Origin of the sequence: Streptomyces sp. NPDC014995 (assembly GCF_043080745.1) — a bacterium.
Classification (GTDB): Bacteria; Actinomycetota; Actinomycetes; order Streptomycetales; family Streptomycetaceae; genus Streptomyces.
Map to the genome: position 1 here is coordinate 1 of NZ_JBIBVX010000013.1, position 111,780 is coordinate 111,780.

General features: G+C 72.4%; 104 protein-coding genes, 1 rRNA gene, 1 pseudogene and 1 riboswitch (1 of these 107 only partly in view). Of the genes and pseudogenes, 61 read left to right on the forward strand and 45 right to left on the reverse strand.

The annotated features are described in order from the left end of the window. From rrf to ACF1A1_RS25125, 12 genes are all read left to right on the forward strand, one after another. A 5S ribosomal RNA gene (gene rrf / locus ACF1A1_RS25070) occupies window positions 1–95 on the forward strand; the annotation flags it as partial. Between the two features lie 109 nt (window positions 96–204). Next, entirely contained in the window at window positions 205–813 is a 609-nt protein-coding gene (locus ACF1A1_RS25075; RefSeq protein WP_392002903.1) for a CDP-alcohol phosphatidyltransferase family protein, read from the forward strand. 113 nt (window positions 814–926) lie between these two features. After that, window positions 927–3,422, forward strand: coding sequence for a sugar phosphate nucleotidyltransferase (locus ACF1A1_RS25080; protein WP_392002904.1), 2,496 nt, complete (start codon window positions 927–929; stop codon window positions 3,420–3,422). Between the two features lie 99 nt (window positions 3,423–3,521). Then, window positions 3,522–4,427 carry a DUF881 domain-containing protein gene (locus ACF1A1_RS25085; RefSeq protein WP_392002905.1) on the forward strand — a complete coding sequence of 302 codons (906 nt, stop codon included), beginning with the start codon at window positions 3,522–3,524 and terminating at the stop codon, window positions 4,425–4,427. Continuing rightward, window positions 4,424–4,756 carry a small basic family protein gene (locus ACF1A1_RS25090; RefSeq protein ID WP_003988855.1) on the forward strand — a complete coding sequence of 111 codons (333 nt, stop codon included), beginning with the start codon at window positions 4,424–4,426 and terminating at the stop codon, window positions 4,754–4,756. Before ACF1A1_RS25085 ends, ACF1A1_RS25090 begins: the two co-directional genes overlap by 4 nt. A gap of 5 nt (window positions 4,757–4,761) precedes the next feature. Next, window positions 4,762–5,655: a DUF881 domain-containing protein gene (locus tag ACF1A1_RS25095; protein WP_392002906.1), complete on the forward strand. Its 894-nt coding sequence runs from the start codon at window positions 4,762–4,764 to the stop codon at window positions 5,653–5,655. A gap of 82 nt (window positions 5,656–5,737) precedes the next feature. Then, complete coding sequence (locus tag ACF1A1_RS25100) at window positions 5,738–6,622, forward strand: FHA domain-containing protein (RefSeq protein ID WP_392003347.1); 885 nt, start codon at window positions 5,738–5,740, stop codon at window positions 6,620–6,622. A 41-nt stretch (window positions 6,623–6,663) separates the two neighbouring features. Further along, window positions 6,664–7,401 carry a MerR family transcriptional regulator gene (locus tag ACF1A1_RS25105; protein ID WP_392002907.1) on the forward strand — a complete coding sequence of 246 codons (738 nt, stop codon included), beginning with the start codon at window positions 6,664–6,666 and terminating at the stop codon, window positions 7,399–7,401. A 74-nt stretch (window positions 7,402–7,475) separates the two neighbouring features. Continuing rightward, entirely contained in the window at window positions 7,476–7,949 is a 474-nt protein-coding gene (locus tag ACF1A1_RS25110; protein ID WP_004934251.1) for a bifunctional nuclease family protein, read from the forward strand. 242 nt (window positions 7,950–8,191) lie between these two features. After that, complete coding sequence (locus ACF1A1_RS25115) at window positions 8,192–8,836, forward strand: MerR family transcriptional regulator (RefSeq protein WP_392002909.1); 645 nt, start codon at window positions 8,192–8,194, stop codon at window positions 8,834–8,836. A gap of 167 nt (window positions 8,837–9,003) precedes the next feature. Beyond that, window positions 9,004–10,440 (forward strand): DNA polymerase IV, encoded by a 1,437-nt coding sequence (locus ACF1A1_RS25120; protein ID WP_392002910.1) that lies wholly within the window; start codon window positions 9,004–9,006, stop codon window positions 10,438–10,440. After that, window positions 10,437–10,883 carry a nucleotidyltransferase domain-containing protein gene (locus ACF1A1_RS25125; protein ID WP_392002912.1) on the forward strand — a complete coding sequence of 149 codons (447 nt, stop codon included), beginning with the start codon at window positions 10,437–10,439 and terminating at the stop codon, window positions 10,881–10,883. Before ACF1A1_RS25120 ends, ACF1A1_RS25125 begins: the two co-directional genes overlap by 4 nt. A 6-nt stretch (window positions 10,884–10,889) precedes the next feature. On the opposite strand, the gene ACF1A1_RS25130 is transcribed toward ACF1A1_RS25125, so the two are convergent. Next, window positions 10,890–11,270, reverse strand: coding sequence for a PRC-barrel domain-containing protein (locus ACF1A1_RS25130; protein ID WP_392002913.1), 381 nt, complete (start codon window positions 11,268–11,270; stop codon window positions 10,890–10,892). A gap of 114 nt (window positions 11,271–11,384) precedes the next feature. Beyond that, a riboswitch (glycine riboswitch) is annotated at window positions 11,385–11,480 on the forward strand. A gap of 175 nt (window positions 11,481–11,655) precedes the next feature. Between ACF1A1_RS25130 and gcvP the strand changes: the two genes are divergently transcribed. Then, window positions 11,656–14,541 (forward strand): aminomethyl-transferring glycine dehydrogenase, encoded by a 2,886-nt coding sequence (gene gcvP, locus ACF1A1_RS25135; protein WP_392002915.1) that lies wholly within the window; start codon window positions 11,656–11,658, stop codon window positions 14,539–14,541. Window positions 14,542–14,594: 53 nt separating this feature from the next. Here the strand turns inward: gcvP and ACF1A1_RS25140 are convergent, their stop codons facing one another. The 6 genes from ACF1A1_RS25140 to ACF1A1_RS25165 all read right to left on the reverse strand — a co-directional run bounded on the left by ACF1A1_RS25140 (window position 14,595) and on the right by ACF1A1_RS25165 (window position 20,692). Next, the gene (locus ACF1A1_RS25140; RefSeq protein ID WP_392002917.1) at window positions 14,595–15,014 is read right to left on the reverse strand and encodes a molybdopterin-binding protein; all 420 of its coding nucleotides are present in this window, start codon (window positions 15,012–15,014) and stop codon (window positions 14,595–14,597) included. A 28-nt stretch (window positions 15,015–15,042) separates the two neighbouring features. Continuing rightward, window positions 15,043–16,128 carry an ABC transporter ATP-binding protein gene (locus tag ACF1A1_RS25145; RefSeq protein ID WP_392002918.1) on the reverse strand — a complete coding sequence of 362 codons (1,086 nt, stop codon included), beginning with the start codon at window positions 16,126–16,128 and terminating at the stop codon, window positions 15,043–15,045. Then, window positions 16,125–17,000 (reverse strand): ABC transporter permease, encoded by an 876-nt coding sequence (locus tag ACF1A1_RS25150; RefSeq protein ID WP_392002919.1) that lies wholly within the window; start codon window positions 16,998–17,000, stop codon window positions 16,125–16,127. The genes ACF1A1_RS25145 and ACF1A1_RS25150 overlap by 4 nt, the downstream gene beginning before the upstream one ends. Beyond that, window positions 16,997–17,806, reverse strand: a complete 810-nt coding sequence (modA, locus tag ACF1A1_RS25155) for a molybdate ABC transporter substrate-binding protein (protein ID WP_392002921.1) — start codon at window positions 17,804–17,806, stop codon at window positions 16,997–16,999. The genes ACF1A1_RS25150 and modA overlap by 4 nt, the downstream gene beginning before the upstream one ends. A gap of 157 nt (window positions 17,807–17,963) precedes the next feature. Further along, window positions 17,964–18,359 carry a molybdopterin-binding protein gene (locus ACF1A1_RS25160; protein ID WP_392002922.1) on the reverse strand — a complete coding sequence of 132 codons (396 nt, stop codon included), beginning with the start codon at window positions 18,357–18,359 and terminating at the stop codon, window positions 17,964–17,966. A gap of 377 nt (window positions 18,360–18,736) precedes the next feature. Next, entirely contained in the window at window positions 18,737–20,692 is a 1,956-nt protein-coding gene (locus tag ACF1A1_RS25165; RefSeq protein WP_392002923.1) for an amino acid transporter, read from the reverse strand. Window positions 20,693–21,434: 742 nt separating this feature from the next. On the opposite strand from ACF1A1_RS25165, the gene ACF1A1_RS25170 reads away from it, so the two are divergent. The 5 genes from ACF1A1_RS25170 (at window position 21,435) to ACF1A1_RS25190 (ending at window position 27,404) form a co-directional block, all read left to right on the forward strand. Further along, the gene (locus ACF1A1_RS25170; protein ID WP_392002925.1) at window positions 21,435–22,973 is read left to right on the forward strand and encodes a glycoside hydrolase family 43 protein; all 1,539 of its coding nucleotides are present in this window, start codon (window positions 21,435–21,437) and stop codon (window positions 22,971–22,973) included. A gap of 161 nt (window positions 22,974–23,134) precedes the next feature. Continuing rightward, window positions 23,135–24,427 carry an extracellular solute-binding protein gene (locus ACF1A1_RS25175; RefSeq protein ID WP_392003348.1) on the forward strand — a complete coding sequence of 431 codons (1,293 nt, stop codon included), beginning with the start codon at window positions 23,135–23,137 and terminating at the stop codon, window positions 24,425–24,427. A gap of 6 nt (window positions 24,428–24,433) precedes the next feature. Next, window positions 24,434–25,432 (forward strand): carbohydrate ABC transporter permease, encoded by a 999-nt coding sequence (locus ACF1A1_RS25180; protein WP_392002926.1) that lies wholly within the window; start codon window positions 24,434–24,436, stop codon window positions 25,430–25,432. Between the two features lie 62 nt (window positions 25,433–25,494). Further along, window positions 25,495–26,259: a carbohydrate ABC transporter permease gene (locus ACF1A1_RS25185; protein WP_392003350.1), complete on the forward strand. Its 765-nt coding sequence runs from the start codon at window positions 25,495–25,497 to the stop codon at window positions 26,257–26,259. 68 nt (window positions 26,260–26,327) lie between these two features. Then, on the forward strand, window positions 26,328–27,404 hold the full coding sequence (locus ACF1A1_RS25190) for an endo-1,4-beta-xylanase (RefSeq protein ID WP_392002928.1): 1,077 nt from the start codon (window positions 26,328–26,330) through the stop codon (window positions 27,402–27,404). Window positions 27,405–27,474: 70 nt separating this feature from the next. Here ACF1A1_RS25190 and ACF1A1_RS25195 read toward each other — a convergent pair whose 3' ends face one another. The 3 genes from ACF1A1_RS25195 to ACF1A1_RS25205 form a co-directional block, all read right to left on the reverse strand. After that, a complete protein-coding gene (locus ACF1A1_RS25195; RefSeq protein ID WP_392002930.1) occupies window positions 27,475–28,524 on the reverse strand; it encodes a LacI family DNA-binding transcriptional regulator in 1,050 nt (349 codons plus the stop codon). Between the two features lie 206 nt (window positions 28,525–28,730). Continuing rightward, window positions 28,731–28,937 carry a DUF5999 family protein gene (locus ACF1A1_RS25200; RefSeq protein ID WP_392002931.1) on the reverse strand — a complete coding sequence of 69 codons (207 nt, stop codon included), beginning with the start codon at window positions 28,935–28,937 and terminating at the stop codon, window positions 28,731–28,733. A gap of 340 nt (window positions 28,938–29,277) precedes the next feature. Then, entirely contained in the window at window positions 29,278–29,868 is a 591-nt protein-coding gene (locus ACF1A1_RS25205; protein WP_392002933.1) for a hypothetical protein, read from the reverse strand. Between the two features lie 563 nt (window positions 29,869–30,431). Between ACF1A1_RS25205 and ACF1A1_RS25210 the strand changes: the two genes are divergently transcribed. Beyond that, on the forward strand, window positions 30,432–31,949 hold the full coding sequence (locus ACF1A1_RS25210; RefSeq protein ID WP_392002934.1) for a glutamate-cysteine ligase family protein: 1,518 nt from the start codon (window positions 30,432–30,434) through the stop codon (window positions 31,947–31,949). A 299-nt stretch (window positions 31,950–32,248) separates the two neighbouring features. Next, window positions 32,249–33,049 (forward strand): CPBP family intramembrane glutamic endopeptidase, encoded by an 801-nt coding sequence (locus tag ACF1A1_RS25215; RefSeq protein ID WP_392002935.1) that lies wholly within the window; start codon window positions 32,249–32,251, stop codon window positions 33,047–33,049. Window positions 33,050–33,069: 20 nt separating this feature from the next. Here ACF1A1_RS25215 and ACF1A1_RS25220 read toward each other — a convergent pair whose 3' ends face one another. Then, window positions 33,070–33,879, reverse strand: a complete 810-nt coding sequence (locus tag ACF1A1_RS25220) for a PhzF family phenazine biosynthesis protein (protein WP_392002937.1) — start codon at window positions 33,877–33,879, stop codon at window positions 33,070–33,072. A gap of 219 nt (window positions 33,880–34,098) precedes the next feature. On the opposite strand from ACF1A1_RS25220, the gene ACF1A1_RS25225 reads away from it, so the two are divergent. From ACF1A1_RS25225 to ACF1A1_RS25235, 3 genes are all read left to right on the forward strand, one after another. Continuing rightward, window positions 34,099–35,115, forward strand: a complete 1,017-nt coding sequence (locus tag ACF1A1_RS25225) for an NAD-dependent epimerase/dehydratase family protein (RefSeq protein ID WP_392002939.1) — start codon at window positions 34,099–34,101, stop codon at window positions 35,113–35,115. A gap of 120 nt (window positions 35,116–35,235) precedes the next feature. Next, window positions 35,236–35,772, forward strand: coding sequence for a DUF2269 family protein (locus ACF1A1_RS25230; RefSeq protein WP_392002940.1), 537 nt, complete (start codon window positions 35,236–35,238; stop codon window positions 35,770–35,772). 50 nt (window positions 35,773–35,822) lie between these two features. After that, window positions 35,823–36,656 (forward strand): class II glutamine amidotransferase, encoded by an 834-nt coding sequence (locus tag ACF1A1_RS25235; RefSeq protein ID WP_392002942.1) that lies wholly within the window; start codon window positions 35,823–35,825, stop codon window positions 36,654–36,656. Window positions 36,657–36,880: 224 nt separating this feature from the next. Here ACF1A1_RS25235 and argG read toward each other — a convergent pair whose 3' ends face one another. Continuing rightward, window positions 36,881–38,326, reverse strand: a complete 1,446-nt coding sequence (gene argG, locus ACF1A1_RS25240; RefSeq protein WP_392002944.1) for an argininosuccinate synthase — start codon at window positions 38,324–38,326, stop codon at window positions 36,881–36,883. A 186-nt stretch (window positions 38,327–38,512) separates the two neighbouring features. Here argG and ACF1A1_RS25245 point away from each other — a divergent pair, with 186 nt between their 5' ends. Beyond that, window positions 38,513–39,172, forward strand: a complete 660-nt coding sequence (locus tag ACF1A1_RS25245; RefSeq protein ID WP_392002945.1) for a PadR family transcriptional regulator — start codon at window positions 38,513–38,515, stop codon at window positions 39,170–39,172. Window positions 39,173–39,243: 71 nt separating this feature from the next. On the opposite strand, the gene ACF1A1_RS25250 is transcribed toward ACF1A1_RS25245, so the two are convergent. Continuing rightward, on the reverse strand, window positions 39,244–39,672 hold the full coding sequence (locus ACF1A1_RS25250; RefSeq protein ID WP_392002946.1) for an SRPBCC family protein: 429 nt from the start codon (window positions 39,670–39,672) through the stop codon (window positions 39,244–39,246). Window positions 39,673–39,972: 300 nt separating this feature from the next. Between ACF1A1_RS25250 and ACF1A1_RS25255 the strand changes: the two genes are divergently transcribed. From ACF1A1_RS25255 to ACF1A1_RS25265, 3 genes are all read left to right on the forward strand, one after another. Next, window positions 39,973–40,566: a Clp protease N-terminal domain-containing protein gene (locus tag ACF1A1_RS25255; protein WP_392002947.1), complete on the forward strand. Its 594-nt coding sequence runs from the start codon at window positions 39,973–39,975 to the stop codon at window positions 40,564–40,566. Window positions 40,567–40,866: 300 nt separating this feature from the next. Further along, window positions 40,867–41,871 (forward strand): DMT family transporter, encoded by a 1,005-nt coding sequence (locus ACF1A1_RS25260; RefSeq protein WP_392002949.1) that lies wholly within the window; start codon window positions 40,867–40,869, stop codon window positions 41,869–41,871. 184 nt (window positions 41,872–42,055) lie between these two features. Further along, window positions 42,056–43,039: a DMT family transporter gene (locus tag ACF1A1_RS25265; protein ID WP_392002951.1), complete on the forward strand. Its 984-nt coding sequence runs from the start codon at window positions 42,056–42,058 to the stop codon at window positions 43,037–43,039. 60 nt (window positions 43,040–43,099) lie between these two features. Here ACF1A1_RS25265 and ACF1A1_RS25270 read toward each other — a convergent pair whose 3' ends face one another. Next, entirely contained in the window at window positions 43,100–43,780 is a 681-nt protein-coding gene (locus ACF1A1_RS25270; protein ID WP_392002953.1) for a pyridoxamine 5'-phosphate oxidase family protein, read from the reverse strand. A gap of 35 nt (window positions 43,781–43,815) precedes the next feature. Between ACF1A1_RS25270 and ACF1A1_RS25275 the strand changes: the two genes are divergently transcribed. Then, window positions 43,816–45,147, forward strand: a complete 1,332-nt coding sequence (locus ACF1A1_RS25275; protein ID WP_392002954.1) for an aminotransferase class I/II-fold pyridoxal phosphate-dependent enzyme — start codon at window positions 43,816–43,818, stop codon at window positions 45,145–45,147. Window positions 45,148–45,276: 129 nt separating this feature from the next. On the opposite strand, the gene ACF1A1_RS25280 is transcribed toward ACF1A1_RS25275, so the two are convergent. After that, complete coding sequence (locus ACF1A1_RS25280) at window positions 45,277–46,263, reverse strand: DMT family transporter (RefSeq protein ID WP_392002956.1); 987 nt, start codon at window positions 46,261–46,263, stop codon at window positions 45,277–45,279. Window positions 46,264–46,338: 75 nt separating this feature from the next. On the opposite strand from ACF1A1_RS25280, the gene ACF1A1_RS25285 reads away from it, so the two are divergent. Continuing rightward, window positions 46,339–47,241: a LysR family transcriptional regulator gene (locus ACF1A1_RS25285; RefSeq protein WP_392002958.1), complete on the forward strand. Its 903-nt coding sequence runs from the start codon at window positions 46,339–46,341 to the stop codon at window positions 47,239–47,241. Between the two features lie 157 nt (window positions 47,242–47,398). Here the strand turns inward: ACF1A1_RS25285 and ACF1A1_RS25290 are convergent, their stop codons facing one another. Then, window positions 47,399–47,866 (reverse strand): pyridoxamine 5'-phosphate oxidase family protein, encoded by a 468-nt coding sequence (locus ACF1A1_RS25290; protein WP_392002960.1) that lies wholly within the window; start codon window positions 47,864–47,866, stop codon window positions 47,399–47,401. 157 nt (window positions 47,867–48,023) lie between these two features. On the opposite strand from ACF1A1_RS25290, the gene ACF1A1_RS25295 reads away from it, so the two are divergent. Next, window positions 48,024–48,677: an isochorismatase family cysteine hydrolase gene (locus tag ACF1A1_RS25295; RefSeq protein WP_392002961.1), complete on the forward strand. Its 654-nt coding sequence runs from the start codon at window positions 48,024–48,026 to the stop codon at window positions 48,675–48,677. Here ACF1A1_RS25295 and ACF1A1_RS25300 read toward each other — a convergent pair. Continuing rightward, on the reverse strand, window positions 48,664–49,161 hold the full coding sequence (locus ACF1A1_RS25300; RefSeq protein ID WP_392002963.1) for a Rieske (2Fe-2S) protein: 498 nt from the start codon (window positions 49,159–49,161) through the stop codon (window positions 48,664–48,666). The genes ACF1A1_RS25295 and ACF1A1_RS25300 overlap by 14 nt on opposite strands. Window positions 49,162–49,356: 195 nt before the next feature. On the opposite strand from ACF1A1_RS25300, the gene ACF1A1_RS25305 reads away from it, so the two are divergent. The 7 genes from ACF1A1_RS25305 to ACF1A1_RS25335 all read left to right on the forward strand — a co-directional run bounded on the left by ACF1A1_RS25305 (window position 49,357) and on the right by ACF1A1_RS25335 (window position 55,358). Further along, on the forward strand, window positions 49,357–50,112 hold the full coding sequence (locus ACF1A1_RS25305; protein ID WP_392002965.1) for a HipA family kinase: 756 nt from the start codon (window positions 49,357–49,359) through the stop codon (window positions 50,110–50,112). Continuing rightward, window positions 50,109–50,525, forward strand: coding sequence for a DUF3037 domain-containing protein (locus ACF1A1_RS25310; protein WP_392002966.1), 417 nt, complete (start codon window positions 50,109–50,111; stop codon window positions 50,523–50,525). Before ACF1A1_RS25305 ends, ACF1A1_RS25310 begins: the two co-directional genes overlap by 4 nt. Window positions 50,526–50,661: 136 nt before the next feature. Beyond that, complete coding sequence (gene fabG / locus ACF1A1_RS25315) at window positions 50,662–51,423, forward strand: 3-oxoacyl-ACP reductase FabG (RefSeq protein WP_392002967.1); 762 nt, start codon at window positions 50,662–50,664, stop codon at window positions 51,421–51,423. Between the two features lie 20 nt (window positions 51,424–51,443). Continuing rightward, complete coding sequence (locus ACF1A1_RS25320; RefSeq protein ID WP_392002968.1) at window positions 51,444–52,205, forward strand: SDR family oxidoreductase; 762 nt, start codon at window positions 51,444–51,446, stop codon at window positions 52,203–52,205. A 200-nt stretch (window positions 52,206–52,405) separates the two neighbouring features. Further along, the gene (locus tag ACF1A1_RS25325) at window positions 52,406–53,989 is read left to right on the forward strand and encodes an ABC transporter substrate-binding protein (RefSeq protein ID WP_392002969.1); all 1,584 of its coding nucleotides are present in this window, start codon (window positions 52,406–52,408) and stop codon (window positions 53,987–53,989) included. Between the two features lie 90 nt (window positions 53,990–54,079). Further along, the gene (gene ung / locus ACF1A1_RS25330; RefSeq protein ID WP_392002971.1) at window positions 54,080–54,763 is read left to right on the forward strand and encodes a uracil-DNA glycosylase; all 684 of its coding nucleotides are present in this window, start codon (window positions 54,080–54,082) and stop codon (window positions 54,761–54,763) included. Between the two features lie 115 nt (window positions 54,764–54,878). After that, window positions 54,879–55,358 carry a hypothetical protein gene (locus tag ACF1A1_RS25335; RefSeq protein ID WP_392002972.1) on the forward strand — a complete coding sequence of 160 codons (480 nt, stop codon included), beginning with the start codon at window positions 54,879–54,881 and terminating at the stop codon, window positions 55,356–55,358. Between the two features lie 4 nt (window positions 55,359–55,362). Here the strand turns inward: ACF1A1_RS25335 and ACF1A1_RS25340 are convergent, their stop codons facing one another. From ACF1A1_RS25340 to ACF1A1_RS25350, 3 genes are all read right to left on the reverse strand, one after another. Continuing rightward, the gene (locus ACF1A1_RS25340) at window positions 55,363–55,878 is read right to left on the reverse strand and encodes a hypothetical protein (RefSeq protein ID WP_392002974.1); all 516 of its coding nucleotides are present in this window, start codon (window positions 55,876–55,878) and stop codon (window positions 55,363–55,365) included. A gap of 117 nt (window positions 55,879–55,995) precedes the next feature. Then, window positions 55,996–56,124, reverse strand: a complete 129-nt coding sequence (locus ACF1A1_RS25345) for a hypothetical protein (protein ID WP_392002976.1) — start codon at window positions 56,122–56,124, stop codon at window positions 55,996–55,998. Window positions 56,125–56,133: 9 nt separating this feature from the next. Then, window positions 56,134–56,757, reverse strand: a complete 624-nt coding sequence (locus ACF1A1_RS25350; protein ID WP_392002978.1) for a TetR/AcrR family transcriptional regulator — start codon at window positions 56,755–56,757, stop codon at window positions 56,134–56,136. Window positions 56,758–56,851: 94 nt separating this feature from the next. Between ACF1A1_RS25350 and ACF1A1_RS25355 the strand changes: the two genes are divergently transcribed. Both ACF1A1_RS25355 and ACF1A1_RS25360 read left to right on the forward strand, forming a co-directional pair. Continuing rightward, on the forward strand, window positions 56,852–58,009 hold the full coding sequence (locus tag ACF1A1_RS25355; RefSeq protein ID WP_392002979.1) for an FAD-dependent monooxygenase: 1,158 nt from the start codon (window positions 56,852–56,854) through the stop codon (window positions 58,007–58,009). Between the two features lie 73 nt (window positions 58,010–58,082). Next, a complete protein-coding gene (locus ACF1A1_RS25360; protein ID WP_392002981.1) occupies window positions 58,083–58,994 on the forward strand; it encodes a Gfo/Idh/MocA family protein in 912 nt (303 codons plus the stop codon). On the opposite strand, the gene lnt is transcribed toward ACF1A1_RS25360, so the two are convergent. The 5 genes from lnt to ACF1A1_RS25385 all read right to left on the reverse strand — a co-directional run bounded on the left by lnt (window position 58,912) and on the right by ACF1A1_RS25385 (window position 65,482). Then, window positions 58,912–60,477 carry an apolipoprotein N-acyltransferase gene (lnt, locus tag ACF1A1_RS25365; RefSeq protein ID WP_392002983.1) on the reverse strand — a complete coding sequence of 522 codons (1,566 nt, stop codon included), beginning with the start codon at window positions 60,475–60,477 and terminating at the stop codon, window positions 58,912–58,914. The genes ACF1A1_RS25360 and lnt overlap by 83 nt on opposite strands. 319 nt (window positions 60,478–60,796) lie before the next feature. After that, window positions 60,797–61,270, reverse strand: a complete 474-nt coding sequence (locus tag ACF1A1_RS25370) for a nuclear transport factor 2 family protein (RefSeq protein ID WP_392002984.1) — start codon at window positions 61,268–61,270, stop codon at window positions 60,797–60,799. A gap of 417 nt (window positions 61,271–61,687) precedes the next feature. Next, a complete protein-coding gene (locus ACF1A1_RS25375; protein ID WP_392002986.1) occupies window positions 61,688–63,013 on the reverse strand; it encodes a phosphotransferase enzyme family protein in 1,326 nt (441 codons plus the stop codon). Between the two features lie 15 nt (window positions 63,014–63,028). Next, entirely contained in the window at window positions 63,029–63,205 is a 177-nt protein-coding gene (locus ACF1A1_RS25380) for a hypothetical protein (protein WP_392002988.1), read from the reverse strand. A 216-nt stretch (window positions 63,206–63,421) separates the two neighbouring features. Next, entirely contained in the window at window positions 63,422–65,482 is a 2,061-nt protein-coding gene (locus ACF1A1_RS25385) for a restriction endonuclease (RefSeq protein ID WP_392002990.1), read from the reverse strand. Window positions 65,483–65,995: 513 nt separating this feature from the next. Here ACF1A1_RS25385 and ACF1A1_RS25390 point away from each other — a divergent pair. Both ACF1A1_RS25390 and ACF1A1_RS25395 read left to right on the forward strand, forming a co-directional pair. Beyond that, complete coding sequence (locus ACF1A1_RS25390; RefSeq protein ID WP_392002992.1) at window positions 65,996–67,111, forward strand: AI-2E family transporter; 1,116 nt, start codon at window positions 65,996–65,998, stop codon at window positions 67,109–67,111. Window positions 67,112–67,185: 74 nt separating this feature from the next. Further along, window positions 67,186–67,926, forward strand: a complete 741-nt coding sequence (locus tag ACF1A1_RS25395; RefSeq protein WP_392002993.1) for an SDR family NAD(P)-dependent oxidoreductase — start codon at window positions 67,186–67,188, stop codon at window positions 67,924–67,926. A gap of 150 nt (window positions 67,927–68,076) precedes the next feature. Here ACF1A1_RS25395 and ACF1A1_RS25400 read toward each other — a convergent pair whose 3' ends face one another. Together ACF1A1_RS25400 and ACF1A1_RS25405 are read right to left on the reverse strand one after the other, a co-directional pair. Beyond that, the gene (locus ACF1A1_RS25400) at window positions 68,077–68,256 is read right to left on the reverse strand and encodes a hypothetical protein (protein WP_392002994.1); all 180 of its coding nucleotides are present in this window, start codon (window positions 68,254–68,256) and stop codon (window positions 68,077–68,079) included. A 360-nt stretch (window positions 68,257–68,616) separates the two neighbouring features. After that, on the reverse strand, window positions 68,617–69,492 hold the full coding sequence (locus tag ACF1A1_RS25405) for an undecaprenyl-diphosphate phosphatase (protein ID WP_392002995.1): 876 nt from the start codon (window positions 69,490–69,492) through the stop codon (window positions 68,617–68,619). A gap of 375 nt (window positions 69,493–69,867) precedes the next feature. On the opposite strand from ACF1A1_RS25405, the gene ACF1A1_RS25410 reads away from it, so the two are divergent. Then, entirely contained in the window at window positions 69,868–71,028 is a 1,161-nt protein-coding gene (locus ACF1A1_RS25410) for a Gfo/Idh/MocA family protein (protein WP_392002996.1), read from the forward strand. Then, window positions 71,025–71,950, forward strand: a pseudogene (locus ACF1A1_RS25415) (PmoA family protein). Before ACF1A1_RS25410 ends, ACF1A1_RS25415 begins: the two are co-directional and overlap by 4 nt. Before the next feature lie 90 nt (window positions 71,951–72,040). Here the strand turns inward: ACF1A1_RS25415 and ACF1A1_RS25420 are convergent. Continuing rightward, window positions 72,041–72,514 (reverse strand): winged helix-turn-helix transcriptional regulator, encoded by a 474-nt coding sequence (locus ACF1A1_RS25420; RefSeq protein WP_392002997.1) that lies wholly within the window; start codon window positions 72,512–72,514, stop codon window positions 72,041–72,043. A 128-nt stretch (window positions 72,515–72,642) separates the two neighbouring features. On the opposite strand from ACF1A1_RS25420, the gene ACF1A1_RS25425 reads away from it, so the two are divergent. Beyond that, on the forward strand, window positions 72,643–73,812 hold the full coding sequence (locus ACF1A1_RS25425) for a thiolase family protein (RefSeq protein ID WP_392002999.1): 1,170 nt from the start codon (window positions 72,643–72,645) through the stop codon (window positions 73,810–73,812). Between the two features lie 91 nt (window positions 73,813–73,903). Here the strand turns inward: ACF1A1_RS25425 and ACF1A1_RS25430 are convergent, their stop codons facing one another. Beyond that, the gene (locus tag ACF1A1_RS25430; protein WP_392003000.1) at window positions 73,904–74,704 is read right to left on the reverse strand and encodes a TVP38/TMEM64 family protein; all 801 of its coding nucleotides are present in this window, start codon (window positions 74,702–74,704) and stop codon (window positions 73,904–73,906) included. A gap of 376 nt (window positions 74,705–75,080) precedes the next feature. On the opposite strand from ACF1A1_RS25430, the gene tuf reads away from it, so the two are divergent. Together tuf and ACF1A1_RS25440 are read left to right on the forward strand one after the other, a co-directional pair. Beyond that, on the forward strand, window positions 75,081–76,271 hold the full coding sequence (tuf, locus tag ACF1A1_RS25435) for an elongation factor Tu (protein ID WP_392003001.1): 1,191 nt from the start codon (window positions 75,081–75,083) through the stop codon (window positions 76,269–76,271). 186 nt (window positions 76,272–76,457) lie between these two features. Continuing rightward, a complete protein-coding gene (locus tag ACF1A1_RS25440; RefSeq protein ID WP_392003351.1) occupies window positions 76,458–77,249 on the forward strand; it encodes a spermidine synthase in 792 nt (263 codons plus the stop codon). 76 nt (window positions 77,250–77,325) lie between these two features. On the opposite strand, the gene ACF1A1_RS25445 is transcribed toward ACF1A1_RS25440, so the two are convergent. From ACF1A1_RS25445 to ACF1A1_RS25455, 3 genes are all read right to left on the reverse strand, one after another. Further along, window positions 77,326–78,693, reverse strand: coding sequence for an MFS transporter (locus ACF1A1_RS25445; RefSeq protein ID WP_392003002.1), 1,368 nt, complete (start codon window positions 78,691–78,693; stop codon window positions 77,326–77,328). 77 nt (window positions 78,694–78,770) lie between these two features. Further along, window positions 78,771–79,793 carry a hypothetical protein gene (locus tag ACF1A1_RS25450; protein WP_392003003.1) on the reverse strand — a complete coding sequence of 341 codons (1,023 nt, stop codon included), beginning with the start codon at window positions 79,791–79,793 and terminating at the stop codon, window positions 78,771–78,773. 66 nt (window positions 79,794–79,859) lie between these two features. Further along, window positions 79,860–80,789 (reverse strand): hypothetical protein, encoded by a 930-nt coding sequence (locus tag ACF1A1_RS25455; protein WP_392003005.1) that lies wholly within the window; start codon window positions 80,787–80,789, stop codon window positions 79,860–79,862. Between the two features lie 86 nt (window positions 80,790–80,875). Here ACF1A1_RS25455 and ACF1A1_RS25460 point away from each other — a divergent pair, with 86 nt between their 5' ends. Next, on the forward strand, window positions 80,876–81,313 hold the full coding sequence (locus ACF1A1_RS25460; RefSeq protein ID WP_392003352.1) for a DUF4442 domain-containing protein: 438 nt from the start codon (window positions 80,876–80,878) through the stop codon (window positions 81,311–81,313). A 600-nt stretch (window positions 81,314–81,913) separates the two neighbouring features. Here the strand turns inward: ACF1A1_RS25460 and galU are convergent. Then, the gene (galU, locus tag ACF1A1_RS25465) at window positions 81,914–82,888 is read right to left on the reverse strand and encodes a UTP--glucose-1-phosphate uridylyltransferase GalU (protein ID WP_392003006.1); all 975 of its coding nucleotides are present in this window, start codon (window positions 82,886–82,888) and stop codon (window positions 81,914–81,916) included. Window positions 82,889–83,276: 388 nt separating this feature from the next. On the opposite strand from galU, the gene ACF1A1_RS25470 reads away from it, so the two are divergent. Together ACF1A1_RS25470 and ACF1A1_RS25475 are read left to right on the forward strand one after the other, a co-directional pair. Continuing rightward, window positions 83,277–85,127: a ricin-type beta-trefoil lectin domain protein gene (locus tag ACF1A1_RS25470; RefSeq protein ID WP_392003007.1), complete on the forward strand. Its 1,851-nt coding sequence runs from the start codon at window positions 83,277–83,279 to the stop codon at window positions 85,125–85,127. Window positions 85,128–85,265: 138 nt separating this feature from the next. Further along, on the forward strand, window positions 85,266–85,922 hold the full coding sequence (locus tag ACF1A1_RS25475; protein WP_392003009.1) for a DedA family protein: 657 nt from the start codon (window positions 85,266–85,268) through the stop codon (window positions 85,920–85,922). Between the two features lie 18 nt (window positions 85,923–85,940). Here the strand turns inward: ACF1A1_RS25475 and ACF1A1_RS25480 are convergent, their stop codons facing one another. After that, a complete protein-coding gene (locus ACF1A1_RS25480; RefSeq protein WP_392003010.1) occupies window positions 85,941–86,468 on the reverse strand; it encodes a gamma carbonic anhydrase family protein in 528 nt (175 codons plus the stop codon). 110 nt (window positions 86,469–86,578) lie between these two features. On the opposite strand from ACF1A1_RS25480, the gene ACF1A1_RS25485 reads away from it, so the two are divergent. After that, window positions 86,579–87,343, forward strand: a complete 765-nt coding sequence (locus tag ACF1A1_RS25485; RefSeq protein ID WP_392003012.1) for an acyltransferase — start codon at window positions 86,579–86,581, stop codon at window positions 87,341–87,343. Between the two features lies 1 nt (window position 87,344). On the opposite strand, the gene ACF1A1_RS25490 is transcribed toward ACF1A1_RS25485, so the two are convergent. Continuing rightward, window positions 87,345–88,202 (reverse strand): DMT family transporter, encoded by an 858-nt coding sequence (locus ACF1A1_RS25490; protein WP_392003014.1) that lies wholly within the window; start codon window positions 88,200–88,202, stop codon window positions 87,345–87,347. Between the two features lie 105 nt (window positions 88,203–88,307). Here ACF1A1_RS25490 and ACF1A1_RS25495 point away from each other — a divergent pair, with 105 nt between their 5' ends. Then, complete coding sequence (locus ACF1A1_RS25495; RefSeq protein ID WP_392003016.1) at window positions 88,308–88,880, forward strand: helix-turn-helix domain-containing protein; 573 nt, start codon at window positions 88,308–88,310, stop codon at window positions 88,878–88,880. A 43-nt stretch (window positions 88,881–88,923) separates the two neighbouring features. Then, window positions 88,924–89,478: a YbaK/EbsC family protein gene (locus ACF1A1_RS25500; RefSeq protein ID WP_392003018.1), complete on the forward strand. Its 555-nt coding sequence runs from the start codon at window positions 88,924–88,926 to the stop codon at window positions 89,476–89,478. A 6-nt stretch (window positions 89,479–89,484) separates the two neighbouring features. On the opposite strand, the gene ACF1A1_RS25505 is transcribed toward ACF1A1_RS25500, so the two are convergent. After that, the gene (locus ACF1A1_RS25505) at window positions 89,485–90,597 is read right to left on the reverse strand and encodes a cation diffusion facilitator family transporter (protein WP_392003019.1); all 1,113 of its coding nucleotides are present in this window, start codon (window positions 90,595–90,597) and stop codon (window positions 89,485–89,487) included. A 62-nt stretch (window positions 90,598–90,659) separates the two neighbouring features. On the opposite strand from ACF1A1_RS25505, the gene ACF1A1_RS25510 reads away from it, so the two are divergent. Further along, entirely contained in the window at window positions 90,660–91,019 is a 360-nt protein-coding gene (locus ACF1A1_RS25510) for an ArsR/SmtB family transcription factor (RefSeq protein WP_392003021.1), read from the forward strand. 1 nt (window position 91,020) lies between these two features. Here the strand turns inward: ACF1A1_RS25510 and ACF1A1_RS25515 are convergent, their stop codons facing one another. From ACF1A1_RS25515 to ACF1A1_RS25525, 3 genes are all read right to left on the reverse strand, one after another. Beyond that, window positions 91,021–92,244: a 4-hydroxybenzoate 3-monooxygenase gene (locus ACF1A1_RS25515; protein WP_392003023.1), complete on the reverse strand. Its 1,224-nt coding sequence runs from the start codon at window positions 92,242–92,244 to the stop codon at window positions 91,021–91,023. A 149-nt stretch (window positions 92,245–92,393) separates the two neighbouring features. After that, a complete protein-coding gene (locus tag ACF1A1_RS25520; protein WP_392003025.1) occupies window positions 92,394–94,028 on the reverse strand; it encodes an APC family permease in 1,635 nt (544 codons plus the stop codon). A gap of 188 nt (window positions 94,029–94,216) precedes the next feature. Then, complete coding sequence (locus ACF1A1_RS25525; RefSeq protein WP_392003027.1) at window positions 94,217–94,624, reverse strand: CoA-binding protein; 408 nt, start codon at window positions 94,622–94,624, stop codon at window positions 94,217–94,219. A 122-nt stretch (window positions 94,625–94,746) separates the two neighbouring features. Here ACF1A1_RS25525 and ACF1A1_RS25530 point away from each other — a divergent pair, with 122 nt between their 5' ends. The 5 genes from ACF1A1_RS25530 to ACF1A1_RS25550 all read left to right on the forward strand — a co-directional run bounded on the left by ACF1A1_RS25530 (window position 94,747) and on the right by ACF1A1_RS25550 (window position 101,673). Further along, the gene (locus tag ACF1A1_RS25530) at window positions 94,747–95,472 is read left to right on the forward strand and encodes a hypothetical protein (RefSeq protein WP_392003029.1); all 726 of its coding nucleotides are present in this window, start codon (window positions 94,747–94,749) and stop codon (window positions 95,470–95,472) included. 223 nt (window positions 95,473–95,695) lie between these two features. Continuing rightward, window positions 95,696–96,232, forward strand: coding sequence for a SixA phosphatase family protein (locus ACF1A1_RS25535; RefSeq protein WP_392003031.1), 537 nt, complete (start codon window positions 95,696–95,698; stop codon window positions 96,230–96,232). Between the two features lie 527 nt (window positions 96,233–96,759). Next, window positions 96,760–97,386, forward strand: coding sequence for a YigZ family protein (locus tag ACF1A1_RS25540; protein ID WP_392003033.1), 627 nt, complete (start codon window positions 96,760–96,762; stop codon window positions 97,384–97,386). A 133-nt stretch (window positions 97,387–97,519) separates the two neighbouring features. After that, window positions 97,520–98,683 carry an exonuclease SbcCD subunit D gene (locus ACF1A1_RS25545; RefSeq protein WP_392003035.1) on the forward strand — a complete coding sequence of 388 codons (1,164 nt, stop codon included), beginning with the start codon at window positions 97,520–97,522 and terminating at the stop codon, window positions 98,681–98,683. Continuing rightward, complete coding sequence (locus ACF1A1_RS25550; RefSeq protein WP_392003037.1) at window positions 98,680–101,673, forward strand: AAA family ATPase; 2,994 nt, start codon at window positions 98,680–98,682, stop codon at window positions 101,671–101,673. The genes ACF1A1_RS25545 and ACF1A1_RS25550 overlap by 4 nt, the downstream gene beginning before the upstream one ends. A 2-nt stretch (window positions 101,674–101,675) precedes the next feature. Here the strand turns inward: ACF1A1_RS25550 and ACF1A1_RS25555 are convergent, their stop codons facing one another. Next, window positions 101,676–102,122, reverse strand: a complete 447-nt coding sequence (locus tag ACF1A1_RS25555) for an Lrp/AsnC family transcriptional regulator (RefSeq protein WP_392003038.1) — start codon at window positions 102,120–102,122, stop codon at window positions 101,676–101,678. A 133-nt stretch (window positions 102,123–102,255) separates the two neighbouring features. Between ACF1A1_RS25555 and ACF1A1_RS25560 the strand changes: the two genes are divergently transcribed. Then, window positions 102,256–102,783 carry a rhodanese-like domain-containing protein gene (locus ACF1A1_RS25560; protein ID WP_392003040.1) on the forward strand — a complete coding sequence of 176 codons (528 nt, stop codon included), beginning with the start codon at window positions 102,256–102,258 and terminating at the stop codon, window positions 102,781–102,783. Window positions 102,784–102,823: 40 nt separating this feature from the next. Here ACF1A1_RS25560 and ACF1A1_RS25565 read toward each other — a convergent pair whose 3' ends face one another. Continuing rightward, window positions 102,824–104,515: a DUF885 domain-containing protein gene (locus ACF1A1_RS25565; RefSeq protein WP_392003042.1), complete on the reverse strand. Its 1,692-nt coding sequence runs from the start codon at window positions 104,513–104,515 to the stop codon at window positions 102,824–102,826. Window positions 104,516–104,548: 33 nt separating this feature from the next. Next, entirely contained in the window at window positions 104,549–105,040 is a 492-nt protein-coding gene (locus ACF1A1_RS25570; protein ID WP_392003043.1) for an Lrp/AsnC family transcriptional regulator, read from the reverse strand. Between the two features lie 60 nt (window positions 105,041–105,100). Between ACF1A1_RS25570 and ACF1A1_RS25575 the strand changes: the two genes are divergently transcribed. After that, window positions 105,101–106,321 carry a trans-sulfuration enzyme family protein gene (locus ACF1A1_RS25575; RefSeq protein ID WP_392003045.1) on the forward strand — a complete coding sequence of 407 codons (1,221 nt, stop codon included), beginning with the start codon at window positions 105,101–105,103 and terminating at the stop codon, window positions 106,319–106,321. A 156-nt stretch (window positions 106,322–106,477) separates the two neighbouring features. On the opposite strand, the gene ACF1A1_RS25580 is transcribed toward ACF1A1_RS25575, so the two are convergent. From ACF1A1_RS25580 to ACF1A1_RS25590, 3 genes are all read right to left on the reverse strand, one after another. Further along, complete coding sequence (locus ACF1A1_RS25580; RefSeq protein ID WP_392003047.1) at window positions 106,478–107,893, reverse strand: GNAT family N-acetyltransferase; 1,416 nt, start codon at window positions 107,891–107,893, stop codon at window positions 106,478–106,480. A 191-nt stretch (window positions 107,894–108,084) separates the two neighbouring features. Beyond that, window positions 108,085–109,659, reverse strand: a complete 1,575-nt coding sequence (locus tag ACF1A1_RS25585) for an alkaline phosphatase D family protein (RefSeq protein WP_392003048.1) — start codon at window positions 109,657–109,659, stop codon at window positions 108,085–108,087. 563 nt (window positions 109,660–110,222) lie between these two features. Then, the gene (locus ACF1A1_RS25590; protein ID WP_392003050.1) at window positions 110,223–111,053 is read right to left on the reverse strand and encodes an alpha/beta fold hydrolase; all 831 of its coding nucleotides are present in this window, start codon (window positions 111,051–111,053) and stop codon (window positions 110,223–110,225) included. A 234-nt stretch (window positions 111,054–111,287) separates the two neighbouring features. Here ACF1A1_RS25590 and ACF1A1_RS25595 point away from each other — a divergent pair, with 234 nt between their 5' ends. Then, window positions 111,288–111,780 carry the 5' portion of an RNA polymerase sigma-70 factor gene (locus tag ACF1A1_RS25595; RefSeq protein WP_392003051.1) on the forward strand. 389 nt of this gene lie beyond the right edge of the window, so 493 of the gene's 882 nt are visible here — the first part of the coding sequence; it begins with the start codon at window positions 111,288–111,290; the stop codon falls past the right edge of the window.

Consider the following 111,780-nt stretch of genomic DNA (forward strand, 5'->3'; position numbering starts at 1 on the left):
AAACGCCCGGTTACATTCCGAACCCGGAAGCTAAGCCTTACAGCGCCGATGGTACTGCAGGGGGGACCCTGTGGGAGAGTAGGACGCCGCCGAACTCCTTTTAGAGCTCTGGCTCTTGGGCACGTAACCCAGGGGCCAGAGCTTTTTTGCGTTGAGGTAAGGTCAGGGAGCATCGTTGGCTCGTTTCCTACTGGAGGCCCCCGGGTGGAGGTTCAGGAGACCCGCGTTCAGACGGACCGGGTGCTCACCATCCCGAACATCCTCAGCATGGCGCGTCTCGTCGGCGTACCTCTGTTCCTGTGGCTGATTCTCAGGCCTGAGTTCGGAGGCCCGCGGAGTGACGGCTGGGCTCTCCTGGTGCTGGCCCTGAGCGGGATCAGCGACTACCTGGACGGCAAGCTGGCCCGGCGCTGGAACCAGATCAGCAGCCTCGGCCGGCTGCTCGACCCGGCTGCGGACCGGCTCTACATTCTGTCGACGCTGGTCGGTCTTACCTGGCGGGAGATTCTGCCTGTCTGGTTGACCGCTGTACTTCTCGCCCGAGAACTGCTTCTGCTGGTGATGGTGGGCATCCTCAGGCGGCACGGCTATCCGCCACCTCAGGTGAACTTCCTCGGGAAGGCGGCCACCTTCAACCTGATGTACGCGTTCCCACTTCTGCTGCTCAGTGACGGAACTGGGTGGCTGGCGTCACTCGCTGCTATTTTCGGATGGGCGTTCGCAGGATGGGGTACAACGCTCTACTGGTGGGCAGGAGTCCTCTACGTGGTACAAGTCCGCCGCCTGGTCCGTGCGGACGCCATGGCCGACTGAGCTCTCCGATTGGCAGAAAGAGTGGCTCGATGGCCCGCTGCGGAAAAGTGCGGGACAATCTGGACGGGTGAAGTCGGCTAGACCGTCGTCTCTTCAAGGAGGACGCTTCCGACATGAAGGCCGTCGTGATGGCCGGAGGCGAAGGCACACGCCTTCGCCCTATGACCTCGAGCATGCCCAAGCCGCTCCTGCCGGTGGCCAACCGGCCGATCATGGAGCACGTTCTGCGGCTGCTCAAAAGGCATGGGCTCACCGAGACCGTCGTCACTGTCCAGTTCCTGGCATCACTGGTCAAGAACTACTTCGGTGACGGTGAAGAGCTCGGAATGGAGCTCAGCTATGCCAATGAGGAGAAGCCACTCGGTACCGCGGGAAGCGTCAAGAACGCGGAGGAGGCGTTGAAGGACGACGCCTTCCTCGTCATCTCCGGCGATGCCCTGACCGACTTCGACCTCACCGAGCTGATCAACTTCCACAAGGAAAAGGGCGCGCTGGTCACCGTCTGCCTGACGCGGGTGCCCAACCCGCTGGAATTCGGCATCACGATCGTCGACGAAGAGGGCAAGGTCGAGCGGTTCCTCGAGAAGCCGACCTGGGGGCAGGTCTTCTCGGACACCGTGAACACCGGTATCTACGTGATGGAGCCCGAGGTCTTCGACTACGTCGAGGCCGATGTGCCCGTCGACTGGTCCGGCGATGTCTTCCCGCAGCTGATGAAGGAAGGCAAGCCGATCTACGGCTATGTCGCCGAGGGCTACTGGGAGGACGTCGGCACGCACGAGAGCTACGTGAAGGCCCAGGCCGACATCCTCGAGGGCAAGGTCGACGTCGAGCTCGACGGGTTCGAGATCTCCCCGGGCGTGTGGGTCGCCGAGGGTGCCGAAGTACACCCCGACGCCGTTCTGCGCGGGCCCCTCTATATCGGGGACTACGCCAAGGTCGAGGCCGGCGCCGAAATCCGCGAACACTCCGTCATCGGATCCAACGTCGTCGTGAAGAGCGGGGCCTTCCTGCACAAGGCCGTCGTGCACGACAACGTGTACGTCGGGCAGCACAGCAATCTGCGCGGGTGCGTCGTAGGGAAGAACACCGACATCATGCGGGCGGCCCGGATCGAGGACGGGGCCGTCATCGGTGACGAATGCCTGATCGGTGAAGAATCGATCGTGCAGGGCAATGTGCGGGTCTACCCGTTCAAGACCATCGAAGCCGGCGCGTTCGTCAACACGTCGGTGATCTGGGAATCGCGCGGTCAGGCGCATCTGTTCGGCGCCCGCGGGGTCTCCGGGATCCTCAACGTCGAGATCACGCCCGAGCTGGCCGTGCGTCTCGCCGGCGCCTACGCCACGACGCTGAAGAAGGGCTCCACCGTCACCACGGCCCGCGACCACTCCCGTGGTGCCCGGGCACTGAAGCGGGCGGTCATCTCCGCGTTGCAGGCCAGCGCCATCGACGTACGGGACCTGGAGAACGTACCGCTGCCCGTGGCGCGGCAGCAGACCGCGCGGGGGAGTGCCGGCGGGATCATGATCCGGACCTCGCCCGGGGTGCCGGATTCCGTGGACATCATGTTCTTCGACGGTCAGGGTGCCGATCTGTCGCAGGGCAGTCAGCGGAAGCTGGACCGGGTGTTCGCGCGCCAGGAGTACCGGCGTGCGTTCCCGGGAGAGATCGGCGACCTGCATTTCCCGGCCAGCGTCTTCGACTCGTACACCGGGTCGCTGCTGCGGAACGTGGACACGACCGGGATCTCCGAGTCGGGTCTGAAGGTCGTGGTCGACGCCTCGAACGGCAGTGCCGGGCTTGTGCTGCCGAGCCTCCTCGGGAAGCTCGGGGTGGACTCGCTGACGATCAACCCGGGTCTGGACGAGTCCAGGCCGACGGAGACCGCCGACATGCGGCGCCGCGGGCTCGTGCGGCTCGGAGAGATAGTGGCGTCATCGAGGGCCGCGTTCGGTGTGCGGTTCGACCCTGTGGGTGAGCGGCTGTCCCTGGTGGACGAGAAGGGCCGGATCATCGAGGACGACCGGGCGCTGCTGGTGATGCTCGACCTGGTGGCCGCCGAGCGGCGCAGCGGGCGGGTGGCCCTGCCGGTGACCACGACCCGGATCGCCGAGCAGGTGGCGGCGTATCACGGCACGCAGGTCGAGTGGACGACGACCTCGCCCGACGACCTGACCCGGGTCGGGCACGACGAGTCGACCATCTTCGGCGGGGACGGCAAGGGCGGGTTCATCGTCCCGGAGTTCAGCAGCGTCTTCGACGGTACGGCGGCCTTCGTGCGGTTGATCGGGCTCGTGGCCCGGACGCAGCTCACGCTGAGCCAGATCGACGCGAGGATTCCGCGGGCGCACGTCCTGAAGCGGGATCTGGCGACCCCGTGGGCCGTGAAGGGGCTCGTCATGCGGCGGGTCGTCGAAGCGGCCGGAGACCGCTTCGTGGACACCACCGACGGTGTGCGGGTGGTGGAGACGGACGGGCGCTGGGTCATGGTCCTCCCCGACCCGGCCGAGGCCGTCACGCACCTGTGGGCCGAAGGCCCGGACGACGCCTCGGCGCAGGCCCTGCTGGACGAGTGGGCGTCGGTCGTGGACAGCGCCGGGCGCTGACAGCACGCACCACGCGGGCGTGCCGGACAAGTGTCCCCAAGGGGGCCTGTCCGGCACGCCGGTGGGGCCGTTCCGAGGCACTGGCCGCGACATGCGACGATGTGCGGCATGCCGCAGCAGCCCCCCGTTCGGAGCACCCCCGCGCGCCCGTCGCGCCCGGACGCGTCCATGTCGCTGCTCACCAACGTCATGGACCACAGCCTCGACGACGGGTACGCCGAGGCCACCGCCCGGAAGCAGGCCGAGGGCGCCGGCGGCATGCCCAGAACGCTGCGGGCCAAGCTCGGCCTCGCCGCCGGGCTGGTGCTCGCGGCCCTCGTGGTGACCGTGGGCGCGGCACAGGCGCGCATCGCCGCTCCGGTCGTCGCCAAGGAGCGCGAGGAACTGATCGACCGCATCGACCGCGAGACGGAGGCGGCGGACAAGCTCGAGGGCACCGTCGACAAGCTGCGTGACGACGTGAGCGCGCGACAGCGCGAGGCGCTCCGGGACAGCGGTGGCGGCGACCAGGCGGAACTGGTGGGCGTGCTGGCGGGCGCGGTCGAGGTGCACGGCCCCGGGGTCAGACTGGTCGTGGACGACGCGAAGGAAGCCTCCACGGGCGGTGACGGCGATCCCCGGGAGACCACCGGGTTCTCCGACACGGGGCGGGTGCGCGACCGCGACATGCAGCGCGTGGTGAACGGGCTGTGGGCTTCCGGTGCCGAGGCCGTCTCGATCAACGGGCAGCGGCTGACGGCGCTGTCGGCGATCAGGGCCGCGGGCGACGCGATACTGGTCGACAACAAGCCTCTGGTGCCGCCGTACACGGTGCTCGCGGTGGGGGACGGCAAGAACCTCAGCACCCGGTTCCAGGACGGCGCCGACGGGCTGTATCTGCACGCCCTGCAGGAGAACTTCGGCATCCGGACCGCCCTCTCCGTGGAGGAGGACGTCCGGCTGCCCGCCGCACCGAGTGTGATCGTACGTACAGCACAGCCGAGAACTGAGAAGGGCACATCGTGATCGCCGTACTGGGCCTCGTCGTGGGAGTCGTGGCCGGCCTGTTGGTCCGGCCTGAGGTTCCGGCGGTCGTCGAGCCTTATCTGCCGATCGCCGTCGTGGCGGCGCTGGACGCCGTGTTCGGCGGACTGCGGGCCATGCTCGACGGCATCTTCGACGACAAGGTCTTCGTCGTCTCGTTCCTGTCGAACGTGGTCGTGGCGGCCCTGATCGTGTTCCTGGGTGACAAGTTGGGCGTGGGCGCGCAGCTGTCCACCGGTGTCGTGGTCGTCCTCGGCATCCGGATCTTCTCCAATGCCGCGGCGATCCGCCGGCACGTGTTCCGGGCGTGAGGCCGATGAGCAACAAGGACGAGACGAACCGGGGCGGGACGCCCCGGAATGAAACCCGTCAGAACGGGACGCAGTGGGACGAGACGCCGACGACCAGGCTGCGCAAGGAGTTGCCGGCGGAGGTACCTGGGGTGGCTCCGCGGGACGAAGCGGCCGGGGAGGCCTCCGAGCCCGGGCTGACCGGTCGGCAGCGGCTGGTGAAGGGGCTGTGGCCGCCGCGCGTGACACGCGCCCAACTCATCGTCGCCGTGCTGTTGTTCGGCCTGGGCTTCGGCCTGGCCGTCCAGGTCGCCTCCAACAGTGACAGTGGTAACGCCCTGCGCGGCGCGCGGCAGGAGGATCTTGTCCGCATCCTCGATGAACTCGATGACCGAAGTCAGCGTCTTGAGGACGAGAAGCAAGGGCTCGAAAAGCAGCGGCAGGAGCTGGAGAACAGCTCCGACCAGGCCGAGGAGGCCCGCAAGCAGACGGTCGAGAGGGAGAAGCAACTCGGCATTCTGGCGGGCACGGTGGCGGCTCAGGGGCCCGGCATCACGATGACCATCGAGGACACGAAGGGGACGGTCGAGGCGGACATGCTGCTCGACGCGATCCAGGAGCTGCGCGCGGCAGGGGCGGAGGCGATACAGATCAACGGTGTGCGGGTCGTCGCCGGCACGTATCTGACGGAATCCGGCAAGAGCGTGAGCGTCGACGGGAACAAGATCAACGCGCCCTATCGTTTCAAGGTCATCGGCAAGCCGCAGGACCTCGAACCGGCGCTCAACATCCCTGGAGGCGTGGTGCAGACTCTTGAGAAGGAGCAGGCCACCGTGACCGTCGAGCGATCGACCAAGATCGTCGTGGACGCCTTGCGAGCGGCGGAGCAGCCTGACTACGCTCGGTCGTCCTCCCAGTGAACCGGGGGTGCATGGGGGCCGTCCGGCAGGGGCATGACGTTGCGGGGGGTCGACGCACCGATCGGGTGGTGCGTGGTGGAAACTGTCTGGTGGATACGGACGTTGTGAAGGTGTCCGGGTCGGCCGGTTTATTCAGTCAGGGTTCGTCCTGCCCCACGGGCGGGTCTGTTTCGGTCAAGGGGAATCGCCCGTGAAGTTGTTTGCGAAGTTGTTCGGCAAGAGCGCGCGAGAGGGCAGCGACAACGCCACTGCCCGCCATCGCGCACAGCCCGACGCGGAGGGCCAGCGGCCGCTGTTCCGGGACCAGGTGGCTGGTCCGGGTGGTGACATTTCCGGAGGCCAGGGCGGGGCGTCGGTTGACCCTGCGCAGTCCGGCGGCATAGGTTTCGGACAACCGTCAACCTCAAGTACGGGTGGAGGGTTTTCCCCTATGTCGGCCCTGGTGTGTACGAGGTGCGGTAACCGCAATGCGGAGAACAGCCGCTTCTGTTCCAACTGCGGCGCGCCGTTGAGGCCGGGCCTGACGCCCGAGCGTGCGTCGGAGACGACCTCCACCATCTCCATCTCCGGCCTCGAGGCCTACGACTCCGAGACCACCGGCCAGACCCAGTTGCCGGCGCTCTCTCCCGAGGCGCAGGCCGCGGTGGACGCGTTGCCGCTCGGCTCCGCGCTGCTGGTCGTGCGCCGGGGGCCCAACTCGGGCAGCCGCTTCCTGCTGGACGGTGACCTGACCACGGCGGGGCGTCACCCGCAGAGCGACATCTTCCTGGACGACGTGACGGTCTCGCGCCGCCATGTGGAGTTCCGGCGCCGCCCGGACGGTTCGTTCACGGTGGCCGACGTCGGCAGCCTGAACGGCACGTACGTCAACCGGGAGCGCATCGACGAGGTCGCTCTGTCCAATGGTGACGAGGTGCAGATCGGCAAGTACCGGCTGGTCTTCTACGCGAGCCAGCGAGGTTACTGACCTCTCCCGGACTCGTCCGGGGGGACCCCCAGGGAAGGTCCATGCTGCGAACACCGAGGGGCGGTGCCGGACACGGCACCGCCGCCGCGGACGGTGATCTGATGAGCATCGGCACGGTGCTGAACGTGCTGCGCGACGAGTTCCCCGAAGTCACGATCTCCAAGATCCGCTTTCTGGAGTCGGAGGGGCTGGTCGAGCCGCAGCGGACCCCTTCGGGGTATCGCAAGTTCAGCGCCGAGGACGTCGAGCGTCTCGGTCACGTCCTGAGGATGCAGCGGGACCACTATCTGCCGCTGAAGGTGATCCGGGAGCACCTGGACGCCATGGAGCGCGGCGAGGCCGTGCCGCTGCCGACGGTGGGCCGGCAGCGGGACGGGGAAGCCGTCGCCGAGCCGTCCGACGCGCCCACGGTCGCCCGCATCGGGCGGGCCGAGCTGCTGGCGGCCGCGGGGATCGAGGAGCGGGAACTCGAGGAGTGGGAGTCGTACGGGCTCGTCGCACCGGTGGAGGACGGGGTCTACGACGCCGAGGCGGCCACGGTCGCCTCACTCATCGCCGAGCTGGGGCGCTTCGGTATCGAGCCCCGGCATCTGCGGGTGATGAAGGCCGCCGCCGACCGCGAGGCGGGGCTCGTGGACCAGGTGGTCGCCCCGCTCAAGCGGCACCGCAATCCGCAGACCAGGGCCCATGCGCAGGCCCGCACGAAGGAGCTCGCCGACCTCACGGTCCGGCTGCACGCGGCGCTCGTGCAGACCGCGCTCGGGGTGCGGCTGCCGTGAGGCGGGAGGCCGGATCGGTCACCCGTTCCCGGCCCGACTACCCAAACGTCCCGAGCACGGCCTAGGGTTGCTGTGTGAACGAGCTCGATGTCGTAGGTGTCCGGGTCGAGATGCCCTCCAACCAACCGATCGTGCTGCTGCGTGAAGTGGGAGGCGACCGCTACCTCCCCATCTGGATCGGGCCGGGGGAGGCGACGGCCATCGCCTTCGCCCAGCAGGGTATGGCCCCCGCGCGGCCGCTGACCCACGACCTGTTCAAGGACGTGCTGGAGGCCGTCGGCCAGGAGCTCACGGAAGTGCGCATCACGGACCTGCGTGAGGGCGTCTTCTACGCCGAGCTGGTCTTCGCCAGCGGTGTCGAGGTGAGCGCCCGCCCGTCCGACGCCATAGCGCTGGCGCTGCGCACCGGGACGCCGATCTACGGCAGCGACACGGTTCTCGACGACGCGGGCATCGCCATCCCGGACGAGCAGGAGGACGAGGTGGAGAAGTTCCGCGAGTTCCTCGACCAGATCTCGCCGGAGGATTTCGGCACCAGCAACCAGTAGCCGGGCGAGGGCGGGAGGCGAGGGCCGTAGGGAAGGAGGCGCCCCGTTCCCGGCGATTGCCGGCGGCCCGTGAGAGCGTCCTACGGCTTCCGCTCAGGGCATTCGGCTAGCCTTTCCCCGCGGTGGGGTGCGGGAAACCACTCTTAGGGTGATTATCACCCGGCGTGCCGAGTGTGGCGATCGTTGACGCACCCCTGGTGACTGCCTACCGTCGAGAAGGCAGGTCAAGGACGGAGGTCGGCGTGAGAAGCAGCGGCGACGGTACGGCTGGGGGTGCCCCCGGACTCGGTGTCGGGGGAAGCGGTCCGTACCCGCTTTACAGCAGCGCGGCCGATCACGCTCCGCAGCGACCGGCGGCCGTGCCGAGCAGCGGAGGGGCGACGTCCATGGCGTCCGAGCAGATCGGCTACCGCGGTCCGACGGCCTGTGCGGCCGCCGGCATCACCTACCGGCAACTGGACTACTGGGCGCGCACCGGGCTCGTCGAGCCGAGCGTGCGGCCCGCGTACGGCTCCGGCACCCAGCGTCTGTACAGCTTCCGGGACGTCGTCGTCCTGAAGATCGTCAAGCGGTTCCTCGACACCGGCGTGTCGCTGCAGAACATCCGTACTGCCGTCCAGCATCTGCGGGAGCGCGGCTTTCGCGACTTGGAGCGCATGACGCTGATGAGCGACGGTGCCACGGTCTACGAGTGCACCTCGCCGGACGAGGTCCATGCGCTGCTCCAGGGTGGCCAGGGCATCTTCGGGATCGCCGTGGGCGTGGTGTGGCGGGACGTCGAGAACGCGCTGTCGCAGCTGCACGGGGAACGGGTCGACACCGGTGAGACGCTCATCGGGCACAACCCGACGGACGAACTCGCGCGGCGGCGGAACCGGGCGGTCTAGGCCGATTCTCCAGGGTCTTTCGGATCATCCCGGGGGCCGCGGGGCACCGGCGTCAGCCAGGTACCGCAGTCCCGAGTCGGGCCGATCCGAAAGGCACGGCCCGACTCCTTCCACCAGGTGGTGGCCGGGCGACGCCATTGTCAGTGGCGTGGTGCAGCATCGGAGATGTGAGAAACGCGCCCACGATCCTGCATCTCGACATGGATGCCTTCTTCGCGCAGGCGGAGCAGGCGTCCAAGCCGAGTCTGCGCGGGAAGGCGGTCGTCGTGGGGGGTCTGGGGCCGCGCGGGGTGGTGGCGACGGCCTCGTACGAGGCACGGGCCTTCGGGGTGCACTCGGCGATGCCCATGGCCCAGGCGCGTCGGCTGGCGCCGAACGCCGCGTTCCTCGTGCCGCGTGGCGGTTTCTACCGGTCGATCAGCGATCAGGTCATGGAGCTGCTGCGGGCGCTGTCCCCGCTGGTGGAGCCGCTGAGTCTGGACGAGGCGTTCGTGGACCTGGAGGCCGGGGGAGCGGCCTGGGACGGTGAGTCGGCGCGGCTGGCCGGGGAGCGGCTGCGGGCGGACATCCGGGCCGTCACGGGGCTCACGGGGTCGGTGGGGCTGGCCGCCTCCAAGATGCTCGCGAAGATCGCCTCGGAGCAGGCCAAGCCCGACGGCCTGGTGCTGATCGAGCCGGGCACCGAGCGGGCCCTGCTCGGGCCGCTGTCGGTGCGGACGCTGCCGGGAGTCGGACCGGCGACCGGTGACCATCTGAGGCGGGCGGGGATCACCACGGTCGACGAGATCGTCGAGGCGGGTGAGGACGAGCTGGTCCGGCTGCTGGGCAAGGCCCACGGGCACGGGTTGTACGCCATGGCGCTCGCGCGCGACGAGCGGCCGGTGGTGGCGGAACGGGAGGCCAAATCGGTGTCGGTCGAGGACACGTACGACGTGGACATCCACGACCGGGTGCGGGTGGAGCTGGAGGTGCAGCGGTTGGCGGACCGGTGTGTGCGCAGGTTGCGGGGGGCCGGTCTGTCGGGGCGGACCATCGTGCTGAAGGTGCGGCGGTACGACTTCTCCACTCTCACCCGGTCGGAGACCCTGCGGGGGCCCACGGACGATCCGGCGGTGGTGCGGGAGGCGGCCGTGCGGCTGCTGGACGCGGTGGACACGACGGGCGGGGTGCGGCTGCTCGGCGTCGGCGTCAGCGGTCTGGCCGACTTCACGCAGGAGGACCTGTTCGCGCAGGCCGCCGAGGAGCGGGCGGAGGGACCCGAGGAGGAGGTTCCCGACGAGCCCGCCCAGGAGGAGGCGGCGGTGCCGACGGAGCACCAGTGGCGTCCCGGGCAGGATGTACGGCATGCCCAGCTGGGGCACGGCTGGGTCCAGGGCAGCGGCCTGGGGCGGGTCACCGTGCGGTTCGAGACGCCCGATTCGGAGGTGGGGCGGGTGCGGACGTTCCGGATCGACGACCCCGAGCTGGAGCCGGCGGATCCGCTGCCGCTGGTCCGGCGAAGACCGGAGGGGACCCTGACGGCGGACGCGGCGGACGAGGCGGATCCGGCGATCCCGGAGGGGTCGGCCGATGTGACGGTGGGGCGACCGGGGAGCGTCCGATGACGGGGGCGAGCACTGCCGGGGTGTCCGCGGAGCGCCGTGACGAGATGAGGGAGGTCGAGGACCGGGTCACCCGGTGGGCCGCGGGCCGGAGGGACGTCGTCGGAGTGCTGCTCGTCGGCTCCTGGGCTCGTGGTACCGCGCGGGCGGACTCGGACGTCGATCTCGTCGTGCTCACCACGGAGGCGTCGAGGTACGCCGCCGACGACGCCTGGCTCCGTGAGCCGGCGCTGGGTGAGGTGATCCGCGTCCAGGCGTGGGGGCCCATCACCGAGTGGCGGCACGTCACGGCGTCCGGGCTGGAGGTCGAGCTGAACATCGGCTCCCCGGACTGGGCGCGCACCGAGCCCGTCGACGCCGGTACACGGCGCGTCGTCAGTGACGGCGCCCGGATCCTGCACGACCCCGCCGGCGTCCTCGCGGAGCTGGTGCGGGCCTGCGCCTGACCGGGGTCAGGTCTCCTCCACGGCGTCGGTGCCGGCCAGTCTGCCGAAGTCGTGGTCCGGCAGCGGGGACGGGGCGCCCACGTCGAGGCCGTAGTGGTGGTAGAGCTGGAGTTCCTGCTCCGGGGAGAGGTGGCGGCCCACGCCGAAGTCAGGGGCGTCCTTGATGAGGGCGCGGTCGAAGGGGACGCGCAGGGCGCCGTCGACGAGTTCGCTGGGCTCCAGGGGGACGAAGGCGTCCCGGGAGAACAGGCCGGTCCGTATGGCCGCCCATTCCGGTACGCCGGTCGCGTCGTCGAGGTAGACCTCGTCGATCGTCCCTATCTTGATGCCGTTGCGGTCGAACGCCTTGCGGCCGATCAGGTTGCGCGGATCGATGTCGGTCTGCACGGGCCCTCCAACTGGTCGCAACACATTCGTAAGCACTACAAAAGAGCACAATGGGGAAGGCGGCCACTCGACAGGAGGTGCCGTTGACCTCGCTGGTAGTCTGGCAACGGCTGCTGACCCCGTGCGGGAGAGTCCTCCGGAGACCACCGGAGGCGCCGAAGGAGCAAATCCTCCCCGGAATCTCTCAGGCTCACGTACCGCATGGACGAGGTCACTCTGGAAAGCAGGGCGGGTGTCGACGGCTTCCGCTCTCACCGACGGTGAAAGCCGGGCGCCCGCGGGCGGCCGGTGAAGCTCTCAGGTTGAGATGACAGAGGGGGAGGCCGTTCGGGTACCCGTGCCGTGGTGCCCCTCGAAGGTCGCGTCAGACCAGGAGGCCTCCGCAATGACCGCCCATCGCATTCCGCTCTCCGATCTCGAACAGGGAATCCCCTTCGAGCAGCGCCACATCGGGCCCGACCAGGAGGCGCGGGCCAAGATGCTCGCGCAGGTCGGGTACGGCTCGCTGGACGAGCTCACCGCCGCCGCGGTCCCGGATGTGATCAAGAACGCCGACGCGCTGGACCTGCCGGGTGCGCGGTCCGAGGCCGAGGTGCTGGCCGAGCTGCGTGCGCTCGCCGATCGCAACGAGGTCCTCGACTCCATGATCGGGCTCGGCTACTACGGGACCTTCACGCCGCCCGTCATCCTGCGCAACGTCATGGAGAACCCGGCCTGGTACACGGCCTACACGCCGTACCAGCCGGAGATCTCGCAGGGGCGGCTCGAGGCGCTGCTGAACTTCCAGACCATGGTCGCCGACCTCACCGGTCTGCCGACCTCGGGTGCCTCGCTGCTCGACGAGGGCACGGCCGCCGCCGAGGCGATGTCGCTGTCGCGGCGCATGGGCAAGAACAAGAAGGGTCTGTTCCTGGTCGACGCGGACGCGTTGCCGCAGACCATCGCCGTGATCGAGACCCGGGCCGAGCCGACCGGCGTCGAGGTGGTCGTCGCCGACCTCAGTGAGGGCATTCCGGCCGGGATCGCCGCGCGGGAGATCAACGGCGTACTGATCCAGTACCCGGGCGCCTCCGGGGCCGTACGCGACATCAAGCCGGTCATCGAGCAGGCCCATGAGCTGGGCGCGCTCGTCACCGTCGCCGCCGATCTGCTCGCGCTGACGCTGCTGACGTCGCCCGGTGAGCTGGGGGCGGACATCGCGGTCGGGACGACACAGCGGTTCGGTGTGCCGATGGGCTTCGGCGGGCCGCACGCCGGCTACATGGCCGTCCACGAGAAGTTCGCGCGCAGCCTTCCCGGGCGGCTCGTCGGCGTGTCCGTCGACGCGGACGGGAACAAGGCCTACCGGCTCGCGCTGCAGACGCGTGAGCAGCACATCCGGCGGGAGAAGGCGACCAGCAACATCTGTACCGCGCAGGTGCTGCTCGCCGTCATGGCCGGGATGTACGCCGTCTACCACGGCCCCGAGGGCCTCAAGGGGATCGCTCGGCGCATCCACCGGTACGCGACCGTCCTCGCCGCGGGGCTCCGGGCCGGCGGCGTCGAGGTCGTGCACGGCGCGTACTTCGACACGCTGACCGTGCGCGTGCCCGCGAAGGCCGCCGCGGTCGTCGCCGCGGCGCGGCGCAACGGCGTCAACCTGCACCTCGTCGACGCCGACCAGGTGTCGATCGCCTGCGACGAGACCACCGGGCGGGCCCAGGTGGCCGCCGTCTGGAGCGCGTTCGGGGTCGACGCGGACATCGAGGCGCTCGACGCGGTCACCGAGGACACCCTGCCGGCCGGGCTGCTGCGCACCGACACGATCCTGACCCACCCCGTCTTCCACCAGCACCGCTCCGAGACCGCGATGCTGCGCTACCTGCGCCGGCTCGCCGACCGGGACTACGCGCTCGACCGGGGCATGATCCCGCTGGGCTCCTGCACCATGAAGCTCAACGCGACCACCGAGATGGAGCCGGTGACCTGGCCCGAGTTCGGGCAGCTGCATCCGTTCGCGCCCGCCGAGCAGGCGCAGGGCTACCTCACGCTCATCCGTGAGCTGGAGGAACGTCTCGCCGAGGTCACCGGGTACGACAAGGTGTCCCTCCAGCCCAACGCCGGGTCGCAGGGCGAGCTGGCCGGGCTGCTCGCCGTACGCGGGTACCACCGGGCCAACGGGGACGAGCAGCGGACCGTGTGCCTCATCCCGTCGTCCGCGCACGGCACGAACGCCGCCAGCGCCGTGATGGCCGGCATGAAGGTCGTCGTCGTCGACACCGCCGAGGACGGCGAGATCGACGTCGAGGACCTGCGGGCGAAGATCGAGAAGCACCGCGACGAGCTGGCGGTGCTGATGATCACCTATCCGTCGACGCACGGTGTGTTCGAGGAGCACGTCGCCGACATCTGCGCCCAGGTGCACGAGGCCGGCGGGCAGGTGTACGTGGACGGCGCCAACCTCAACGCGCTGGTCGGGCTCGCCAAGCCGGGCCACTTCGGCGGTGACGTCTCGCACCTGAACCTGCACAAGACGTTCTGCATCCCGCACGGCGGTGGCGGTCCGGGCGTCGGGCCGGTGGCCGTACGGTCGCACCTGGCGCCGTATCTGCCGAACCACCCCTTGCAGCCGGCGGCCGGGCCCGAGACGGGTGTGGGGCCGATCTCGGCCGCCCCGTGGGGGTCCGCGGGGATCCTGCCCATCTCGTGGGCGTACGTGCGGCTCATGGGCGGCGAGGGGCTGAAGCGGGCGACGCAGGTGGCGGTGCTCTCCGCCAACTACATCGCCAAGCGGCTCGAGCCGCACTACCCGGTGCTGTACACCGGCCCCGGCGGGCTGGTCGCGCACGAGTGCATCATCGATCTGCGGCCGCTGACCAAGGCGACCGGGGTGAGCGTCGACGACGTGGCCAAGCGGCTCATCGACTACGGCTTCCACGCGCCGACGATGTCGTTCCCGGTCGCCGGGACGCTGATGATCGAGCCGACGGAGTCGGAGGACCTGGCCGAGCTGGACCGGTTCTGCGAGGCGATGATCGCGATTCGCGCGGAGATCGAGAAGGTCGGTTCCGGCGCGTGGCCCGCCGACGACAACCCGCTGCGCCAGGCCCCGCACACCGCGGCCGCGCTCGGTGGGGACTGGGAGCACGTGTACACCCGCGAGGAGGCCGTCTTCCCGGCCGGGGTGTCCGCCGCCGACAAGTACTGGCCGCCGGTGCGCCGCATCGACCAGGCCTTCGGGGACCGGAACCTGGTCTGCTCGTGCCCGCCGCTGGACGCGTACCAGGACTGATCCACCGGGGCCGGGGGCTCCCGTCCGTTCGGGGCGGGAGCCTCTTCGGTGTGTCAGGCCGTCATGAGCGAGACCTCGGTCGACTTGATCAGGGCGACCACCGGGGTGCCGGCCGCCAGGCCGAGGTCGGTGGCCGCCTCCTGGGTGATCACCGAGGTCAGGTCACCGCCTTCGACGGAGATCCTCACGGACGCCAGGGCGCCGCCGGCCGTGACCTCGGTGACCGTTCCGGGGAGCTGGTTGCGGATCGAGAGGCCCTCGATCCGGGACGTGGCGAGGGAGACATCCGTCGACTTCACCAGGGCGCGGACCGCGGAGCCCGGGGCGAGACCGAGCTCGGCCACGGCTTCCCGGGTGATCGCCGCGGTGAGGGCCTGGCCGCCGGTGAGGCGGATCCCGACGGTGGCCATCACCTCGCCGGGGACGAGGGCGGTGACGGTGCCGTGGAGCTGGTTGCGGATGCTCAGGGTCATGAACGACAACCGTAGGGCCCCATGACCGCTATGCCGGGTATGCGTGGGTCTGTGCCGCCTTGACGGTCGCCCAGACCGGTGTGCCCGGATGCAGGCCGAGTTCGGCCGCGGCGACCGTGGTGAGGTCGGCGGCGAGGGAGAGTTCGCCGGTGAGGTCGGCGCGGATCTGGTCGCCGTGGGTCTCCAGGCCGGCCACCTCGCAGCGCCAGAGGTTGCGGGCGCTGGAGCCGGTGGGGCGGTCGCGGTGGAGGGTGACCGCGCTCGGCGGGAACGCCACGAAGACGGGCCCGGAGAGGTCTTCCGTGGTGGTGAGGTCGGGGCCCGCGTCGAGGTGGACCGTGTGGCCGTCCGCCCGGCCCCGGTAGAGGTTCAGGCCGACCAGCTGCGCGATGTAGTCGGTGCGCGGGTGGCGGGCGATGCCGGACGGGGTGCCTTCCTGGACGACCTGGCCGTGCTCGACGACGACCAGGCGGTCGGCGAGGACCATGGCGTCGAGCGGATCGTGTGTGACGAGGACCGCGACGGCCTCGAACTCGGCCAGGTGGCGGCGGAGCTGGGCGCGCACCTCCAGACGGGTGCGGGCGTCCAGCGCCGCCAGGGGCTCGTCGAGCAGGAGCAGCCGGGGGTGGGTGGCGAGGGCGCGGGCCAGGGCGACGCGCTGGGCCTGACCGCCGGACAGGCGGCGGGGCTTGGCGCCGGCGTGTTCGGCGAGGCCCATGCGCTGAAGCCACTCGGCGGCCTGGGCGCGGGCCTGCGCCTTGGTCGCGCCGTGGCAGCGGGGGCCGAACGCCACGTTGTCCAGGGCGCTCAGATGCGGGAAGAGCAGGTAGTCCTGGAAGACCACGCCGACGGGGCGGGATTCGGGCGGCGTACGCTCCAACGCCGTACCGTCCAGCCGGAGATGGCCGCCGGTGAGGGGGACGAGGCCGGCGAGGGCGCGCAGGGCGGTCGTCTTGCCGGCGCCGTTGGGGCCGAGGAGGGCGACGACGTCGCCGGGGGCGGCGGTCAGGGTGACGTCGAGACGGAAGGGGCCGCGGTCCACGACGAGGTGGGCGTCGAGGCCTTCGCCGTGCGGGGCGGCGGCTGCCGTGGCGTGGGAAGTGGTGGAGTTCACGAGGTCGTCATCCAACGGTCCCGCAGGCCTGCCAGGACCGCGATCGACACGGCCAGCAGGACCAGGCTGAGGGCGATCGCGGCCTCCGGGTCGTTCTGGAGGGCGAGGTAGACGGAGAGCGGCATCGTCTGGGTGCGGCCGGGGAAGTTGCCCGCGAAGGTGATCGTCGCGCCGAACTCGCCCAGGGCGCGGGCCCAGGCCAGCACGGCGCCCGCCGCGATGCCCGGCGCGATCAGGGGGAGGGTGACCCGGCGGAACGCGGTGAAGCGGGAGGCTCCCAGGGTGGTGGCGGCCTCCTCGTAACGGGGGTCGGCGGCGCGCAGGGTGCCCTCGACGCTGATGACCAGGAACGGCATCGCCACGAAGGTCTCCGCCACGACGACGCCGGCCGTGGTGAAGGGAAGCGTGATGCCGAACCAGGAGTCCAGCCACTGCCCGACCACGCCGTTGCGGCCGAGGGCGAGCAGCAGGGCCACGCCGCCCACGACCGGGGGCAGGACCAGTGGGAGGGTGACGAGGGCCCGGACGAGGCCCCGGCCGGGGAAGTCCGTGCGGGCCAGGAGCCAGGCCAGCGGAACCCCGATCACCAGGCTCACCGCGGTGGCCGCCGTGGCGCAGACCAGGGACAGCCGGAGTGCCTGCCACACCCCGGGGCTGGTCAGTTGCTCGGGCAGGCTGTGCCACGGGGCCCGCACGACGAGGGCGACCAGGGGCAGCAGGAGGAAGGCCAGGCCGAGCAGGGCCGGGAGGAGCAGGGCGAGGGGCACGCCCGTACGGATGCGGGCGCGCCGTGGGCCGCCGCGGAGGGTGTCGGCGGTGGCCGCCCTGCCCGGGGACGGCGTGACGTGGGGAACCCGGCCTCGGTCGGTCACGGCGCGAGGAACCCGGCCTCGGACAGTACCCGTCGGCCCTCGGTCGAGCGCACCAGGGCGATGAAGGCCTTGGCCGCCTCGGCGTTCGGCGCGTCCTTCAGGAGGGTGATCGGGTAGTCGTTGACGGCGTCGGCCGACTCGGGGAAGTCCACGCCCTCCACCTTGTCACCCGCCGTGTGCACATCGGTCCTGTACACCACCGCGGCGTCGGCCTCCTTCAGCTCGACCTTCGTCAGGGCGCCCTTGACGTCCTGCTCGTAGGAGACCGGGGTCAGCTCGATGCCGCTCGCGTCGAGGGCCTTCTGGGCGGCGGCGCCGCAGGGGACCGTCCTGTCGCACAGGACGACCTTCAGGCCGGGCCTGGTGAGGTCCTGGAGTGAGGCGATCGTGTCGGGGTTGCCCGGCAGGGTGGCGATCTCCAGCTGGTTGCGGGCGAAGGTGACCGGGGTGGTCGCGTTGTCCTGCCCGTCGGTCACGATCGCCATGGTCGTGGTGCTGGCCGCGGCGAAGACGTCGGCCGGGGCGCCGGCGGTGATGTTGGCGGCGAGGGTGTCGCTGCCACCGAAGTTGAAGGTGACCTCGGTGCCCGGGTGGGCCTTCTCGAACTTCCGGCCCAGCGTAGTGAAACTCTCCTGGAGGGAGGCGGCGGCGAAGACGGTGACGGTTCCGGAGAGCCGCGCCGAGGCGTCGGGGGCGGAGCCCGAGCCCGAGCCCGGGGACGAGCACGCGCTCAGGGCCAGCAGCGCGGCGGTCGCGGTCCCCGTCACGTGCAGGGTCCGGCGGGTCCGACGCGCGGGACGGGTCATCGCGGGCACTCCCTCTGTCCTCGACGGGGAAGGCCGGCGGCTCCCTCCCGCTACGCCGATCATACTGGCGCATGTGCGAGCCGTAAGTCTCCTGTGGCATCGCATGAGCGGGGTGAGGTGCGGTCATGGCCGCGCATGTGCGTTCGTACCATGAGGCTCAGGAGCGGTCGATGTGTACGTTTGTCGACTTCACGCGGGCCGTGGCCTCCATGCCGACCTCCAGGCCCAGTTCCTCGACGGCCTCCCGGGTCAGCAGGGAGACGAGGCGGTGCGGGCCGGCCTGGATGTCGACCTGGGCGGCGACGTCGCCGAGTTTGATCGCGGTCACGATGCCGGGAAACGCGTTGCGGGCCGAGGTGTGGGAGGTGCCCTCCTCGGTGCTGCCGGAGCCCGCGAGTTCGACGGAGAACGCGGCGAGGTCCCTGCCGTCGATGAGGCGTCGTCCGGTCTCGTCGCGGTGGGTCGCCACCCGGCCCGCGTCCGCCCAGCGGCGGGCCGTGTCGGGACTCACGCCGAGCAGCCGCGCCGCCTGGCCGATCGTGTAGGACTGCATGCGGGCCACGATAGGGCTGGTGGAGGGGAGCGGTGGACGTGGGGTTGGCCGGTGGGCGTGACGCGGTGTGGCGTCACGACCGGGACCGTGGGGGACCGGGACCGGGACCGTGACTTGGCCCGGGGTCGGGACCGTGACCTGGACCGGGGAGATCGGGACCGGGTCGTGGACGTGCCGCGCCCGCCGCGGTGGATGGCCGGCCGGGCGTCGAGGAGCTGGACGAGCGGGCGCTCACGACACCCTGCGCAGCGACCTCGGACGGGCGGGCGGCGCGTTGCGGCTGGTGACGCGGCCGGGTGCCGTGAGGGACGCCGACGCCCGGTGACGCACCCCGGCTCTGAGGGGGCCGTCCGCCCGGCCCGACGGCCCCGGCCCGGTCAGCCCGTGTGGACGCGTGGACGGCGGACGCGGTCGGGCTCCGCCTCGCGCAGCACCTCACGGGTGACCGGGGCGACCTCGCCCTGGCCGAAGAGGAAGAAGCGCAGGAAGTTGGCGAAGGGGTTGCCCTCGGTCCACTCGAAGTAGATGTGGGGGGTGCAGCCGGTCGTGTCGCGGACGTGCAGGAGCAGGGCCGCCAGGGCGTTGGGGATGGAGGAGGACTCCAGGGTCAGGACGCGGTAGCGGTTGTGCAGGATCTCGCCGCGTACGGTCAGGCCCGCCTCGAACTCCGAGGGATCGCCGACCGTGACCTCGACGAAGACGAAGTCCTCGCCGGGGACGTCGTTGTCCTCCCGGATCTGCTCGATCTTGTCGCGGTACTCGGCCTGGTCGCGCTGGTCGGGCTCGTTGGCGATGAACCGTATCTTCCGGCTGGCCACGTCCCGGACGAACCGTTCCGCCATGTCGTCCAGCGTCACGCTCGTCACACGGAGCTCGAAGGCGCGGGCCAGGCGGGAGAGGAACGAGACGAGGATGATGCCGGCGATGAAGCAGGCGCCGATCTTGACGCCGTCGGGGCGCTCGATGACGTTGGCGACCGTCGTGTAGAGGAACACCGCCGAGATCACCGCGAAGGCGATCGTCCAGTTCCGCTGACCGGCCTTGTGACTGGCGATGGTCACCGCGATGGCGGCGGAGCTGATCAGGACGAGGACACCGGTCGCGTAGGCGCCGCCCTGGGCGTCGACGTCGGCGTCGAAGATCCAGGTGACCAGGAAGGCGATCAGGGTGAAGACGATCACCATCGGGCGCACCGCGCGGGCCCAGTGCGGGGCCATGCCGTACCGGGGCAGGTAGCGCGGCATCAGGTTGAGCAGGCCGGCCATGGCGGAGGCGCCCGCGAACCACAGGATGGCGATCGTCGAGACGTCGTAGACCGTGCCGAAGACGTTGCCGAGGTAGTCGTGCGCCAGGTAGGCCAGCGCGCGGCCGTTGGCGTCGCCGCCGTCCTCGAACTCCTTCTCCGGGATGAGGAGGGTGGTGACGAAGCTGGTGGTGATCAGGAAGCCGCTCATGATCAGGGCGGCGGTGGTGAGCAGCTTCTTGGTGCCCCGGATGCGGCCGGCCGGCCGCTCCTCGGTGTCGCCCGGGTCGCCCTTGACGTGCGGCATGACGGCGACGCCGGTCTCGAAGCCGGAGAGACCGAGCGCGAGCTTCGGGAAGACGATCAGGGCCACGCCGATCATCACGAAGACGTTGCCGTGCTCGGCGGTCAGGGCGCTGGACCAGTCGGTGATCACATGCCCCTCGGTGACGACGTGCCACATGCCGACGACCACGACGACGACGTTCAGCGCCAGGTAGACGCCCACCAGGGCGACCGCCACGCCGATCGCCTCCAGGAAGCCCTTGAGGAAGACCGCGCCGAGCAGGGCCACCAGGATGAGGGTGATGAGCATCTGCTGGTCGTGCAGGAGGCCGGTCAGGTGCGGGTTCTCGACGAGGTGGGTCGAGGCGTCCGCCGCGGACAGGGTGATGGTGATCAGGAAGTCGGTGGCCGCGAAGCCGAGCAGGGTCAGGACGAACAACTTGCCCTGCCAGAAGGACAGCAGTCGCTCCAGCATGGCGATCGAGCCCTCGCCGTGGGGGCTCTCCTCGGCCACGCGCCGGTAGACCGGCAGGGCGCCCGCCAGGGTGACGATCACCAGGACGATGGTCGCGATCGGCGACAGCAGGCCGGCCGCGAGGGCGGCGATGCCGGGCTGGTAGCCGAGGGTCGAGAAGTAGTCGACACCGGTCAGGCACATCACCCGGTACCAGGGCCGGCCCTGGTGGACCTGCTCCGGTTCCGCGGCGTGCGGGCCGTGGTGGCCGCCGTCCTTGCCCATGTCGGACAGGCCTTCCAGCATCCATGCGCGCAGGCGACTGGGCGGTGGGTGCTCGGTGGTGGCCATCCATGTGCTCCTGCGGTGCGGCTCGACGTGCGGTTTCGGCCATCACGGGTACGGCCGGACCAGCGTAAGCGGAGAGTGACGCAGTGGCCCACGGATGAGGGGGCTCCGTGCGTCAAGCTTCCGTTAAGACTGGGTATGCGGGCGTGGGGTGGGGTCAAGAGCGGAGTTCGCGGGGGGTACCGGAGTCGACGGGGCCGCATGGGCGACAGGTGTGGCGGGGGCCGCTGGGTGGCCACCCAGCGTCATGGGCGGCCGGGTTGGTCGGCCGCGTGGGGTGGGCGGACGGGGTGTGGCCAGGCCGTGTCGCCTCGGTCCGGAAGGGGTGCGGCTCGGCCACGTCGCGTCCGTCGGGACGGTGTTCGGGCCGGCCGTGTCGGGTCGGCCGGGGCGGGCGGGGAGGTGTCCAGCGCGGCGTGTGACGCTCGGCCTCGGACGGACCGAGCGCCTCGGACGGCCGACAGGCCCCGACAGCCTCGAAGACGGACCGACGACCGACGGGGATGGGACCGACGTCCTCCGCGCGCCGCGCGGCTGGTCCCGCGCGCCGACGACCACGGCACCGAGCCGCTCGGCGACGGCCACCGCTTCGCACGATGAAGGCCCCGCACCACACCCACCCCGCCGCCCGGGAACGCGCACGCGGCCTTGTCTCTCCCCGGGCGGCGCCCTACAGTCCGCTCCGTAATGTTCGTCGATGAGACCGAATGTTTCGACCGCTTCGGTCTCCCGGAGGGGCTCACGCATGCGGACGAACGAAGAGACGACGGGCAGGACCTACGCCAACCCCGTCATCGCCGGATTCCACCCCGACCCCAGCGTCTGCCGGGTCGGCGACGACTACTACCTGGTCTGTTCCAGCTTCGAGTACTTCCCCGGGGTCCCGCTCTTCCACAGCCGTGACCTCGTGCACTGGCGGCAGATCGGCAACGTCCTCGACCGGCCCGCGCAGCTGCCGCTGCCGGACGACCTGCCCGCCTCGGCCGGCGTGTACGCGCCGACGATCCGCCACCACGACGGCCGCTTCCACATGATCACCACGAACGTCGCGGGCGGCGGGAACTTCCTCGTCACCAGCGAACGGCCGGAGGGCCCGTGGTCCGACCCGGTGTGGATCGACCTGCCGGGCATCGACCCCGACCTCGCCTGGGACGAGGACGGCGGCTGCTGGTGCGCGGTCGCCGGGGTGCGGGTGGCCCGCATCGACCCGCTGACCGGCAAGGTGCTCGAAGGACCGGTTCCGGTGTGGTCCGGCAGCGGGCTCCAGCACCCGGAGGCCCCGCACCTGTACCGCATCGGGGAGTGGTGGTATCTGTTGCTCGCCGAGGGTGGCACGGCCCTCGGTCACAGCGTGTCCATCGCCCGGGCGCGCTCACCCCTCGGCCCCTATGAACCCGCCCCCGCGAACCCCGTCCTCACCCACGCCGGCACCGGTCTGCCGATCCAGTGCACCGGCCACGCCGACCTGGTCGAGGCGGCCGACGGCAGCTGGTGGATGGTACTGCTCGGCACGCGTCCGCGCGGCTGGTTCCCCCACTTCCACGTGCTCGGCCGGGAGACCTTCCTGACCCCCGTCGAGTGGGCCGACGGCTGGCCCCGGGTGGGTCCGGTGCGGGAACGGCACCTCGCACCCGCGGGCGCCTGGCACCCCGTCCCGCCCGAGCCGGAGCGCGACGACTTCGACGCCCCGGTCCTCGCGCCGTACTGGATCTCCCCGCGCCGCAGGCCCGAGGGCTCCTGGTCGCTGGACGCCCGGCGCGGCCGGCTGACCCTCACCGCGACCGGCGACAGCCTTGACCGTCCGGGGCACACCTTCGTCGGCCGCCGCCAGCGCCATCCCGACTGCCGTACGGCCGCCCGCCTGGAGCCCGGATCGGGGCGCGCGGGACTCTCCGTGCGCCTCGACGAGGCCCACCACTACGACCTGGAGGTGGGCGGGGGAGAGATCGGCGTGGTCGCCCGGATCGGTCCCGTACGGCAGTGGGTGGTGCGGCAGCCGGTGCCGCCCGGGCCGCTCACCCTCGTCGCCGACATCCGGACGACGGACGTGGTGGCGCCGACCGTGACGTCCGCCGGTCAGGAAGCTCCCGGCGTCCGTCCGGCCGGCCCGGACACGATCGCCTTCTCGGTCGACGCCGCGGAGGGCACCGTGCCGCTCGCCGAACTCGACGGCCGGTACCTCTCCACCCAGGTGGCCGGTGGCTTCACCGGCCGGGTCATCGGGATGTACGTCACCGAGGGCGTCGCGGCCTTCGACTGGTGCGAGCACCGCCCGTCCCGCTGAGCGAGCCGCCGTCGCCGGATTCGCTGCGTTCAAGGGGTTGCCACCCGTTGGAGCCTGTCTCTAGGGTGCGGCAGCAGCGAAGCTTTCTGGATTTGGCTCGAAACTTTCGACATCCCGGTGGACGGACATGGGTGTGCCGTCCCCTACCCAAGGAGCGCATGATGGGCGACCCGGCACTGTCCCGCCGCGGCTTCCTGGCGGCCTCCGCCGCAGCCGGTCTGAGCATGACGGCACTGAGCGCCTGCGGCGGCGACTCGGACGGAGGGTCGTCGGGGACGACCACGATCGAGTGGTGGAACATCTCCACCACCCAGCCGACCAAGGACGTCTGGGCCGGCCTGGCCAGGCAGTTCGAGGCCCAGAACCCCAAGGTCAAGATCAAGATCGTCCAGCTGGAGAACGACGCCTACAAGTCGAAGATGACGGCCCTGACCGCCTCCGGGAAGCTGCCCGACATCTTCCACACCTGGGGCGGCGGCGTCCTGCGGCAGCAGATCGACGCCGGACTCGTCGAGGACCTCACCGACCGCACCAAGGACTGGGCGGACGGCCTGCTGCCGGTCGCCAGGGAGCCGTACCTGTTCGACGACAAGGCCTACGGCGTCCCGTTCGACATCGGCATGATCGGCTTCTGGTACAACGAGGCGCTCTTCCAGCAGGCCGGCATCAGCGCGCCCCCCACCACCTGGACCGGCTTCCTCGACGCCGTGCGGAAGCTGAAGGCGGCCGGCATCACCCCGCTCGCCCTGGCCGGCAAGGAGAAGTGGCCCGGCATGTACTACTGGGCCTACCTCGCGATGCGCACCGCCGGGATCGACGCCCTCCAGAAGGCCAGCGACGACCAGGACTTCACCGGCGAGGGCTTCGTCCAGGCGGGGCAGCACCTGAAGGACCTCGTCGACCTCCGGCCGTTCCAGAAGGGCTTCCTCGGCGCCGCCTACTCCAGCCCCACCGGCCAGGCCGCCACCGTCGGCAACGGCAAGGCCGCGATGGAACTCATGGGCCAGTGGGCCCCCGTGGTGGAGGCCGACGCGGGCAAGGGACTCGGCGCGAACCTCGGCTTCTTCCCGTTCCCCGAGGTCGAGGGCGGCAAGGGCGCGCTCACCGAGGTGTTCGGCGGAGGCGGCGGCCACGCCCTGCGCGCCGGCGCTCCGCAGGCGGCCGTCGACTTCCTGAGGTTCTTCGCCTCCGCCGCCACCGACACCGAACTGGTCAAGAAGACCGGCGTGCTGCCCGTGGTGCCGGCCGCCGAGAGCGCCCTTACCGACCCCAACCTCAAGGCAGTACAGACCCAGTTGAAGGCGGCCACCGGCTTCCAGCTCTACCTCGACCAGGCCTACGCGCCCGCCGTCGGCCAGGAGATCAACGACAGCGTCGCCGCCCTCATCGCCGGTTCCAAGTCACCCCGGCAGGTCACCGAGTCGATCACCAAGGTCGCGAAGGAAGAGCAGTAGTCCGCGATGACCTCGACCTACCTCCCGGACAAGCGGAGCGGCCCCGGCGCCGACCTCCCGCCCCCGGCCGCCGGCGCCGCCCGGGGACGGGCGCGGCGGCGCGCGCTGCACTGGCTCACCGCCGTCGGCTTCCAGGTGCCCGCCCTGGTGCTCTTCGGCGTGCTGGTGCTGCTGCCGATGCTCTTCGCGCTGTACGCCTCGTTCTTCCGCTGGGGCGGCTTCGGCATGCCCGAGGACTACATCGGCGGCGACAACTTCACGCGGCTCTTCGACGACCCGGTGTTCCTCGGCGACCTGTGGCGCTGCCTGGTCCTGGTCGTGCTCTCGCTCGCCCTCCAGCTGCCGTTCGCCCTCGCCCTGGCGGTCGCGCTCAACCAGCGGATCCGCGGCCGGGCCGTCTACCGGATGCTGTTCTTCGCGCCGTACATCCTCTCCGAGGCGATCACCGGCGTGCTGTTCGCCATGATCTTCGCGCCGGACGACGGCCTCGCCGACCACGTCCTCGGCGCGATCGGCCTGGACGGAGTGGGCGGGCAGTGGTTCGCCGACCCCTCCACCGTCATGGCCACCCTCTTCCTCGTCATGATGTGGAAGTACTTCGGCTTCCACATGATGCTCTACCTGGCCGGACTCCAGTCCATCCCGGCCGAGTTGACCGAGGCGGCCCTGCTCGACGGGGCCGGCCCCTGGCAGCGCTTCCGCCACGTCACCCTGCCGCTGCTCGCGCCGACCCTGCGGATCAGCGTCTTCCTGTCCGTCATCGGCTCCATCCAGCTGTTCGACCTGGTCTGGGTCACCACCGCGGGCGGCCCCGACCACCACTCCGAGACGATGGCCGTGACCATGTTCCAGTACGGCTTCAAGCGCTACCAGGTCGGCTACGCCAGCGCGATCAGCGTGGCCATGTTCGCCATCAGCCTCGTCTTCGCCCTCGCCTACCAGCGGTTCGTGCTCCGCCGCGACCTGGAGGGGGCCACCACGACCCTGCGAGGAGGCGGCTCGTGAGCGCCCGCAAGACCGGCCGAACCCTTCCGCTGCACGTCGTCCTCGTCGCCGTCGGCACCGTGATGGCGGTGCCCCTGGTCTACGCCGTCCTGTCCGGCTTCAAGTCCACCGACGAGCTCTCCCGCAACCCGATCGGCCTGCCCGACTCGTGGGTGACCTCCAACTACACCGACATCCTGGGCTCCGGCTCGTTCTGGCGGCTGGTCGGCAGCAGCACGCTGATCGCGATCGGGACGACGATCGTCGTGGTCGCGGTGTCCGCGCTGGCCGCGTTCTCCTTCGCCCGCTTCGCCTTCCGCGGGAGGGAGGCGCTGTTCACCCTGTTCACGATGGGGCTGATGTTCCCCTTCGCGGTGGCCGCCCTGCCCCTGTTCCTGCTGCTGCGCTCGCTGGACCTGCTGGACAACCCGCTCGGCGTCATCCTTCCGCAGGCCGCCTTCGGGCTGCCGATGACCATCGTCATCCTGCGCGGCTTCTTCCGCGAGATCCCCGCCGAGCTGGAGGAGGCGGCCACCCTCGACGGCTGCGGCCCCCTCGGCTTCTTCTGGCGCATCCTGCTGCCCATGGCCCGCCCGGCCCTCGGCACCGTCTCCGTCCTCGCCGTGGTCGGCAGCTGGAACAACTTCTTCCTGCCCCTGCTGGTCTTCACCGACTCCACCTGGTGGACCATCCCCATCGGCGTCCAGCAGTTCCAGGGCCAGTACTCCGCCGAGTACGCCCGCGTCTTCGCCTACCTGGTCCTCGCCATGGTCCCCGCCCTGGCCTTCTACTCCGTCGCCGAGCGCCAGCTCGTCGGCGGCCTCACCGCCGGCGCCACGAAGGGATGACGCGCGCCCGCGGACGTACACCACCGTCGTACGGCTCACCCACACCCACGCTCGTGAGGAGTCGCACCATGCCCAGCACCTTCCGCACCTCCCGCACCCGGCTGAGACTCGCCGGGGCCCTCGCCGCCCTGCTGGTCGCCGCCGGGGCCGCGAGCGGCCCGGCCGCCCAGGCGGGGGAGCAGCACCGCGAGAAGACCCTCGCCGACCTCGCCCAGCGCCACGGCCGCTACTTCGGCAGCGCCACCGACAACCCCGAACTCACCGACACCGCCTACACGAAGATCCTCGGCCACGAGTTCGACATGATCACACCCGGCAACGGCATGAAGTGGTACGCCACCGAACCCCAGCAGGGCGTCTTCGACTTCTCCGCGGGCGACGAGATCGTGAACCTCGCCCGCGCCAACCACCAGAAGGTCCGCGCCCACACCCTCGTCTGGCACAGCCAGCTGCCCGGCTGGCTCACCGACAGGGAGTGGACGGCCGACGAACTGCGGGCCGTCCTGAAGAAGCACATCCAGACCGAGGTGCGCCACTACCGGGGCAAGGTCTACGCCTGGGACGTCGTCAACGAGGCGTTCAACGAGGACGGCACCTACCGCGAGACGGTCTTCTACAAGACGCTCGGCCCCGGCTACATCGCCGACGCGCTGCGCTGGGCCCACCAGGCCGACCCGAAGGCCAAGCTCTACCTCAACGACTACAACGTCGAGGCCATCGGCCCCAAGAGCGACGCCTACTACGCACTGGCCAAGGAGCTGAAGGCCCAGGGCGTCCCGCTCCACGGCTTCGGCCTCCAGGCCCACCTCGCCCTCCAGTACGGCTATCCGACGACCCTGGAGGACAACCTCCGCCGCTTCGCCCGCCTCGGCCTGGACACCGCGCTCACCGAGGTCGACGTACGGATGCTGCTGCCCGCGACCGGGGAGAAGCTGGCCCAGCAGGCCGACTGGTACCGGGACATGACCGAGGCGTGCCTCGCGGTGCGCCGGTGTGTCGGGATCACCGTCTGGGACTACACCGACCGCTATTCGTGGATCCCGGCGTTCTTCCCCGGCGAGGGCGCGGCCCTGCCGTGGGACGAGCAGCTCGCGCCGAAGCCGGCGTACCACGCGATCCGGGAGGCGCTGAGCGCTCCGCGGTGACGCCGGCCGTCCGTGGCCCGTCGCGCCCGCGCGGCGGAGCCGCGGAGGGGCGGGGAGGCTGAAGCAGCCGTCATCCGGCGGGAGTCGGTGGTGCGGTGCTCGACCGCACCACCAGCTCCGTGCCCAGCTCCACGCGCGGGGAGTCCGGACGTTCGCCGCGGGCCAGGCTGAGGACCGTGCGGACGGCGAGCTTGCCCATGTCGGCGAGGGGCTGGCGGACGGTCGTCAACGGCGGGGCGGACCAGCGGACTTCCGGAAGGTCGTCGAAACCGACCACGCTCATGTCCTCCGGCACGCGCAGGCCGCGCCGGCGCAGCGCCTCGATCGCGCCGAGCGCCATCTGGTCGCTGGCGGCGAAGAGGGCGGTCGGCGGCTCCGCCAGGTCGAGCAGGGCGGTGCAGCCGGTGAAACCGGACTCGGGGTGGAAGTCGCCGGGGACGACGAGGGATTCGTCCACGGTGAGGCCGGCCGCCTCCAGGGCCGCCCGGTAGCCGTCGAAGCGGGCGCGGGAGCACAACAGGCGCGGCGGGCCGGCGATCAGGCCGATCCTGCGGTGGCCGAGGGAGAGCAGGTGCTCGGTGGCGGCCAGGCCGCCCGCCCAGTTGGCGGCGCCGATGGTGGGGGTGTCGAGGGCGGGGGAGCCCATCGGGTCGACGACCACCAGCGGGACGCCCAGGATGCGCAGCTGCTCGTGCAGCGTGGGTTCCAGGGCCGAGGTGACGAGGATGACGCCGTCGGAGGCGCGGGCCCGCAGGTTGCGCATCCACTCCCGGGCGTCGCCGGAGCGGCCGTGGATCGCCGACACGACCGTGCCGACGCCGGCCGCGTGGGCGACCTCTTCGACGCCCCGGATGATCTCCACCGCCCAGGGGCTGTCGAGGTCGTTGAAGACCAGGTCGAGCAGGGCGGCGCGGGCGGGGGCGGAGGAGGGGCGCTTGCGGTAGCCGTGCAGGCGCAGCAGGTCCTCCACCCGGGCCCGGGTCGAGGGCGAGACGTCGGAACGGCCGTTGACCACCCGGGACACGGTCGGCACGGAGACGCCTGCCTGCCGGGCGATCTCCGTGATGGTGACCCTGCCCCGGGACGCGGGTGCCCTCTCGTCCGTTGCCACTTCCCCCACCTCCGTCGCGTCGCCTCGGACGCTGCTGTCGAAACTTCCAGGAGTCTTCCGGAAAGTCGGTCGTCGTGGGAAGACGTGCAAGAGGCACGGCGGGAGGTTACGGCGAGTGAGCGGCTGCGGACACGCGTCGGGGCCGGTGCGCAGCGGCGGCTGCGGGCCGGCCCCTCGGATCCCCGGGCGGCGTCGGTCGGCGACGCCCGGGCGGTTCAGGCCGCCGTGACGACCTTGCCGGTGCCCAGAGTGCGGTGCGGGGCGATGATCCGGCCGTCCGGCAGGAGCTCACCGGTGTCCTCGAAGAGCAGGACGCCGTTGCACAGCAGGCTCCAGCCCTGCTCCGGGTGGTGCGCCACGAGACGGGCGGATTCCCGGTCGGCGGAGTCGGCTGTCGGACACGGTGGCTGATGCTGGCACATGGAGGGGATCTTTCGCTCTGTCGTGGTGTGTGGAAGGTGTGATGTGTCTGTCCCGCGGCGTGAAACGTCGTTCATGGCCGCCCCCCGTTGTGATAAGTCGGTCGGAACCCAGTGTTGCCCCACGGGCGTCGATCCGCAGGGATTTCGTTGCACCGCTCCTCACAGGTTGATGACGCACCACCCGCACGGGCGGTTCATCTCAACTGCACGGTCCCTTCGGGTGGTTCCGCCTGGTCGGATGGGGCTAGTCCGGTCGGACAACGGGCGTGCGACAGCACCGTACCCCGCCACCGGGGCCGCGGTGACGGGGTACGGAGGACGGGGGCTCGGGCCGGGTGCGTCAGGCCGGGGAGCCGAGGAGGGGGCCGGGGCCCGGGGGAACGCGGAGGGTCAGGACCGGCAGCAGTTCGGCGACCCGGTGCGGGCGGTGGGCGGCGATTCCGGGAGGCGCCGGGGCCAGCGGCACCAGCAGGTCGGTCGCGGCCGGATGGCCGGTGGTGCCGTCGGAGGAGCAGTCGCCGTGCAGCCACAGGGTGAGCATGTACAGGCCGGGGACGGACAGCAGGCGTGCCTGGTAGGGCTGGGTGGACGACTCCGCCTGGCGCAGCGCGCGCTCGGTGGAGGGGATGTAGGGGCCTTCGAAGAAGTGCGAGAAGGCCCAGCCGTCCGGCGTCAGCCGGGTCTCGGCCGCGGCCACCGCACGGTCGCCGCAGCGGATCAGGAAGCGCCAGCCGGCCAGCCGGGTCGCGGACACGCCCTCAGGGGTGATCCGGTCGAGGACGTGCACGGGCAGCGGGAGTTCAGGGGTGGCGGGCCCCTGGGCGGTGCGCAGGGACGGGGTCCGCGCTTCGCGGACCGCGGTGGGGGAACCGAGTGCCATGAGGACGGAGCGCAGGGCGGGCGCGGGAGCCGGAGGGACATGCAGCGGCATGGTGGGTCGCCTCTCATTCGACAGGCACGGTGGCGCGGAGGGCGTGGGGCGGACGACGCTGTCAGCTCACTGGGAGGTCAGAGAGGCAGTGGCCGGGGTCTGGGAATCGGGGTGCGCCAGCGGCCTGCCGTCCGTCACCCGACGACGACAGGCTCCTTCGACCGTGGGCGCCCACCTTCTCTGCCTTGTTCGCGGAGTTTATACGACACGTGTTCAGACTATGTTTCGTCTAGCCGATTCCGGGACACTCGGCAAGGGTCCATTCGGTCGGCGATACGTGTGAATCATCCCGATTCAGAGCGGAGCTCGTCGCGCTGACCTCGGGATATGCGCGCGCAACGATCGGCCTATTCTCGTCGGCATTTTTCACGAGTCCCCGAGTTCGTGAAAGAACGCTTTGCGTCTTGCCCGGTGAATGTGCCTCCGGACATCTCCGGTCAGGGTAGCGGGTCACACTGCCGGCGGGGGACGTTATCGATCGACAGGGCTGGGCATCATCCCACCTGACCCCGGGACAGCCGGCGGCCGGATCGCCGGCCCGCCATGCGAGGAGGGACGCTTCGATGGGGGAGAAGGTCGTGGCAGGCGGGTTCGACCTGTCCGATCGTCAGCGCTACCGCGACAAGCTGCGACAGTGCCTGACGGGGCTGGAGCGGCTCCTGGCCCAGCAGCGCTTCGACCGCCCGAAGAACCTCATGGGGCTTGAGATCGAGTTGAATCTCGCGGGTGCCGACGGTCTGCCGAAAATGCTGAACAGTCAAGTGCTGGAGAGGATCGCCAGCCGAGATTTCCAAACAGAACTCGCCATGTTCAACCTGGAAGTCAACATAGCCCCACACCGATTGGGCGGCCGGGTATTCGACCGGCTCGCGGAGGAACTCCGCACGTCCCTGGCATATGCCCATCGAAAGGCCGGAGAGGTCGATGCGGGAATCGTGATGATCGGTATTCTGCCGACTCTGGACCGTGACGACCTCGTCACCTCCAACCTTTCCGACGTCGACCGCTACACCCTCCTCAACGATCAGATCGTGGCCGCCCGCGGCGAGGAGTTCACCCTTGAGATCGACGGTGTGGAGCACCTGGCCTGCACCTCGAAGTCGATCGTTCCCGAGGCCGCCTGCACCTCCGTGCAACTGCACCTCCAGGTCACCCCGGCCCGCTTCGCCGACGTGTGGAACGCGGCGCAGGCCGTCGCCGCCGCGCAGATCGCCGTCGGCGCCAACTCACCCTTCCTCTTCGGCCGCGAGCTGTGGCGCGAGTCCCGGCCCCCGCTGTTCCAGCAGGCCACCGACACCCGGCCGCCGGAGCTCCAGGCGCAGGGCGTGCGGCCGCGGACCTGGTTCGGCGAGCGGTGGATCACCTCGGCGTACGAGCTGTTCGAGGAGAACCTGCGCTACTTCCCCGCCCTGCTGCCCATCTGCGACGAGGAGGACCCGCTGGAGGTCCTGGCGGCGGGCGGCGTCCCCAAGCTCTCCGAGCTGGTCCTGCACAACGGCACCGTCTACCGCTGGAACCGCCCCGTCTACGGCATCGCCGACGGCATCCCCCACCTGCGCGTGGAGAACCGGGTCCTGCCCGCCGGCCCCACCGTCACCGACGTCGTCGCCAACGCGGCCTTCTACTACGGCGTCGTCCGCGCCCTGGCCGAGGAGTCACGGCCGGTGTGGACCCGGATGCCGTTCGAGACCGCCGCCGCCAACTTCGACGCCGCCTGCCGCTACGGCATCGACGCCCGCCTCCAGTGGCCACGGCGCGGCCGGCTGGGGGGCACGACCGAGGTCGACGCGGTGAGCCTCGTACGCGACGAGCTGCTGCCGCTGGCCGAGGCCGGACTGGACGCCTGGGGGGTGGAGCCGGCCGACCGGGATCTCTACCTGGGTGTCATCGAGGAGCGGTGCCGCCGGCGGACCAACGGCGCGAGCTGGCAGGTGGCCACCTTCCACCGCGCCCTGGAGGCGGGCCTGCCCCGCGACGCGGCCCTGGCGACCACCACCCGCCGCTACGCCGAGCTGATGCGCCAGGGCGAGCCGGCGCACACCTGGCCGGTGGGGCTGCCCGAGCCCGTCCCCACGGGGTGACGCCGGGTTCCGGTCGCTCTCCGGATGCCGGTGCGCGGGGAGCCGGCCGCGCGGTTCCCCGCGCCCCCGGGCCGGCGAGCGGCAGGCCGGATCGCCGGCGCGGTCCTTCCGCCTGAACACGGGGGCCGCCCGGCGAGGTCCTTTCACCTGAACACGGGGGCCGCCCGTGCCCGCCTCCGGTTCATCGGGCAAGCTGTGTCGTCCCATGACGGTGGTGCCCTCCCTGCCTGTCGGTCCGCGTGCCGGATGTCCGGCCGCCGGCATGCGAAGGGGGCCGGTTCGCTCAACTGGAGGCAGGTGTGCAGGCGGAGGAGGGGCCGGTGGCCGAATCCTTTCCGCAGGAGCGACTCTCGCGACGGATCCTCCGTGACGAGACACTGCTCGTACTCGGGCTCTCGCTCGGTGCGAGTGGGGTGTCCGCCCTGATCAGCTTTGTCGGATCGGTCACGAAACCGGGGGGCCTCAAGGACCAGGCCGCGACCCTCAACGCCTCGGCCGCGCCGGGCCGTCCCTGGCTCGATCTCGCCTGGCAGCTCTTCGGCATCACCACGGCCCTCGTCCCGGTCGCGCTCGTCGCGCACTTCCTGCTGCGCGAGGGGCAGGGCCTGCGCGTCCTCGGCTTCGACCGCACCCGCCCCTGGCCCGACCTCGGCCGCGGCGCCGCGATCGCGGCGGTCATCGGCAGCTCCGGCATCGCCTTCTACCTGGCCGCCCGCGGCCTCGGCTTCAACCTCACGGTAGTGCCGGAGGCGCTGCCCGAGGTGTGGTGGAAGTACCCGGTGCTGATCCTGTCCGCGCTGCAGAACGCGATCCTCGAAGAGGTCATCGTCGTGGGCTATCTGCTGCGCCGGCTGGACCGGCTGGGCTGGACACCGGTCGGCGCGCTGGCGGCCAGCTCCGTACTGCGCGGCTCCTACCACCTCTACCAGGGCATCGGCGGCTTCGTCGGCAACATGGTGATGGGCGTGGTGTTCGTGTACCTGTACCGGCGCTGGGGCCGGGTGGGTCCCCTGGTCGTGGCGCACTCGCTGCTCGACATCGGGGCGTTCGTGGGATACGCGCTGCTGGCGGGGAAGGTGGGGTGGCTGCCGACGGCGTGAGCCACCCCGGTCCGTCCCCGCTACGCGAGCAGGTCCCCCTCGATGACGGTGACCGCGCGGCCGCCCAGCAGGGTGCGCTCGCCCCGCAGGCCGGTGCGCACCCGGCCGGAGCGGGGGGAGGCCTGGAGGCCGGTGAGGTCGGGGCGGCCCAGGCGCTCCGACCAGTAGGGGGCCAGGGCGGTGTGGGCGCTGCCGGTGACCGGGTCCTCGTCGATGCCGAGGTTCGGGAAGTAGCAGCGGGAGACGTAGTCGTAGCCCAGTTCCGGGTTCTCGGCGCGGGCGGTGGCGATGATGCCGCGCGCGGAGTGGGCGCCGAGGGCCTTGTGGTCGGGCCGCAGGGCGTGCACGGTCTTCTCGTCGGCGAGTTCGACCAGCAGGTCACCGACGTGCGGGCCGGTGTCGAAGGCCGCGAGCGGCTCCGCGCCCAGGGCCTCGGCGACACCCTCCGGGATGTCCACGCGGGTGAGCGGGGCGGTCGGGAAGTCCAGGGTGAGGGAGCCGTCCCCGGCGGGCGTCGCGACGAGAACGCCACTGCGGGTGGCGAACCGTACCGGCCCCTCGTGGGCGCCGGTGCTGTGCAGGACGTGGGCGGTGGCGAGCGTGGCGTGACCGCACATCGCCACCTCGGCGACGGGCGTGAACCAGCGCAGCGCCCAGTCCGCCTCGCCACCCGCCGGGAGCGGGTGCGCGAACGCCGTCTCGGCGTGGTTGACCTCCATGGCCACGTTCTGGAGCCAGTCGTCGCCCGGGAAGGCGTCGAGCAGCAGGACCCCGGCCGGGTTCCCGGCGAAGGGGCGGTCGGTGAAGGCGTCGACGATTCGAATCCGCATGCCGCAGACGGTAGGGGGTGGGGAAGCCGGGGACCAAGGCCAATTCGGGGGCCATGGCCTGGTTCCGGGGCGGGGGCGGCGGACGCGCAGCGGCGGCGGGCGGAGGACGCCGGACCTCCGCCCGCCGAACAGTGCTCGATCGGACCGGGTGTCACCTCCGCCGTCCCGGCCGGACCGGCCACGGGCGGAACCGGCCGCGCCCGCCGGGACGTTGGGGGAGTGGCAGGCCGTGGACGGCAGGACGTCGAGTGGGAGGAAGCGGCACTGAACGGCACGACGGCGAGGGACGACGACGGCACGATCGTGCTGACGGGCGCGACCGGATTCATCGGATCGCACGCGCTCCGCGCGCTGCGGAGACGGGGACGACGGGTCCGCGCGTTGGTGCGCCGGATACCCGGGACCGAGGCCGCCGCCCCGGTCGAGTGGGTGCGCGCAGACCTGACCGACCCGGGCGCGCTGCGCGGCCTGTGCGAGGGCGCCGGGGCGGTCGTGCACCTGGCGTCGTACATCGGCGGGGACGAGCGGCTGTGCGAGGCGGTCAACGTGGAGGGCACACGTGCGCTGATGGCGGAGGCCACGCGCGCCGGCGTCCGTCGCGTGGTGCACCTGTCCACCGCCGCGGTCTACGGCGCCGGCCCGCACCGGGGCATCGCCGTCGACGAGGTCCCGGCCGCACCGACCTCCGCCGTGAGCCGGACCCGGCTGGCGGGCGAGGCGTACGCGCGCGAGGCGGGCGCCGTCGTCCTGCGGCCCGGGATCGTGCTCGGGGCCGGGGACCGCTGGGTGGTGCCCGGTCTGCGGGAACTCGTCGAGCGGGTGCCGGCGCAGTGGGACGGCGGCCGCGCCCTGCTGTCCGTGGTCGACGTCGGCGACCTCGCCCGCCTGATCAACGCCGCCGCCACGGGCCCCCGCCCGGTGCCGCCCGGCGTCTACCACGTCGGCCACCCCGAGCCCGTACGCATCGGCGACCTGCTGGCGGAGTTGTCGGCGCTCGGCGTCCTGCCGCCCCGTCCGGCCGAGGACTGGCCGTGGCCCGTCTGCCTGGAGCGCCTGCGGGCGACCTCCGGCCGCGCCTCGGAACGCCAGTTCGCGCTGGCCGCCCGCGACCACTGGTACCTCGCCGACGAGATCTGGAAGCTGACCGGCGAGCCCCCGGGCCCCGGCCCGCTGAGCCGCCTCGCGCGGGCGGCCGAGTGGTACCGCGACCACCCGCACCGGGCCGGCACCGCCTGACGTCACCCTCCGCGAGCGGCCCGGACCGCGTTGTGGCGGCCCTCGTACGCCCAGGCCAGTAGACGGGGTTACTCCCGCCGTGGGACGTCCCGTCCGCGCCCGCCCGGCACCGTGGTGCGGGTGAAACTCGACCGCCCCGCACGCCGGGCCTCCCTCGCCGTCCACGTGGCCGCCTCCGCATGCTGGCTCGGACTCACGCTGGGGCTGCTCGCCCTCGGGATCGCCGCGACCACCACCGGATCCCCGGCCACCGTGGAGGCCTCCGTCCGCGCCATGAAGCTCTTCGCCGACTGGCTCCTGCTCCCCGTAGCGTTCCTCACGCTCCTCAGCGGGCTGCTGCTGGCCCTGGGCACGCCGTGGGGACTGGCGAGACACCGCTGGGTCTGCACGAAGTTCTGGCTGACCCTGGCCACGATCACCGCCACGGCCTTCGCGCTGCGCCCCGGGGTCGACACGGCCGTCGCCGCCGTCGCCGCGGGCGGACCCCTGCCCGACGCCGGGGACGTCCTGTTCGGCCCGATCGTCTCCCTGTCGGCCTATGTCTTCATGACGGTGATCTCGGTCCTCAAGCCCTGGGGCCTGACCCGGCGCGGCCGGCGACTGCGCGCGGCGGCGGTTCTCCGGCAGCGCACCCCCACGGGAACGCTGGGATGCTGAGAGGAGGGCTCCCGCCGCGAGAGCCCTCGAGGCCAGGAAGGCGGTGGACCATGTGCCGTTGGCTCGCCTACTCGGGCACCCCCGTGCTGCTCGACACGATCATCTACCGGCCGACGCACTCGCTGATCGACCAGAGCCTGCACTCCCGGCTGGGGGTCGAGACGACCAACGGTGACGGCTTCGGCGTCGGCTGGTACGGGCCGCACGTGGACACGCCCGCGGTGATCCGGGAGATCGGCCCGGCCTGGAGCAACCGCAACCTGCGGGAGATCGCCGGCCACGTCCGCTCACCCCTGTTCTTCGCCCACATCCGGGCCTCGACCGGCTCCGCGGTGCAGCAGACCAACTGCCACCCGTTCCGCCACGGCCGCTGGATGTGGATGCACAACGGCGCGATCGCCGAGTTCCACCGGACCCGGCGCGACCTCGCCCTGGCCGTCGACCCGCGTCTCTTCCTCGACATCGAGGGATCGACGGACTCCGAGATGATGTTCTACCTGGCTCTCACCTTCGGCCTGGAGGAGGACCCGCCCGGCGCCGTCGCGCGGATGGCGGGCCTGGTGGAACGGACCGGCCACGAGCACGGCGTGGAGTTCCCGTTGCAGATGACGGTCGCCGTCACCGACGGGCAGCGGCTGTGGGGCTTCCGCTACTCCAGCCAGAGAGCCTCGCGCTCGCTCTTCTACAGCACGGAGGTGGAGACGCTCCGCGCCCTCCATCCCGACCTGGCGTTCCTGCGGGAGATCTCCGACGACACCCGCCTCATCGTGTCCGAGCCCCTGGGTGATCTGCCGGGCGTCTGGAACGAGGTCCCCGAGAGCATCTACGGCGTGGTGCAGCCGGAGGGGGACGAGATGCACTCCTTCGTGCCGCAGGCGGCGTAGAGCCCACCCGGACCGGGCCGCGGACCAGCACTAGGGCCAAGACCAGGACCGGCACCAGGCCCAAGGGCCAACCGGTACGAGGACCAGGGGCAGGACCAGGACCAGCACCAGGACCGCGGCCGGCGCCCGAGCTTCCCCGGAGCCACCAGTGACCGGAAGGCCGGCTCCACGCCGTGGGCGTCGAGCCGGCCTTCCCGGTGGTGGTGCCCGACGGGCGGGGCCGGTCAGTCCGTGCCGAACTCCATCGCGGCGCGGTCCAGCATCTCGTCGTCCTCCGAGACCTCACCGCGGGAGGCGATGGCCTCGGCGCCACCCTCCGGCATGCTCCCGATCAGCCCGGTCGCGGCCGCCTGGGCGGCACCGATGGCGGGGGTGGCGGTGCCGATCAGGCCGAGCCCGGCGTACTGCTCCAGCTTGGCGCGCGAGTCGGCGATGTCGAGGTTGCGCATGGTGAGCTGGCCGATGCGGTCCGCCGGACCGAACGCCGAGTCCTCGGTGCGCTCCATGGACAGCTTGTCCGGGTGGTAGCTGAACGCCGGGCCCGTGGTGTCGAGGATCGAGTAGTCCTCACCGCGCCGCAGCCGCAGCGTCACCTCGCCGGTGACGGCCGCGCCGACCCAGCGCTGCAACGACTCGCGCACCATCAGCGCCTGCGGGTCCAGCCAGCGGCCCTCGTACATCAGCCGGCCGAGGCGGCGTCCCTCGTTGTGGTACTGGGCGAGGGTGTCCTCGTTGTGGATCGCGTTGACCAGGCGCTCGTAGGCCGCGTGCAGCAGGGCCATGCCGGGCGCCTCGTAGATGCCGCGGCTCTTGGCCTCGATGATCCGGTTCTCGATCTGGTCCGACATGCCCAGGCCGTGCCGGCCGCCGATGGCGTTCGCCTCCATCACCAGATCGACGGGGGAGACGAACTCCTTGCCGTTGACCGTCACCGGGCGGCCCTGGTCGAAGCCGATCGTCACGTCCTCGGTGGCGATCTCGACCTCGGGGTCCCAGAACCGCACGCCCATGATGGGCTCCACGGTCTCCACGCCGGTGTCCAGGTGCTCCAGGGTCTTGGCCTCGTGGGTGGCGCCCCAGATGTTGGCGTCGGTGGAGTACGCCTTCTCCGTGCTGTCGCGGTAGGGCAGGTCGTGGGCGAGCAGCCACTCCGACATTTCCTTGCGGCCGCCGAGCTCGGTCACGAAGTCCGCGTCCAGCCAGGGCTTGTAGATCCGCAGGTGCGGGTTGGCGAGCAGGCCGTACCGGTAGAACCGCTCGATGTCGTTGCCCTTGAAGGTCGAGCCGTCGCCCCAGATCTGTACGTCGTCCTCGAGCATCGCCCGGACCAGGAGGGTGCCGGTGACGGCGCGGCCGAGCGGCGTGGTGTTGAAGTAGGCACGCCCGCCCGAGCGGATGTGGAACGCCCCGCAGGCCAGCGCGGCCAGGCCCTCCTCGACCAGCGCCGCACGGCAGTCGACCAGGCGCGCGATCTCGGCACCGTAGGTCTTCGCGCGGCCGGGCACGGAGGCGATGTCGGGCTCGTCGTACTGGCCGATGTCGGCGGTGTACGTGCACGGGATGGCGCCCTTGTCGCGCATCCACGCGACCGCGACCGAGGTGTCGAGACCGCCGGAGAAGGCGATGCCGACGCGCTCGCCGGCGGGAAGGGAGGTGAGGACCTTTGACATAGGAAGAGTATGCGCAATTACGCATGATCATGCAAAGCCGAGTTTCGGGTGTGGGGGTGACTCGGCCCGATGGGGTGGGGAGGGGCGGTCGGGGTCCTGCGGGCGAGGGCCTTGCCGAGCGAACTATTCCGATATATCGTTGACGCATCGCGACAGATCAACGATGGAATGAATGGAGTGATGGCGATGCGTTCCCACGGATTCGAGCGTGGACATCTGCAGGGTGGGCCCTCCCGGCGCGGCCGGGACGGCTTCGGCTTCGACGGACGGCGGGCCGCCTTCGGGCCCTTCGGCCCGGGTGGTCCGGGCGGACCGGGGTTCGGCCCCGGTGGCCCCGGCGGCGGCTTCGGGCCGGGCTTCGGCCCCGGGCCCTGGGGCGGACGAGGGCGCGGCGGGCCGAGGGGAAGGGCGCGGCGCGGTGACGTGCGGGCCTCGATCCTGGCCCTGCTCAAGGACCGGCCCATGCACGGCTACGAGATGATCCAGGAGATCGCCGAGCGCAGCGGTGGCGCGTGGAAGCCGAGCCCCGGCTCGGTGTACCCCACCCTCCAGCTGCTGGAGGACGAGGGCCTGATCAGCAGTGCGTCCGAGGGCGGCAAGAAGCTGTTCTCGCTCACCGACGAGGGCCGCACGGCGGCCGAGGAGGGCCCGGACGCCCCCTGGGAGGAAGCCTCCCGAGGGGTCGACTGGGAGGCCCTCGGCGAGATCCGCCAGGCCGGCTTCGGTCTGATGGAGGCCTTCGGTCAGGTCTGGAAGACCGGCAGCAAGGAGCAGCGGGAGAAGGCCCTGGCCGTCATCAACGACGCTCGCAAGAGGCTGTACCTGATCCTCGCCGACGAGGACTGACGGCCTCCGCGCCGTGAGAGGAGGCGCCCCGTGGAGCGATCCGCGGGGCGCCTTCGTGTGCGGGGCGGCCGTCAGGCCACCAGTCCGCCCAGCCTGCGCAGGGACTCGTTCAGGGCCGCGGTCGCCGAGTCCTTCAGCTTGCCCGCCATCAACGACACGGCCGCGCCCGTGAACTCACCGTCGATGCGGACGCCCGTCGCGTCGGCGTCGGGGGTGAGGGTGTAGCGCGTGGCGACGGTCACCGCCATCGGCCCCTTGCCTCGGATCGCCAGCACGCGGGCGGTCTCCAGTTCCTCCACGGTCCACTCGACCTCGGCCGGGAAGCCCATCAGCTTCATGTTCTCCTGGAAGGTCGCGCCCACCTCGAGGCTCTCCGGGCCGCCCCGGGGGAAGCTGGTGTGGGTCGTGTTCCACTCCCCGTACGCCGACCAGTCCGTGAGGGTGGCCCACACCTTCTCCGGTGGTGCCTGGATGCGTGCCTCCGCGCTGACTTCGGCCATGCGACCACCTCTTCGTGTCGGGCGACTCGGGCTGCGGCGTCGCGGAACGTAGCCGCAGGGCCGCCAACATTCAATACTGACGAACCGTCAGGAAGGTGGCGGGACAGGCGGCGTGCTGCTGTGCACGGAAAACAGCCGGATCTCCTCCGTAAGGAGGAGATCGCGTGCCCCGCCGTCCGCTCTGTGTGGGACGCGAAGATGCTCCCCTCCGTGGATGACGTGCCGGGGCGGGACTGATGGGGTGGGGATGTGCTACCCCGTATTCCCCGGCAGTCGGCCCGCGACGAGGCGGCCCACGCCATGGACGACGACGCCGGGCTCAGCGCCGAACTGGCGGCGGCGCTCGCCGGTGCGCGACGCCGGGCCGTCCGGGACGGGGACCGGCAGATCGACACCGCCCATCTGCTGCACTCCCTCCTGGAGTACGACCCCGAGGTGCGCGCCGCCTTCGACGGCGGCCCCCGACTCGCCCGGCTCCTCGGCTACCTCGTCCAGCGCAGCATCGGCTACGGCCTGCGCTGGCAGGGCTCCGTCGAGGACTCCGGCGCCCAGCCGGTCGTCACGGCAGTCGGGGGCTACTCGCCACTCGCCGCCGCCGCGATGGCGCACGCACGGGTCCGGGCCGCCGCTCGCCGCATCGGCGACGCCGAGAGCTTGCCGGACGGCGACCGCTCCCGTGGCGTCGATCGTGCCCGCGGCGTCGATCTGCTGGTCGCGATCGCCGCCGACCCCGAGGCGCGGGCCGTCGAGGTCCTGACCCGCGCCGGCGTCGACGCCGGCGAACTGCGCGCCCGGGTCGAAGACGCCCTGCGGGGCGGCCGGGCGGAGGGCGTCGGGGAGGGCGTCGAGGAGGGCGTCGAGGAGTGCGTCGGGGGCGGCGAGACCGCTCCCTGACCGGCCTCCCACCGTCCCCTCGCGCTCCCTTCCCCGCTCCCTCCGAGGCTCCCTTCCGCGCCGCCCTCTCCGAGGCTCCTTCCACCGTCCTCGCGCGCCCCTACCCCGCTTCTCCGAGGCCCCTTCCACCGTCCTCGCGCGCCCCTACCCCGCTTCTCCGAGGCCCCTTCCACCGTCCTCGCGCGCCCCTACCCCGCTTCTCCGAGGCCCCCTTCACAGTCCCCTCCGTCGCTTCCTCCCCGTCCAGGCGCTGAGACAGGTGTCAACAGGGGTGACGCTCATGTCGTCGCCTGTCATCATGTGCCGGTGCATACGTCTGTGAGCAGTCAGGGCAACCGCGGAAAGGGCCTCGGGCTCTCTCTGGCGATCGGGTCGGCCATCGCCTTCGGCGGATCGGGGGTGGCGGCCAAACCACTGATCGAGGCGGGGCTCGACCCGCTGCACGTGGTGTGGTTGCGGGTGACGGGCGCGGCCCTGGTGATGCTGCCGCTGGCCGTACGTCACCGTGCGCTGCTGCGCCACCGGCCCGCACTGCTCGCCGGTTTCGGCCTGCTCGGTGTGGCCGGCGTCCAGGCCTTCTACTTCGCCGCGATCTCCCGGATCCCCGTCGGGGTCGCCCTGCTCGTGGAGTACCTCGCGCCCGCCCTGGTGCTGGGCTGGGTGCGGTTCGTGCAGCGGCGGCCGGTGACGCGTGCCGCCGCGCTCGGGGTGGTCCTCGCGGTGGGCGGGCTGGCCTGTGTCGTCGAGGTCTGGTCGGGGCTCGGCTTCGACGCCCTCGGTCTGCTTCTCGCGCTCGCCGCCGCCTGCTGCCAGGTCGGCTACTTCGTCCTGTCCGACCAGGGCAGCGACTCCGGCGACGGCGCCCCCGACCCGCTCGGGGTCATCGCCTACGGACTCCTCACCGGCGCCGCCGTGCTGACCGTCGTCGCCCGCCCCTGGGGCATGGACTGGTCCCTGCTCGCGCACTCCGCCCGCATGGACGGTACCGAGGTCCCGGCGTGGCTGCTGCTCGGCTGGATCGTGCTGATCGCCACGGTCGTCGCCTACGTCACCGGTGTGGTCTCCGTGCGCCGCCTCTCCCCGCAGGTCGCGGGCGTCGTGGCGTGCCTGGAGGCGGTCATCGCGACCGTCCTGGCCTGGTTCCTGCTCGGCGAGCACCTCTCGGCCCCGCAGATCGTGGGCGGTGCCGTGGTCCTGCTGGGCGCCTTCATCGCCCAGTCCTCCACACCGTCCAGGGGCTCCGCGGAACCGGTGGCCGGCGGCAGCCCCGAAAGGGAGTTGTCCGCCCGCGGAACCGCCACCTAGGGTGCGGATCATGTATTCGGACGCACTCGTTCTTCCGCCTCCGGCCGCCTGAGGCGGGCCCTCCGGTGAAGCACGCCCGGCACCGGGTGCCGGGCGCAACGGTGCTGCCCGCAGAAGAAGTCCACGGCCCGCCGCACGACCGGCGGTCCTTCCTCGCACTTCTGGACCTCTGCGGAGAGAACGCGTGTCTGTCACTGCTTCCGTTTCCACGGCCTCCCGCCTGCCCGTAGGGCGGGGCCTGCTCTGTCTGATCGTCGCCGGCGCCGCCTGGGGCACGGCCGGCGCCGCCGCCTCCCTGGTCTACCGGACCAGCGATCTCGGTGCCGTCGCCCTGTCCTTCTGGCGCTGCGCGGCCGGGCTCGTGCTGCTGCTCGCCGCCCGCCACCTGCGCCCGGGCCGCGCCCGCTCCGCCAGTGCGGTCCGCGCCGCCACCGGGGGCGTGAGCGCGCAGGGGCACCTCCGCCGCACGGCCCTGCGCACCGCCATCACCGGCGTCGGTCTCGCGGTCTTCCAGACGGCCTACTTCGCGGCCGTCTCGGCCACCGGCCTGGCCGTCGCCACGGTCGTCACGCTCGGCGCCGGACCCGTCCTGATCGCGCTCGGTGCCCGGCTGACCCTGGGCGAGCGGCTCGGCCGGGGCGGGGCGCTCGCCGTCGCCGGAGCACTCGCCGGGCTCGGGGTGCTCCTCCTCGGCGACGAGGCGACGGCCGTACACCCGACGGGTGTGCTGCTCGCCCTGCTGTCCGCCGCCGGATACAGCGCGATGACCCTGCTCACCCGCCGCTGGGGCCGCGACGGCGGTACGGACGCCTCCTCCACCACGGTCGGCGCGTTCGCGGTCACCGCCGTGTGCCTGCTGCCGTTCGCCCTGGCCGAGGGGCTGGTGCCGCACAGTGCCGAACCGGCGCGTCTCCTGGCGCTGCTGGCCTACATCGCCGCGGTGCCCACGGCCCTCGCCTACGCCCTCTACTTCGCGGGCGCGGCCGTCGTACGGTCCGCCACCGTGTCCGTGATCATGCTGCTGGAGCCGGTGAGCGCAACGGTCCTGGCCGTGGCCCTCCTGGGCGAGCGCCTCACGGCGCCGGTCCTCGTCGGCACCCTGCTCATGCTGGGCTCGGTGACAGGCCTGGCGGTGGGGGAGGCGCGCAGCGGGGCACGAGCCGCCTGAGGGCCGGTCGGGGGCGGGCTGCGGTGGCGGCCCGCCCCGCGTCCCGGAGGCGGCCCGGGGTCACGGGACCGCCAGGTAGTCCGGGAGTTCGGTGCCCGGGGCCAGGTCGGCCTCCGGGAGCGGGGTGCCGTAGCCCTTGAGGAGGGGGACCACGCCCGCCCAGTGGGGGAGGGCGAGGTCCTCGGGCTCCTCGTTCACCCCGCCGGTGCGGGTCTTGGCCGAGACCTCGTCCAGGTCGAGGCGGATCACCGCGGTGGCGGCCAGTTCCTTCTTGTTGGCGGGGCGGGAGCCGGCGGCCCGGCCGGGGACGACGTGGTCGACCAGGGCGTCGAGCGCCGCCCGCTTCTCCTCGGGGTCCGTGACGTCGTGGGCGAGCCCGTGCACCACCACCGAGCGGTAGTTGATCGAGTGGTGGAAGGCGGAGCGGGCCAGGACCAGCCCGTCGACGTGCGTCACCGTCAGGCACACCGGCAGCCCAGGGTCGGCCTGCCCCGCCATCCGCAGTGGGCGCGAACCCGTCGAGCCGTGGACGTAGAGCGTCTCGCCGACCCGGCCGTACAGCGTCGGCAGTACGACGGGCGCGCCGTCGCGGACGAAGCCCAGGTGGCAGACGTACCCCTCGTCGAGTATCGCGTGCACCAGCTCCCTGTCGTAGGAGGCCTTCTGCGCGGACCGGGTGGGGACCGTGCGGTCGGTCGGGGTGTAGGCGGCGGGCGTCGTGGGCTGCGTGGTCCCCTGCATGGCGCTCTCCATTGCACTAGTGCATAATCGGCTTTGTGCTAGGAGAGTATCCGATCAAGGGTCGACGTGCAGCGGACATTTCCGCGAGCATCGAGCGCGCGGTGAGCGCCGGTGAGCTGGAGCCGGGGCAACTGCTGCCGCCGATGCGAGAGTTGGCGGAGCGGCTCGGGGTGAACCCGAACACCGTCGCGGCCGCGTACCGCACGCTGCGCGAGCGCGGGGTGATCGAGACCGACGGACGCCGCGGCAGCCGGGTGCGCTCCAAGCCGGCCACGACCGGTCGCGAGTTCATCCGGGTGGAGGTTCCGGAGGGTGTGCGGGACGCGGCCGCCGGCAATCCCGACACGGCGCTGCTGCCGCCCCTCGCGCCGGCGTTCGCGTGGGCCGCCGCGCGGGGCGACCGCGAGCCGGTCCTGTACGGACACGAGCCCGTGGATCCCGAACTGAGGCGGGTGGCCCGGGAGGAGCTCGACGCGGACGCGGTCCCGGCCGGGCCCGTGGCCGTCACCTCCGGTTCGCTGGACGCCATCGAGCGCGTCCTCGCCGCGCATCTCAAACCCGGAGACACCGTGGCCGTCGAGGATCCCGGCTGGGGCTCGCTGCTCGACCTCGTACCGGCGCTCGGGTTGCGCCCGGCGCCGGTCGGCGTGGACGACGACGGGCCGCTTCCCGAGGACGTGGCCCGTGCCCTGGCGGCGGGGGCACGCGCGCTGATCGTCACGGACCGGGCGCAGAACCCGACCGGCGCCGCGGTGAGCGCCACGCGCGCGCGTGCCCTGCGGGACGTGCTGCGCGAGCATCCGCGGACCCTGCTCATCGAGGACGACCACGGCCACCGGATCGTCGACCTGCCCCTGCACCCCCTCGCGGGCGTCACCCGGCACTGGGCGTTCGTGCGCTCGGCCGCCAAGGCGTACGGCCCCGACCTGCGGATCGCCGTCCTCACCGGGGACGACCTCACCCTCGACCGGGTCCGCGGGCGGCAGCGGCTCGGGCCCGGCTGGGTCAGCCGGATCACCCAGCGGGCCCTGGTCCGCCTGTGGGCCGACGGCGCGGTGGACACGCGGGCGGTCGCGGCGGCGTACGGCGGCCGCCGTGACGCGTTGATCGCGGCGCTGGCGGAGCGGGGGGTGAGCGCCCACGGGCGGAGTGGGATGAACGTGTGGGTTCCCGTGCCGGACGAGACCGGGGCCGTCGCGCGGTTGTTGCAGGCGGGCTGGGCCGTCGCGCCGGGCGCGCGGTTCAGGATCGGCTCCCCGCCCGGGATTCGGATCACCGTGTCGACGCTGACCGAGGGAGAGGCCGGGCGGTTGGCGGACGCGGTCGCCGCCGCGGTGCGGCCGGCGCCGGGGCGCGGCTATGTCTAGGCCGTGTCCTGCGGATCAGCCCGGCTCGGGGCCGCGGCGCCGGGATGATCCGGAAGGCACGGTCCAGGGGCGGGTGTGCGCGAAGCGCCGTCGCGCCCGACGACGCGCCCGGCACCCCCGCGTCGCCGTCTACCGCTTCCCGCGCACCTGCGTCAGCGCCGCCCCCGCCAGCACGATCACCGCGCCGACCGGTGTCGACCAGCTCAGGGACTCGCCGAGGAGCAGCACGCCCGCTGCCGTGGCGATGACCGGGATGAAGTACGTGACCATCTGGGCGGTCGTCGGGCCGACCTCGGTGACCAGGCCGTACTGGATCAGCAGGGCGAAACCGGTGCCGAGGGCGCCCAGCGCGGCGATCGCGAGCAGCGGCACGAGCGGGAAGCTGCTCGGGAAGCTGGTGAACAGCGGGGTGACGACGGCGAGTTGGACGGTCGCCAGGAGGAGTTGCGCGCCGGTCGTCGACAGGGCCGAGGAACCGGTGCCGGCCAGGGTGCGGCGGACGTAGATCCAGCCGATCGGGTAGCTCAGGGAGGCGAGCAGGGCCAGTGCCGTGCCCCGGCCGTCGAGGCCGTCGAAGCCCTGCCAGGCGCCCAGGACCGTCAGGACGCCGAGGAAGCCGAGGCCCAGGCCCGCGACCCGGACCCGGGTCGGGCGGTCCTCGGAGAGGGCGACCAGGGACAGGGCCATGCCCCACAGCGGCGAGGTCGCGTTGCAGATGCCCGCGAGCGTGGACGGGATCGTCAGCTCCGCGTAGGCGAACAGCGAGAACGGCAGGGCGTTCAGGAGGAGGGCGGCGACCGTCAGATGGCCCCAGGTGCGCGCCCCGCGCGGCAGCCGCTCCCGCTTCACCGCCATCGCGACCGCCAGCACCGCCGTGCCGAACGCCAGCCTGCCGAGGGTCACCTGGAAGGGCGCGTAGCCCTCCGTGCCCACCTTGATGAGCAGGAAGCTGAAGCCCCAGATCAGTGACAGCACGACGAAGCGCAGGCGCCAGTCGGGGGTGCGGCGGGGGCGCGTCCGCGTCGCCGAGGCCGGCGTGACGGAGGCGGAGATCGAGGTGGCGGAGGTGGTGGTGGCGGAGGCGGCGGAGGCGGGGGTCGAGGCGGCGGTGGTCATGGTCATTACGGTGGTGGACAGAGTCCTCGTAGCACAATCGAGATTTCGCGCGTGGTATCTCGTAGCATCACTTACATGTTGAACCTGGAGCGCCTGCGCACTCTCGACGCACTGGCCCGGCACGGCTCGGTCAGCGGTGCCGCCGCGGGGCTGCACATCACGACGTCGGCCGTCTCGCAGCAGATGGCCAAGCTGGAGCGGGAGGTCGGGCAGCGGCTCCTCGCCAGGCACGGGCGGGGCGTGCGGCTGACGGACGCGGGCCGGCTGCTCGCCGAGCACGCGGCCCGCATCCTGTCGCAGGTGGAGCTCGCCCAGTCCGACCTGGAGGCGCAACGGGGCCAGGTGGTGGGGGAGTTGAGGCTGTCGGCCTTTCCGACCGCGGCGCGCGGACTGTTTCCCACCGCGCTCGCCGACCTCCGCAAGGAGCACCCCAGTCTGCGGGTGCGCTCCTGCGAGCTGGAGCCGGAGGGCGGCGTCGCCGGGGTGGTGCGCGGCGACCTCGACCTCGCCGTCGTCCTCGACTGGTACAACAAGCCGATGCCGGTCCCGGACGGCCTGGTCAAGGCGCCCATCCTCGACGACCCCGCCGACGTGGCGATGCCGGCCGGCCATCCCCTGGCCGGGCGGGACGAGGTGGACCTCGGGGAGTTCGCCGAGGACGAGTGGATCACCTGGGGCGAGGGCGAGTTCTGCCACGAGTGGCTGATGTTCACACTGCGCTCCCGCGGCATCGAGCCGATCCTCGTCCATCGGGCAGCCGAGACGCACACCCAACTGGGGCTGGTGGCCGCCGGGTTGGGGGTGTGCATCGCACCGCTGCTCGGCCGGCACCCGGTGCCCGAGGGGGTCGTCATGGTCCCGCTCAAGCAGCGGGTGCGCCGGCACGTGTACGCCGTGTGGCGCGCGGATGCCGACCGCCGCCCGTCGATCAGGGCGGCGGTCGGGGCGCTGAAGTCGGCGGCGGAGGAGGTCGGCTGATCCCCTCCGCCGGTCACCTCCGCTGGTGACCCCCCAGCCGGCCGACCCCTCCGCCGGCTGACCCTTCCGACCGGTAGACCACTCCGCCCGGACCCCCCTCCGAGCGGGTTGATCCCTCCGCCGGCTGGCTCCTCCGGCGGCCGGCCTGCCGGTGGGCCTATCCGGCGGCCAGCTTGCGGAAGTCCCAGGAGACGATCTTCTCCGGCCGCAGCCGCAGCCACGCGTGCCTCCCGTCGTGCGGCATCGACTCCAGCCCGAAGTTCTTGCGCGCGAACAGCGTCTCCACGGCGTCGAGTTCGGCGCACAGCTCCCCGGTGCGCGGGATCTCGCCCACGAACTCGACGGTGCCGGACAGCTCGACGCCCCGCAGCGACTCGTACTCCTCGCCCGTGTCGATCACGATCGCGACCCGCGGATCGCGGCGCAGATCCGCCCACCGCTTGCTGCGCACCACCGAGTACAGCCACAGGGCCGAGCCGTCCCACAGGAACCACAGGGCGCTGACGTGCGGGGCGCCGTCGGTGGAGACGGTGGCGACCCGGCAGGTGCGCTGGGTGGTGAGGAACGCGTCCAGCTCGCCCGGCGTCATCATGATCTTCCGGCCCCGGCGCTGAGTGACGGTCATCCGGCCCTCTTTCCTGTTCTCTTCTCTCACGTCGTGCCAGAGATCCTCTGACAACACGTCAAAAAAGGACGGTCAGAAAAGGATGGGTCTTCTTCCGGGCTCACGCAACGGTGGCTATCCTCGCCCGACCTCACCGGACGGACGCCCTGGAGGAACCATGCCGTCCCACGAACAGCTCGGTGCACTCCTCGACCCCACGAGCACCGTCCTGCTGACCGTGGAGTGCCAGCGGGGCGTCGTCGGACCGGACGCCGCGCTGCCCGAACTCGCCCGCGAGGCACGGGAGTCGGGCGCCCTCGCCAACGTCGCCCGCCTGGTGGCCGGCGCGCACGTCAGCGGCGTCCAGGTCATCCACGCCGTCGCCGAACGCCGCCCCGACGGCCGGGGCGCGAGCCGCAACGCCCGCCTGTTCCGCGCCGCCGCACGCCTTCCCGTCCAGCAGCTCTCCGGCACCGCCGCCGTCCGCGTGGCACCCCCGATCGAGGTGACCGGGGAGGACCTCGTCGTACGACGGCTGCACGGCCTGTCGCCGATCCAGGGCACCGACGTCGACGCCCTGCTGCGCAACCTCGGATGCCGCACCCTGGTCGTCACCGGTGTCTCCGCCAACGTGGCGGTGCCCAACGCCGTCTTCGACGCGGTCAACCGCGGCTACACGGTCGTCGTGCCGGCCGACGCCGTCGCGGGGGTGCCTTCGGAGTACACCCCCGCGATGGTCCGTCACACCCTCGCGTTGGTCGCCACGGTCGCGACCACGGACGAGGTGCTGGCGTGCTTCGAACGGCCGGGTGCGAGCGTCAGGCGAGGCTGATCGAGTCCCCGCTGACCGTGATCTGCACCTCGGGCAGCGGCTTCGTCGCCGGACCGCTCTTCACGCTGCCGTCCGTGACGGAGAAGTTGCTCTGGTGGCAGGGGCAGTTGATCACGCCGTCGGCGACGCTCTTCACCGCGCAGCCCGCGTGCGTGCACACGGCCGAGAACGCCTTGTACTCGCCCGCCGTCGGCTGCACGACGACCACCTTCTCGGCGTCGAAGACCTTCCCGCCGCCCTCGGGGATCTCGGCGGTCGTCGTGAGCGCGCTGCCGGCCGCCGCGCCGCCGGTGCTCGCGGACTCGGAGCCGCCGGTGGAACCGGTCGAGCCGGTGCTGCCGCCGGACGAGGCCGACGAGCTCGACGCGTCGTCGTCGGAGCCCCCGCACGCGGTCAGCGCGACGGTGAGGCCCGCGGCTCCGGCGGCCGCCACGACGGTACGGCGGGCGGGACCCGGGACGGGTTTGACGGATGCGCTCGTCATGCTGAGGTTCCCTTCAGGGGGTTCGATGATCTGCTGAGATGTACGGGCCGTCGGCGCCGCTTGTTCAGCGCCACCGCCAGGTCCGGACACTGCCGAGATGCTGACCCGTTCGAGGTCGGGCGGGCGTAAGCCACAGCTGTCGCGGAGCTGTCGGCCGCGCACGGCGGACCGCGCGCACCCCAGTAGCCTGGGGCGATGCTCAAGGAAGTCGTCGCGACCCGTTTCATCACCCCCTTGCGTGAGGGCGGCTCGCTGCCGGGGCTCGTCGAGGCCGACGACCTCGGGACCTACGTCCTGAAGTTCACCGGCGCCGGACAGGGCCGCAAGACGCTCGTCGCGGAGGTGGTCTGCGGGGAACTCGCCCGCCGGCTCGGCCTCAGGGTGCCCCGCCTGGTGACCGTAGCCCTCGATCCGGTGCTGGGGCTGGGCGAGCCCGACGAGCAGGTGCAGGAGCTGCTGCGCTCCAGCGGCGGCACCAACCTCGGCATGGACTTCCTCTCCGGAGCCCTCGGCTTCGACCCGCTCGCCTTCCCGGTGAGCCCCGAGGAGGCCGGCCGGATCGTCTGGTTCGACGCGCTGGTGAACAACGTCGACCGCTCCTGGCGCAACCCCAACCTGCTCGTGCGCCGCGGGGACCTGTGGCTCATCGACCACGGCGCCACCATGATCTGGCACCACAACTGGCCCTCGGCCGCGACCTCCGCCGCCCGCCCCTACGACGCCACCGACCACGCCCTGGCCCGCTTCCGGCCGGACACCGCCGCCGCGGCCGCCGAGCTGGCCCCGCTGGTCACCGCCGACCTCCTCGCCGAGGTCACCGCCGAGATCCCCGACGCCTGGCTGACCGACGAGCCCGGTTTCGACACTCCGGACGCGCTGCGCCGTGCCTACGCGGCACCCCTGCTCACGCGCGCCGCCGTCATCCACGAACGCATCAAGGGGGCCGAGTGAACGACCGCCACATCATCAGGGCGAGCGAGGCGAACGACCGGGACGTCTACGAGTACGCCCTGCTGCGCGTCGTCCCCCGCGTCGAGCGCGGCGAGTGCGTCAACGCCGGTGTGCTCGTCTACTGCCGCGCGCAGGCCTACGTCGGCGCCCGCACCCACCTGGACGAGGCCCGGCTGCTGGCCCTCGACCCGGACGCGGACGTGGCCGGGGTGCGCGCCGCGCTGCGCGCCGTCGAGGGCGTGTGCGGCGGCGGGGAGGCGGCCGGTCAGGCGGCCGGCGACGACGCCGGGCGGCGCTTCCGCTGGCTGATCGCGCCCCGCTCCACGATCGTCCAGCCGGGGCCGGTGCACACCGGACTCACCACCGATCCGGCCGCCGAGGCGGACCGACTGCTCGAGCTGCTGGTGAGGTAATGGATCACACGCGCGCGGTGGGCCGTTGACACCGGGTGCCAGGGCTTCTAGCGTCACGTCTGCTGAAGGTACTAAGCGGTCGCTCACCGATGAGCCGGTCGCAGGAGCCGCATCCCAAGGGCGAGGAGAAGCAGCAATGTCCACCACAGAGCAGCGAGTCGCAGTAGTCACCGGCGCGGCACGCGGCATCGGCGCCGCCACCGCCGTACGGCTGGCCGCCGAGGGCCGAGCGGTCGCGGTGATCGACCTCGACGAGGCCGCCTGCAAGGACACCGTCGAGAAGATCACCGCGGCGGGTGGCCGGGCGATCGCGGTCGGCGCCGACGTCTCCGACGAGGCCCAGGTCGAGGCGGCGATCGCGCGCGTCGTCGAGGAGCTCGGCGCGCCGACGATCCTCGTCAACAACGCGGGCGTGCTCCGCGACAACCTGCTGTTCAAGATGAGCGTCTCCGACTGGGACACGGTCCTGGGCGTGCACCTGCGCGGCTCGTTCCTGATGACGAAGGCCGTCCAGAAGCACATGGTCGACGCCGGCTTCGGCCGTATCGTCAACCTCTCGTCGTCCTCCGCGCTCGGCAACCGGGGCCAGGCCAACTACTCCGCCGCCAAGGCCGGTCTCCAGGGCTTCACCAAGACCCTGGCCATCGAGCTGGGCAAGTTCGGCATCACCGCCAACGCCGTCGCCCCCGGCTTCATCGCCACCGACATGACGGCGGCGACCGCCGACCGGGTCGGCATGGGCTTCGAGGAGTTCAAGGCCGCCGCGGCCACCCAGATCCCGGTGCAGCGCGTCGGCGAGCCCGACGACATCGCCAACGCGATCGCCTTCTTCACGAACGAGGCCGCCGGCTTCGTCTCCGGCCAGGTGCTGTACGTGGCCGGCGGACCGCTCGACTAGGGATCACGGGGAACACCGACATGACTGAACTGCCCGCACTCTCCGGCAAGGTCGCCCTCGTCACGGGCGCCAGCCGCGGCATCGGCTACGGCGTCGCCGAGGCGCTCGTCGCCCGCGGCGACCGGGTCTGCATCACCGGCCGCGGCGAGGACGCCCTGAAGGAGGCCGTCGAGAAGCTCGGCGCCGACCGGGTCATCGGCGTCGCCGGCAAGGCCCACGACGTGGAGCACCAGGCCGCCGCCGTCGAGCGCACGATGGAGGCCTTCGGCCGCGTCGACTACCTGGTCAACAACGCCGGTACGAACCCGGTGTTCGGGCCGATCGCCGACCTCGACCTGGACGTGGCGCGCAAGGTCTTCGAGACCAACGTGGTCTCCGCGCTCGGCTTCGCCCAGCGCACCTGGCACGCCTGGCAGAAGGACAACGGCGGCGCCATCGTGAACATCGCCTCCGTCGCCGGCCTGTCGGCCTCGCCCTTCATCGGCGCCTACGGCGTCAGCAAGGCCGCGATGATCAACCTGACCCAGCAGCTGGCGCACGAGTTCGCGCCGAAGGTGCGGGTCAACGCGATCGCCCCCGCCGTGGTGAAGACCAAGTTCGCGCAGGCCCTGTACGAGGGCCGGGAGGCGGAGGCGGCCGCCTCCTACCCGCTCGGCCGGCTCGGCGTGCCCTCCGACATCGGCGGCGCCGCCGCGTTCCTGACCTCCGAGCAGTCGGACTGGGTCACCGGCCAGACGCTCGTCGTGGACGGCGGCATCTTCCTCAACGCCGGCGTGGGCTGACCTCGCGCACCGCACGAGACACGGGCGTCGCCTCCTCGTCGGGGGCGGCGCCCGTGGCGTCGTACGGCCACCACGGGGCGTGATGACAACGTCGTCACCGTCCGACGTGATCAAGAACGCTCCCCCGTCGCTGCATCACCCGGCGTGGCGCTGCGGTATGGTCTGCCGACCCTTGGTATGGCAGATCGAGGAGCGTGCGCGTGTTCAACCGGAAGCGATCCCTGCAGCAAGTGGCTGCGATCGTGTCCATATCGCTGGTGGCGGGATGCGGACTCCTCGGGGAGGAGAGCTCCGACGACGCCGGGCCGATCGTCGTGGGCACCACGAGCGCCCCCAGCACGCTGGACCCCGCGGCCTCCTGGGACGGCTCCTGGGAGCTGTTCCGCAACGTGTACCAGACGCTCCTCGCCTACCCGAACGGCGCGATCACGCCCCAGCCGGACGCCGCGAAGAGCTGCGAGTTCACCGACGCCTCCAACCGCGCCTACCGCTGCGAACTGCGCGAGGGCCTCACCTTCTCCAACGGCGACAAGCTGGACGCCGCGGCGGTGAAGTACTCGATCGACCGCATCAGGCAGATCGACGCGCCCAGCGGCCCCGCCGGACTGCTGGGCAGCCTCGACCGGGTCGAGGCGGTCGACGACCACGAGGTCGTCTTCCGGCTCAACAAGGCCGACACCACCTTCCCGTTCGTGCTCGCCACCCCGGCCATGTCCCTCGTCGCCCCCGAGGACTACCCCGCGAGGTCGCTGCGCGAGGGCGAGGGCATCGTCGGCTCCGGGCCGTACCGGCTGGAGACGTACGAGGAGGGCAAGCAGGCCGTACTCGTGCGCAACGACAGCTACAAGGGCTTCGCCGACCGCCGCAACAACGCGGTCACGATCCGCTACTTCCAGGACTCCGGCGAGATGGTCAAGGCGCTGCGGAGCAAGCAGATCGACATCACCTACCAGGGCCTCGCCGCCGACGACATCGTCGCCCTGGAGAGCAAGGGCGCCGACAACGAGGGCCTGGAGCTCGTCGAGGGCACCTCCAGCAACATCAACTACCTGGTGTTCAACCCCAAGGACCCGATGGCGAACGAGCTCGCCGTCCGCCGGGCCGTCGCCCAGGTCATCGACCGGGCCGCGATCGCCCACAAGGTCTACAAGGACACCGTCGACCCGCTGTACTCCATGGTCCCCAAGGGCCTGACCGGCCACACCACGAAATTCTTCGACGACTTCGGCGAACCGGACCCGGCCAAGGCCCGCGAGCTCCTCTCCGAGGCCGGCATCGACACGCCCGTCCCGCTCACCCTCTGGTACACCACCGACCGCTACGGCTCGGACACCGCCCTGGAGTTCAAGGAGATCAAGGCGCAGCTGGAGGACTCGAAGCTGTTCGAGGTCACCCTGAAGAGCCGCCCCTGGAAGACCTACGTGGTCGGCTACCAGAAGGGCGAGTACCCGGTCTTCGGCCGCGGCTGGGCGCCGGACTTCCCGGACGCCGACAACTTCATCGCCCCCTTCGTCGGCGAGCAGAACGCGCTCGGCACGCCCTATCCGGAGAAGCAGATCACCGACGTGCTGCTGCCCCGCTCCCGTCAGGAGAGCGACCGTGCCAACGTGGTGAAGGAGTTCCAGCAGGCCCAGCAGATCCTCGTGGACGACGCCCGGCTGCTGCCGCTGTGGCAGGGCAAGCAGTACGTCGCCTCGAACGAGGACATCTCGGGCGGGGAGCGGGCGCTGGACCCGTCGACGATCATGATGATGTGGGAGCTGTCCCGCAAGACCAGCTGGTAGCGGCCGGCGAGGCGGACCGGGGAGCCCGTTGTCAGTGGTCACCTGTAGGTTCTGTGGCCTGGAAGTGACCGCACAACGAAGGACGTTGACGTGACCGACACCGCCATGCTGCCCGAGTCCTGGCGCGGGGTCCTGGGTGACGAGCTGCAGCAGCCCTACTTCAAGGAGCTGACGGAGTTCGTCGAGGAGGAGCGAGCGAAGGGTCCCGTCTACCCTCCGCGCGAGGAGGTCTTCGCCGCGCTCGACGCGACGCCGTACGAGCGGGTGAAGGTCCTGATCCTCGGCCAGGACCCGTACCACGGCGAGGGCCAGGGGCACGGCCTGTGCTTCTCGGTGCGGCCCGGCGTGAAGATCCCGCCGTCACTGCGCAACATCTACAAGGAGATGCACGAGGAGCTGGGCACCCCCGTCCCGGACAACGGCTACCTCATGCCGTGGGCCCGGCAGGGCGTGCTGCTGCTCAACGCGGTCCTCACCGTCCGCTCCGGCGAGGCGAACTCGCACAAGGGCAAGGGCTGGGAGAAGTTCACGGACGCGGTGATCCGCGCGGTGGCCGACCGGCCCGACCCGGCGGTCTTCGTCCTGTGGGGCAACTACGCGCAGAAGAAGCTGCCGCTGATCGACGAGACGCGGCACGCGGTGGTCAAGGGCGCGCACCCCTCCCCGCTGTCCGCGAAGAAGTTCTTCGGCTCCCGTCCGTTCACGCAGATCAACGAAGCGGTGGCCCAGCAGGGCCACGAGCCGATCGACTGGACGATCCCGAACCTGGCCTGATTCCGCCGGTCCCGACCCCGCCGGGCCGGTCCCTCCCGGGACCGGCCCGGTGCCGCCTGACCGGGATTGTCACCGCTTGCGGTTAGCGTCGTGACATCGACGCAAGGAGGGCGCGGTGGCGGAGCATCGACAGGGGCAGGCGGCGCCGGACGCCGTGCTGACGCGCATCGGGCAGGTCGTGATGCTGCACCACGGAGGAGACCGTGAGGAGGCCCGGCGCCGGCTGCTCGACCTCTGGACCGAGATCGGCGAGGACGGCGACGCCCTGCACCGCTGCACTGTGGCCCACTATCTGGCCGACACCCAGGACGACCCCTTCGACGAACTCGCCTGGGACCTGCGCGCCCTCACGGCGGCGGAGGAGCACGAGAGCTCACTGGAGGTGCGGGCGCTGTACCCCTCGCTGCACCTCAACCTGGCCGCGGACTACGTGAAGCTGGGCCGCTCCGAGGCCGCCCGCACCCATGTGCGCAGGGCACGGCGAGCGGCCGGCGCGCTGGGCGACGACAGCTACGGGGACGGGGTACGGGCGGCGATCAGCAGAATGGAGCTGCGGTTGGGGGAGGGCGGTTTGGGCGGCCCCCGCCGCGACTGACGCTCTACCGTCCGTACGTCTGCTCGCAGATCACCGCCTCCGGGCTGTCTGTGCGCCAGCCCCCGTGCTGCCTGCCGAGCGCGCACACATCGGTGTTCCCGCGCGCTTCCTTTCGCCCGTCGTCGCGTACGTCGGGGACCTGGACGTGCGGCTGCGCGGGACGCCGGGGTTCCGGGTGCGCCGACCGGGGACGCGGGTGCGGTTTCTTCGCCTGCGAGCGGGACGGGGGTGGCTGTTCGGCCGGTGCCGTCGGGGTGGGAGGGGGTGCGCTCGACACCGGCCCACGGTCCTTCCCGACCATCTCCAGCGCCTCCAGGGCCGGTGACTGCACGACCTGCCGCCCGGTCTCCCGGTCGGTCTCCCGCTCCGGCCGGGGCAGGGACGGCCGGGGAGGTGTCGCGGTCCGGCCGGCCGCGGGCTTGCCGGGCGCGGACGGGTACTGGATGGTCACGCATCCGGCGAGGGCCGAGACGGCCACGGTCAGGAGGAGCGTTGCGGTAGTCGTCGTCGTTCGATGCACCCGCGCCACTCTGGTGGGTCCGGTCCGCGCAAGGGCGGCAGACCGGCGCGGAATGGCCCACACGGGTGATCCACCGCCCCTTACGGGTGGCGGTGACCCTCCCGGGGTGACGTGACGTCAGCCACCGGTGACGCCGTCGACGCGCTCGCGCGCGAGGTCGGGGTGGCCGTTGCGGCGGGCGTACTCCTCGATCACGCGGGTTCCGGTGGTCGCGTTCCGGTCAGAAGGAACCCGTCGTCGCGGCACGCGGCAGGGTCACCCGCGCTCGGTGCGGGCCACGCGTGGTGAGACGCCCGGCATCCCGGCGAGCAGTTCCCGCAGTCCTGCCCGCACCTCGTCGAGGCTCGGCACCTCCGCGTGGAACGACCCGGCCACGCAGCTGAACATCAGCCCGTCCGCCCAGGCCACCAGCGACAGGACGTGCCGGGCCGGGTCCGTCGAGCCCATCGCCGTGACCAGGGCGGTGAGCCGGTCCCGGAAGCGGGCTCCGGCCGCGTCGAAGTGGGTCCGCAGCTCGGGGCGACGGGTGGCCTCCAGGGCCAGTTCGTAGCGGGCCAGCGTCAGTTCACGGTTGAGGGTCAGCGCCCGGTGCGTGGCCAGGGCGAGCGCGTCCGTCAGGGCGGGGAGACCGGCCCGTGGATCCGGCATCTCGTCCAGGGCCAGCACCCGGGCCTCACGGTCGGCGAGGCGGCGCACCGCCAGCTCCAGCAGCGCCTGGCGGGTGCGGGCGAGGTTGGAGGTGGAGCCCTGGGGGAGTCCGGCGGCCTCGTCGACGGCGCGGTGGGTGAGACCCCGCATCCCGCGCTCCGCGAGCAGGGCGAGGGCGGTGTCGGCGACGAGGTCGGCGCGCGAGGCGCTCGGGGCGGTGCGTGCGGACATGTGATCAACCTACCCCTCTCACTACGTCTGTAGTATCGTCGGTGCAGCGGCGCACTACACTTGTAGTACGCGGGGTCACGGGACGGGACGAGCCATGGCACAGTCGACGCGAGCGGTCGTCATCGGCGGCGGCATAGGGGGTCTGACCGCCGCGGTGGCCCTGCACCAGCGGGGTTGGCAGGTCACCGTGCTGGAGCGGGCCCGTTCCCTGGAACCGGTCGGCGCGGGCATCTCCCTGGCGCCCAACTCCCTGCGCGCCCTGGACGTCATCGGGCTCGGCGACGAGATCCGCGGCCTGGCCGCCTGGCACGGCGACGGGGGCCTGCGCACCCCCGGCGGACGCTGGCTCTCCCGCACCAGCGCCGATGCGGCGGCCCGGCGCTTCGGAGGCCCGCTGGTCCTGCTGCACCGGGCCACCCTCGTCGACAGGCTGGCCGTACGGCTGCCCCCGGGCGCCGTCCGCACGGCCGCCGCCGCGACCCTCGCCGACCCCGGCGACGCCGACAGACCGGCCCGGGTGAGCACCGCCGACGGCGAACTGGAGGCCGACCTGGTGGTCGCCGCCGACGGCATCCGCTCCGCCGTACGCCGGACCCTCTTCCCCGAGCACCCCGGCCCGGTCTACTCCGGCTTCACCACCTGGCGGGTCGTCCTCACGCTGCCCGGCGTGGAGTTCGCCTCGCACGAGACGTGGGGCCGGGGCCGCCTCTGGGGCTCGCACCCGCTCAAGGGCGGCCGCGTGTACGCCTACGCCGCCGCCACCGCCCCGGCCGGGGAGCGCGCCCAGGACGAGCGCGCCGAACTGCTGCGCCGCTACGGCGACTGGCACCACCCCATCCCCGAGATCCTCGCCGCCGCCCGCCCCGAGGACGTCCTGCGCCACGACGTCCACCACCTCGCCGAGCCCCTGCCCGCCTTCCACCACGGCCGCGTCGCCCTCCTCGGCGACGCCGCGCACGCGATGCCGCCGAGCCTCGGCCAGGGCGGCAACCAGGCCGTAGAGGACGCGATCGTCCTCGCCCACCACTGCACCGACCTCCCCGCCTACACGGCAGCCCGCCTCCCCCGGACGACGGCCATCACCCGGCAGGCGGTGCGGGCGGCGCGCCTCAGCACGGCCGCGAACCCCGTCGCCGTCGCCGTACGCGACACCGCCATCGCCGCGCTGTCGGTGGCCGGGCCCGCGCTGTTCCTGCGCGGCTTCGACGCGATCGCCGACTGGCGGCCGCCGGTGGCGGGCCCTCCCGCCTGAGCGAAGTCGGCCCAGCGGGTACGCCGTATGCTGCGGTGCAGGCAGGCGCGGACAAGCAGTGAGGGAGCCCCCCGTGAAGGTCGGCTGCATCGGACTCGGCGACATCGCGCGGAAGGCCTACCTGCCGGTGCTCGGCGCGCTGCCCGGACTCGAACTCCACCTCCAGACCCGTACGCCGGCCACCCTCGACCAGGTCGCCGACACCCTGCGCGTGCCCGTCGGACGGCGTCACCGGGACCTCGACGCGCTCCTCGCCCAGGGCCTGGACGCCGCGTTCGTCCACGCGCCCACCGCCGCCCACCCCGAGATCGTCGCCCGGCTGCTGGAGGCGGGCGTCCCCACGTACGTCGACAAGCCGCTGGCGTACGAACTCGCCGACTCCGAGCGGCTCGTGGCGCTCGCGGAGACGCACGGGACGAGCCTCGCCGTCGGCTTCAATCGGCGGTACGCCCCCGGCTACGCGCAGTGCGCCGACCATCCGCGTGAGCTGATCCTGATGCAGAAGAACCGGATCGGGCTGCCCGAGGAACCGCGCACGATGATCCTCGACGACTTCATCCACGTCGTCGACACCCTGCGGTTCCTCGCGCCCGGGCCGGTGGACGACGTGACCGTGCGGGCCCGGACGGTGGACGGGCTGCTGCACCACGTCGTCCTCCAGCTCGCCGGGGACGGCTTCACCGCGCTCGGGGTGATGAACCGGCTCAGCGGCTCCAACGAGGAGATCCTGGAGGTGTCCGGGCAGGACACCAAGCGGCAGGTCGTCAACCTCGCCGAGATCATCGACCACAAGGGCCAGCCGACCGTGCGGCGGCGCGGCGACTGGGTGCCGGTGGCCCGCCAGCGCGGCATCGAGCAGGCGGTCCTGGCCTTCCTCGACGCCGTGCGCGCGGGCAAGGTGCTCAGCGCCCGGGACGCGCTGGCGACTCACGAACTGTGCGAGCGGGTGGTGCGAGCGGTGCGGGAGCGTTCCGGCGCGGCCTGACCGCCCGCGCCCCCTCCGTGAGGAACACGGCCGCGAGAACCACCAGGGCCGCGTGGGCCGGCCAGTCGCCGAAGCGGACGTACGGGGTGACGCCCTCGGTGAGCGGCACCTCGTAGACGGCCGTGGTGCTCGCGTCCGTCCCCAGCCACGAGCCCAGACGCCGGCCGCTCGCGTCGTAGACGGCGGAGACGCCCGTCAGCGTCGCGTGGACGAACGGGCGGCCGGTCTCCGCGGCGCGCAGGGCCCCCAGGGAGGCGTGTTGCTCGGGGGCCCAGCTCTCCTGGAAGGTCGACGTCGACGACTGGGCGACCAGCACGTCGGTGCCGTCCGCGGTCAGACGGCGGCTCATGTCGGGGAACGCGGTCTCGAAGCACACCATCGGGCCGATGCGCAGCCCGGCCCCGGCGTCCATCACGACCTGCTCGGTGCCGCGCTGACGGTCCTCGCCGGCCGCCTTTCCGACGGAGGTCGCCCAGCCGAGCAGCGAGCGGGCCGGGACGTACTCGCCGAAGGGCACCAGCCGCATCTTGTCGTACCGGTCGCCGGTCGGTCCGTCCGGTCCGATCAGGATCGAGCTCTTGTAGATGCCGGGCCGGTCGGAGCGGCGCGCGTCGACGTTGACCAGGATGTCGGCGCCGGTCGCGCGGGACAGCTCCGCCAGGCGCCGGGCCAGGTCGGGCCGGTCGTCCAGGTCGTAGCCGACGCTGCTCTCGCCCCAGACGATCAGGTCGACGTCCTGCCCGACGAGCCCGCGGGTCAACTGCTCCTCCCGGTCGAAGCGGCGGTCGGGGCCGACGACGACACCCGGCTGCACGACGGCTACCCGGGCCTGCCCGTCCACGTCCGGGCGGGGCGACCACACCCAGGCGGCGGAGGTCGCGGCGGCGGTGGCCAGGAGTCCCGCGACGGCGGGCACCCGGTGCGCCGGGACGGCGGCGAGCACGGCGACCGCGACGTTCACGGCCACCACCAGGAAGCTGAGCAGCCACACCCCGCCGACCGACGCCAGCCGCAACGCCGGCTCCACCTGCCACTGACTGGCCCCGAGCATGCCCCACGGCCCGCCCAGCCCCTGCCATGAGCGGACGAGTTCGACGGCCAGCCAGCCCGAGGGCAGCACGACCAGCGCGGCGCCCACCCGCCCCCACGAGGGCACCCCGGCGAGGAACCGGCGCACCAGCCAGCCCCACGGCGCCCACAGCGCGCCCAGCAGCGCGGCGAGCACGAGGGTGAAGACGTGCAGGTTCGGCAGCAGCCACAGGTGCATGACCAGCATGAACCCGAACCCGCCGCTCCAGCCGTCGTACACCGCCCGCCTGCCCGTCGGCGCCGAGCGGGCGAGCAGGATCCAGGGAACCAGCGCGAGGAACGCCCACCACCACAGGGCGGGCGCCGGAAACGCCGGCACGGGCAGCGCGCCCGCCAGCGCCGCGAGGGCCGAGCGCCGCCACGGGGAGGTGAGCCAGGGACCGAACGTCTTCATATGGCACCTCCCTACCCGCTGGTGGCTCCAGTGTGCGCGCCCGGAGTGATCTCCGGCCAGATGGCTCGGGATTGGCCGGTGACGTGCGGTCGACCGGCGATCCCGACGCAGCGGGCCACCAGGGATCGGGCGCAGGGATCGGGCGCAGGGATCCGGCGCAGGGATCCGGCGCAGGGGCGCAGCGCCGAGGCCGGTCGGCGGGTGTGTTCTGGGGCGGGGGTCGGTCGGCGGGTGGTGTTCCGGTGCGGGGGTCGGTCGGCCGGTGGTGCCCTGGCGCAGGCCCCGGATGGCCTGGTCGGTGCCCTGGTGCAGGCGCTGGTCAGCCGGTGGTGCCCCGGCCGGGCAGCCGTCGCCACTTCTCCTGGACGACCACCTCACGCACCCGCCAGCCGTCGTCCGTCCGCAGCAGCCCGAAGGCGTACCGGCCGCCGCAGACGAAGTCGGGCGCGGCCGAGGACCCCTCGTCGGCCAGCCGCATCGGATTGAGGTAATCGGCCTGGACCAGGGCGGTGTCGCCCCGGTCCCGCTCCAGCACGCCGAAGCGGAGGCGACGGTTCACGATGAGGTGCTGCCGCATCGAGAACATCCGCATGCTCTCCGCGAGCCACGCGGCGACCTTGTCCGCGTCCCCCTCGATTCCGCCGGCGGATCGGTAGTCCGCCCGCCCGTCCGGCGTGAACAAGTCCCGGTACGCCGCCCAGTCGCCGTCGTCGACCGCCACCGCGTAGTCGGTGATCAGCCCGTCCACGGCCAGCCGGTCCATCAGAGTGGCGAGCTCCACACGCTGCGTCATGGCCCGAGTGTTGGGCATGGGCCCCGCTGAGCCAAGAGGCGCGCGGGGTCCGGCGCGGATACGCCGATATTCGGTGGCCGTACGGGCGGCGACGCTGCGAGTCCGGCAGCCCGTCTTCGCCCCCTGCGTCCCCGTCGGCGGGCTCCTCGGAATCGGCTTCGCGTCGCATCCTGACAGCGGAAGCAGGGTGCGCATCGCCGGGCTCTTCGGGGGGGACTTCAGGCCACCACTGGGGACAGCCAGGTTCTGGAAGTCGTCGCCCCGGCCTGGCCCAACGAGCGTGTCCTGCTCTCCCGCGACGGCGGACTGTCCCACTCCGGTCCGTACGGAGACCGGAGAAGGCGCTCATCCATGTAGCCTCGGCCCGGCCGTCGCCACGGACATGCTGGATGCGCGCGGCGATGTCCAGCGGATCCCTCAGCCCACTTCCTGGCCGACTTCGATCACGAGTTGCCGGTGCGTGCGGGCCAGGTCGGTCAGATCGTCGCGCAGCTCGGTCAGCCAATCCGGTTCCACCCGGGCGGGTGCGTCCAGCGCGCGGGTGATGCGCACCAGGGAAACCGCGGCATGCAGTCCGGCGAACAGCGGCAGGTGCCCCAAGTCCTCGTCGTCGAACGGGCGCACGCCGCGGTACCCGGCGAGAAAGGCGTCGAACTGCGCCCGGTGCTCGGTCGTGGGCCGGCCGGTGTGGTCGGTCAGGTCGCGCACGGCAAAGGCGACGTCGGCGGCGTACCAGGAGAGCGCGGCCTCGTCGAAGTCGTAGGCGATCGGCCGGCCGTCTTCCCAGGCCATGTTGTCCAGCTCGAAGTCGCCGTGCACCACACCCCAGCGGTCCCGCCCACGGGGTAGGTCCCGCATCACGTCGGTGAGCCTCGCCGTCGCCTCGACCAACGCGGTGTCGTCGGCGAACAGTTCGCCGATGCCCGGCAGCTCGCCGAAGGATTCGGGCAGTCCGGTATCGAGCCCGGCGGCATCGCGGTGCAGGTGCGCCAGTGCCTGCCCCCAGTGCCACGCCTGCGATTCCGTGAGTCCGGTGACGTCGACTTCCTCCCCGGGCGCCGGTTCGACCACCATGGCGTGCATGGCACCGAGCCCGGTGGCCACGGTCACGGTCAGGGCCCCTGACTCGGCGGCGACCGGCCGTACCACCGCCGACCCGCCGTCGCTGAGCCGCGCCATCAGCTCAGCCACCACGGCCACGGGCTTCGGGCCGCGATACGACCCCGGCACGAACCGCAGATACCGCCGCCGACCGCTGTCGGGGAGCACGAACACGTGGGAGGCGCTGGAGCGCCACCACCTGGCGGTGCCGGCCGGGTAACCCCACCGCGCGGCCACCTGGTCGGCGACCGGGCTGTCCCACGCTTCGGACACGGTCTGCTTCAGTCGATCGATCTCAGTCAAGGGCATCATGGCCGGCCAGCCTCGAACACCCAGCCGCCGGCCACAAGCCGATTTCCCCACCGGCCTGTCCAGTTCGCCTTCGGCGACCCGGCCACCCACATCCTGATCGTTTCGCCCGCGGGTAAGAGATCTGAGGCGAGCCCCTTCGCCCGGGATCAGCGACCGGTACTTCTGTACCCGCCGGTACGGCCGGTCCACGATGCTGCCGTGGCCGATGAAGAACGGAACGGGGCAGAAGCGCGCACATTCCTGAGGTGCGCGGCGGAGGTGGCACGACTGCTCGGCATCAAGGATGTGTCCACGGCGACGGAGGGCCAACGCGTCCGGTGTCTCGCCCATGCGGTGCGCAGGCCGCTACTGGGACGCGCGCATCTGCCCGAGGAGTTCTTCGCGCGCGCAGGCCTGGTGGGAGGCATCGATGCGGGTGTTCGCCCAGACCAGTGACCCGCGGATGCACCAGCGCGTCTTGCTGAGTCTGCCCACCTCGCGCGCGGCGTACCCGCCACGCCTCCACAACCTGCTTGAGCTCACGCTCGCGTCCGCCCGTACTCACCCCGACGAGCCCATTCGCAACTGGGCCGCCGCGGTCGGCCACGGCGCAGCCTGACCGGCTGTCACTCATGCCTCAGTCACGGGACGGCTCTTGGCTCCCCAAATGGTTCGTGAGAGCGGCTTGACCTGGGTCGACCTCGAACCTCGTTCACAGCCCCCGACGGTGCTGCCGCCAGCATCTGGGCGCGGGCCGACCTACTCCACCTCGATGCCGTAATCCTGAACGAGTTCCTCCAAGCCGCCCGTGTAGCCCTTGCCCCCGAGGACGAAGTCCCAGTCCCCGTTGGCCCTTCGACGGAAGGAGCCGAGCACCAAGGCGGTTTCCAGCGGCCGACCGTCGGAGACCTCAAGCCGTCCCAGCTCGGACATCCCCGGATCGAGCAGCCGGATGCTGGCATCTGTGAAGCCGGACAGATCGGCGTGCGGGTTCACCTCCGGGTCGATGGCCGCGACCAGTACGAACCGATCGGCCTCCGCCGGCAAACCGTCGAAGCAGACGCAGATCGCAGCCTTGTCAGGCGCCGCCGCGGGAAGTGCACGCACGGAGCCGTCCGGAGTCTGTGGGTTGTTGAAGAAGACGAAGTGATCATCACTGAGGATGCGGTTGCCACGGCAGACAAGAGCACACACGTCCAAGGCGACACTGCCGTTCCACGACATGCCCAAGACGTTGTAGTCGTCGGGCAGCCGAGTGTCCGGCCCCGACGGTGTCGGCTGCGCTGTGGCCTGGCGACCACCCCCGCCCAGTCGACCACGCAGCCCATGGCGATGCAGCAAGTCGACGAGCTCAGTGCCCGAGACGAGTTCCAACGGCTTGCCGTTGGCGAATGTGTGCGAGCCAGGGCCGAAACCTGATGTCGTCACCAGGACACCCTTGTTGGCGCCGGCGTCCTGCACAGTCCCGTACAGGTCCCGTACGGCGGTGGGAGGCACCGTGTTGCGGTAGCGCTTCACCTGGACGACGATCTTGCCGCCTCGAATCGGCGTCGGGTCCAGCGCGTCGACGTCCACACCGCCGTCATTCGAACGTTGGGTCGTCACCGCCTGCATCCCCATGGCCCGGAAGAGATCGGCAACGAGATTCTCGAATGCGACCGGATCCATGTCGTACAGGTCCGGCTCCTCATCGCTGCCGTGCGCGACAACGCGGTTTCCGACGTCTTGGGGCCGCCGACTCGGCCGTATCGGTGTGAGTTGGTCCGGTCGGGCCGAGAGCTGTCCTCGCAGTGCGTCAGCCAGGCAGCTACCCGCGTCCACCTGTGCCAGATGCAGGTCACGGAACGAAGAGCGGGAAGCCATGACAGTTGCGAGGAAGATATGGCCGGGGCGCCCCGTCGTAGGGTCGTGTCCATCGACGAACCCGTTCAAGGCCACCGACTCGAGTGCCCCCAGTTCGTCCGCGGCGAAGAGCTCGTGCAGGACAAGCAGCATGCACTGCGCGAGCACCTCCCTGTACAGAGCTCGACGCTGGCCCACCGGACGGGGGGTCTCCTTGTCCTGGTTGACCCCGGACATGTAGCGAACGGACTTGATCTCCGGGACGACGCTGTAGGCGGGCAACTCCCAGTCCAGCACCAGCTCCCGGGCTGCCGGGTCGTAGGCTGCCGCGACCTGACGCGGGAAGCCCTCCGGCCATGCCGTCGAGGCGTAGAGAGCGGCGGAAAAGTACTCGATCACGGAATCGGGATCCCGGCGCCTCACGCCTTCGGTTACCGCGGCGACGCCGGCGTTGTGCGCACGTACCTCGGCCAGCTGAGCGTCGGCCCACTGTTGATACTGGCGCTGGTACGACGCCAGCTGCTGTTGCCGGTGAGCCTCCGCGGCCTGGGCGGCCTGCGAGTCCCGCTCGAAGCGCGCCCGTGCTTCGGCCTGCGCTTGAGCCCGCCGACTCGCGGTCCAGCCACTCTGCGTCTGGTACTGATGGAAATCCGGCATGGGTACGGGCTGCGCCAACGGCCCCGGGGCGAAGGGCTGAACCTCCTCAGGTCGCATGAGCGAGAAAGCCCTGAAGGCCGGGGCCCGACACCCCGCGGCGAGAAGACCTTGCAGCGACGCCACCTGCGCGTCCAGTTCCTCCGTGCGACGCAGCGCCTCCGCCTGCCTGTACTCACGCTGACTTTGGGCAGCTCGCCGCTGGTAGGCCCGCGCTCGCTGAGCTTCTTGTCTGCGCTGTCTGGCTTCGGCTTCCATCTGGCGTTGCTGCTGCCGCTGCACTTCAGCCCACACGCCGACAAAGCCAGTAGAGCGACGACTCATGTGCTGCAGGCCCTCCCAAGGACGTTGGCAGCCGAAAGGCACTTTGGTTGTCCCCACAACCAGTTGTAACGAGACGACTCTATCCAGCAATCGCCGTCCCGCATATCCACTCGTCAAAGGCAACCGCTCCGGTCATTGCCGCAGGTCAGGTGACCGGAGAGTAGCTAAGGCCGTATCAGGCGGCAGTGCCCGGGCGGTCACCTTTCCACGTCGATCCAGCGCGGGTGTGCCGGTCGCAAAAAGGACCGGCGTCGCACGGTGACGATGACGCCTGGGAGCGGCGGGCGAGGCGACGGTCCGCTGCGCCGATGAGTGGGTCGTCGGCAGCGGGGTACGTCAGACCTCTGGCCAAGGACATCCACCCACACGTACGCGTCGGTGAACTCGACCGAGTCGCCGCGCCGTTGCCGTCGGAGCTGTCCTTTCCGGTGGTGGAGGGTGTGCTGGACCCTCTGCGGTGACAGGGTGCGGGCCGCGCTCCGGAGGTGGCCGAAGGGCACATAGGGTGACCCCATGCCTGCCACGTTGAGTTCCACGAGAACCCGCGCCGCGCTCCGCACGTCGGCGCGCGTCTCCGTCGATGTGCTGCTCGTCCTCGTGATGCTGAGCGTTGCTCTGTGGCTCATGGGCCGCATGTGGTCGGTGGTCTGGCCGCTCGTCGTCGGCCTGCTCCTCACCACGCTGACCTGGCCGCTGGCGCGCTTTCTCCGCGGTCGGGGATGGCCTCCCGCCCTGGCGGCGTCGGCGGTGACGGTGCTGTTCCTGCTGGTCGCCCTGGGCGTCGTGGCGCTGATCGCCGTACCGGTGGCGTCCCAGTCGGGTGAGCTGACCGACGGTGTGGTCGAAGGCATCCAGAAACTGCGCGAGTGGGCCTCCGGGCCGCCGTTGAACATCGGCGACGACCAGATGACCAAGGCCTTCGACTCCGCCGTCGCCCGCGCCCAGGACGGACTCGGCAGCATGGTCACCGCTGTCGTCACCGGAGTGAGCACCGTGGTCAACGGTGTGGTCACCGCCGTCCTGGCCCTCTTCCTGATGTTCTTCTTCCTCAAGGACGGCCCGAAGTTCCTGCCGTGGCTCGCCCGTCAGCTGCCCGGCCGGCTCGCCACCGACGTCCCGGCCGTCGCCGCACGCAGCTGGAACACCCTGGGCGCGTTCGTGCGCTCCCAGGCGTTCGTCGGCCTGCTCGACGCCGTACTGATCGGCCTCGGGCTGTGGATCCTGGGGGTACCGCTGGTGCTCCCGCTGGCGGTGCTGACCTTCGTCTCCGCGTTCGTGCCGATCGTGGGCGCCCTGTTCGCCGGTTTCGTCGCGGTGCTCATCGCACTGGTCTCGAACGGCTTGACGGACGCGCTGATCGTGCTGGCCGTCATCATCGTGGTGCAGCAGCTCGAGGGCAACGTGTTCCAGCCCATGATCCAGAGTCGTGGGCTCGGCCTCCACGCGGCGGTGGTCCTCCTGGCGGTGACGTTGGGCGGCAGCCTGGCCGGCATCGTGGGCAGTCTGCTCGCCGTACCGGTCGCCGCGGTGATCGCGGTCATCTGGAACTACGTGCGCGATCAACTCAGCGACCCACTCCAGGAGTCCGAGGCCGATGAGCCGCACGCCGGTGCCGCCGTCGCGTCGTAGCGGTTCGCGCGCGGTGCCCGGCCGGGTGGGGTCGGCGTGCGGTTGATGGAGTGTCAGGTGGTCGGGAGGCCGTCGTGAAGCGACGAGTCAGTGTCGTCACCGGTGGTGGCCGTGGGATCGGTGCCGCGGTCTGCCGGCGGCTCGCGGACGACGGGCACGACGTGGCGGTGGGCTACCTCCGGGACGCCGGAGCCGCTGCGGCGGTGGCCGACGCGGTGCGCGACGCCGGCGGCCGTGCCGTCGCGGTGCGAGTGGACACGTCCGTCGAGGCGGACGTGGAGCGGCTCTTCACGGTGGCGGAGGACCGGCTCGGACCGGTGACGGGCCTGGTGAACAACGCCGGTGTGACGGGGCCCCTCGGGCGGCTCGCCGACACCGACACCGCCCACCTGCGCCGGGTCGTGGACGTCAATCTGCTGGGCGCGCTGCTGTGCGCGCGGCGGGCGGCGCAGCTGATGACCCCCCGGGGCAGCGGGGTGATCGTGAACATCTCGTCGGCGGCCGCGACCCTCGGCAGCTCCGGCGACTACGTCCACTACGCGGCGACCAAGGCCGCCCTCGACGCCCTGACCGTGGGCCTGTCGAAGGAACTCGGCCCCGACGGCATCCGGGTAAACGCGGTCGCGCCCGGCATGATCGACACGGAGATGCACGCTGCGATGGGCGACCCGGACCGGGCCCGGCGGGCCGCCGCGTCGATCCCGCTACGGCGTCCGGGTGACGCCGGGGAGATCGCGGCGGCGGTGGCGTGGCTGATGTCGCCCGAGGCGTCGTATGCGACGGGGGCGGTGCTGCGGGTCGCCGGGGGACGGTGACGGCGGGCCGTGACGGTGGTTGTGGACGGAACGTGACGGCGGCCGTGAGGGTGGTGGACGGGAACGGTGACGGCGGGCCGTGAGCGGTTGTGGTGGATGGTGACGGGGCCGGGGGCGGTGAGCGGTGCCGGGGAACGGTGACCGCGGAGGTCAGGCGGCCTCGACGACGTCACCGCGGATCGCCGCCGCCCACTTCACCACCAGCAGCTCGTACTCGGCCCGCTCCTCGGCCGACAGGGACCCGCCCGCGCGCAGCCACAGTGCCCGGATCTGCTCGTTCAGTTCTGCGGCGGACCGCACGGAACCAGGGGCTAATGAACTGGGGGACATGCGCAACAGCGTAGGGCCAAGCACTGACACTGCGCTACCGGACGGATACGCGGACGGTATGGGCTTGGTCACGGCCGACGCCGCCCCGCGGCCGGTCGCGCGGACGTCCCGCGCGGACGGCGCCCAGGGGGTGGCGGTGCCAAGGCGCAACGGTGCCAAGGGGTGACGGTGCCGAGGGGCCGACCGCGTCGAAGGCCGCACCCGGCGGCGGGACAGGTGGTACGCCCGGGAGACGAGACGAGACGAGACGCGGCGGGCGACCTACCAGGTGAGCGTCACGACCCGTCCGCCGCGCCGGGGGCCCGCTCGGCCCCCGTCCGCCGCGCCGCGGGCCTTCCGAGCCCCCGTCCGCCGGGTTGCTCAGCCCGCCGACTCCGCCGCGTGCGGGCTGAGGACACCCGCCATGACCAGCCCGATCAGCACGATGCCGAGCACCACGCGGTAGTAGACGAACGGCATGAAGGACTTGGTGCTGATGAACTTCATGAACCACGCGATGACCGCGTATCCGGACACGAAGGCGATCACCGTCGCGAACGCCGTCGGCCCCCACTCCACGTGGCCGCCCTCCATCGCGTCCTTCAGCTCGAAGACGCCGGAGGCCAGCACCGCGGGGATGGCGAGCAGGAACGAGTAACGGGCCGCGGCCTCGCGCTTGTAGCCCATGAACAGGCCGCCGCTGATGGTGGCGCCGGAGCGGGAGACGCCGGGGATGAGGGCGCAGGCCTGGCACAGGCCGAAGATCAGGCCGTCCTTCACGCCCAGGTTGTTCAGTTCCTTGCGCTGCTTGGGCGCGCGGTGGCGTCCGCCGTTCTCGTCGCGTGCCGCCAGCCGGTCGGCGATGCCGATGATGATGCCGACCACCACGAGCATGGTGGCGGTGACCCGCAGATCGCGGAACGGTCCCTCGATCTGGTCCTTGAGCGTGACGCCGAGCACACCGATCGGAATCGAGCCCACGATCACCAGCCAGCCCATCTGGGCGTCGTGGTCCTTGCGCATCGTCTTGTCGAACAGCGACCGGGACCAGGCCGAGATGATCCGCCCGATGTCCTTGCGGAAGTAGATCAGCACCGCGGTTTCCGTGCCGATCTGGGTGATCGCCGTGAAGGCGGCGCCGGGGTCCTCCCAGCCCGAGAAGGCCGCGGTGAGCCGCAGGTGGGCGCTGGAGGAGACGGGGAGGAACTCGGTCAGCCCCTGGACGAGTCCGAGGATGAGGGATTCAAACCAAGACATGAGGTTACGGAGTCCAAGTGCCGATCGGAGAGGGCGACGGACACGGCGGGCCGCCGCGCGCGCGGTGACCACTTGATCACCGCGCGCGCGGTGATCAAGTGGTGTGTCGAAGGCAGCGTAGCGTCCCTCGGCGACAGGGCGGGCACAGGGGGTTTCGAAGGAGGCCGCGGAGGGGAGGCGCGCGCGGCGGCCGAGCTGGGCTCATGTGTTGACCGGCCGCCTGGCCGCCGCTTACGTTTCTGCCCGGGGAGAAAGCGCTTGCTGTGTCACTGGCCGGGCGTTTGCCGCCCGGCAGACGAACCGCTCGGTCGCGCGCCGGCCCTGTCGCTCTGCCCGGTTGTACGGTCGTTCGTCGCAGGAGTGCTGATCACGCCCATGACCCCACCCGCATCCGGTCCGCTCGCCGGCCGCCGCATCCGTGCCGCCGTCATCGGCACCGGTGCCATCGCCCGCGGCTCGCACCTGCCGGCGCTCAAGCAGCTCGCGGCCGAGGGGGAGACCGAGGTCGTCGCGGCCGTCGACATCGACGCGGCCGCGGTCGAGGCCTTCTGCACGGACGGCGGGGTTCCGCACGCCTACACCGATCTGGAGCGGATGCTGGCCGAGCAGCGTCCCGACCTGGTGACCGTCTGCACGCCGCCGACCCTGCACCGCGAGCAGAGCGTGGCCGCGCTGCGGGCCGGCGCCTGGGTGTGGTGCGAGAAGCCGCCGGTGCCGACCCTCGCCGACTACGACGCCGTGGAGTCGGAGGAGGGGGCCGAGGGCGGTCCGTACGCCTCGATCGTCTTCCAGCACCGTTTCGGCTCCGGTTCCCGGCACGTACGGCGGCTGCTCGCCGAGCGGGTCCTCGGACGCCCGCTGGTGGCGCACTGCCAGACGACCTGGTACCGCGACACCGCCTACTACGCCGCGCCCTGGCGCGGCCGCTGGCAGACCGAGGGCGGCGGCCCCGCCATGGGCCACGGCATCCACCAGATGGACCTGCTGCTGGACCTGCTCGGCCCGTGGAGCGAGGTGCGCGCCATGGCCGGCCGGCTCGTGCACGACGTGGAGACCGAGGACGTGTCCACCGCCCTGGTCCGCTTCGAGAGCGGCGCCATGGCCACGATCGTGAACAGCGTGCTCAGCCCCGACGAGGTCAGCCGCATCCGCATCGACTGCGAGCACGCCACCGTCGAACTCACCCACCTCTACGGCCACTCCAACGCCGACTGGCGGATCACCCCCGCCCCGGACGTCCCCGGCGACCTGGCGGCCGCCTGGCGGGACTTCGGCGCGGACGTGCCCAGCTCGCACCTGGCCCAGCTGCGCGAGCTGGTCGCGAGCATGCGCGCCGGGGAGCGGCCGCGCAGCAGCGGTGCCGACGGGCGCACCAGCCTGGAACTGGTCACCGCGCTGTACAAGTCGGCGTTCACGGACGCGACGGTCAAGCGCGGGGAGATCGGCCCCGGCGACCCGTACTACACGGCCCTGCACGGGGGTGCCCCCGGCTGGGCGCCGGCCGCCCTGCCGGTGACCTCCGAGGTGTCCGCGTGACCGGTCTGCGCCTCGTCCACGCGCACGGCGAGCGCATCACCGTGACCGACCCGGCCACCGGTGTGGAACTGCTCGCCTACGTCTACCGGCCGGAGGCCGCCTGGGAGGCGCCGAGGCCGTACATCCACCCCCTGCGCACCCTCGCCGGCGACGTCGTCACCGACTACCGGCCCAACGACCACCGCTGGCACAGGGACTGTCGCTGACCGCCTCGCACCTCTCGGGCGCCAACCTGTGGGGTGGCAACAGTTATGTCCGCGGACAGGGGTACCTCGAACTCCCGGAGCGGGTCGGCTCGATGGCGCACGTCGCCTTCGACGAGGTCGAGGCCGAGGGCGACCGGGCCGTCATCGTCGAGCGTCTGACCTGGCATCCGTACGGCGGTGAGCTGTGGGCCGAGGAGGCGCGCCGGATCGGGGTGCACGACGTCGACCGGGCCTTCGGCCCCTGGGCGCTGACCTGGACGAGCGCGATCACCAACCGCCGCGACGAGCCGCTGCGGTTCGGCAGCCCGTCCACCGCCGGGCGGGAGATGGCCGGCTACACGGGCCTGTTCTGGCGCGCCCCGCGTGCCTTCCGGGACGGCCGCGTCATCGGGCCCGAGGGCGAGGGCCCCGAGCTGATGGGCACCCAGGGCCCCTGGCTCGCCCTCTCCGGCGAGCACGACGGCGCCGACGGCCACGCCACCGTCGTCTTCGCCCACGCCCCCGAGAACGACCACTCCGGTGCCGGGGGCGCCCACCCCGCCCACTGGTTCGTCCGCACCGAGCCCTTCGCGGGCATCGCCCCGTCGTGGGCCTTCTTCGACGAGCTGGAGCTCGCCCCCGGCGACACCCTCACCCGCCGTTACCGCGTCGTCGTCGCCGACGGGGCCTGGGAGCGGGAGGAGATCGCCAAGTACCTCCGAGCGCACCCGTGGTGAGTGCCTCCGGCGCCTGGACGTGCTGTTCGCAGGGGCGCGCGGTCGTGCCCCTGCCCGGCACGTCGCCCACGGCCTCCGGGCCGGTGGGTGTCAGGCCGCCGTCGGCCCCGCCACCGTCCACCCCGGTGCCTGCGGGTGGGCCGTGAGGTCCTCGTGGCGGACCTGGTCGCCGCAGGCCGCGCAGGTGACGACCGGGACCATTTCCCGGCCGCAGACGTGCTCGATCACCATGGGGCGGTCGTCGTCCCCGCGGAGATGGCGGTCGCCCCACGCCATGAGCGTCATCAGGACCGGCTCCAGTTCGAGCCCCGCCTGCGTGGGCCGGTACTCGAAGCGCTGCGGGCGCTCGCTGTAGGGGCGCTTGGTGAGGATCCCCGCGTCCACGAGGCGGCGCAGCCGGGTGGCCAGGACGTCGCGCGGGGCGCCGATGTTGCGCACCAGCTGGTCGAAGCGGCCGTTGCCGAGGCAGACCTCCCGCAGCACGAGCAGGGAGTACTTCTCACCCACGAGCGCCAGGGTGTCGGCGATGGAGCAGGGGCGCGGGTCTTTGGTGGAGGCGGCCATGCCGTTCAGTCTAGGGGAGGGTTTGATTTTCCAACCCGCCGCGCTATGGTGAGTTCGGATTTCCTACTCACCGGTAATCGACCTGTCCGGCGGACCGGCAACCGCCCGGCGGCCAAGGAGGCCCGCACATGCGTGACGCAGTCATCGTCGAAGCCGTACGCACCCCGATCGGCAAGGGCAAGCCGAACGGCTCGCTCGCCCACGTGCACCCCGTCGAGCTCCTCGCCCACACCCTGCGCACCCTCGTCGAGCGCTCCGGCGTCGACCCCGCGTTGATCGACGACGTCATCGGCGGCACCGTCGACCAGGTCGGCGAGCAGGCCATGAACACCACCCGCTACGCCGCCCTGTCGGCGGGCTTCCCCGAGACGGTCCCCGCGACCACGGTCGACCGGCAGTGCGGCTCCTCCCAGCAGGCCGTGCACTTCGCCGCGCAGGGCGTCATCGCGGGCGCCTACGACCTCGTCGTCGCCTGCGGGGTCGAGTCGATGAGCCGGGTGCCGATGTGGTCGAACGTGCCGCCCGGCGCGGACCCCTTCGGACCCGGCATCGCCGAGCGCTACCCCGAGGGCCTCGTCCCGCAGGGCATCAGCGCCGAACTCATCGCCGCCAAGTGGTCGATCACCCGCGAGGAGATGGACGCCTTCGCCCTCTCCTCCCACCACAAGGCGGCCGAGGCCTGGGAGAAGGGCCTCTTCGACGCGGAGACCGCGCCCCTGGACGGCGTCTCGCGCGACGAGTGCGTACGCCCGGGCAGCACGGCGGAGATCCTCGCCGGCCTCAAGCCCGCCTACCACGACCCGGCCTTCGCCGAGCGGTTCCCGCAGATCGAGTGGAACGTCACGGCGGGCAACGCCAGCCCGATCAACGACGGTGCCTCGGCCGTGCTGATCACCTCCGGCGAGACCGCCGCCCGCCTCGGCCTGCGCCCGCTCGCCCGCCTGCACAGCTTCGCCGTGACCGGCTCCGACCCGCTGCTGATGCTGACCGGCGTGATCCCGGCGACCGAGAAGGTGCTGCGCAGGGCGCACCTCTCCCTCGACGACATCGACCTCTTCGAGGTCAACGAGGCGTTCTCCAGCGTCGTCCTGGCCTGGCGGCAGGAGACCGGCGCCGATCTCGCCAGGGTCAACGTGCACGGCGGCGCCATCGCGCTCGGGCATCCGCTCGGCGCGAGCGGGACCCGCCTGACGACGACCCTCGTGCACGCGATGCGCGAACGCGGCGCCCGCTACGCCCTGCAGACGATGTGCGAGGCGGGCGGACTGGCCAACGCGATGGTGCTGGAGTCCGTGTGAGCCGCGCGGTCGGCGCAGCCGGTGGGGTGTGCCTGATCCGGGTTGGGGTGTGTCTGCTCCGGTGCGGGCCGGGGTGATCCGTGGGCCCGGGTCACCGGGCCCGCAGGTGGTGGCGTTTGCGCCACGCCACCACCGCGCCCCCCAGCGCCGGCAGGGCGATGCCGGCCATCGCGATCAGGAAGACCGGCGAGGTCGGGGACGAGGCGCTGGCCCCGGCCACGACGTACGCGGTCGTGTTCGGGATCGAGCCGAGCGCGGTCGCGACCAGGAACGGCAGCCAGCCCATCCGGGAGACGGCGGCGCAGTAGTTCGCGGCCCAGAACGGCACCCCCGGGAACAGCCGGGCCGCCAGCATCGAGCGCAGCCCGTGCCGGCTCAACTGGCCGTCCGCGGCCTTCAGCAGCCGGCCCCGCAGCAGCGGCCGCAGCGCGTCCTGGCCGAGGATCCGGCCGAGCCCGAAGGCGAGTCCCGCGCCCAGCACCGTGCCTCCCAGCGCCGCGCCGAGTCCGAGCTGCGAACCGAACAGCGCGCCCGCGAGAGGGTTCAGCAGCGGCCGCGGCACGAACGCCACCGTGCACAGCCCGTAGACGACCGCGAACACGAGTGCCGCCGTGGCGCCGCCCAGTTGGGGCGGCCAGCCGTCCGCGAGCAGCTTCTGCGGTTCGAAGAGCAGCACGCTCGACGCGGCCGCCGCGAGCAGCGCGACGAGCAGCGAGAAACGGGACCACGGGGAGAGCAGCACTCTGGTGCAGCGCGCGGCGAGACCGGCGGGCGCGGACGCGGACGCCGGCGGGGCGAGGGCGGGCACGGAGACGGGGACGACGAGGTCCGTGGCGGCGGCCCGGGGAGAGGCCGTGGCGGTGCCCCCAGAGCGGGTGGTGGCATCGAGCATCCGGCGACCCTAACCGACGGATGTGTGTGATCGCCGTATGGTGCGTCTCATGCCCGTCACAAGTACGGGGACGATCGGTGCGCCGCCTGGCGCGGAAAACCATTCGACACCGGTCGAACCGTCGGCGAGGATCAACCCCATGTTCCGGTACGCCTTCCTCCTCGCAGCATCCGCCGTCGCGGATGCCCCGAAGGCTGCCGTTCCCGTTCTCGTGGCCGCTGTCGACGGCGCCCGAAGCTGACCCTCTCCGGATCGACCGGCGGACCCCGCAGGGGGAGGGTCGGCGAACTCCTCGGGGTCCCCGTCCCGGCCGGCGTTCCCGCCGCAGCCGGGGCCCTCACTCGGCACCCTTCCTGAGAGGCTTCGAGGTATCGCCATGCCCAAGACGGCATACGTGCGCACCAAACCGCACCTGAACATCGGCACGATGGGTCACGTCGACCACGGCAAGACCACCCTGACCGCCGCCATCACCAAGGTCCTCGCCGAGCGCGGCGCCGGCGGCACCACCCGATACGTTGCCTTCGACCGCATCGACCGCGCCCCCGAGGAGGCGGCGCGCGGCATCACCATCAACATCGCGCACGTCGAGTACGAGACCGACACCCGGCACTACGCGCACGTCGACATGCCGGGCCACGCCGACTACGTCAAGAACATGGTCACCGGGGCCGCGCAGCTCGACGGGGCGATCCTCGTCGTCTCCGCGCTCGACGGGATCATGCCGCAGACCGCCGAACACGTCCTGCTCGCCCGGCAGGTGGGCGTCGACCACATCGTCGTCGCCCTCAACAAGGCCGACGCCGTCGACGACGGCGAGGACGCCGTGCTCACCGACCTCGTCGAGCTGGAGGTCCGCGACCTGCTCACCGCGCACGGCTACGGCGGTGACGCCGCGCCCGTCGTGCGGGTCTCCGGGCTGAGGGCCCTGGAGGGCGACCCGCGGTGGACGGCGTCCATCGACGCGCTGCTCGACGCGGTCGACACGTACGTGCCGATGCCCGAGCGGTACGTGGACGCGCCGTTCCTGCTGCCCGTGGAGAACGTGCTCACCATCACCGGCCGGGGGACCGTCGTCACCGGCGCGGTCGAGCGGGGCACCGTACGGATCGGTGACCGGGTCGAGGTGCTCGGCGCCGGACTGGACACCGTGGTGACCGGTCTGGAGACCTTCGGCAAGCCGATGGACGAGGCCCAGGCCGGGGACAACGTGGCGCTGCTGCTGCGGGGGGTGCCCAGGGACGCCGTCCGGCGGGGGCACGTGGTGGCCGCGCCGGGCAGCGTGGCGCCGCGGCGGCGGTTCACGGCGCGGGTGTACGTCCTGTCGGCGGGGGAGGGCGGGCGTTCGACGCCCGTCGTCACCGGGTACCGGCCGCAGTTCTACATCCGTACGGCGGACGTGGTCGGGGCCGTGGACCTGGGGGAGACCGCCGTCGCGCGGCCCGGGGACACGGTGGAAATGAGCGTGGAGCTGGGGCGTGAGATGCCCTTGGAGCCCGGGCTCGGGTTCGCCATCCGCGAGGGCGGGCGGACCGTCGGAGCGGGGACCGTGACCGCCGTCGAGTGAGGGTGGTGACGGGCGCGGGGACCGCGGGCCGGATCTGGCCGGTCGTGCGGTTCCCCGCGCCGCGTCGCTCCGCGTCGGGGCGCGTCCCCGGGGGCGTGGCGAACGCCTCACTCCCGGCACAATGGGACGGTGAACGACGAGCCCATACCCGTCACCCGAGCCGTCGACCACGGCACCGCCAGGCTGATGCCGGACATCGACCGGGAGCGGGCGTGGCTGCTGACGGTCGACGGGGCGCCGCAGTCGTACGTCGACCTGGACGAGCCGACGCACCTGGAGTTCGAGTACGCGCGTCGCCTCGGGCACGTCCTGGACACCGTCGCCGAGGCGGGGCGGCCCCTGGACGTGCTGCACCTCGGCGGCGGGGCGCTCACCCTGCCCCGGTACCTGGCGGCGACCCGGCCCGGCTCCCGGCAGGACGTCGTCGAGGCCGACCGCGGACTGCTGGAGCTGGTGGCCGAACACCTGCCGGTCCCGTCCGGCACCGGCATCACCCTGCACGCGGCCGACGCGCGGGCCTGGCTGGAGGCGGCCCCGGCCGACTCCGCCGACGTCCTCGTCGCCGACGTCTACGGCGGCTCCCGCGTCCCCGCCCACCTGACGTCCCTCGCCTACGCCCGCGAGGCCGGACGCGTCCTGCGCGCCGACGGCGTCTACCTGGCGAACCTCGCCGACGCGGCGCCGTTCGCCTTCCTGCGGTCCCAGCTCGCCACCTTCGCCGCCGTGTTCGAGGAACTCGCCCTCATCGCCGAGCCGGCGGTGCTGCGCGGCCGCCGCTTCGGCAACGCGGTCCTCGTCGCCGCCCACCACCCCCTCGACATCCCCCCGCTGGCCCGCCGCACCGCCTCCGACGCCTTCCCGGCCCGCGTCGAACACGGGCCCGCCCTGCGGGACTTCGTCGGCGACGCCAGACCGGTACGGGACGAGGAGGCGGTTCCGTCCCCCGTGCCACCCGAGGGGGCGTTCGGGATCGGCTGAGCGGGGGCGGTGCTGGCACGGGTCGGATCCGACTGCCGGGGGCGCGCGGTCCCAGCGGACCGCACCACCCCGTTTCCTATCCGAGGGCCCCGTGCCCAGCCTCCGCGTCGGCACCGGACGGGCCGCCGCGCCCCGCGTCCACCTCCCCGCCGGCCTCCGCCGAGCCGTCACCGGCCGCCGTGCCGGTCGGCGTACGCCCGGCCACCGGCTTCGTACGACGCGTCAGGTTCCGTACGTCCGGGACGCACAGGACCGCCGCCGTCACCAGGACGACCAGGACGGCGCAGCCCCACAGGGAGGCCGTGCGGCCGAAGACGGACTCGGACGGGCCCGCCAGAGCCGTCGCCAGGGGGACCAGGGCGACCGAGCCGAACCAGTCGTAGGCCGAGACGCGGGAGAGTTTGTCCTCGGGGATCTCCTGGTGGAGAGCGGTCATCCAGGAGACGCCGAAGACCTCGAGGGTGACGCCGGTCAGGAACATCACCGCGCACAGGACACCGACGGGTGCGGGGACGGCGAGGGCGGCCGACGGCAGGGCCAGCGGGAAGACGCACAGGGTCCCGACGAAGAGCAGGCGGCGGGGTTTCCAGCGGGTCATCACCACGGCGCCGGCCACCGTGCCCGCGCCGAAGAAGCCGAGGGCGAGGCCCCAGGGGCCCGCCCCGCCCAGGTGGTCCCGCGCGACGAGGGGTCCGTAGACCGCGTCGGCGGCCCCGACGACGGCGTTGGCGATCGAGAACTGGAGCACGATCCCCCACAGCCACGGGCGGCCGCTGAACTCCCGCCAGCCCTCCCGGAGATCGGCGAGCATGCCGCCGCCCTGCCCGCGCGCCGGGATGTGGCTCACGTCGAGGAACGCGCGCAGCGCCCCGGCGCCCGCGAACGCGGCGGCGTCCGCGGCGAGTACCCAGCCCGGTCCGACGACGGCGACCATCGCGCCGCCCAGCGCGGCGCCGCCGACGGCCGCGCCCTGCATCGCCATCCGGAACACCGCGAACGCCCGGCCGGCCTGCTCGCCCTTGACGGAGGACATCAGCATGCCCTCGGCGGCGGGGCTGAAGAACGCCTGGCCGGTGCCGCCGAGCGCGGTCAGCAGCATCATCTGCCACAGCTGCGGCTCGCCCGCGAGCACGAGCAGGGCGAACGCGGCCTGGGAGAGGCAGTTCAGGGCGTTGGCCGCGACCATCACCCGGTGCCGCGGCAGCCGGTCGGCGACCGCTCCGCCGATCAGCAGGAACAGCACCAGCGGCAGCGTGCGGGCCGCGGCCACCAGACCGACGTCGCCGCCGTCGCCCCCCGCCTCGAGGACGGCGAACGCGGCGGCGATGAGGGCGCCGTGACTGCCGAGGCTCGTGATGAACGCGGCGGCGGTCAGCAGGCTGTAGTTGCGGCCGGCCCAAACGGGTCTGCGCAGGCGGTGGCGGGTGTCGGCGGCTGAGGTCACCGGCCGACTATCGCCGCCCGGACACCGATCTGCCAAACCGATTACCCGCCGTCCGGCACCCGGACGTCAGCCCTCCGTCACCCCTCCGTCGGCTCTCCGTGCAGCCGTACGGTGCTGAGGATCCGCATGATCGTCGCGTTCGGCAGCTCGTCCTTCACGCCCTTGGCCGTGTACAGGTTCCAGGACACGTAGTCGCCCTTGGAGTTCTTGAAGCCGAACGTGATCGCCTTGCCGTCGCTGTCGCACTTGCCGTTCTGGGGCGTGTTCGTCGACTGGGCCCACGCGTAACTGCCCTTGATGCCCGAGGCGGTGGTGTACGCAGTGGCCTTCTCGTCGAAGGAGAGGCTCTTCTTGTCCGGCTGCGTATAACCGCCGAACACCCACCAGGCGGGCGTGTTGATGGCGATCTCGTCGGTGTTCTTGGCACCTTCGGCGCCCTTGGTGCCGACGATGGCGAGCGCGGTGTCGTCGGTCTTGCCGTCCTTGTCGTCGTCCTCCGTGCACCACTTGGACTTGTACTCGGCGGTGCCCGACTGGATGATCGAGTCGTAGCCGTCGGGCTGTTCCTTGTCCTCCCACTCGAAGCCCTGGCTGAGGGTCGGCGACTGGATCTCCCAGTCCGCCGGCACGTCGAAGGCGACGCCCCGCTTGGGGTTCACGACGACCTTCCAGCCCGCGACGGTCGGCTGAAGCGTCTCGTCGGCGCGCGGGTTGTCGTCGGTGCCGGTCGACGACGAGGCCGAGTCGCTCGGTTCGGCGGACACGGTGGGGCTCTTGCTGCCCTTGCCGGTGACCTCGACCGGGTCCTCGTCGTCGCCGCCGAGCACCAGGAACCCGGTGACGCCGGCGGCCACGACGACGGCCGCGGCCGCCACGATCGCGATCAGCTTCGTCCGGTTGCCACCGCCTCCCCCGCCGGTCTGCGGCGGGCCCGCGGGCGCCGGGGTGCCCCACTGCGGTGTCTGCGCGTAGGGGTTGGGCTGCTGGGGGAAGCCGGGCTGCTGATAGGGATTCGGCTGCTGGTATCCCGGCTGCTGGTACGGATTGTTCTGCGCCTGCGGGTTCTGCTCTCCCCCGGGCGGCTGCTGTCCTGGCCACATGGCCCAAAACCCTAGTGCCGTCCGGGACACGGTGAGGTCACCGCCCCTTGTCAGGTACGTACCGAATCAGGACTCGGTCGGCGTGAACACCCGCACGGTGGCCATGATCCGGCGGATCGTGGCGTCCGCGACCTCCTCGCCGACCCCCTTCGCACCGTAGAACGACCACGACGCCAGGTCGCCGTCCGGGGTCTTGAAGGCGAACGTGGTGGCCTTGCCGTCGGAGTCGCATGCGCCCTTCTTCGCGACCCCGGTGGACCGTGAGGTGGCGACGCTGCCGGTGAGGCCGGAGGCGGTGGTGAACGAGGTCACCGGACCGGTCGTCACCTTGTCGTGGTCGGGCTGGGCGTAGGCGCCGTAGACCCACGCGGCCGAGTCGGCCCGGGCGATCTCCTCGGTGCTCCTCGCGCCGTTGTTGCCCCGGGTGCCGGCGCCGGCGAGCGGTGTCTCGTCGGTCTCACCGTCCCGGTCGTCGTCGGAGGAGCACCACCGGGCCTTCAGCACGGCCGGGGCCTTCATGGCGACGAGCGGCTTCTCGGTGGGGTCGTCGTCCTCCGCGACGTACGTCACCCAGTCACGGGACTGCGGGGCCCAGTCTGCCGGTACGTCGAAGGCGACGCCGAGGCCCGGGTTCACGACGGCCTTCCAGCCGGCGACGGTCGGCTTCTCGGTCGCGTTCCCCCGCGGGTTCGCGGTCGCGGAGGCCGACGCGGTGGAGGTGGCCGGGTCGGGAGCGGCCTCGTCGTCCCCGCCGCCCACCAGCACGGCGCCCGTCACGGCGGCGGCCACCACGACGACGGCGGCCGCGACGATCGCCACCACCCGTGTCCGACGGCCACCGCCGTCACCGGGGGGCGGCGCCGCCGTCACGGTCGGGGCGTTCCAGGGACCGGTCGGCGCGTTCGCGTACGGGGCGGGCTGCGGGAAGCCGGGCTGCTGGTACGGGTTCGGTCGCGGGTTCTGGCCGCCGGCCGGCGGTTGCTCTCCTGGCCACATGGGCGGCAAGCATACGGCGATCATCACACCGCTCTGGCGGGCACTGGCTACTCACGGGTAACCTCGCCGTCATGAGCGCAGACCAGATGTCCATCGGCGAGATGCTCGCCGCCACGGTGCCCATGGCCCGGACCCTGAACCTCGAGTTCCTCGAGACCAGCCGGGAGAAGGCCGTGGTGGCCCTGCCGGACCAGAGCGAGTACCACAACCACGTGGGCGGGCCGCACGCCGGTGCGATGTTCACGCTCGGCGAGTCCGCCAGCGGCGCGATCGTCCTCGCCGCCTTCGGTGACCAGCTCTCGCGGGCCGTGCCGCTCGCCGTCAGCGCCGAGATCTCCTACCGGAAGCTCGCGATGGGCCCGGTCACCGCCACCGCGACCCTCGGCCGCCCGGCCACCGAGGTCGTCGCCCAGCTCGACGCGGGCGAGCGCCCCGAGTTCCCGGTGACGATCGAGATCCGCCGGGGCGACGGGGCGGTCACCGGCGAGATGACCGTCGTCTGGACCCTGCGCCCCAACGGCTGAGCCCGATCCGGGCGTCCGGGCCGACGGGCGGACCGCGTTCGAGGGCTGTCAGGGCGGGGGCGGTCTTGGTACGCCGCGGTCCTTGGTACGCCGCGACGGAGGGGCGGGCCGCGGGGTACGCGGTCCCTGGTACGGCACGGGGGAGCGTGGGCCGCCGGGTAAGCGGTCCTTGTGTGCCACGGCGCAGAGCGGGCCGCGGCCGCGATACCACCGCTGCGTGACGGCCGAGCGGCGGGGCAGTCGTGTGCTGGTGCTGGTGCTGGTGCTGGTGCTGGTGCTGGTGCCGGTGCCGGTGCCGGCACCGGTGCCGAGGCGTGGCGGCCGCGAGGCGTCGAGGCGGGCCCGGCGGACCGGACCCGGACCTGAGCGTGACGCCCGAGCGACGGCCGACCGCCCTGCCGAGCGAGCACTGCGTGCCGGGGCCTGTCCGTGCCAGGGGCTGTCCGGCCGGGGGCCTGTCCACACCAGGGCCCCGTCCACACCAGGGCCCCGTCCGCGCCAGGCCCCCGTCTTACCAGGACCCGGCCGCACCCGGCATCCATCCGCTCCCGGCCCCCGGCCCCCGGCCACGGCGCCCGTCCCCTGGCGGCACCTTCGTCGTCATGCCGCCAGTTCTTCGCGCCCCGCTCGTGTCTCCTTCCTCTCCTCCCTCTCCGCCCCCTCCTCCAGGCCGGCCACGAACTCCTTGAGCCAGGCCGCGAACTCCGGGCCCAGGTCGGGGCGGTCGCAGGCCAGGCGGACCACCGTGCGCAGGTAGTCGGCCTTGTCGCCGGTGTCGTAGCGGCGGCCGGAGAAGACGACGCCGTGCACCGTGCCGTCGGCGGCCAACTCCTGGATGGCGTCGGTGAGTTGGATTTCGCCGCCGCGACCGGGCGCGGTGCGCTCCAGGACGTCGAAGACGGCCGGGTCGAGGACGTAGCGCCCGATGACGGCGTACCGGCTCGGCGCGTCCTCGCGGGCGGGCTTCTCGACGAGGCCGGTGACGCGTACGACGCCGTCCTCGCCGGCGGGTTCCACGGCCGCGCAGCCGTAGAGGTGGACCTGTTCCGGCGGGACCTCCATCAGCGCGACCACGCTGCCGGCGTACCGGTCGCGGACCTCCAGCATCCGGCTGAGCAGCGTCTCGCGCGGGTCGATGAGGTCGTCGCCCAGGAGGACGGCGAACGGCTGGTCGCCGACGTGGTGGCGGGCGCACAGCACCGCGTGGCCGAGGCCGAGCGGGTCGCCCTGCCGGATGTGGTGGATGTCGGCCAGGCGTGCCGGGTCGCGCACCGCGTCCAGTCGCACGGTGTCGCCCTTGGCCGCGAGGGCCTGTTCCAGTTCGAAGGCGTGGTCGAAGTGGTCCTCGATGGCCCGCTTGTGGCGGCCGGTGACCATCAGGACGTCGTCCAGACCGGCCGCGGCGGCCTCCTCGACGACGTACTGGATGGCCGGCTTGTCGACGACCGGGAGCATTTCCTTCGGGGTCGCCTTCGTCGCGGGCAGGAAGCGGGTGCCGAGGCCGGCCGCCGGGACGACCGCCTTGCGGACGGCGCGAGCGGACGGGGCGTCGGGGGAGGAGTGGGGGGCGTTCATGACGGTCAGGGTGGACCACGGGGATGGGAGAACCCCGAGAGTCACCTCGGAGATGGCTGTGGGACGGGACTCGAAGGGGGAGATTCCGTGTGTCAGGCGCCTTTTCCCGTACACAAGTTGACGGCGTCACTCCGGTGAGATCTTCGAATATGGGTGCGGATACCGCCGGTAACTTATCTGAATAGCCCGCGCTTTGAACTGAAGTCACTCGACCTTCTTGTTTCCTGTGAGGCGTGTGTGCGAAGGTGAGCCTCCCCGCGGGCCGGTCGGATCGGACATCGCAGCTGGTCGACCAAAAGTACGCACCAATCAACGCACCCAATCAGGCACCTGCTTTCCGGCGAAGGCGTATGACGCGTTCCGTTCGTCGGCGGAAGGAAATGGTTCCGTGCAGTCCCCGAACCCCCCACGCCCGCCCTACCCGCCCCGCCCCGGATGGATCCCCGGCGATTCCGACCGTGATCTCGCCGCCCGGCTCGGCACGGACGGCAACGCCGGTGCCGTCGCCCTGCTGCTGGCCCGGCACTGGCGGGCGGCGCACGACTACGCCACCGTCTGCCTCGCCGGACCCGAGGACTCGGGGCGGCTCGTGGCCGCCGCCGCGTTCCACGAGGTGTTCGGGCGGCTGGCGGACGGCCGCGCCGGCGGCGCCCTGCGCCCCCAACTCCTCGTCGCCGTACGGGACATGGTCCGCGCATGGGCCGGCACCGACGGCGTGGTCGCCGTCCTGCCGGAGCTGCGCAAAACCGTCGGCGGTCGCGGACTGCGCGCCGCACGGCCCGCGACACCCGAAAGGCGACAACTCGCCGAGCGCGCTTTCCAGTCCCTGCCGGCCGCTTCCCAATGCCTCTTGTGGCATACGGAGGTTGAAGCCGAACCCATAACCATACCAGCCGGTCTGCTGGGCGTGGACGGCATCACCGCAGAAGCCGGTCTGGAACGGGCCCGCGAGCAATTCCGGGCCGGCTGCGTACGCGCCCACCGGGAACTCGCGCCGACGACCGAATGCCGCTTCTACAACCGTCTTCTCGACGTTCCCCTGCGTCGTGGCGGAACCCTCCTGCCCGATGTCCGGCGGCATCTCGCCGAGTGCCGCCACTGCCGTCACGCCGCCGAACAACTCAGCCATTTCGACGGCGGCCTGGACGTGCTGCTCGCCGAGACCGTCCTCGGCTGGGGCGCCCGCCGTTACCTCGACTCCCGCCCCGGACGCGCGACCGCCGGTGCCACACCCGCCCGGCCCTCGGCGGTTCGCCCGGCCGGCGGGGGCGGTCGCCACCGCACCACCTCCGCCGGTCTGCTCGACCTGCCCGGTCGGCGCTCCAAGGCCGTCCTGGTCGGCGTCGGCCTGACCTCCCTCGCCCTGCTCGCGACCGTCCTCGTGGCCCGCGGCTGGTCCGAGGACAACGGTGTCCCCGGCCCCCGGGCCACCTGGGGCGCACCCGCCGGTGCCGGCACCGGCCCGAGCACCCCGGAAGCCCCCGGCTTAACCGGCTCCACCGGTTCCTCCTCGGCCGCCTCCGCCGCCCGCCCCGCCGACATCGCCCACGGCAGACTGCGCAGCACGGCCGAGGGGCTGTGCCTCGACACGGCCGGCGGGCGGACCGAGGCCGGTGCCCCGGCGGTCCTGGCCGCCTGCTCGTCGGCCGCCTCGCAGCAGTGGTCGTACCAGGACGACGGACGGCTGCGCAGCACCGCCGCCCCGGCCCTCTGCCTGGCGGCCGACCCGGAGCGCGCGACAGCCGTCCTGGACGGATGTGTCGTGCACGCGGGCGAGGTCTTCTTCGACCTGACCGTCCGCGGGGAGCTCCTGTTGCGGCGCGGCGACGGGGGCCGGGTGCTCGTGCCCGGCACGGGCCGGTCGCGGACGGCCGTCGTCGTCGCGGACCGGGACGGGTCCGAGGCGCAGCGGTGGGCGTTCGACGGGGCCGTCGACGTGCAGGGGGCGCCGGCTCCGGACGCGCAGGAGCCGGTGCGACCCGAACGCCCGGCGCCGGCCCCGGAGCGACCGCACCCGCCCAGCGTCCCGGCACAGCCCCGCGGCCCCGTGCCGTCCCCGCCCGCGCCGCCCGCCGCCCCGGAGTACGAGAAGCGGTTCGCCCAGGTGGACTGCTGCGACGCGGCCGGTCCGGCGGGACCCCCCGGTTCCCCCTCCGGGCCGGCCGGCCCACCGGACGACGTACTGGACGACGTACTGGGCGAGGCCGTCACGGGAGTGGCCACGACGCTCGGCCGCTGAACCGAGGGCCCGCACCCCGGATCGGGCCGGGTACCACCGGCCGACCCGGTAGGCTTCCCGCCGTGCGCCCGCTCGTGGCGCGCGCTGGTCATACCGGGGAGAACCGGGAACAGCGAAGCCAATCGGGAGGAACCGGCGGTGCACGTCCAGGAATGGCTCGAGGCCGTACCCGCGGTCAGCATCTACGCGCTGGTGGGCCTGGTCATCGGTCTGGAGAGCCTGGGCATCCCGCTGCCGGGCGAGATCATCCTCGTCTCCTCGGCGCTGCTCGCCTCGCAGCACGGCGATATCGACCCGCTCATCCTCGGCACCTGCGCCACCGCCGGCGCGGTGATCGGTGACTCCATCGGCTACGCCATCGGCCGCAGGGGCGGACGCCCGCTGCTGGCCTGGCTGGGCGGGAAGTTCCCCCGGCACTTCGGCGAGGCGCACATCGCCACGGCGGAGCGGTCCTTCGAGAAGTGGGGCATGTGGGCCGTCTTCTTCGGCCGCTTCATCGCCCTGCTGCGCATCTTCGCGGGCCCGCTCGCCGGGGTGCTGCGCATGCCGTACTGGAAGTTCTTCATCGCCAACGTCCTCGGCGGGATCCTGTGGGCGGGCGGCACGACGGCCGTCATCTACTACGTGGGCGTCGTCGCGGAGTCCTGGCTGAAGAGGTTCTCCTGGCTGGGGCTGGTGGCGGCCGTCCTCATCGGCCTCACCTCGATGCTGGTGCTCAAGCGCAAGGCCGGGAAGATGCAGGGTGCCGAGCCGGAGCCCGCGCTGGAAGCGGAGAAGGTGCCCGCCGCCGAGTAGCCGGTGCGGGCGCCCGTCCTACGCGTGGACTTCCCGGTGCGCCTTGGCCAGGTCCGCGTACAGCGTCCCGTTGAGCGTGACCCCCTGCCGTTCCTCCTCGGTCAGCTCCCGCTTGACCTTGGCGGGCACGCCCGCCACCAGGGACCCCGGCGGCACCTGCATCCCCTGCGGCACCAACGCCTGTGCGGCGACCAGTGAACCCGCCCCGATCACCGCACCGTTCAGCACGGTCGCTCCCATCCCGACCAGGCAGTCGTCGCCCACGGTCGCCCCGTGGACGACGGCGTTGTGGCCGACGGAGACCCGCTCGCCGATCGTGACGGGGAAACCGGGGTCGGCGTGCAGCGTGCAGTTGTCCTGGATGTTGCTCTGGGCGCCGACGGAGATCCGCTCGACGTCGCCGCGGACCACCGCGCCGTACCACACGCTCGCGCCCGCCTCCAGGGTCACGTCCCCGATCACCGAGGACGTGGGCGCCACGAAGGCCTCCTCGTGGATCTCCGGTTCCCTGCCGCCGATGCCCGTGATCAGCGCCTTGTGCGTCATCACCGTCTCCTGTTCGTCCGCGGTACACCCGCACCGTACGCCACCCGGTGGGGTGAAGATCACAGGGCTACGGCGTCCTGGGGCCGGTGACCGCTGAGTACCGTGAGCGGGTGCCGAAGCGCAAGAACACGTTCTCATCATGGCGGCGCCGCCTCGCGCAGCGCGCGGTCCACGCGGGCTGGGCCTGGGTGCAGCGCACCGGCTCCGTCACCGCCGAGCACCCCGGCCGCTTCCGATTCGGCTCGATGGGCACCGGCACCCGGCTCGCCTTCCCGCTCGGCACGGTCTTCGGCGAACCCTGGATCCACCTCGGCGCGCACTGCATCGTCGGCGAGCAGGTCACGCTGACGGCCGGTCTGATGCCCGACCTCGACCTCGGTCCCGACCCGATCCTGCGCCTCGGCGACGGGGTGGTCCTGGGCCGCGGCAGCCACGTCATCGCCGACACCACGGTCACCATCGGCAGCGACTGCTACTTCGGGCCGTACGTCTACGTCACCTCCACCAACCACTCCTACGACGACCCGCACGAGCCCATCGGGAAGCAGTGGCCGCGGATGGAGTCCGTGGAGATCGGGCCGGGGTGCTGGATCGGCACGGGGGCCGTGATCCTGCCGGGGGCGCGGATCGGGCGGAACGTCGTCGTGGCGGCCGGGGCCGTGGTGCGCGGGACCGTGCCCGACCACGCCGTGGTGGCGGGCGCGCCCGCCCGGGTCGTACGGCGCTGGACGCCGGCCGAGGGCTGGCAGCCGCCGCTGCGCACCCCGGCGCCGGTGCCGATCCCGGACGGGGTCACCTCGGACCAGCTGGTCGCGCTGTCGGGGCTGGACGAGGAGTCGGCGGCGCGGCTGGCCCGGCTGGAGCCCGAGGGCTGACTCAGCCCGCCGCCAGCAGCACCGTGCCGACCAGGGCCAGGCCCGCGCCCGCGGCCTGGATCGCGCGCAGCCGCTCGCGCAGGAAGCCGCGGGCGGCCAGGGCGGTCACCACCGGGTAGAGCGAGGCGAGCACGGCGGCCACCGTGACCGGGCCGTGCTGGGCGGCGATCGCGTAGGTGCCGTTCGCGGCGACGTCGGCCAGCCCGACGAAGGCGTACGCCGGCAGCGAGGTCCGGGGCAGGCCCCCCTCGGGAAGCGCGGGCGCCCCGCGTCGTACGGCGACGTAGAGGGCCGCGCCGCCCGTGACGACGTTGGTCACGCGCTGGACGAAGAGGGCGAGGAAGAGGCCGGTGACGGTGGTCGAGGCCTCGGTGATCAGCACGAAGACGGTGCCGAAGCCGAGGGCCGCGACGAGGGTGAGGAGGACGGCCCGGCGCTGCACCGGGGCCCCCTTGAGCTGCGGGCCGCCCGCCAGGACGACACCGAGGACCGCGACCGCGATGCCCGCTACCTGGATCAGCCCCGGGCGCTCGCCGAGGAACAGGCCGACGGAGACGGGGACGGCCACGCCGAGGGTGGCCAGTGGGGAGATCACCCCCATGGGGCCGAGCGCCAGCGCCTTGTAGAAGGAGAGCAGGGCGACCGGGCCCACCGCGCCGGCCGCGACCGCGAACCAGAGGCGGGGTCCGGCCTCGCTCCAGCCGCCGGTGGCGAGCACGACCGCGCCGAGGACCGCCGCCGCGATCGTCTGCGAGACGACGACCACCGTCAGGGCCGGGGCGCGTCGCGCCAGCAGCCCGCCGCCGAAGTCGGCCAGCCCCCACAGGAGGCTCGTGGCCAGGGCGAAGAGTGCTGTCACGGAGCCCTCGCAGTACAGTTCGGTGGACGATCGGGTGCACCACACCGTAGTGCAGGGAAGTGAACCCTGTCATCCAGAATATTGGACTCCTGAAGTGGACGGAATGTGTCGGACCTCGACCTGCTGACCCAGTCGCTGGCGCGCAACGTCAAACGCTGGCGCACCGAGCGCGGCTTCACCCTGGACACGCTCGCCGCCCGCGCGGGGGTCAGTCGCGGCATGCTGATCCAGATCGAGCAGGCCCGCACCAACCCCAGCCTCGGCACGGTCGTCAAGATCGGCGACGCGCTCGGCGTCAGCATCACCACCCTGCTCGACTACGAGCGGGGCCCCAGGGTCCGTATCGTCTCCGCCGACCAGGCGGTCCGGCTGTGGCACACCGACGCCGGCAGCTACAGCCGGCTCCTCGCGGGCACGGAGGCGCCCGGCCCGCTGGAGATGTGGGACTGGCGGCTGATGCCGGGCGACAGCAGCGACTCCGACCCGCACCCGTCCGGCACGGTCGAGATCGCCCACGTCACGGCCGGGGAACTGACCCTCACCGTCGAGGGCGCGCAGTACCGCGTCCCGGCCGGCGCGAGCGTCACCTTCGAGGCGAACGTGGCCCACACGTACGGCAATCGGGGCGAGGTGCCGACGGAAATGGTGCTGACCGTGTCGGTGCCGCTCGTGCACTGAGACGGGCCGCCGACGGCCGCCGACGTGCTGTTAGCGTGCGCCCATGGACGCACCCATCGGACGCTTCGACAACCCCAGGCCCGCCCCCGACTGCCTCGACGAGCTGACCCGCCCGGTCGCCGACGCCGTACGCCACTGGAGCGGCAGCGTCCCCGCCGACCAGATCGTCTACGTCGAGACCGATCCGCGGTGGGCCGACACGGCCGTCTTCGTGGAGCACTACGGGCAGGAACTGCTGGAGCAGTCGGCGAACTGCGTCGTCGTCGCGGGCAAGCGCGGCGGCGAGACCACCCTCGCCGCGTGCGTCGTGCTCTCCACCACCCGGGTCGACGTCAACGGCGTGGTGCGTCGCCGGCTCGGCGCCCGCAAGGTGTCGTTCGCGCCCATGGACACGGCCGTGGGCGAGACGGGAATGGAGTACGGCGGCATCACGCCCCTCGGACTGCCCGACGCCTGGCCGGTGCTGGTGGACTCGGCCGTCGTCGACCTGCCCTACGTCCTGGTGGGCAGCGGGCGCCGGCGCGGGAAGCTGCTGGTGCCGGGGAAGGCGTTCGCCGAACTGCCGGGCGCCGTGGTGCTGGAGGGGCTCGGGGTCTGACGGGCGTCACGCCCTCGCGTGGTGGGCCAGCGTGAGGTGGGGGTCCGCCTCGCCGGGTACCGGCGCCGGGTCGGCGTGGACCAGGGCGGCCGTCAGGCGCGGTACGGCGTGCAGCAGGGCGTGTTCGGCGTCCACGGCGATCGCGTGCGCCCGCCGTACCGTCACCTCGCCGTCCACGACGACCGCGACCTCGGCGCGCAGCCGGTGCCCGATCCAGCGCAGCCGCAACTCACCCACCTCGCGCACCCCGTCGACCTCCCGCAGCGCCCGCTCGGCCCGGTCCACCAGTGCCGGGTCGACGGCGTCCATCACCCGCCGGAACACCTCCCGCGCCGCGTCCCGCAGCACCAGCACGATCGCCGCCGTGATCGCCAGCCCCACGACCGGGTCCGCCAGGTGCCACCCCAGCGCCGCCCCGCCGGCGCCCAGCAGCACGGCCAGGGAGGTGAAGCCGTCGGTGCGGGCGTGCAGCCCGTCCGCGACCAGCGCGGCCGAGCCGATCGCGCGGCCGACGCGGATGCGGTAGCGGGCGACCCACTCGTTGCCCGCGAAGCCGACGAGCGCGGCCACCGCGACGGCGGGCAGGTGCTCCACGGGCCGCGGGTTCAGCAGCCGGTCGACGGCCGTCCACCCGGCGAAGGCCGCCGACGCGGCGATGGTCAGCACGATCACCAGGCCCGCCAGGTCCTCCGCCCGCCCGTAGCCGTAGGTGAAGCGGCGGGTGGCCGCCCGCCGGCCCAGCACGAACGCGATCCCCAGCGGGACGGCGGTCAGCGCGTCCGCCGCGTTGTGCACCGTGTCGCCGAGCAGCGCCACCGAGCCGGAGGCCACGACGACGACCGCCTGCGCCACCGCCGTCACGCCCAGGACCGCCAGCGACACCCACAGCGCGCGCATGCCGCGGGCCGAGGACTCCAGGGCCCGGTCCAGCTTGTCGGCGGTCTCGTGGGAGTGCGGGGTGAGGAGGTGGGAGAGGCGGTGACGAAGACCGGGGGCGGGGTGGGGGTGCGGGCGGCCGGGTCCGTGCTCATGGTGATGCCGGTGATGCCCGTGATGCCCGTGATGCCCGTGCTGCTCACGGTGGTGCCCGTGGCCGTGGTGGTCGTGCCGCTCGCTCACGTCGCTCTCCTTCCGGTGCGCCGGGGTGGACGGGTGTCCGCCCACCCCGCCATTATGTGCGTATGAGCGCACGCATGCACCTGTCACCTGCGCATCATGCGCACCCGCGCAGCCCGGGCGAGGAGCAGTTCACCCTCGCGGCCGAGCTGCTCGCCCTGCTCGGCGACCGCACCCGCCTCACGCTGCTGCACGCCCTGTCGTCGGGCGAGGCCGACGTGACGACACTGACGGAGGTGTGCGGGGCGGCCCGGCCGGCGGTCAGCCAGCACCTGGCGCGGCTGCGGCTGGCCGGGCTGGTGACCACCCGCAAGGAGGGGCGGCGGGTGGTCTACTCGCTGCGCGACGGCCATCTGCGCCGTCTGGTCGACGAGGCGCTGAACGTGGCCGACCACCGGCTCGGCGACCAGCCGGTGCACGACTGAGTCAGTACCGCTCCGCCGTCCCGAGGTACTGCTCCGCGAACGCGGCAGCGGCGGCGGGCGAGGTGAACAGGCGGCGCAGCCGGGCGAGCGTGGTGCCCGTGCGGAACGGGTCGCCCGCGGCGGTGCCGTGGTACACCTCGGAGAGCCACTGCGAGAACTCCTGGTAGTCCCACACCCGGCGCAGACACGCATCCGAGTAGCCGTCCAGGCCGCCGCCGTCGCCCTTCGTCAGACACGCGACCAGGGCGTCGCCGAGCAGGAAGGCGTCGTGCAGCGCGAGGTTCATGCCCTTCGCGGCGATCGGCGCGACCAGGTGGGCCGCGTCCCCGGCCAGGAACAGCCGCCCGTGGGCCATCGGCTCGACCACGTAGTCGTGCATGTCCAGCACGCGCTTCTCGATCAGCCGCCCCTCGGTGAGCGGCGGGACGCCGGCGGCCCCGAGGCGTTCGTGGAGTTCGGCCCAGACGCGCTCGTGGGGCCAGTTCTCCGGGTCGTCGCCGGGCGGGCACTGGAGGTAGTAGCGGGTGACCTCGGGGCTGCGGGGCATGTGCCCGGCGAACCCGCGCGGATGGATGCCGAACAGCACGCAGTCGCAGGACGGCGGCGCCTCGGCGAGCAGCGCCAGCCAGCCCGTGCCGTAGTCGTGCCGCGCGATCCGCGCCCGCGCCGGCACCAGCGCGGCCCGGCTGACCCCGCGCGCCCCGTCCGCGCCGACGACGAAGTCACAGCGCAGCAGCCGTCGTTCACCCGACTCGGGGCAGGTGTACGACACCGAGGGGCGGTCCGTGTCGAGGTCGTGCAGTGCGACGTCGAGCACGGCGAAGCGGGCGTCGCCGCCGCGCACGTCGACGTACTCGTGGACGAGGTCCGTCACCAGCAAGGGCTGCGGGTAGACGAAGTGATGGCGATCCGTCAGCTCGGCGTAGGGGAAGCGGTACCGCTCGCCGCCGAAGCGGAACTCGCAGGCGGTGTGCAGCTGGGCGCGCTCCAACAGGTTCCCGGCCAGGCCGCGTCGCTGGAGCCCGCGCACGGCCCACTCCTCGATGACCCCGGCGCGGGGCCGGCGTTCGATGGACGCGCGGGTCTCCGTCTCCAGCACCACGCAGTCGACGTGCGCGGCCCGCAGGATGTTGCCGACCGTCAGACCGGCGGGCCCGGCCCCCACGACGACGACCGGAACCCGGTACGGCGAGGGGGAGTCGGGGTGGGGCGAGGTGGTGGCCACCCGCACATTATGGGTGCCCGCCGCCGGGGTGTCAGGGGCGTCGATTCCCCGGCTGTCAGGCCGCAGGATTCGCCGGGGGGAGGGCGACGGATTCCCCGGGGGCAGGGCGCCGGATCCGCCGGGTGTCACCGTGCCGGATCCGCCGGGTGTCAGTGTGCCGGAGCGTCCACGACCGCGACCTCCTCGATGCTCCGCTCGATGTCCTCGGAGCGGGACGCGGACGCCTTCGCCCAGTAGTAGATCGCCAGCGAGAACAGGGCGACGACCAGCATGTCCCACCACAGACCCAGATGTCCCTGGCCGCCGAAGCCGCCCTGCCAGGAGATCAGTCCGAGACCCAGCAGGTACACGGGCAGCCACCGCGCGGCCTTCCAGTCCAGCCGCGGCGCGTCGGGGAGTCCGGCGCTGACGGCGTACCAGGCGTACACGCCCAGCAGCACGTACCCGATGACGATGGCCACCCCCAGCCGCCACAGCGTGTCCCAGCCGGACCAGTAGATGATCAGGTTGGCCACCACGAAGGACAGCGGGGCGACCACGTTGCCGCCGGGGAGCCGGTACGGGCGCTCGCGGTGCGGCAGCCGGTCGGCGAACACCCCGTACGCCAGCGGGGCACCGGCGTACATCAGCACACTCGCCGAGGTGATGAAGCCGACCAGCTCCTGCCAGCTCGGGAACGGCAGGAAGCACACCACACCGGTCACGAACGAGACGATCAGCCCGAACCACGGCACGCCCCGCCGGTCGGTGCGCGCGAACACCTTCGGGGCGTAGCCGTTGCGGGCGAGGCCGAAGGAGACGCGGGAGGTCGCGGTCGTGTAGATCAGGCCGGTGCCGCCCGGGGAGACCACGGCGTCGACGTACAGCACCACGCTGAGCCAGCCCAGGCCCACCAGGGTCGCCAGGCCCGCCCAGGGGCCGCTGATGCCCTCGAAGTGCAGTTTGGCCCAGCCGCCGGCGAAGGCGGAGTGCGGGAGGGCGGCGATGAACACCACCTGGAGCAGGACGTAGACGACCGCGCCGATCGCGACCGAGCCGAGGGTCGCCCGGGGCAGGTCCCGCTTGGGGTCGCGGCTCTCGCCCGCGAGCTGGATCGCCTGCTCGAAACCGAGCAGCGCGAAGATGATGCCGCTCGAACTGATCGCGCTCAGCACGCCCTTGGCGCCGAACGGGGCGAACCCTTCCGAGGTGAAATTGGCCGGGTGGAAGTTGCCGGCCGCGATGACGAGGATCGCGAGCAGGGGTACCGCGATCTTCCACCAGGTGGCCGCGCTGTTGGTGTGCGCGAGCGCCCGGACACCGAGGAAATTGACGGCCACGAAGACCGCCATGAGCAGGACGGCCACCGCGAATCCGGAGGCGGTGAGCGTGCCGTCGGTGTGCTGGAATCCGTGCGCCCAGCTCCAGTGGCCGGCGTAGCCGATCATCGCCTCGACCTCGATCGGCGCGACGGTCGCCGCCTGGAGCCAGGAGAACCAGCCGAAGGACATGCCGGCCAGCCCGCCGAACGCGTAGTGCGGATAGCGGGCCGTGCCGCCCGCGACCGGGAACATCCCGCCCAGTTCCGCGTGGACCAGCGCGAGCAGCACGATCGCCACGGCACCGACGACCCACGACACCACGGCGGCGGGACCGGCCACCGTGACCGCCTTCTCGGCGCCGTACAGCCAGCCGGAGCCGATGATGGATCCGACCGACGCCCACATCAGCCCGATCAGTCCGACATCCCGTCGCAGACCGCCGGGGTTCTCCGTGGCCTGTGGAATTCGGTCGACGCTTACCATTTCTCAAGGCGCCTCTCATGAAATTAACGCGACAGTCGAGTGCCGTGTTGGAGAGGCCTCACCCTAGGAATCGACAAGCGTCGTACTGAAGGGCGCAGGGAGAGTTTTGACCTGTGTGCGGGTGTTTCCTGGGCAACTTTTCAGAGGCCGGTGGGGAATTGAGGTGCCGGGAATTCCCAATGGCGGAATCAGCGCAGGCGGGGAATCTCGATCGCCGGGCAACGGTCCATCACCATCTCCAGACCCGCGGCACGCGTGCGGTCGTAGGCGGCCTCGTCGACGACACCCAGCTGGAACCACACCGCCTTGGCGCCCTTGGCGACCGCCTCGTCCGCGACGGCTCCCGCGAGGTCGCCGTTCACGAACACGTCGACGACGTCCACCTCGAAGGGGATGTCCGCGAGCGAGGCGTAGCCCTGCTCCCCGTGCACCGTCTCCGCCTTGGGGTGCACGGGCACGACGCGCTTGCCGAAGCGCTGGAGCACCTCGGCGACGCCGTACGCCGCGCGCCGTTTGTTCGTCGACAGGCCCACCACCGCCCAGGTGTCGCCGACTCCGGTGAGGATCTTGCGGATCGTTGCCTCGTCGCCGTACACCGGCGGCCTCCTCCGACTGACGGAACCGTTGCTCATGTGCTGACCTGCTCAACAGCGTACGAGCGGTCCTGATTCCGTGCCGTCGGACTGCGGACGGCCCTCCGTCCGCCTACGCTCGCCCCGTGCTGCGCATCATCGACGCCCGAACCGGCGAGCCCGTCGCCGCCGCCCCCGCCCGCCGTTGCCTGACCCGCGTCGAGGCCCACGCCTCGGGGTACGGCACCGGCGCGCTCCGTGTCCTCCTCGTCGCCGACCTGCTCGTGCGCGCCCTGGAACTCGGCGGTACGCCCGTCATGGCCCTGCTCACCGGTGAGCGGGAACGGGCGGAACTGCGCACGGCCGGGGCGGCCCTCGGTATCCGGCCCTTCGAAGAGGGGCGGGAGCTCGCGGCCGGGATGGGCGCGGCCCGGACCCTGCACGTGGCGGGGGAGGACGGCGAGGCACCCGAAGGGGTCCTGGTCGCGGTGGCCCCCGTGCTCCCCGCGGCCGCCGCCCAGCCGGACGCCGACCCCACCGCCCTGCGCCTCGCCCTGCTCTCCCACCACCACCGCGACGCCGTCCCGCTCGACGCGGACGCACTGGGCCAGTCCCACGCCACCCTCGTGCGCTGGCGCCGCGCCGTCGCCGACTGGGCACGGCAGCCCTCACGGCCGGTCCCCGACGAGGTGCGCGGACGGCTCCACACCGCCTGGGAGGACGACTTGGACCTACCGGAAGTGCTGCGCGTGCTGCGCTCGGTGGAGGAGGCCGGGCCGGAGCTCCCGGCCGGCGCCCGCTTCGAGACGTACGCCTACGCCGACCGGCTCCTCGGTCTGGAGCTCACCCGTGACGTGGGCGGCGCGGCGTGAACGCCGGCGCCGGGAGCGGACCGTCGCGGCGGTTCGCGGCGTCGCGGTGTGCGACGTCTAGTGATGATCATCATGAGCGGCCGTTGGCGTCGTGGGACGGCCGGGGCGCGTCGGCCGTTGGCGGGGCGTCGGCCGAGGTGGGCCGGTGGTCGGGTGGGGTCCTGGGCTTCCCCGCCGTTCGTCCCGCCGGCCTCGGCTGCCGTCTCCGTCTGGGAGGCGTGGCATGAGCGCCCGTACGGGGGCGGGGCCGCGGCGGCTGGTGGTGTTGCGGCACGCGAAGTCGGCCTGGCCGGAAGGGGTCGATGATCACGAGCGGCCGTTGGCGTCGCGGGGGCGCCGGGACGCGCCTGCCGCCGGCCGGGCGCTCGCCGAGGCCCGCTGCCTGCCCGACCTCGCCCTGTGCTCCACCGCCGTCCGCGCCCGCCAGACCTGGGAACTGGCCTCCGCCCAGTGGGACGGCCCGCCGCCGGTCCGGTACGAGCCGCGGCTGTACGCGGCCGACGTGTCCGAGCTGCTGGAGGTCGTTGGGGAGACGCCCGTCGAGGTCGGGACGCTGTTGCTGGTCGGACACAACCCCGGCCTCCGGGAACTGGTCCTCGGCCTGGCCGGGGACGGGCTCGACGACGCCCTGGAGCGGGCGCGCGGGAAGTTCCCGACGTCCGCGATCGCCGTTCTGGCCTGGGACGGGCCCATTTGGCGGGACCTCGCGCCGGGCACGGCCCTGCTGACGGAGATGACCGTGCCCCGAGGAACGCGCTGAGTCACGCCCACGCGCGTGTGGGGGCGAAGGGGGGCTGGTGGGCCGGTCCTTGAGCACCTCGGGCCCACGCGTGTGTGCGCCGCACCCCGGATCCGGTTCCGGGCGACGCAGCACTACCGAGGGTGACCGGACGCGGGTGTGCGGGACGCGAGTGTGCGGGACCCGGCGGGTGCGGTCGCGCGGCAGCGGCCGGGTCCCGGCGCCGTCGGGGAGATTGCGTGGGTCGTGGCGGCGGCCCGGCAGCCCAGCGGCGGGCGGTGGCGGTGCCTCCCTTGCCCGTCTTCCTGCCCCGCCCGGTGGTTGTCGCCGGTGCGGTCGCGCGGTGCCGGTGGCACCCGGGCGTCCTCGGGGGAGACCGTATCGAGCGCCCCGGCCGGCACCGGCGTGCTCGTTCACCCGGGTGCCGGTCCTGGCGTGCGCCGCCCGCGACTGGCCCGGGGCCGCGGCGGGCGCCGCCGGTCACCTCGCACACCGGCGACCGCACCTCCGGCGACGGCGGCCGCGGCACCACCGCATAGGCTGGCCGGATGCAGGACGAGTACCGCACGGTCGCCCACGCGGGCGTGCACGAGACCGAGGTCAACCGCTCCCGCTTCCTGTGCGCCCTCGCCCCGGCGGCCACCGAGCGGGAGGCCCAGGACTTCATCGCGGCCGTCCGCAAGGAGCACGCCGACGCCACCCACAACTGCTGGGCCTACGTCATCGGCGCCGACGCAGCCGTCCAGAAGGCCAGCGACGACGGCGAACCGGGCGGCACCGCGGGCGTGCCCATGCTCCAGATGCTGCTGCGCCGCGACATGCGCTACGTCGTCGCCGTCGTCACCCGCTACTACGGCGGCGTCAAGCTCGGCGCCGGCGGCCTCATCCGCGCCTACGGAGGCGCGGTCGGCGAGGCCCTCGACGCCCTCGGCACCCTCACGCGCCGCAGGTTCCGGCTGGCAACGGTGACGGTCGACCACCAGCGGGCCGGCAAGGTGCAGAACGACCTGCGCGCCACCGGCCGCGAGGTGCGGGACGTGCGCTACGGGGAGGCGGTCACGATCGAGATCGGGCTGCCCGACGCCGACGTGGACGCCTTCCGAGCGTGGCTCGCCGACGCGACGGCGGGCACCGCGGAGTTCGAGGTGGGCGGGGAGGCCTACGGGGACGCGTGACGGAGGGCTTCCGTCGGACGGGGATGACTTTCCGGCGAAATGTCCGTAAGACTCCTATAGGTCACCGGGCATGACGGTGCGATACAGGAGTAACCGCCCGTGCTGTCGGACCCGGCCGTTAGTCTCGGGGATCATGAGGCTCCTGCACACTTCCGACTGGCATCTCGGCCGGGCGTTCCACCGGGTGAACATGCTCGGTGCCCAGGCCGAGTTCATCGGCCACCTCGTCAGCACCGTGCGCGAGCGCGAGGTGGACGCGGTGGTCGTGTCGGGTGATGTGTACGACCGGGCGGTGCCCCCGCTTGCGGCGGTCGAGCTGTTCGACGACGCCCTGCACCGGCTCGCCGCGCTGGGCGTGCCGACGGTGATGATCTCCGGGAACCACGACTCCGCGCGGCGCCTCGGCGTGGGCGCCGGGCTGATCGGGCGCGCGGGCATCCACCTGCGGACCGACCCTTCGGCGGCCGGGACACCGGTGGTGCTCGCCGACGCACATGGCGACGTCGCCTTCTACGGCCTGCCCTATCTCGAACCCGCCCTGGTCAAGGACGAGTTCGGCGTGGCGAAGGCGGGCCACGAGGCGGTGCTGGCCGCCGCCATGGAGCGGGTCCGCGCCGACCTCGCCGCCCGCCCGCGCGGGACGCGCTCCGTCGTCCTCGCCCACGCCTTCGTCACCGGCGGCGAACCCAGCGACAGTGAGCGGGACATCACCGTCGGAGGAGTCGCGTCCGTTCCCGCCGGCGTCTTCGACGGCGTGGACTACGTGGCGCTCGGGCATCTGCACGGCTGCCAGACCATCACCGAGCGCGTGCGCTACTCCGGCTCCCCGCTGCCGTACTCCTTCTCCGAGGCCCAGCACCGCAAGACCATGTGGCTGGTCGACCTCGGGGCGGACGGCTCGCTCGACGCCGAGCGTCTCGACTGCCCGGTGCCGCGCGCGCTGGCCCGTATCCGGGGCACGCTGGAGGACCTGCTCGCCGACCCCGGGCTCACGCGGTACGAGGACGCGTGGGTCGAGGCGACGCTCACCGACGCGGTGCGCCCGGCCGAGCCCATGGCCCGGCTCACCGAACGCTTCCCGCACACCCTCAGCCTCGTCTTCGCCCCCGAGCGCGCACCGGACGACCCCGACGTGTCGTACGCCCGGCGCCTCGCGGGCCGCAGCGACCAGGAGATCGCCGAGGACTTCGTGGCCCACGTACGGGGAGCGGGCCCCGACCCGCGTGAGCGGGGTGTGCTGCGGGACGCGCTCGACGCCGTGCGCGCGGACGACGTCGTCCGGGAGGTGGCCCGATGAGGCTGCACCGGCTCGACCTCACCGCCTTCGGCCCCTTCGGCGGGTCCCAGAGCGTCGACTTCGACGACCTGTCCGCCGCCGGTCTCTTCCTCCTGCACGGACCGACGGGAGCGGGCAAGACGTCCATCCTGGACGCCGTGTGCTACGCGCTGTACGGCTCCGTCCCGGGCGCCCGGCAGAGCGCCCAGGGCCTCACCCTGCGCAGCGACCACGCCGCGCCCGGCACCCGCACCGAGGTCACCCTCGACCTCACCGTCGCCGGACGCCGCCTGGAGGTCACCCGGCAGCCGCCCTGGGAGCGCCCCAAGAAGCGCGGCACCGGGACGACGGTCGAGAAGGCGCAGAGCGCGCTGCGCGAGTACGACGCCGTCACCGGGACGTGGAAGGACCTCAGCCGCTCCCACCAGGAGATAGGCGAGGAGATCACCCAGCTGCTCGGTATGAGCCGCGAGCAGTTCTGCCAGGTCGTGCTGTTGCCCCAGGGCGACTTCGCCCGTTTCCTGCGCGCCGACGCCGAGGCGCGCGGTCGGCTGCTCGGCCGTCTCTTCGACACCCGGCGGTTCGCCGAGGTCGAGAAGCGGCTCGCGGAGCGACGGCGTACGGCCGAGGCACGCGTGCGTGAGGGTGACGCGGCGCTGCTGGCGGACGCGCACCGCATGCAGCAGGCCGCCGGTGACGCCATGGAGCTGCCCGAGCTGGCACCGGGCGAGCCGGGCCTGGCCGAGGCCGTGCTGACCGCCGCCGCCGTCGCCCGCAGCACCGCGCGGGAGCAGCTGACGATCGCCGAGTGCGGCCGCCTCGCCGCCGAGTCCGCCCAGGCCGCCGCCGAGCGCGCCCTGGCCGACGTCCGGGAGCTGGCCCGGTCGCAGGAGCGGTTCGCTCAGGCGCGGGAGCGGGCCCGGCTGCTGGAGGAGCGGGCCGGGGAGCATCGGCAGGCGCAGGCGCGGATGGAGCGGGCGCGCAAGGCGGAGGCGGTGGCGCCGGCGCTGGAACTGCGCGAGTCCGCCGACGCCGAGCACCGCAGGGCGGCCGCCGCCGAGACGCGCGCGCGTGCCCTGCTGCCGGAGCGGTTCGCGGAGGCCGGTTCCGCCGGGCTCGCCGCCGCCGCACGCCGGGCCGCCGAGGAGCTGGGCGGGCTGGAGTCGGCCCGCCGCGGTGAGCGACGGCTGGCCGGCCTGGTCGCCGAGCGCGCCGACCTGGACCGGCAGGAGCGCGCCGACGAGGACGTGCTCGCGGAGACCGAGGGCTGGCTCGCGGACTGGGAGGCGACCCGGACATCGCTCCAGGCCCGCGTCGAGTCCGCCCAGGAGGCCGCCACCCGCGCCGAACAGCTCGCCGTCCAGCGGGAACCCGCACAGCGGCGCCTCAAGGCCGCCCGGCTGCGGGACCAACTGGCCCGAGACACCGACGAGGCCCAGAAGAAGGCCCTCGCCTCGGGCGACAGGGCGCTGGAGGCCCGTACGCACTGGCTCGACCTGAAGGAGCAGCGCCTCAACGGCATCGCCGCAGAACTCGCCGCCACCCTGCGGGACGGCGAACCCTGCGCCGTCTGCGGCGCCACCGACCACCCCGCACCCGCGCGCAAGGTCGCCGGGCACGTCGACCGCGCGGCGGAGGAACAGGCCCTCGCCGCCTACCAGCGTGCGGAGCGGGCACGGGCGGACGCCGAGCGCGATCTCGGTCTCGTCCGGGAGGCCCTCGCCGCCGCCACCGCGGAGGCGGGCGACACCCCCACCGACCGGCTCGCCGCCGATGCCGACGAACTGGAACGCGGCTACTTGCAGGCCCGCCGGGACGCCTCCGCGCTGCATCCCGCGCGCGAGGAGCTGCGCGGAGCCGAGCAGGAGTACGAGCGGCGCACGGCCGCCCAGCGGGAGGCCGCCGTGCGGGCCGCGTCCCGCGTGGGCCACCGGGAGCGGCTGGAGCGTGAACGGGCCGCGCTGGAGGAGGAGCTGGCGCGGGCGCGGGGTGCCGCGGAGAGCGTGGCGGCGCGGGCCGCGCAGCTGGAACGGCGGGCCGCCCTGCTCGCCGACGCCGCCGACGCCGCCCGGGCCGCCGAGGACAGCGCCGAACGCCTCAAGGCCGCCGACGGGCGCCTCGACGAGGCCGCCTTCCGGGCCGGCTTCGACACCCCGCAGGCCGCTGCCGACGCCCTCCTCGACGACACCGCCCACCGGGAGCTGCAACGGCGCCTGGACGCCTGGCAGTCCGAGGAGGCCGCCGTACGGGCCGTGCTCGCCGAGCCGGAGACCGTGGCCGCCGCCCAGCGGCCGCCCGCCGACCTCGCCACGGCCGAACAGGCCGCCGCGGAGGCCGCGGAACGGCTGCGCCGGGCCGCCTCCGCCCAGGACGCGGCAGCCCGCCGCTGCGCCGAACTCGACCGCCTCTCCGCGCGCGCGGCCGACGGCGTACGGCGGCTCGCCCCGCTGCGCGAGGAGTACGACCGGGTGGCCCGTCTCGCCGGCCTCACCGCCGGTACCTCGGCGGACAACGAGCGCAGGATGCGCCTGGAGTCCTACGTCCTGGCCGCCCGCCTGGAACAGGTGGCCGCCGCCGCGACGGTACGGCTGCACCGCATGTCCTCCGGGCGGTACACCCTCGTGCACTCCGACGACCGGACCGGGCGCGGGCGCAGCGGGCTCGGGCTGCACGTCGTCGACGCCTGGACCGGACGTGCGCGGGACACGTCCACCCTGTCGGGCGGCGAGACCTTCTTCGCCTCGCTCGCGCTCGCCCTGGGCCTCGCCGACGTGGTCACCGACGAGGCGGGCGGCGTCCGGCTGGACACGCTCTTCATCGACGAGGGGTTCGGCAGCCTCGACGACCAGACCCTGGACGAGGTCCTCGACGTCCTGGACTCCCTGCGCGAGCGCGACCGCAGCGTCGGCATCGTCAGCCACGTGGCCGACCTGCGGCGGAGGATCCACGCGCAGCTGGAGGTCGTGAAGGGAAGGGCGGGCTCGGTGGTGCGCCTGCGCGGAGGCGCGTGACGTCAGTGACCGAGCGGGCGCCGGGGGAGCGGTGAGGAGTAGACGACGCTGGTCGTCACCGACCCCAGCGTGCCGATCCTGCCCGACACCTCCTCCAGGTGCCGCATCGAGCGGGCGGCGACCTTGATGACGAAGCAGTCGTCGCCGGTGACGTGGTGCGCCTCCAGGATTTCCGGCGTGACGGCCACCAGGTCGTGGAACGGTCTGTAGTTGCCGTTGGGGTAGCGCAGCCGGACGAACGCGAGGATCGGCAGTCCCAGCCGCTCGGGGTCCACGACGGCCGCGTACCCCTGGATGACGCCCGCCTCCTCCAGCCGCCGCACCCGCTCGGTGACGGCGCTCGCCGACATCGACACGGCACGCGCCAGGTCGGCGAAGCTGGCCCGCCCGTCGCGCTGGAGGACCTCGAGGATGCGCCAGTCGGTGGCGTCCGGGGAATACACGGTCATGGCCGAGAAATAGCAGGGGAATCCCCGGCCGGGCAAGAGCAGGGCCGGGGAATGCCCCTTCAGGGAGAGGAACAACGGCCGTAGATTTCCGGTCATCGGGAACCAGTCGGAACCGTCACGGAAAGGCCCCGCGATGACCGCCACCACCGCTGTCACCACCCTCGCCCCCGCCATCACCCCCACCCCCGCCATCACCGCCGTCAACCCCGTCCTGCGCGTCGCCCCCGCCGCCCCGGCCGAGGCCGCCGCCCACTTCCGGGCCTGCCTCGTCTTCCACGCCGACGTCTCCGACGTGGCCGCCGCGCTCGCGGCCGGCGGCGACCCCGGCTTCGCCGTCCTGGACTCCCGCTCCACCGAGTCCTGGGACCAGGGCCACATCCCCGGCGCGGTCCACCTGCCGACCTCGCTCATCCCCGAGCAGGCCGAACAGCTCCTCGACAAGGATGTGCCGGTCGTGACGTACTGCTGGGGCCCCGGCTGCAACGGCGCCACCCGCGCCGCCCTCGCGCTCGCCGAACTCGGCTACCGCGTCAAGGAGATGCTCGGCGGCTTCGAGTACTGGGTGCGCGAGGGCTTCGCCTTCGACACCGGGGAGGGCCCGGAGCGGCGCGCCGTCGACCCGCTGACCGCGCCGGTCGCCGCGGCGCACTGCGGCTGCTGACGCTGACGCACGCCATGGTCAGCAGCCGCAGGTCCGGGGGTCAGAGCCGCGCCAGCTCGTCCACCAGGTCGTCCAGCCCCAGCGAGCCCTGCGAAAGGGCCGCCATGTGCCAGGACTTGAGGTCGAAGGCGTCGCCGTGCCGCTCGCGGGCCTTCTCGCGGCCCAGCAGCCAGGCCCGCTCGCCGAGCTTGTACCCGATGGCCTGGCCCGGGATGGTCAGATAACGGGTCAGCTCGCTCTCGACGAAGTCCGCCGGACGGCTGCTGTGCGCGCCGAAGAACTCCTGGGCCAGCTCCGGAGTCCAGCGCTCACCCGGGTGGAACGGGGAGTCCGCCGGGATCTCCAGCTCCAGGTGCATGCCGATGTCGACGATGACCCGCACCGCGCGCATCATCTGCGCGTCCAGGTAGCCGAGCCGCTGCTCGGCGTCCGTGAGGAAGCCCAGCTCGTCCATCAGACGCTCCGCGTACAGCGCCCATCCCTCGGCGTTGGCGCTGACGATGCCGACGGTGGCCTGGTAGCGGGAGAGGTCCTGGGCGACGTGCGTCCACTGCGCGAGCTGGAGGTGATGGCCGGGGACGCCCTCGTGGTACCAGGTGGAGACCAGGTCGTACACAGGGAAACGGGTCAGCCCCATCGTCGGCAGCCAGGTGCGGCCAGGACGCGAGAAGTCCTCCGACGGGGACGTGTAGTACGGCGCCGCCGCGCCGCCGGGCGGGGCGATGCGCGACTCCACCCTCCGTACCCGCTCGGCGAGTTCGAAGTGTGTGCCGTCCAGCGCGTCGATCGCCTGGTCCATCAGGCCCTGGAGCCAGTCGCGGACCTCGTCGACGCCCTCGATGTGCTTTCCGTGCTCGTCCAGGTGCGCGAGCGCCGCCCACGGCGTCTCGGCGCCCGGCAGGATCTTCTCCGCCTCCTGCTTCATCTCGGCGAGCAGCCGGTGGTACTCGGTCCAGCCGTACGCGTACGCCTCGTCCAGGTCGAGGTCGGTGCCGTTGAAGTAGCGCGACCAGCGGGCGTAGCGCTCCCGGCCGACGGTGTTCGGCGCGCCCTCGACGGCCGGCGCGTACACGTCCCGCGTCCAGTCCCGCAGCTCGACGACCGCCGCGGTCGCCGCCCGGGCCGCCTCGTCCAGCTCCGCGCGCAGCGCCTCGGGCCCCTCGGCGGCGAAGTCCTCGAACCAGCCGCGGCCCGAGCCGTCCGTGTCCGCCCACTCGGTGAGCTGGTCCACGAACGTCGCGGTCGGCCGCGGGGCCGCGTACAGCTTGCGCTCCAGACCGGCCGACAGCGACTCCCGGTAGCCGGCCAGCGCCGCCGGCACCGCGCGCAGCCGCTCGGCGATCGCCGCCCAGTCCTCGACGGTCTCCGCGGGCGTCACGGTGAACACGTCCCGCACGTGATGCGCCGGTGTGGACATGTTGCCGACCGCGCGCAGACCCTCCTCGGCGTCGTGCACGGCGAGTTCCGCGGTGAGCCGCTCGCGCAGCAGGCGCGCGCACCGGCGCTCGATGTCACGGTCCGCGCCGGGCCGCCGCTCCGCCTCGTCGAGCCTGGCCAGCGTGGACCGCGCGAGCCGCGCGAGCGCCTCCTGTCCCGCCGGTGAGAAGTCCGGCAGGCGGCTCGAACTCTCCTTCACGCCGAGGTAGGTACCGGTGACCGGGTCGAGGGCGATGAGCTCGTCGACGTAGGCGTCGGCGACCTCGCGGGGCAGCGGGTTGTTGGTCTGTGGCATGCGCACCATCCTCGTACGGGGCGGCGCCGCACGTCATGGCATTTGCGCCGAAGCGGCGGGCGGCAGCAGCGGTCCGCAGTCCCACTGCTGGAAGATCAGCCGCGTCTCCACCCGGGCCACCTCCCGCCGGGCCGTGAACTCGTCCAGGACCAGCCGCTGGAGATCGGCCATGTCCGCGACGGCGACATGCACGAGGTAGTCGTCGGGCCCGGTGAGGTGGAAGACGGTCAGCGCCTCCGGCAGCGCCCGGATCCGCTCCACGAACGGCCCCACCAGCTCCCGCCGATGCGGCCTGACCTGCACCGACAGCAGGGCCTGAAGCCCTCGGCCCAACTTGGCCGGATCGAGCTGCAGCCGATGCCCCAGGATCACACCGGACCGGCGCAGCCGCGTCACCCGGTCCAGGCAGGTCGACGGTGCGAGCCCCACCTGCGCCGCGAGGTCGCGGTAGGTCGTCCGGGCGTCGTTCTGCAACAGCCGCAGGAGCTGGAGATCGACCGGATCGAGTACGACGGATTCGGTCATGGTCCGAACGTAGCACGGAGACCGGCCCCGGATGCCCGTCCGGTGTTCACCCTGCCGTCCATGGACTCAGCCACAGCGAGCACGCACGCGTACGACGACGTACGCCCGTCTGGAGCGCCCCGCGCACTGGCCACCGAGGCCGTGCACGCCGGGCGGGACGACCTGGCCCGGCAGGGCCTGCACGCCCCGCCGATCGATCTGTCCACCACGTACCCCTCGTACGACAGCCGGGCCGAGGCCGCCCGGATCGACGCGTTCGCCGCGACCGGCGCCGAGCCCGACGGCCCGCCCGTCTACGGGCGGCTGGGCAACCCGACGGTCGCCCGCTTCGAGACCGCGCTGGCCCGGCTGGAGGGCACCGAGAGCGCGGTCGCGTTCGCCAGCGGCATGGCCGCGCTGAGCGCCGTCCTGCTGGCGCGCTCCTCGACGGGGCTGCGGCACGTCGTGGCCGTCCGTCCCCTGTACGGCTGCAGCGACCACCTGCTGACCGCCGGGCTGCTCGGCTCGGAGGTCACCTGGACCGACCCGGCGGGGATCTCGGACGCGCTGCGCCCCGACACCGGCCTGGTGCTGGTCGAGTCGCCGGCCAATCCGACCCTCGCCGAGGTCGACCTGCGGGCGGTCGCCCATGCCTGCGGGTCCGTCCCGCTGCTCGTCGACAACACCTTCGCCACGCCCGTCCTCCAGCGCCCGGCGGAGCAGGGCGCGCGGCTGGTCCTGCACAGCGCCACCAAGTACCTCGGCGGGCACGGGGACGTTCTGGCGGGTGTCGTCGCCTGCGACGAGGAGTTCGCCGGACGGCTCCGACAGATACGTTTCGCCACCGGCGGGGTGCTGCACCCGCTGGCCGGCTACCTGCTGCTGCGGGGCCTGTCGACGCTCCCGGTGCGGGTGCGGGCCGCCTCCGCGACCGCCGCCGAACTGGCCCGACGGCTGGCCGCCGACCCGCGCGTCGCCCGTGTCCACTACCCGCGCATCGGCGGCGCGATGGTCGCCTTCGAGGTCCACGGCGACCCGCACGAGGTGATCGCGGGCGTCCGCCTCATCACCCCGGCCGTGAGCCTCGGCAGCGTCGACACCCTCATCCAGCACCCGGCGTCCATCAGCCACCGCATCGTGGACGCGGACGAACGGCGGGACGCCGGCGTGAGCGACCGGCTGCTGCGGCTGTCGGTGGGGCTGGAGGACACCGAGGACCTGTGGGCGGATCTGGACGGGGCACTGAACGGTGCGCTGCCGGCGTCGGCTGAGCCGTCCAGGCGGGCTGCCGGGGTCGGGTGAGCCGCAGGTGTGCCCCCTGGGTCCGTTGAGCCGCCCAGGCACGCCGTCGGCGTCGGCTGGGCGTTCAGGAGGAGCCGTCCCTCCCCGTGCGGAGGACGTCGGACGGCCCGGCGGCGGGGAGCCGCCGGGCCGTCCCCGGTGCCGACGCACCGAGGGTCAGTCGCGGACGGCCCGCTTCCCGGACCGCTCCAACGACAGCTCCGGACCGCCCCCGGCCACCGTGTCGAGGCGGGCGGTGATGACGAGGGTGCCCTCCTCGATCTGGTAGTCGAGGGGCAGGCCGAGGCCGCGCATGGCGGCGACCATGCCGGTGTTGGAGGACTGCGTCACCGCGTAGACGCTCGCGCAGCCCGCCTCGACGGCCATCGCCACCAGCCGGCCGAGCAGTTCGCCGCCGATGCCGCGCCGCTGCCACTGGTCCTCGACGAGCAGCGCCACCTCGGTCTCGTCGCCGTCCCACAGCAGGTGGCCGAGGCCGACGATGCGCCCGGACGGGGTCTGCACGGCCAGGGTGCGGCCGAAGCGCGGGCTGAGCAGGTGGTTGAGGTAGCGGTCGGCGTCGCCGACCGGCCCGTGGTAGCGCATGCCGAGCGTGCGCGCCGAGCACCGCTCGTGCATGGCCTTCGCCGCCTCCACGTCACCGGTGTCCGCCCGGCGCACGGTGATGGCGTTGCCCTCGGGGAGCGTCAGCACGTCCTGCCCGCGCGGGACCCGCGGGCCCAGCCGGGCGTCCAGTTCCACCAGCGCCCGCGCCCGCGCGAACTCGGTCGGTGTGAACGGCAGGTACGGCCGCTCCACCGTGACGACTCCGCCTTCCGGCGCCCGCAGACGCATCACGGTGTCCTCCAGCACCCCTTCCACGGGCACGGCCTCCGGCCCCCGTCCGCCGCCCGGCGTGGTGGCGGGCAGCGAGCGGATCGTGCACCGGCCCAGCAACTGCCGTAGCGCCAGGGGGAGTTCGGCGGCGTCCAGGGCCGTACGGGTGGCCAGCCCCAGGACCCGGGTCGGGGCGTCCACCAGATCGTGGGCGTCGGCCCGCTCGATCCAGGTGCCCGCGCCGCCCGCCCGCGCCACGGCCCCGGTGATGTCGGCCGCCGCGAGTGCGCCGGGGGCGCGCAGCAGGAACTCGTCCACCGTGTCCTCGCCCAGCGGGTGCGTCTGCAGGCTGAGGATGTCGACGCGGTGCTCGGCCAGCGCCGCGCACAGCGCGGCCAGCGACCCCGGCGCGTCCTTCACCGTCGTCCGCATCCGCCACAGGGCGCTCTCGCCGGCGACGCCGCCGGGGAGATCGGACGGCCCGGCCTGCTCCTCGGCGGAGGGCGGCCGGGCATCGGTATCACCCGTGGGCGGCGCGTGGCCGTGGCGCCGTGACCACCAGACGTGGAACCCCGCGGTGGCGATCAGGGCGGCCGCGGAGACGGCCAGCAGGCCGGGGCCGTCGGGTCCGTGCCCCACGAGGTTCGCGACCACGTCGGCCACCGCGACCGCCGTGAAGAGGGCGGCGAGCTCCACCGCGTCCCGCCGCCAGTGGTGCACCGGGCGCCCGTGTTTGTGGCGCGTCACATCAGACATGTCTCGACTCATGCAGCCACTGTGAAGGAACGGTGTTGCGTGATCACGAACGCTTTGTGACTGATGGGTAAAGGATATTTATGTCCTTTTTGTTAATTCTTCTACGGTCGCGGGCCCGCCGGTCGCCCGGGACGGCGCCGCGCACCGGGGGATGACACCGATGCGCGGAGCACCCCTCCAGCGTACGGGAGTTACTGGCCGACCCGGCCCGGCTGAAGCACCTTGGTGAACAGCACGGTGCCGTCCTGCTCGCGCAGACGGACCGTCAGCTCCCCGCTGTCCCCGTCGATGTCGACCTCGCCGAAGAACTGGTAGCCGTCGGCAGGGGAGACGTTGGCCGTGGCGGGTGCCTTGACGAAGACGCGGTCCGGACCGAACGTGCCGTCCAGCGCGTTCGCCGGGAAGGCGCCCGCGTTGAGCGGTCCGGAGACGAACTCCCAGAACGGCGCGAAGTCCTTGAACGCGGCGCGCGACGGGTCGTAGTGCTGCGCCGAGGTGTGGTGGACGTCGGCCGTCAGCCACACGGTGCCGGTGATCCGCCGGTGCTTGACGAACCGCAGCAACTCGGCGATCTGCAACTCACGGCCGAGCGGTGCGCCGGGGTCGCCCTGCGCGACCGCCTCGAAGTTCGGCCTGCCGTCCGTCCCGTCCGGCACGACCAGGCCGAGCGGCATGTCGGCGGCGAGCACCTTCCACACCGCCCGCGAGCGGGCCAGTTCGCGCTTGAGCCACTCCAGTTGTTCACGGCCGAGGATGCCCTGCGGGTCGGTGGTCTGGTCGTCCGGCGAGTTCGCGTTGCGGTACGTGCGCATGTCCAGGACGAAGACGTCCAGCAGCGGGCCGTGGTGCTGCACCCGGTGGATCCGGCCGCCCGGGCGGCGCAGGGTCGAGACGGGGAAGTACTCCGAGAACGCCCGCCGGGCGCGCGCGGCGAGCACGTCGATGTTCTTCTCGGTGTAACGGGCGTCGGCGAAGATCTCGCCCGGGAACCAGTTGTTGGTGACCTCGTGGTCGTCCCACTGGATGATGGAGGGGACCCGGGCGTTGAAGGCGCGCAGGTTCTCGTCCAGGAGGTTGTAGCGGAAGTTGCCGCGGAACTCCGCCAGGGTCTCGGCGACCTTCGCCTTCTCCTCGGTGGTGATGTTCCGCCAGGTCCGCCCGCCGGGCAGGGCCACGGTCTCGGTCAGCGGTCCGTCGGCGTAGATGGTGTCCCCGCTGCACAGGAAGAAGTCAGGGTCGAGGGCGGCCATCGCGTCGTAGATCCGGTAGCCGCCGAGCCCCGGGTTGATGCCCCAGCCCTGTCCGGCCAGGTCGCCGGACCAGACGAACCGCACGCCGTCGCGCCGTCGGGCCGACACGGTCCGGAAGGTGCCGGTCACCGGCTCGCCCGTGCGGCGCGGGTCGTCGGGGTCGGCGAGCAGCACGCGGTAGTGGACCTGCTCGCCGGCCGGCAGCCCGTGCAGCCGGGTGGTGCCGGTGAAGTCGGTGCCCGAGCCGAGCAGCGGACCGTGGAAGCGGCGCGCGCCCCGGAACGACTCCGTGGCCGCCGTCTCGACCACCATCCGCGCCGGACGGTCGGAGCGCACCCACACCAGCCCGGAGTGCGAGGTCACGTCCCCGGTCTGCACACCCCACCCCGCCGTGGGCCGCCCCGACAGGGCGAGGGCCGGCGCCGCGCCGCCGGCGGCGGGCAGGGTCAGTGCCGCGGACGCGGCCAACGAGCCGCGCAGAACGCCGCGGCGCCCGGGGAAGGGACTGTGTGACATGGAAGGGCCTCCTGGGACGGGAACCGGCCGGTGTGCACCGTCACACCTACTGGTGCGTCACAGCGCCCACGGAAACCACAGGTGAACAACTGGGCGCGGGAGGAGGCGTGGAGGCGCGCCGGGCGACGGATCCGGCGCGGGCAGGCCGGCAGGACGTCGAGGGAAAGGCGCGCCCGCCGACCGCGGGACTCGTGTGGCGAGAGGAGGCGAGAGGAGGCGGAGAGGAGGCGAGGCGCGCGTTCGGAGAGCGAGTGTCCCTGGCCTGCGCTGCGATCCCGGCCTGCGCGGGTGAACCGTCCCGGGTGGCCTGCGCCCGGCACCGTCCGGTCCGGGGACGGTCGGTCCGCGCCGGCTGGTGCACGACGCGCGGCCGGGGCCACCGTCGCGGCGGGCCCCGGCCGCGACGGTGGCCCGGTGGCCCGGTGGCCCGGTGGCCCGGTGGCCCGGTGGCCCGGTGGCCCGGCGGTCCGTCGAACCCCGGTCGCGGTCGGCCGTCGTGGCCGCCGGAAGCGCCCCGGCGCCGCACGCGGGGCACGAGAGGTGAGCGCGTCCGTCCCGGTCCTTCAGCGGCTGCCGTCCAGCAGTACGCGGGCGACGAGGGCCGGGTCGTCGTTCATCGGGCAGTGGCCGCAGCCGGGGAGGCGTACCAGGCGGGCCCTCGGGATGATCTGCTTGGCGCGGACGCCCTGGCGGCGCACGAGCAGCCAGTCCCGGGTGCCCCAGGCCACGGTGACCGGGATGCCGGGAATGTTGTCGGTGAACTGGACGGTCGTACCGGACCGCAGGGTCTGGTCGAACCCGGTGGCCCGGGCCAGCGCGAGCGTCTCGGCGACCACCGCCTCGGGTGAACGGCGGCCCGGGCGGGCGTAGATGGTGCTGGTGAGGGCCGTGCGGCCGGCCGCCGTACGCGACAGGCGCTCGACCAGGGGCAGCGGCAGCCGCTGGGAGATCCGTCGCATGGTCAGCAGCACGCCGAAGGCGTACCGCCGCTCGGCCTCCGACCAGAACCCGGCCGGGGACAGGGCGGTGACGGACCGTACGCGCTTCTCGCGGCCCAGTTCCAGGGCCAGCAGGCCGCCCAGCGAGTTGCCCGCGACGTGGGGGCGTTCGAGTTCCAGGGCCTCGCAGAAGGCGCCGAACACCGAGGTCGTGGTGGGCAGGTCGTAGGCGAGCCCGTCGGGCAGGGCCGGGGACGCGCCGAACCCGGGCAGGTCCACCGCGATCACGTCCCGCTCGGTGGCGAGGATGTCCACCACGGGGTCCCAGGCCTGCCGGTGGTGCCCGATGCCGTGCAGCAGGAGCAGCGGCTCGCCGCGCCCCACGCGCGCGTAGGAGACGGTGACGGGCTGCGGGCCGCGGGGAGAGGGGACCGTGAAGGAGACGGTGGCGGACATGGGAGCTCCTCGTCGCAACGGGCTGACGGACTGGCTTACTGACGGACTGGGTTACTGACGGGCTGACGGGATGGCCGGCCGGCGGACCGACGGCCGGCCGGCGGCTGACGGGACGCGGGGTCCGGGCGGGCCGGCGGATCCGCGTAGACAGCTTGTCAGCAATTACTACCCACGGGTAGCCCCCGGTTCCGCGCCGTCTGGACACCGGCAGACGCGTCGGATGGGATGGGCGCCGTGACCGCAGACACCGTGACCGACGTCTTCGAAGAGCACCGCCCCCTCCTCCTGGGCGTCGCCTATCGCATGCTCGGGCGCGTCGCCGACGCGGAGGACGTGGTCCAGGACGCCTGGCTGCGCTGGTCGGCCGCCGACCGCACCGACGTGCGTGAACCCCGCGCCTACCTGGTCCGCGTCACCACCCGCCTCGCCCTGGACCGCCTCGGCCGCATCAAGGCCCGCAACGAGGCGTACATCGGCCCCTGGCTGCCCGAGCCGTACGTCACCGACTTCGGCGACACCGTCCAGGACACCGCCGAACGGGCCGTCCTCGCCGACTCCGTCTCCCTCGCCGTCCTCGTCGTCCTGGAGTCGCTGTCCCCGCTGGAGCGCGCGGTGTTCGTCCTGCGGGAGGCCTTCGGCTACCCGTACGCCGAGATCGGCGCCGTCCTCGACCGGACCGAGTCCGCGGTGCGCCAACTGGCCGGCCGCGCCCGCCGGCACGTGGCGG

What these genes read in the sequence shown, in the direction of transcription:
- ACF1A1_RS25080 (WP_392002904.1), top strand. Translation starts at nt 927, where the DNA reads ATGAAGGCCGTCGTGATGGCCGGAGGCGAAGGCACACGCCTTCGCCCT.
- ACF1A1_RS25085 (WP_392002905.1), top strand. Translation starts at nt 3,522, where the DNA reads ATGTGCGGCATGCCGCAGCAGCCCCCCGTTCGGAGCACCCCCGCGCGC.
- ACF1A1_RS25095 (WP_392002906.1), top strand. Translation starts at nt 4,762, where the DNA reads ATGAGCAACAAGGACGAGACGAACCGGGGCGGGACGCCCCGGAATGAA.
- ACF1A1_RS25105 (WP_392002907.1), top strand. Translation starts at nt 6,664, where the DNA reads ATGCTGCGAACACCGAGGGGCGGTGCCGGACACGGCACCGCCGCCGCG.
- ACF1A1_RS25125 (WP_392002912.1), top strand. Translation starts at nt 10,437, where the DNA reads ATGACGGGGGCGAGCACTGCCGGGGTGTCCGCGGAGCGCCGTGACGAG.
- gcvP (WP_392002915.1), top strand. Translation starts at nt 11,656, where the DNA reads ATGACCGCCCATCGCATTCCGCTCTCCGATCTCGAACAGGGAATCCCC.
- ACF1A1_RS25140 (WP_392002917.1), bottom strand. Translation starts at nt 15,014, where the DNA reads ATGACCCTGAGCATCCGCAACCAGCTCCACGGCACCGTCACCGCCCTC.
- modA (WP_392002921.1), bottom strand. Translation starts at nt 17,806, where the DNA reads ATGACCCGTCCCGCGCGTCGGACCCGCCGGACCCTGCACGTGACGGGG.
- ACF1A1_RS25160 (WP_392002922.1), bottom strand. Translation starts at nt 18,359, where the DNA reads ATGCAGTCCTACACGATCGGCCAGGCGGCGCGGCTGCTCGGCGTGAGT.
- ACF1A1_RS25165 (WP_392002923.1), bottom strand. Translation starts at nt 20,692, where the DNA reads ATGGCCACCACCGAGCACCCACCGCCCAGTCGCCTGCGCGCATGGATG.
- ACF1A1_RS25170 (WP_392002925.1), top strand. Translation starts at nt 21,435, where the DNA reads ATGCGGACGAACGAAGAGACGACGGGCAGGACCTACGCCAACCCCGTC.
- ACF1A1_RS25175 (WP_392003348.1), top strand. Translation starts at nt 23,135, where the DNA reads ATGGGCGACCCGGCACTGTCCCGCCGCGGCTTCCTGGCGGCCTCCGCC.
- ACF1A1_RS25180 (WP_392002926.1), top strand. Translation starts at nt 24,434, where the DNA reads ATGACCTCGACCTACCTCCCGGACAAGCGGAGCGGCCCCGGCGCCGAC.
- ACF1A1_RS25185 (WP_392003350.1), top strand. Translation starts at nt 25,495, where the DNA reads ATGGCGGTGCCCCTGGTCTACGCCGTCCTGTCCGGCTTCAAGTCCACC.
- ACF1A1_RS25190 (WP_392002928.1), top strand. Translation starts at nt 26,328, where the DNA reads ATGCCCAGCACCTTCCGCACCTCCCGCACCCGGCTGAGACTCGCCGGG.
- ACF1A1_RS25200 (WP_392002931.1), bottom strand. Translation starts at nt 28,937, where the DNA reads ATGTGCCAGCATCAGCCACCGTGTCCGACAGCCGACTCCGCCGACCGG.
- ACF1A1_RS25205 (WP_392002933.1), bottom strand. Translation starts at nt 29,868, where the DNA reads ATGCCGCTGCATGTCCCTCCGGCTCCCGCGCCCGCCCTGCGCTCCGTC.
- ACF1A1_RS25210 (WP_392002934.1), top strand. Translation starts at nt 30,432, where the DNA reads ATGGGGGAGAAGGTCGTGGCAGGCGGGTTCGACCTGTCCGATCGTCAG.
- ACF1A1_RS25220 (WP_392002937.1), bottom strand. Translation starts at nt 33,879, where the DNA reads ATGCGGATTCGAATCGTCGACGCCTTCACCGACCGCCCCTTCGCCGGG.
- ACF1A1_RS25235 (WP_392002942.1), top strand. Translation starts at nt 35,823, where the DNA reads ATGTGCCGTTGGCTCGCCTACTCGGGCACCCCCGTGCTGCTCGACACG.
- argG (WP_392002944.1), bottom strand. Translation starts at nt 38,326, where the DNA reads ATGTCAAAGGTCCTCACCTCCCTTCCCGCCGGCGAGCGCGTCGGCATC.
- ACF1A1_RS25245 (WP_392002945.1), top strand. Translation starts at nt 38,513, where the DNA reads ATGCGTTCCCACGGATTCGAGCGTGGACATCTGCAGGGTGGGCCCTCC.
- ACF1A1_RS25250 (WP_392002946.1), bottom strand. Translation starts at nt 39,672, where the DNA reads ATGGCCGAAGTCAGCGCGGAGGCACGCATCCAGGCACCACCGGAGAAG.
- ACF1A1_RS25255 (WP_392002947.1), top strand. Translation starts at nt 39,973, where the DNA reads ATGGACGACGACGCCGGGCTCAGCGCCGAACTGGCGGCGGCGCTCGCC.
- ACF1A1_RS25270 (WP_392002953.1), bottom strand. Translation starts at nt 43,780, where the DNA reads ATGCAGGGGACCACGCAGCCCACGACGCCCGCCGCCTACACCCCGACC.
- ACF1A1_RS25280 (WP_392002956.1), bottom strand. Translation starts at nt 46,263, where the DNA reads ATGACCACCGCCGCCTCGACCCCCGCCTCCGCCGCCTCCGCCACCACC.
- ACF1A1_RS25285 (WP_392002958.1), top strand. Translation starts at nt 46,339, where the DNA reads ATGTTGAACCTGGAGCGCCTGCGCACTCTCGACGCACTGGCCCGGCAC.
- ACF1A1_RS25290 (WP_392002960.1), bottom strand. Translation starts at nt 47,866, where the DNA reads ATGACCGTCACTCAGCGCCGGGGCCGGAAGATCATGATGACGCCGGGC.
- ACF1A1_RS25295 (WP_392002961.1), top strand. Translation starts at nt 48,024, where the DNA reads ATGCCGTCCCACGAACAGCTCGGTGCACTCCTCGACCCCACGAGCACC.
- ACF1A1_RS25300 (WP_392002963.1), bottom strand. Translation starts at nt 49,161, where the DNA reads ATGACGAGCGCATCCGTCAAACCCGTCCCGGGTCCCGCCCGCCGTACC.
- ACF1A1_RS25305 (WP_392002965.1), top strand. Translation starts at nt 49,357, where the DNA reads ATGCTCAAGGAAGTCGTCGCGACCCGTTTCATCACCCCCTTGCGTGAG.
- fabG (WP_392002967.1), top strand. Translation starts at nt 50,662, where the DNA reads ATGTCCACCACAGAGCAGCGAGTCGCAGTAGTCACCGGCGCGGCACGC.
- ACF1A1_RS25320 (WP_392002968.1), top strand. Translation starts at nt 51,444, where the DNA reads ATGACTGAACTGCCCGCACTCTCCGGCAAGGTCGCCCTCGTCACGGGC.
- ACF1A1_RS25350 (WP_392002978.1), bottom strand. Translation starts at nt 56,757, where the DNA reads ATGTCCGCACGCACCGCCCCGAGCGCCTCGCGCGCCGACCTCGTCGCC.
- ACF1A1_RS25355 (WP_392002979.1), top strand. Translation starts at nt 56,852, where the DNA reads ATGGCACAGTCGACGCGAGCGGTCGTCATCGGCGGCGGCATAGGGGGT.
- lnt (WP_392002983.1), bottom strand. Translation starts at nt 60,477, where the DNA reads ATGAAGACGTTCGGTCCCTGGCTCACCTCCCCGTGGCGGCGCTCGGCC.
- ACF1A1_RS25370 (WP_392002984.1), bottom strand. Translation starts at nt 61,270, where the DNA reads ATGACGCAGCGTGTGGAGCTCGCCACTCTGATGGACCGGCTGGCCGTG.
- ACF1A1_RS25375 (WP_392002986.1), bottom strand. Translation starts at nt 63,013, where the DNA reads ATGGGCGAGACACCGGACGCGTTGGCCCTCCGTCGCCGTGGACACATC.
- ACF1A1_RS25385 (WP_392002990.1), bottom strand. Translation starts at nt 65,482, where the DNA reads ATGAGTCGTCGCTCTACTGGCTTTGTCGGCGTGTGGGCTGAAGTGCAG.
- ACF1A1_RS25390 (WP_392002992.1), top strand. Translation starts at nt 65,996, where the DNA reads ATGCCTGCCACGTTGAGTTCCACGAGAACCCGCGCCGCGCTCCGCACG.
- ACF1A1_RS25400 (WP_392002994.1), bottom strand. Translation starts at nt 68,256, where the DNA reads ATGTCCCCCAGTTCATTAGCCCCTGGTTCCGTGCGGTCCGCCGCAGAA.
- ACF1A1_RS25405 (WP_392002995.1), bottom strand. Translation starts at nt 69,492, where the DNA reads ATGTCTTGGTTTGAATCCCTCATCCTCGGACTCGTCCAGGGGCTGACC.
- ACF1A1_RS25410 (WP_392002996.1), top strand. Translation starts at nt 69,868, where the DNA reads ATGACCCCACCCGCATCCGGTCCGCTCGCCGGCCGCCGCATCCGTGCC.
- ACF1A1_RS25420 (WP_392002997.1), bottom strand. Translation starts at nt 72,514, where the DNA reads ATGGCCGCCTCCACCAAAGACCCGCGCCCCTGCTCCATCGCCGACACC.
- ACF1A1_RS25425 (WP_392002999.1), top strand. Translation starts at nt 72,643, where the DNA reads ATGCGTGACGCAGTCATCGTCGAAGCCGTACGCACCCCGATCGGCAAG.
- ACF1A1_RS25430 (WP_392003000.1), bottom strand. Translation starts at nt 74,704, where the DNA reads ATGCTCGATGCCACCACCCGCTCTGGGGGCACCGCCACGGCCTCTCCC.
- tuf (WP_392003001.1), top strand. Translation starts at nt 75,081, where the DNA reads ATGCCCAAGACGGCATACGTGCGCACCAAACCGCACCTGAACATCGGC.
- ACF1A1_RS25440 (WP_392003351.1), top strand. Translation starts at nt 76,458, where the DNA reads ATGCCGGACATCGACCGGGAGCGGGCGTGGCTGCTGACGGTCGACGGG.
- ACF1A1_RS25450 (WP_392003003.1), bottom strand. Translation starts at nt 79,793, where the DNA reads ATGTGGCCAGGACAGCAGCCGCCCGGGGGAGAGCAGAACCCGCAGGCG.
- ACF1A1_RS25455 (WP_392003005.1), bottom strand. Translation starts at nt 80,789, where the DNA reads ATGTGGCCAGGAGAGCAACCGCCGGCCGGCGGCCAGAACCCGCGACCG.
- ACF1A1_RS25460 (WP_392003352.1), top strand. Translation starts at nt 80,876, where the DNA reads ATGTCCATCGGCGAGATGCTCGCCGCCACGGTGCCCATGGCCCGGACC.
- galU (WP_392003006.1), bottom strand. Translation starts at nt 82,888, where the DNA reads ATGAACGCCCCCCACTCCTCCCCCGACGCCCCGTCCGCTCGCGCCGTC.
- ACF1A1_RS25480 (WP_392003010.1), bottom strand. Translation starts at nt 86,468, where the DNA reads ATGACGCACAAGGCGCTGATCACGGGCATCGGCGGCAGGGAACCGGAG.
- ACF1A1_RS25500 (WP_392003018.1), top strand. Translation starts at nt 88,924, where the DNA reads ATGGACGCACCCATCGGACGCTTCGACAACCCCAGGCCCGCCCCCGAC.
- ACF1A1_RS25510 (WP_392003021.1), top strand. Translation starts at nt 90,660, where the DNA reads ATGAGCGCACGCATGCACCTGTCACCTGCGCATCATGCGCACCCGCGC.
- ACF1A1_RS25520 (WP_392003025.1), bottom strand. Translation starts at nt 94,028, where the DNA reads ATGGTAAGCGTCGACCGAATTCCACAGGCCACGGAGAACCCCGGCGGT.
- ACF1A1_RS25535 (WP_392003031.1), top strand. Translation starts at nt 95,696, where the DNA reads ATGAGCGCCCGTACGGGGGCGGGGCCGCGGCGGCTGGTGGTGTTGCGG.
- ACF1A1_RS25540 (WP_392003033.1), top strand. Translation starts at nt 96,760, where the DNA reads ATGCAGGACGAGTACCGCACGGTCGCCCACGCGGGCGTGCACGAGACC.
- ACF1A1_RS25545 (WP_392003035.1), top strand. Translation starts at nt 97,520, where the DNA reads ATGAGGCTCCTGCACACTTCCGACTGGCATCTCGGCCGGGCGTTCCAC.
- ACF1A1_RS25550 (WP_392003037.1), top strand. Translation starts at nt 98,680, where the DNA reads ATGAGGCTGCACCGGCTCGACCTCACCGCCTTCGGCCCCTTCGGCGGG.
- ACF1A1_RS25555 (WP_392003038.1), bottom strand. Translation starts at nt 102,122, where the DNA reads ATGACCGTGTATTCCCCGGACGCCACCGACTGGCGCATCCTCGAGGTC.
- ACF1A1_RS25560 (WP_392003040.1), top strand. Translation starts at nt 102,256, where the DNA reads ATGACCGCCACCACCGCTGTCACCACCCTCGCCCCCGCCATCACCCCC.
- ACF1A1_RS25565 (WP_392003042.1), bottom strand. Translation starts at nt 104,515, where the DNA reads ATGCCACAGACCAACAACCCGCTGCCCCGCGAGGTCGCCGACGCCTAC.
- ACF1A1_RS25570 (WP_392003043.1), bottom strand. Translation starts at nt 105,040, where the DNA reads ATGACCGAATCCGTCGTACTCGATCCGGTCGATCTCCAGCTCCTGCGG.
- ACF1A1_RS25575 (WP_392003045.1), top strand. Translation starts at nt 105,101, where the DNA reads ATGGACTCAGCCACAGCGAGCACGCACGCGTACGACGACGTACGCCCG.
- ACF1A1_RS25580 (WP_392003047.1), bottom strand. Translation starts at nt 107,893, where the DNA reads ATGTCTGATGTGACGCGCCACAAACACGGGCGCCCGGTGCACCACTGG.
- ACF1A1_RS25585 (WP_392003048.1), bottom strand. Translation starts at nt 109,659, where the DNA reads ATGTCACACAGTCCCTTCCCCGGGCGCCGCGGCGTTCTGCGCGGCTCG.
- ACF1A1_RS25590 (WP_392003050.1), bottom strand. Translation starts at nt 111,053, where the DNA reads ATGTCCGCCACCGTCTCCTTCACGGTCCCCTCTCCCCGCGGCCCGCAG.